Origin of the sequence: Lactiplantibacillus sp. 30.2.29 (genome assembly GCF_018991255.1) — a bacterium.
In the GTDB taxonomy this organism is placed as follows: Bacteria; Bacillota; Bacilli; order Lactobacillales; family Lactobacillaceae; genus Lactiplantibacillus; species Lactiplantibacillus pentosus.
The window spans coordinates 1-115,343 of the sequence record NZ_JAGYGU010000004.1 but is presented as its reverse complement, the minus strand read 5'-3'; the positions used below and the strand labels follow the sequence as shown (position 1 = coordinate 115,343).

At 46.7% G+C, this 115,343-nt stretch carries 100 protein-coding genes (1 of these 100 running past the window's edge); 38 read left to right on the top strand and 62 right to left on the bottom strand.

Annotated elements, in window-relative coordinates:
- Positions 1–458: the 3' portion of a YbhB/YbcL family Raf kinase inhibitor-like protein gene (locus KGF65_RS03770; protein WP_003637580.1), read on the top strand. Its footprint begins 52 nt before the window's first position; the window shows 458 of its 510 coding nt (coding positions 53–510); its start codon lies beyond the left edge, outside the window; its stop codon occupies positions 456–458.
- A gap of 216 nt (positions 459–674) precedes the next feature.
- On the opposite strand, the gene KGF65_RS03765 is transcribed toward KGF65_RS03770, so the two are convergent.
- From KGF65_RS03765 to rpiA, 3 genes are all read right to left on the bottom strand, one after another.
- On the bottom strand, positions 675–1,043 hold the full coding sequence (locus KGF65_RS03765; protein ID WP_050337799.1) for a DUF1304 domain-containing protein: 369 nt from the start codon (positions 1,041–1,043) through the stop codon (positions 675–677).
- 293 nt (positions 1,044–1,336) lie between these two features.
- Positions 1,337–2,842 (bottom strand): multicopper oxidase family protein, encoded by a 1,506-nt coding sequence (locus KGF65_RS03760; RefSeq protein WP_021338165.1) that lies wholly within the window; start codon positions 2,840–2,842, stop codon positions 1,337–1,339.
- Between the two features lie 345 nt (positions 2,843–3,187).
- Positions 3,188–3,856 carry a ribose 5-phosphate isomerase A gene (gene rpiA, locus KGF65_RS03755; protein ID WP_216748103.1) on the bottom strand — a complete coding sequence of 223 codons (669 nt, stop codon included), beginning with the start codon at positions 3,854–3,856 and terminating at the stop codon, positions 3,188–3,190.
- Between the two features lie 193 nt (positions 3,857–4,049).
- On the opposite strand from rpiA, the gene KGF65_RS03750 reads away from it, so the two are divergent.
- A complete protein-coding gene (locus KGF65_RS03750; protein ID WP_101872747.1) occupies positions 4,050–4,613 on the top strand; it encodes a M57 family metalloprotease in 564 nt (187 codons plus the stop codon).
- A gap of 527 nt (positions 4,614–5,140) precedes the next feature.
- Here KGF65_RS03750 and KGF65_RS03745 read toward each other — a convergent pair.
- Together KGF65_RS03745 and KGF65_RS03740 are read right to left on the bottom strand one after the other, a co-directional pair.
- A complete protein-coding gene (locus KGF65_RS03745; RefSeq protein WP_021338168.1) occupies positions 5,141–5,410 on the bottom strand; it encodes a hypothetical protein in 270 nt (89 codons plus the stop codon).
- 102 nt (positions 5,411–5,512) lie between these two features.
- Entirely contained in the window at positions 5,513–6,472 is a 960-nt protein-coding gene (locus tag KGF65_RS03740; RefSeq protein WP_101872746.1) for an L-lactate dehydrogenase, read from the bottom strand.
- Between the two features lie 656 nt (positions 6,473–7,128).
- Between KGF65_RS03740 and KGF65_RS03735 the strand changes: the two genes are divergently transcribed.
- Positions 7,129–8,445 (top strand): ammonium transporter, encoded by a 1,317-nt coding sequence (locus KGF65_RS03735; protein WP_003637573.1) that lies wholly within the window; start codon positions 7,129–7,131, stop codon positions 8,443–8,445.
- A 235-nt stretch (positions 8,446–8,680) separates the two neighbouring features.
- On the opposite strand, the gene KGF65_RS03730 is transcribed toward KGF65_RS03735, so the two are convergent.
- From KGF65_RS03730 to KGF65_RS03715, 4 genes are all read right to left on the bottom strand, one after another.
- Complete coding sequence (locus tag KGF65_RS03730) at positions 8,681–8,953, bottom strand: hypothetical protein (protein WP_105923553.1); 273 nt, start codon at positions 8,951–8,953, stop codon at positions 8,681–8,683.
- 332 nt (positions 8,954–9,285) lie between these two features.
- On the bottom strand, positions 9,286–10,377 hold the full coding sequence (locus tag KGF65_RS03725; RefSeq protein ID WP_216748104.1) for an ABC transporter ATP-binding protein: 1,092 nt from the start codon (positions 10,375–10,377) through the stop codon (positions 9,286–9,288).
- A 12-nt stretch (positions 10,378–10,389) separates the two neighbouring features.
- Positions 10,390–11,205 carry an ABC transporter permease gene (locus KGF65_RS03720; RefSeq protein ID WP_050337803.1) on the bottom strand — a complete coding sequence of 272 codons (816 nt, stop codon included), beginning with the start codon at positions 11,203–11,205 and terminating at the stop codon, positions 10,390–10,392.
- A gap of 451 nt (positions 11,206–11,656) precedes the next feature.
- The gene (locus tag KGF65_RS03715) at positions 11,657–11,950 is read right to left on the bottom strand and encodes a type II toxin-antitoxin system RelB/DinJ family antitoxin (RefSeq protein WP_101872744.1); all 294 of its coding nucleotides are present in this window, start codon (positions 11,948–11,950) and stop codon (positions 11,657–11,659) included.
- 1,062 nt (positions 11,951–13,012) lie between these two features.
- Here KGF65_RS03715 and KGF65_RS03710 point away from each other — a divergent pair.
- Positions 13,013–14,179, top strand: coding sequence for a hypothetical protein (locus KGF65_RS03710; protein WP_216748105.1), 1,167 nt, complete (start codon positions 13,013–13,015; stop codon positions 14,177–14,179).
- A 293-nt stretch (positions 14,180–14,472) separates the two neighbouring features.
- Here the strand turns inward: KGF65_RS03710 and KGF65_RS03705 are convergent, their stop codons facing one another.
- The 15 genes from KGF65_RS03705 to KGF65_RS03635 form a co-directional block, all read right to left on the bottom strand.
- Complete coding sequence (locus KGF65_RS03705; protein ID WP_105922186.1) at positions 14,473–15,645, bottom strand: pyridoxal phosphate-dependent aminotransferase; 1,173 nt, start codon at positions 15,643–15,645, stop codon at positions 14,473–14,475.
- 2 nt (positions 15,646–15,647) lie between these two features.
- On the bottom strand, positions 15,648–16,631 hold the full coding sequence (locus KGF65_RS03700) for a ketopantoate reductase family protein (RefSeq protein WP_216748106.1): 984 nt from the start codon (positions 16,629–16,631) through the stop codon (positions 15,648–15,650).
- A 20-nt stretch (positions 16,632–16,651) separates the two neighbouring features.
- Positions 16,652–17,314: a methionine ABC transporter permease gene (locus KGF65_RS03695; RefSeq protein WP_216748107.1), complete on the bottom strand. Its 663-nt coding sequence runs from the start codon at positions 17,312–17,314 to the stop codon at positions 16,652–16,654.
- Positions 17,307–18,335, bottom strand: coding sequence for a methionine ABC transporter ATP-binding protein (locus KGF65_RS03690; RefSeq protein ID WP_105923376.1), 1,029 nt, complete (start codon positions 18,333–18,335; stop codon positions 17,307–17,309). Before KGF65_RS03690 ends, KGF65_RS03695 begins: the two co-directional genes overlap by 8 nt.
- Positions 18,336–18,347: 12 nt before the next feature.
- On the bottom strand, positions 18,348–19,187 hold the full coding sequence (locus KGF65_RS03685; protein ID WP_050337810.1) for a MetQ/NlpA family ABC transporter substrate-binding protein: 840 nt from the start codon (positions 19,185–19,187) through the stop codon (positions 18,348–18,350).
- Between the two features lie 502 nt (positions 19,188–19,689).
- Entirely contained in the window at positions 19,690–20,010 is a 321-nt protein-coding gene (locus tag KGF65_RS03680) for a hypothetical protein (protein WP_213472164.1), read from the bottom strand.
- Entirely contained in the window at positions 20,007–20,978 is a 972-nt protein-coding gene (locus KGF65_RS03675) for a biotin--[acetyl-CoA-carboxylase] ligase (RefSeq protein WP_216748108.1), read from the bottom strand. The genes KGF65_RS03680 and KGF65_RS03675 overlap by 4 nt, the downstream gene beginning before the upstream one ends.
- Positions 20,979–21,041: 63 nt before the next feature.
- Positions 21,042–21,605, bottom strand: a complete 564-nt coding sequence (locus KGF65_RS03670) for a biotin transporter BioY (RefSeq protein ID WP_105923373.1) — start codon at positions 21,603–21,605, stop codon at positions 21,042–21,044.
- Between the two features lie 1,066 nt (positions 21,606–22,671).
- The gene (locus tag KGF65_RS03665) at positions 22,672–24,321 is read right to left on the bottom strand and encodes an ABC transporter ATP-binding protein (protein ID WP_120769589.1); all 1,650 of its coding nucleotides are present in this window, start codon (positions 24,319–24,321) and stop codon (positions 22,672–22,674) included.
- 54 nt (positions 24,322–24,375) lie between these two features.
- Positions 24,376–25,584 carry an MFS transporter gene (locus tag KGF65_RS03660; RefSeq protein WP_088770158.1) on the bottom strand — a complete coding sequence of 403 codons (1,209 nt, stop codon included), beginning with the start codon at positions 25,582–25,584 and terminating at the stop codon, positions 24,376–24,378.
- 516 nt (positions 25,585–26,100) lie between these two features.
- On the bottom strand, positions 26,101–26,349 hold the full coding sequence (locus KGF65_RS03655) for a hypothetical protein (protein ID WP_003637561.1): 249 nt from the start codon (positions 26,347–26,349) through the stop codon (positions 26,101–26,103).
- Between the two features lie 61 nt (positions 26,350–26,410).
- Positions 26,411–27,823: a C69 family dipeptidase gene (locus KGF65_RS03650; RefSeq protein ID WP_101872739.1), complete on the bottom strand. Its 1,413-nt coding sequence runs from the start codon at positions 27,821–27,823 to the stop codon at positions 26,411–26,413.
- Positions 27,824–28,084: 261 nt separating this feature from the next.
- The gene (locus KGF65_RS03645) at positions 28,085–28,339 is read right to left on the bottom strand and encodes an AbrB/MazE/SpoVT family DNA-binding domain-containing protein (RefSeq protein WP_050337816.1); all 255 of its coding nucleotides are present in this window, start codon (positions 28,337–28,339) and stop codon (positions 28,085–28,087) included.
- Between the two features lie 61 nt (positions 28,340–28,400).
- Positions 28,401–28,652, bottom strand: a complete 252-nt coding sequence (locus KGF65_RS03640; protein WP_050337817.1) for an AbrB/MazE/SpoVT family DNA-binding domain-containing protein — start codon at positions 28,650–28,652, stop codon at positions 28,401–28,403.
- Positions 28,653–28,805: 153 nt separating this feature from the next.
- Positions 28,806–28,985 carry a hypothetical protein gene (locus KGF65_RS03635; RefSeq protein WP_216748109.1) on the bottom strand — a complete coding sequence of 60 codons (180 nt, stop codon included), beginning with the start codon at positions 28,983–28,985 and terminating at the stop codon, positions 28,806–28,808.
- Between the two features lie 985 nt (positions 28,986–29,970).
- Between KGF65_RS03635 and KGF65_RS03630 the strand changes: the two genes are divergently transcribed.
- The 3 genes from KGF65_RS03630 to KGF65_RS03620 all read left to right on the top strand — a co-directional run bounded on the left by KGF65_RS03630 (position 29,971) and on the right by KGF65_RS03620 (position 32,605).
- Positions 29,971–30,171 (top strand): hypothetical protein, encoded by a 201-nt coding sequence (locus KGF65_RS03630; RefSeq protein ID WP_101872737.1) that lies wholly within the window; start codon positions 29,971–29,973, stop codon positions 30,169–30,171.
- Between the two features lie 12 nt (positions 30,172–30,183).
- Positions 30,184–31,083: an SPFH domain-containing protein gene (locus tag KGF65_RS03625; RefSeq protein ID WP_003637558.1), complete on the top strand. Its 900-nt coding sequence runs from the start codon at positions 30,184–30,186 to the stop codon at positions 31,081–31,083.
- A gap of 205 nt (positions 31,084–31,288) precedes the next feature.
- Positions 31,289–32,605, top strand: a complete 1,317-nt coding sequence (locus KGF65_RS03620) for an MFS transporter (RefSeq protein ID WP_101872736.1) — start codon at positions 31,289–31,291, stop codon at positions 32,603–32,605.
- A 338-nt stretch (positions 32,606–32,943) separates the two neighbouring features.
- On the opposite strand, the gene fba is transcribed toward KGF65_RS03620, so the two are convergent.
- Positions 32,944–33,807: a class II fructose-1,6-bisphosphate aldolase gene (fba, locus tag KGF65_RS03615; RefSeq protein WP_003637556.1), complete on the bottom strand. Its 864-nt coding sequence runs from the start codon at positions 33,805–33,807 to the stop codon at positions 32,944–32,946.
- Between the two features lie 436 nt (positions 33,808–34,243).
- Between fba and KGF65_RS03610 the strand changes: the two genes are divergently transcribed.
- Positions 34,244–35,614 (top strand): aldehyde dehydrogenase family protein, encoded by a 1,371-nt coding sequence (locus KGF65_RS03610; RefSeq protein WP_101872735.1) that lies wholly within the window; start codon positions 34,244–34,246, stop codon positions 35,612–35,614.
- Positions 35,615–35,742: 128 nt separating this feature from the next.
- Here KGF65_RS03610 and KGF65_RS03605 read toward each other — a convergent pair whose 3' ends face one another.
- From KGF65_RS03605 to KGF65_RS03580, 6 genes are all read right to left on the bottom strand, one after another.
- Positions 35,743–36,756, bottom strand: a complete 1,014-nt coding sequence (locus KGF65_RS03605; protein WP_216748110.1) for an acetoin ABC transporter permease — start codon at positions 36,754–36,756, stop codon at positions 35,743–35,745.
- A gap of 11 nt (positions 36,757–36,767) precedes the next feature.
- Positions 36,768–37,661, bottom strand: a complete 894-nt coding sequence (locus KGF65_RS03600; RefSeq protein WP_216748111.1) for an ATP-binding cassette domain-containing protein — start codon at positions 37,659–37,661, stop codon at positions 36,768–36,770.
- Entirely contained in the window at positions 37,658–38,014 is a 357-nt protein-coding gene (locus KGF65_RS03595; protein WP_050337826.1) for a GntR family transcriptional regulator, read from the bottom strand. Before KGF65_RS03595 ends, KGF65_RS03600 begins: the two co-directional genes overlap by 4 nt.
- Before the next feature lie 1,211 nt (positions 38,015–39,225).
- A complete protein-coding gene (locus KGF65_RS03590) occupies positions 39,226–39,411 on the bottom strand; it encodes a hypothetical protein (RefSeq protein WP_003637551.1) in 186 nt (61 codons plus the stop codon).
- A gap of 94 nt (positions 39,412–39,505) precedes the next feature.
- Entirely contained in the window at positions 39,506–40,033 is a 528-nt protein-coding gene (locus KGF65_RS03585; protein WP_050337828.1) for a GNAT family N-acetyltransferase, read from the bottom strand.
- Between the two features lie 2 nt (positions 40,034–40,035).
- A complete protein-coding gene (locus KGF65_RS03580) occupies positions 40,036–40,521 on the bottom strand; it encodes a GNAT family N-acetyltransferase (protein ID WP_050337829.1) in 486 nt (161 codons plus the stop codon).
- A gap of 183 nt (positions 40,522–40,704) precedes the next feature.
- On the opposite strand from KGF65_RS03580, the gene KGF65_RS03575 reads away from it, so the two are divergent.
- Positions 40,705–41,172 carry an ASCH domain-containing protein gene (locus KGF65_RS03575; RefSeq protein ID WP_003637548.1) on the top strand — a complete coding sequence of 156 codons (468 nt, stop codon included), beginning with the start codon at positions 40,705–40,707 and terminating at the stop codon, positions 41,170–41,172.
- Between the two features lie 40 nt (positions 41,173–41,212).
- Here KGF65_RS03575 and KGF65_RS03570 read toward each other — a convergent pair whose 3' ends face one another.
- Entirely contained in the window at positions 41,213–41,410 is a 198-nt protein-coding gene (locus KGF65_RS03570) for a hypothetical protein (protein WP_101872732.1), read from the bottom strand.
- A gap of 398 nt (positions 41,411–41,808) precedes the next feature.
- Here KGF65_RS03570 and KGF65_RS03565 point away from each other — a divergent pair, with 398 nt between their 5' ends.
- From KGF65_RS03565 to KGF65_RS03545, 5 genes are all read left to right on the top strand, one after another.
- A complete protein-coding gene (locus tag KGF65_RS03565; protein WP_050337831.1) occupies positions 41,809–42,351 on the top strand; it encodes a helix-turn-helix domain-containing protein in 543 nt (180 codons plus the stop codon).
- 66 nt (positions 42,352–42,417) lie between these two features.
- Positions 42,418–43,515 carry an ABC transporter ATP-binding protein gene (locus tag KGF65_RS03560; protein WP_088770167.1) on the top strand — a complete coding sequence of 366 codons (1,098 nt, stop codon included), beginning with the start codon at positions 42,418–42,420 and terminating at the stop codon, positions 43,513–43,515.
- Between the two features lie 12 nt (positions 43,516–43,527).
- Entirely contained in the window at positions 43,528–44,361 is an 834-nt protein-coding gene (locus KGF65_RS03555; RefSeq protein ID WP_101872731.1) for an ABC transporter permease, read from the top strand.
- A complete protein-coding gene (locus KGF65_RS03550) occupies positions 44,361–45,176 on the top strand; it encodes an ABC transporter permease (protein ID WP_216748112.1) in 816 nt (271 codons plus the stop codon). Before KGF65_RS03555 ends, KGF65_RS03550 begins: the two co-directional genes overlap by 1 nt.
- Positions 45,173–46,243, top strand: a complete 1,071-nt coding sequence (locus KGF65_RS03545; RefSeq protein ID WP_101872730.1) for an ABC transporter substrate-binding protein — start codon at positions 45,173–45,175, stop codon at positions 46,241–46,243. Before KGF65_RS03550 ends, KGF65_RS03545 begins: the two co-directional genes overlap by 4 nt.
- Positions 46,244–46,392: 149 nt before the next feature.
- Here KGF65_RS03545 and KGF65_RS03540 read toward each other — a convergent pair whose 3' ends face one another.
- Positions 46,393–46,662 carry a hypothetical protein gene (locus KGF65_RS03540; RefSeq protein ID WP_101872729.1) on the bottom strand — a complete coding sequence of 90 codons (270 nt, stop codon included), beginning with the start codon at positions 46,660–46,662 and terminating at the stop codon, positions 46,393–46,395.
- A 139-nt stretch (positions 46,663–46,801) separates the two neighbouring features.
- Positions 46,802–47,353 (bottom strand): hypothetical protein, encoded by a 552-nt coding sequence (locus tag KGF65_RS03535; protein ID WP_213472170.1) that lies wholly within the window; start codon positions 47,351–47,353, stop codon positions 46,802–46,804.
- Positions 47,354–48,769: 1,416 nt separating this feature from the next.
- Here KGF65_RS03535 and KGF65_RS03530 point away from each other — a divergent pair.
- Positions 48,770–49,285 (top strand): hypothetical protein, encoded by a 516-nt coding sequence (locus KGF65_RS03530; RefSeq protein WP_225083103.1) that lies wholly within the window; start codon positions 48,770–48,772, stop codon positions 49,283–49,285.
- A gap of 210 nt (positions 49,286–49,495) precedes the next feature.
- Here KGF65_RS03530 and KGF65_RS03525 read toward each other — a convergent pair whose 3' ends face one another.
- Positions 49,496–50,698, bottom strand: a complete 1,203-nt coding sequence (locus tag KGF65_RS03525; RefSeq protein ID WP_003637538.1) for an NAD(P)/FAD-dependent oxidoreductase — start codon at positions 50,696–50,698, stop codon at positions 49,496–49,498.
- 199 nt (positions 50,699–50,897) lie between these two features.
- Entirely contained in the window at positions 50,898–51,320 is a 423-nt protein-coding gene (locus tag KGF65_RS03520) for a MarR family winged helix-turn-helix transcriptional regulator (protein WP_050337836.1), read from the bottom strand.
- A 74-nt stretch (positions 51,321–51,394) separates the two neighbouring features.
- Here KGF65_RS03520 and KGF65_RS03515 point away from each other — a divergent pair, with 74 nt between their 5' ends.
- Positions 51,395–51,883, top strand: coding sequence for a GNAT family N-acetyltransferase (locus tag KGF65_RS03515; RefSeq protein ID WP_101872725.1), 489 nt, complete (start codon positions 51,395–51,397; stop codon positions 51,881–51,883).
- 114 nt (positions 51,884–51,997) lie between these two features.
- Here KGF65_RS03515 and KGF65_RS03510 read toward each other — a convergent pair whose 3' ends face one another.
- Positions 51,998–53,194: an acetate/propionate family kinase gene (locus tag KGF65_RS03510; RefSeq protein ID WP_216748113.1), complete on the bottom strand. Its 1,197-nt coding sequence runs from the start codon at positions 53,192–53,194 to the stop codon at positions 51,998–52,000.
- A gap of 189 nt (positions 53,195–53,383) precedes the next feature.
- On the opposite strand from KGF65_RS03510, the gene KGF65_RS03505 reads away from it, so the two are divergent.
- From KGF65_RS03505 to KGF65_RS03470, 9 genes are all read left to right on the top strand, one after another.
- On the top strand, positions 53,384–53,698 hold the full coding sequence (locus tag KGF65_RS03505) for a hypothetical protein (RefSeq protein WP_253954375.1): 315 nt from the start codon (positions 53,384–53,386) through the stop codon (positions 53,696–53,698).
- 1,114 nt (positions 53,699–54,812) lie between these two features.
- Positions 54,813–57,209, top strand: coding sequence for an ATP-dependent DNA helicase (locus KGF65_RS03500; protein ID WP_216748114.1), 2,397 nt, complete (start codon positions 54,813–54,815; stop codon positions 57,207–57,209).
- On the top strand, positions 57,181–57,897 hold the full coding sequence (locus KGF65_RS03495) for a hypothetical protein (protein ID WP_105920276.1): 717 nt from the start codon (positions 57,181–57,183) through the stop codon (positions 57,895–57,897). The genes KGF65_RS03500 and KGF65_RS03495 overlap by 29 nt, the downstream gene beginning before the upstream one ends.
- On the top strand, positions 57,894–58,820 hold the full coding sequence (locus KGF65_RS03490; protein WP_101872721.1) for a sce7725 family protein: 927 nt from the start codon (positions 57,894–57,896) through the stop codon (positions 58,818–58,820). The genes KGF65_RS03495 and KGF65_RS03490 overlap by 4 nt, the downstream gene beginning before the upstream one ends.
- 1 nt (position 58,821) lies before the next feature.
- Positions 58,822–58,950, top strand: a complete 129-nt coding sequence (locus KGF65_RS17250) for a hypothetical protein (protein ID WP_301554301.1) — start codon at positions 58,822–58,824, stop codon at positions 58,948–58,950.
- Positions 58,951–59,006: 56 nt separating this feature from the next.
- Positions 59,007–59,201 (top strand): hypothetical protein, encoded by a 195-nt coding sequence (locus KGF65_RS16965; protein WP_253954376.1) that lies wholly within the window; start codon positions 59,007–59,009, stop codon positions 59,199–59,201.
- Positions 59,202–59,608: 407 nt separating this feature from the next.
- Positions 59,609–60,268 (top strand): LysM domain-containing protein, encoded by a 660-nt coding sequence (locus KGF65_RS03480; RefSeq protein WP_003637529.1) that lies wholly within the window; start codon positions 59,609–59,611, stop codon positions 60,266–60,268.
- A gap of 1,636 nt (positions 60,269–61,904) precedes the next feature.
- Entirely contained in the window at positions 61,905–62,723 is an 819-nt protein-coding gene (locus KGF65_RS03475; protein WP_216748115.1) for a LysM peptidoglycan-binding domain-containing protein, read from the top strand.
- A 113-nt stretch (positions 62,724–62,836) separates the two neighbouring features.
- Positions 62,837–63,568 (top strand): CPBP family intramembrane glutamic endopeptidase, encoded by a 732-nt coding sequence (locus KGF65_RS03470; RefSeq protein ID WP_101872718.1) that lies wholly within the window; start codon positions 62,837–62,839, stop codon positions 63,566–63,568.
- Positions 63,569–63,641: 73 nt separating this feature from the next.
- On the opposite strand, the gene KGF65_RS03465 is transcribed toward KGF65_RS03470, so the two are convergent.
- From KGF65_RS03465 to KGF65_RS03445, 5 genes are all read right to left on the bottom strand, one after another.
- Complete coding sequence (locus tag KGF65_RS03465; RefSeq protein ID WP_003637526.1) at positions 63,642–64,301, bottom strand: ABC transporter ATP-binding protein; 660 nt, start codon at positions 64,299–64,301, stop codon at positions 63,642–63,644.
- A gap of 11 nt (positions 64,302–64,312) precedes the next feature.
- Positions 64,313–65,797 (bottom strand): ABC transporter permease, encoded by a 1,485-nt coding sequence (locus tag KGF65_RS03460; RefSeq protein WP_216748116.1) that lies wholly within the window; start codon positions 65,795–65,797, stop codon positions 64,313–64,315.
- 552 nt (positions 65,798–66,349) lie between these two features.
- Complete coding sequence (locus KGF65_RS03455; RefSeq protein WP_191982625.1) at positions 66,350–68,413, bottom strand: hypothetical protein; 2,064 nt, start codon at positions 68,411–68,413, stop codon at positions 66,350–66,352.
- A 217-nt stretch (positions 68,414–68,630) separates the two neighbouring features.
- A complete protein-coding gene (locus tag KGF65_RS03450; RefSeq protein ID WP_216748117.1) occupies positions 68,631–69,194 on the bottom strand; it encodes a DNA-3-methyladenine glycosylase I in 564 nt (187 codons plus the stop codon).
- A gap of 122 nt (positions 69,195–69,316) precedes the next feature.
- A complete protein-coding gene (locus KGF65_RS03445; RefSeq protein WP_105923465.1) occupies positions 69,317–73,270 on the bottom strand; it encodes an MMPL family transporter in 3,954 nt (1,317 codons plus the stop codon).
- Between the two features lie 215 nt (positions 73,271–73,485).
- On the opposite strand from KGF65_RS03445, the gene KGF65_RS03440 reads away from it, so the two are divergent.
- Positions 73,486–74,025, top strand: coding sequence for a TetR/AcrR family transcriptional regulator (locus KGF65_RS03440; protein WP_152704808.1), 540 nt, complete (start codon positions 73,486–73,488; stop codon positions 74,023–74,025).
- A 259-nt stretch (positions 74,026–74,284) separates the two neighbouring features.
- Here the strand turns inward: KGF65_RS03440 and KGF65_RS03435 are convergent, their stop codons facing one another.
- From KGF65_RS03435 to KGF65_RS03425, 3 genes are all read right to left on the bottom strand, one after another.
- Positions 74,285–74,977 carry a GTP pyrophosphokinase family protein gene (locus KGF65_RS03435; RefSeq protein ID WP_050337852.1) on the bottom strand — a complete coding sequence of 231 codons (693 nt, stop codon included), beginning with the start codon at positions 74,975–74,977 and terminating at the stop codon, positions 74,285–74,287.
- Between the two features lie 44 nt (positions 74,978–75,021).
- Positions 75,022–75,306 carry a hypothetical protein gene (locus KGF65_RS03430; protein WP_253954377.1) on the bottom strand — a complete coding sequence of 95 codons (285 nt, stop codon included), beginning with the start codon at positions 75,304–75,306 and terminating at the stop codon, positions 75,022–75,024.
- 167 nt (positions 75,307–75,473) lie between these two features.
- Positions 75,474–76,868, bottom strand: a complete 1,395-nt coding sequence (locus tag KGF65_RS03425; protein ID WP_101872714.1) for an FAD-binding oxidoreductase — start codon at positions 76,866–76,868, stop codon at positions 75,474–75,476.
- A gap of 278 nt (positions 76,869–77,146) precedes the next feature.
- Between KGF65_RS03425 and KGF65_RS03420 the strand changes: the two genes are divergently transcribed.
- Positions 77,147–78,178 (top strand): LCP family protein, encoded by a 1,032-nt coding sequence (locus KGF65_RS03420; protein ID WP_216748119.1) that lies wholly within the window; start codon positions 77,147–77,149, stop codon positions 78,176–78,178.
- Between the two features lie 1,232 nt (positions 78,179–79,410).
- On the opposite strand, the gene KGF65_RS03415 is transcribed toward KGF65_RS03420, so the two are convergent.
- Complete coding sequence (locus KGF65_RS03415) at positions 79,411–79,668, bottom strand: hypothetical protein (protein ID WP_021338208.1); 258 nt, start codon at positions 79,666–79,668, stop codon at positions 79,411–79,413.
- A gap of 225 nt (positions 79,669–79,893) precedes the next feature.
- Between KGF65_RS03415 and KGF65_RS03410 the strand changes: the two genes are divergently transcribed.
- On the top strand, positions 79,894–80,205 hold the full coding sequence (locus tag KGF65_RS03410; RefSeq protein ID WP_050337856.1) for a hypothetical protein: 312 nt from the start codon (positions 79,894–79,896) through the stop codon (positions 80,203–80,205).
- Positions 80,206–80,365: 160 nt separating this feature from the next.
- Positions 80,366–80,653: a type II toxin-antitoxin system RelB/DinJ family antitoxin gene (locus tag KGF65_RS03405; RefSeq protein WP_101872712.1), complete on the top strand. Its 288-nt coding sequence runs from the start codon at positions 80,366–80,368 to the stop codon at positions 80,651–80,653.
- A 157-nt stretch (positions 80,654–80,810) separates the two neighbouring features.
- Here the strand turns inward: KGF65_RS03405 and celB are convergent, their stop codons facing one another.
- The 3 genes from celB to KGF65_RS03390 form a co-directional block, all read right to left on the bottom strand.
- Entirely contained in the window at positions 80,811–82,133 is a 1,323-nt protein-coding gene (celB, locus tag KGF65_RS03400; RefSeq protein ID WP_088770184.1) for a PTS cellobiose transporter subunit IIC, read from the bottom strand.
- Between the two features lie 298 nt (positions 82,134–82,431).
- Complete coding sequence (locus KGF65_RS03395) at positions 82,432–83,163, bottom strand: MurR/RpiR family transcriptional regulator (RefSeq protein WP_216748120.1); 732 nt, start codon at positions 83,161–83,163, stop codon at positions 82,432–82,434.
- 77 nt (positions 83,164–83,240) lie between these two features.
- Positions 83,241–83,528, bottom strand: a complete 288-nt coding sequence (locus KGF65_RS03390) for a hypothetical protein (RefSeq protein ID WP_181185327.1) — start codon at positions 83,526–83,528, stop codon at positions 83,241–83,243.
- Positions 83,529–83,745: 217 nt separating this feature from the next.
- On the opposite strand from KGF65_RS03390, the gene KGF65_RS03385 reads away from it, so the two are divergent.
- The 5 genes from KGF65_RS03385 to KGF65_RS03365 all read left to right on the top strand — a co-directional run bounded on the left by KGF65_RS03385 (position 83,746) and on the right by KGF65_RS03365 (position 87,420).
- Positions 83,746–84,450: a response regulator transcription factor gene (locus tag KGF65_RS03385; protein ID WP_050337861.1), complete on the top strand. Its 705-nt coding sequence runs from the start codon at positions 83,746–83,748 to the stop codon at positions 84,448–84,450.
- A complete protein-coding gene (locus KGF65_RS03380) occupies positions 84,437–85,819 on the top strand; it encodes a cell wall metabolism sensor histidine kinase WalK (RefSeq protein ID WP_101872709.1) in 1,383 nt (460 codons plus the stop codon). Before KGF65_RS03385 ends, KGF65_RS03380 begins: the two co-directional genes overlap by 14 nt.
- A 257-nt stretch (positions 85,820–86,076) precedes the next feature.
- Positions 86,077–86,328, top strand: a complete 252-nt coding sequence (locus KGF65_RS03375) for a hypothetical protein (protein ID WP_050337863.1) — start codon at positions 86,077–86,079, stop codon at positions 86,326–86,328.
- Positions 86,329–86,377: 49 nt separating this feature from the next.
- A complete protein-coding gene (locus KGF65_RS03370; RefSeq protein ID WP_216748121.1) occupies positions 86,378–86,689 on the top strand; it encodes a hypothetical protein in 312 nt (103 codons plus the stop codon).
- An 89-nt stretch (positions 86,690–86,778) separates the two neighbouring features.
- The gene (locus KGF65_RS03365) at positions 86,779–87,420 is read left to right on the top strand and encodes a hypothetical protein (protein ID WP_101872707.1); all 642 of its coding nucleotides are present in this window, start codon (positions 86,779–86,781) and stop codon (positions 87,418–87,420) included.
- Between the two features lie 69 nt (positions 87,421–87,489).
- Here KGF65_RS03365 and KGF65_RS03360 read toward each other — a convergent pair whose 3' ends face one another.
- Positions 87,490–88,884 carry an Nramp family divalent metal transporter gene (locus KGF65_RS03360; protein ID WP_216748122.1) on the bottom strand — a complete coding sequence of 465 codons (1,395 nt, stop codon included), beginning with the start codon at positions 88,882–88,884 and terminating at the stop codon, positions 87,490–87,492.
- A 169-nt stretch (positions 88,885–89,053) separates the two neighbouring features.
- A complete protein-coding gene (locus tag KGF65_RS03355) occupies positions 89,054–89,743 on the bottom strand; it encodes a TetR/AcrR family transcriptional regulator (RefSeq protein WP_003637501.1) in 690 nt (229 codons plus the stop codon).
- Between the two features lie 184 nt (positions 89,744–89,927).
- Between KGF65_RS03355 and KGF65_RS03350 the strand changes: the two genes are divergently transcribed.
- Complete coding sequence (locus KGF65_RS03350; RefSeq protein WP_101872706.1) at positions 89,928–90,368, top strand: Rrf2 family transcriptional regulator; 441 nt, start codon at positions 89,928–89,930, stop codon at positions 90,366–90,368.
- Between the two features lie 137 nt (positions 90,369–90,505).
- Here the strand turns inward: KGF65_RS03350 and KGF65_RS16960 are convergent, their stop codons facing one another.
- The 3 genes from KGF65_RS16960 to KGF65_RS03335 form a co-directional block, all read right to left on the bottom strand.
- Positions 90,506–91,951, bottom strand: coding sequence for a DUF5776 domain-containing protein (locus tag KGF65_RS16960; RefSeq protein WP_225368153.1), 1,446 nt, complete (start codon positions 91,949–91,951; stop codon positions 90,506–90,508).
- A gap of 182 nt (positions 91,952–92,133) precedes the next feature.
- Positions 92,134–92,544 carry an amino acid decarboxylase gene (locus KGF65_RS03340; protein WP_101872705.1) on the bottom strand — a complete coding sequence of 137 codons (411 nt, stop codon included), beginning with the start codon at positions 92,542–92,544 and terminating at the stop codon, positions 92,134–92,136.
- A gap of 2 nt (positions 92,545–92,546) precedes the next feature.
- Positions 92,547–93,110, bottom strand: coding sequence for a UbiX family flavin prenyltransferase (locus KGF65_RS03335; protein ID WP_050337869.1), 564 nt, complete (start codon positions 93,108–93,110; stop codon positions 92,547–92,549).
- Between the two features lie 278 nt (positions 93,111–93,388).
- On the opposite strand from KGF65_RS03335, the gene KGF65_RS03330 reads away from it, so the two are divergent.
- The gene (locus KGF65_RS03330; RefSeq protein ID WP_105922246.1) at positions 93,389–94,327 is read left to right on the top strand and encodes a L,D-transpeptidase family protein; all 939 of its coding nucleotides are present in this window, start codon (positions 93,389–93,391) and stop codon (positions 94,325–94,327) included.
- A gap of 134 nt (positions 94,328–94,461) precedes the next feature.
- Here KGF65_RS03330 and KGF65_RS03325 read toward each other — a convergent pair whose 3' ends face one another.
- From KGF65_RS03325 to tagD, 4 genes are all read right to left on the bottom strand, one after another.
- Positions 94,462–97,731, bottom strand: a complete 3,270-nt coding sequence (locus KGF65_RS03325; protein ID WP_225083118.1) for a CDP-glycerol glycerophosphotransferase family protein — start codon at positions 97,729–97,731, stop codon at positions 94,462–94,464.
- A 343-nt stretch (positions 97,732–98,074) separates the two neighbouring features.
- The gene (locus tag KGF65_RS03320) at positions 98,075–103,102 is read right to left on the bottom strand and encodes a bifunctional glycosyltransferase family 2 protein/CDP-glycerol:glycerophosphate glycerophosphotransferase (protein ID WP_216748123.1); all 5,028 of its coding nucleotides are present in this window, start codon (positions 103,100–103,102) and stop codon (positions 98,075–98,077) included.
- Between the two features lie 124 nt (positions 103,103–103,226).
- Positions 103,227–104,444: a CDP-glycerol glycerophosphotransferase family protein gene (locus KGF65_RS03315; protein ID WP_101872702.1), complete on the bottom strand. Its 1,218-nt coding sequence runs from the start codon at positions 104,442–104,444 to the stop codon at positions 103,227–103,229.
- A gap of 15 nt (positions 104,445–104,459) precedes the next feature.
- Positions 104,460–104,870: a glycerol-3-phosphate cytidylyltransferase gene (gene tagD / locus KGF65_RS03310; RefSeq protein ID WP_003637493.1), complete on the bottom strand. Its 411-nt coding sequence runs from the start codon at positions 104,868–104,870 to the stop codon at positions 104,460–104,462.
- 295 nt (positions 104,871–105,165) lie between these two features.
- Between tagD and KGF65_RS03305 the strand changes: the two genes are divergently transcribed.
- Complete coding sequence (locus KGF65_RS03305) at positions 105,166–105,948, top strand: hypothetical protein (protein ID WP_003637492.1); 783 nt, start codon at positions 105,166–105,168, stop codon at positions 105,946–105,948.
- A gap of 56 nt (positions 105,949–106,004) precedes the next feature.
- Here KGF65_RS03305 and KGF65_RS03300 read toward each other — a convergent pair whose 3' ends face one another.
- The 4 genes from KGF65_RS03300 to treR form a co-directional block, all read right to left on the bottom strand.
- Complete coding sequence (locus KGF65_RS03300) at positions 106,005–108,083, bottom strand: PTS glucose transporter subunit IIABC (RefSeq protein WP_216748124.1); 2,079 nt, start codon at positions 108,081–108,083, stop codon at positions 106,005–106,007.
- A 409-nt stretch (positions 108,084–108,492) separates the two neighbouring features.
- Positions 108,493–110,490 (bottom strand): PTS glucose transporter subunit IIABC, encoded by a 1,998-nt coding sequence (locus tag KGF65_RS03295; protein WP_216748125.1) that lies wholly within the window; start codon positions 110,488–110,490, stop codon positions 108,493–108,495.
- A gap of 16 nt (positions 110,491–110,506) precedes the next feature.
- A complete protein-coding gene (gene treC, locus KGF65_RS03290) occupies positions 110,507–112,150 on the bottom strand; it encodes an alpha,alpha-phosphotrehalase (protein ID WP_101872698.1) in 1,644 nt (547 codons plus the stop codon).
- A gap of 22 nt (positions 112,151–112,172) precedes the next feature.
- Positions 112,173–112,892 carry a trehalose operon repressor gene (treR, locus tag KGF65_RS03285; RefSeq protein WP_003637488.1) on the bottom strand — a complete coding sequence of 240 codons (720 nt, stop codon included), beginning with the start codon at positions 112,890–112,892 and terminating at the stop codon, positions 112,173–112,175.
- A 407-nt stretch (positions 112,893–113,299) separates the two neighbouring features.
- Between treR and KGF65_RS03280 the strand changes: the two genes are divergently transcribed.
- Positions 113,300–115,090: a hypothetical protein gene (locus KGF65_RS03280; RefSeq protein ID WP_216748126.1), complete on the top strand. Its 1,791-nt coding sequence runs from the start codon at positions 113,300–113,302 to the stop codon at positions 115,088–115,090.
- Positions 115,091–115,343: the final 253 nt, after the last annotated feature.

Below are 115,343 nucleotides of genomic sequence, written 5' to 3'. Positions count from 1 at the left end.
AGCAAGCGGCACCCGCGCAAATTTATAAGGGCCACCCCATCATCTCATTTCCGGTCGATATCAGTGACGTGCCTGCTGGGACGCACTCACTAGCCTTCACCTTTGTCGACCACGATGCGATTCCCGTGGGTGGTTTCACGTGGATTCACTGGATTGCGGCCAACCTACCCGCAACGACGACCCATATTCCGGAAAACGCCAGCCAAACTGGTGCGATTCCAATGGTCCAGGGTAATAACTCAACTGCCGGTGGCTATGTTCACGAAACTGACCCGAAAGTCAGCCAGCACTATGTCGGCCCTTACCCGCCAGACAAGGATCATCGCTATTCATTCAAGCTATTTGCACTGGATACTGAATTAGATTTACAACCCGGTTACTGGCTGAACGAATTCCATGACGCCATCGCCGGTCACGTGCTCGCAACTGCGAAGACTACTGTGATTGGTCGGGTTTAATACACCGTGCCCAATAAGGACATCCAAAAAAGTCGTTTCAAGCAACTTTTGCATGCTTGAAACGACTTTTTTTGCACTCGCATTTTGCACTCGCATTTTGCACTCGCCAAAGTGTCACGAATCGCGCCGTCACACTAATCCACTCTAGTCTGGGGCCTAATTATCAGGCCATCGCGACTCACAATGATTAAGGTGACTGACACGCCTCCATCTCACTTAAGCAAAGTACATTAAGATAAAGGCGATCAGTGCTGGTAATCCTTGGATAACGACGATGGCCCGGCTGACCGTGATACTGCCGTAAACCGCTGCCACCATCACGCAGGCTAGGAAGAACAACGTCGCTCCCGCACTCGCTACTGCCGGAATGACGAATAAGCTGTACAGAATTCCGACGGCCAAAAAGCCATTATAGAGCCCCTGATTTTTGAATAATAATTGCACGGCTGGTGATTGTAGCGTTTGTCGTGGAATGCCGAATGACTTCGACGCCAGTTCGCTATCCGCATTGAACATTTCCAGCCACAGAATGAAGAGATGCTCAACGGCGACGACTAGCGCCATGATTGTTGCTGCAATATGCATGTTTGACGCCCCCTTTTTTAACATTAATTAACACAACCCATTAGGTCACGGATCACCGGCCAGCTGGTTGTCGCCGAATTCGCAACGCAACGGACCGATATGGTTATTTTCATCATACCATACGGACTTTCAAGCTGAAAACAGACACGCCCAGGGATTTGTGGGACGCGCCTCTAACTGAAATGCGAGGCGCTTTGGTTGACGCCATTCCAAACGTAGGCAACGCATTTGGCCACCAAAAAACCGGTCGCCAATGTTTCGCAACCGGTTTTAAAATTGATTGAATGAAGTGGTTACATCCCTGGCATCCAGACGTCTTCAGGTTTGACGCCTTGTTCTTCAGCGAAGGCATTCCGTAACGTGTCCATATCCATTAAATGATAGGTTTGTGGATGTTCTGGGTCGTAAGATTCGATTTGGGCCATCATCCCACCATCTTCATGTTCGATGATGTGGCAGTGATACATGTAGACCCCGGTCAATTCAAACTTGACCTTGATGCGAACCGTCTCACCAGGGTTGACGCCCACCGTATCTTTCAAACCATGTTCGTTTGGATAGACCGGACCGCCGTTTCTGGATAACACGGTGAACTGTGTCCCGTGGACGTGGAATGGGTGAACCATACCATTTTCGGTACTATTCGTATTCCGGATTTCCCAAATGGCAACGTCGCCAACTTTTTGACGGGCGTCGATCCGTTCCATGTCGAACTTCTTGCCGTTGAGCGCAACTTCATCGTCCATCCCGTCCATCGTGATCTTCCGAACAGGCAAGTCAGCAGTTGGTGCTTCGTCTGGAATATCGACTAAGTGGTCTGGCAACGTGGTATCGTCTGGTTCGAAGGCTTTGATTCTGAAGCGGCATAGTGGCGTATCGTCAGTCATCAAGGTCACTTCATCGCCTGGTTGATATTTGCCAAAGTCGACCACGATTTCATCACGTTCGGCACAAGTCATCATCACTTTGGTCATATAGACGGGTGCTGGTAAAATCCCGCCATCAGAACCAACTTGTGCAAATTCCAAGTCATCGTTAAAATGCAACCGCCATTCACGCCGGTTGGAACCGTCTAAGATCCGTAACCGAACGCGTTGAGTGGTGACATCAAAGTATGGGTTGACCGTCCCGTTAACTAAGGCAGTGTGGCCTTGAACGCCATCAGGATCGTAGTCAGCACGGTAATCAAATTGATTATCTTCATGGAATTCACGATCTTGTAGGACCATTGGAATATCATCGACCCCGTAGTTGCGTGGTAATGGCAATTGGTCTTCGACGTCATCCTTGATAATGACCATCGTTGCTAACCCTTTCCAGACTTGGGTCGCGGTCGATGGACATGGATGAGCATGTAGCCAAGTGGTTGCGGCGGGTTGGTGTACCTTAAAATCAATGTGGTTCGTCTGACCTGGATAAACGGGTGCATGACAGCCACCATCCGTAATTGGCCCGGGAACGTTCAATCCGTGCCAGTGGAAGGTGGTTAATTCTGGGAGTTTGTTCTGTAAGTCAATATGGGTCTGCTTACCATTCCGAAAAACGATTGTTTGACCTAAAAAGCCTGCATTGTAGCCCCAAGTCTTGGTCTTCTTCCCCGGCAAAAACTGGGTTTCGCTCTCTTGGGCCGTGACCGTATAATAGTCATCCGTATCGGTCTGACGGTCCGGTTGCAGTAAAGGCGGAATCGCTAACGGCTGTGGGTCGACTTTCGGAGTCACTAACGGAATATAGCCACCGTCATGTGTGTTGTAAGCAGGTTCATCAAAAAAATAATCAGTATAGACTTTTTTTGCCATCTTGACATCCCCTTATATCGTTAAAGTTACTAAATTAAAAATGGTGGCGCTTTTACACGTCACCTTCAGTTTAGAATTATTTTAAAAGAGTGTCAAACTCGATTGCGCACTAGTCAAAGATAATCCGGCGCGCATTTTGTTAGTTAGTTGTCAAAAATGATGATTAACGCGTGCTAGTTTTTCAGTTCAAAGACTGCCAGCTGAGACCCGCTGGAAATAAAGTGAATTAGCGTGAACTTGCAGTACGGTTGCGCCCTGTTCCAGCGTTGTCGGCCAGCCTCGTAGATCGGACCAGGACGCGTCCCCCGCTGACGAACAGCAATTTAAATAACAAACTGTTCGTCCTTAAAATAATGCCCGCACAGTGTTAGTGGCTGCATCGCCTAGCCAGGCATTCGTCACTAGCCGGTCAAAATAGCTGGTCTCAACTACGCCAGCCAGCGTTGCTAACGCGGTATTGAGTGTTGGTAAGTTAGCATAGGTCGGGAAATGGCAATCGATTAGGAGGTTACCACTGTCGGTCAGCGTAAAGCCGTCGCGATTCTCAGCGGTCCGAATAGTGGCTTGGCCACCAAGGTCGCTGACACTGCGCATCACTAATGATAGCGCGCCCGGTAAGACTTCCAGCACGAGTGGCGTTTTGATATCAAATTGATCGACTAAGCGGTCCTGCATCGTCAGTAGCCAGTATTCATCCGCCAGACTGGCAATAATTTTTTCGTTCGCATGAATGCCACCACCACTTTTGAGGGCGTTACCGTGATGGTCCAACTGATCACAGCCGTCAAAAGCAATATCAACGCGGTCGCAATAAGCCGTATCGACGACCGTATATCCTAATACCGTTGCCAATTGACGTGTCGTGGGCGACGGGGTCACGACCGTAATGTCATTGACCAGGTTGGCCGCTTCCTTGACGAGTTCCCCCACGGTCGTGTCCCCACCGAAACCTACTACCATCTGCGGTTTGATTAGCGTGAGCGCCTGCTGAACGATTGCTTGTTTGATCGTCATCTGAAATCCTTCCATTCATCATAAGATGTTTTAATCATAGCACGCGATAACCTATTTAACTAACTGCTTGCGACTAAAAAATGAGTAAATTCCGCATTAATCCGAACGATTGAGTAGGTCTTCTCCGGGTTATCGGTTTAAAATACAATCATTGATGGCGACCTTCGTTTTTGGGGGAAAGAGGGTTACAACAATGAAACGTAAATATCGTGCAAAGTTAGGTTTAACAACGTTAACGATTATCGTCGGAATTGGGCTGACTCCGATTGCCAACGCCAAGTCAATTGCGACGCCAATCTCACGTAGTCGATGGCCACACGCGCAGGTCACCTATGTCATTCAGGCGTCTGCTTCCGAGCGGCGCGTTTATCAAGCAGCGATTCGCGCTTGGAATGCCACCGGTCAATTCAAATTCGTTCAGGGGACCACTGCTCACCATCAAGTGACACTGGAAACGAGTAACGCCACGACCGGACAATACTATCGCCTGGCCGGTATCACGTTTTCGACTGGCTATCCTAATGGTTACTATACGAAAGCCCAAGTCTATCTATTAACTCGCAACTTCACACGCTACCATTATTCCTATTCAGATCAGGTGCACGTGGCGGAACACGAACTCGGCCATACGATTGGCCTCGAACACAGCCGTGATCGCCACAGTGTCATGCTTGCCGATAATCGTTATAACGGCATCAGCAGTGCGGACAGTACCGCTGTCCGGTTGCGCTACCGATTACCGGTTGGCAGGCTGTAAGGCAAAGTTGTCAATCTAACAACTAGGTTTGCCATTGATGCCTTGGGTATGGTGACCCCACTTTGGTTATTCTTAATCAACACAATACCCGAGAAGGCCCCGATGATGAGTTGGGACCTTTTTTAGTGCCGGCTGGGATGCTTAGACTCAGCTAACTCTAATTGATTGCGATGCGCCATGCAAATTCAAGACGAACTGCCGTTTAGCCATGAATTGCTACAACCAAGTTTACGTGACTTAGCTACGGATTGTTGCAAACAGGTGTACGTGACTTAGCTACGGATTGTTGCAAACAAGTGCACGTTGGCTTTGCTATGGATTGATGTAAACAGGTGCACGTGACTTAGCTACGAATTGTTGCAAACAGGCGCACATTGGTTTAGCACTGTCGCAACGGGCAGCATGGCAACTCGACAGGCACACTTGCCAGCGTAGTACTGACATCATGCCACGATCCCGTCAACTGACCAGTGCGCAAAAAAACACCTTGCAACAAGTTCAATGCTCGTTTCAAGGTGTTCTACAGATTAGCTGCGTAGTAAATAGCCGTAACTTCCTAAAATAATAATGACATATCCAGTCGCCATAGCTAATGCTAGTAGCATGCCACTCCCAGGTTGCCAGCCGCGGTGATGACAAAAAGTCAAACAGCCACTGGTCAACAACATGAGTGCCAGTGCCGCCGCAACGACCCCGAGTAACTGTCCCCATTGACCTAGCAAGGCACAGCCCACTCCCAAGATCGTCGCAACGATAATCACTAACCATCGCTGACGGTTTGTTAATTGTCGGCGCATATTCATCCCACCATATAGTTAATGCAGTCAACGTTCTGCTTAGTAAAATTTTAACATTTTGGGAGATATTTGCCAAACAAGACAATTAACAACCGACACTTTTTAGGCTTGTTGACGTTTTTGGACAGATTGTTCACTTAAAACGTCATCAAACGCGTGGAATTTCTCAATGATCGTATCCGCTGAATTCCGGAACTTCGCTTGTTCGTCTTCTGTCAGGGCCAAAGTCGTTACACTTTCAACGCCATCCCTGCCAATAATCGCTGGCTGACCGACGTAGGTGCCGAACGTCTCACTATATGCAGAGACTGGACAAGCTAACCGCGCATTGGCGAAGACGGCTTCGCTTAACTTGACCGCACAAGTTGCGATGGCAAAGCTCGTATAGCCTTTGCCGGAATGAACGGCCCAGCCACCATGCCGTGCGGCGGCTTCCAGCGCATCCAAGTCTAAGTGATACTTGTCGACTAACGACGTGATTGGAATGCCGTTCACTTGAACCGTTGACCAAGCGCTGAATTGAGATTCGCCATGTTCGCCATAGACGTAACCGCTGATATTCTTCGGATCACAGTCAAACGCTTCTGCGACGACTTTTTGCATCCGTGCCGTATCGAGGAACGTCCCCGTCCCGAAGACTTGTTGTCGGGATAATCCGGTCGCACGTTGGAAATAATGCGTGATGGCATCACACGGATTCATCGTATCAATCACCACACCATCGAATTTCGTGGCTTTAACCTTAGGCGCAATGTCTTGCACGATCTGCTTGGTATATTCAAACTCCGCCCAGCGGTTGCCAGACGCATGGTCAAGGGCATGAATATTGCCACTAGTCACGAATAAAATATCGGTATCGTCTAATTCATGGTAATCGTTGATTTTAATGATCGTCCGACTATCTAATCGGGCTTGGGCATCTTGTAAATCTAATTGTTCCGCGCGAGCCTTACCGACATTCGTATCAATTAAGATTAATTCATCCGCAATCCCTTTACAAACCAATGTATAAGCAATCGTCGCACCAACGTGACCGACCCCAATAATCGCATATTTCCGCATAAGCTGAACCTCCGTGTTTTAATTATTAAGAATATTATGTAACGTCTCATCATTCTTTAATTTATGTGGTGATAACTTTACTGCTGGATCCCCATAACGTCAATCCATGAAAACGGTTCAACTTTAAAATCATCATTATCTTAATGAATTTTCCAGCTTTTATGCAGTAACACACAAGATTAACTTAATATAATTAACTTCCGTGGTCGATTCGGGCGATTGGTCGGTTTCCAAACTTAACTGTGGTTCGGCTTGTCCGGGCGGGGCTCCCGGGCTAGAAGAAGACTCGTATTTGAACTTACGCAGTGAACTTCTGCGTGAGTTCAAATCAAGGTCTGCCCTGTTCCAGCGTTGTCAGCCAGCCTCGGAGGTCGGAATCGGGCGCGCCTCCGCTGACGAGCAGCAATCCAACTCGGGCTATTTCCCAGCGGGCCTAAGCTGGCTGTTTTTGAAAATTGGCACTTTCATTCATATCTCACGACCAATTAACCAGCACGATACATAAATGTAACATAATCTAACATCGCTAGTTATCGTTGCCCTCTCCCGCCCTTTTGTATGTTTGGAATTTAACCTAAATATAAAAAAGTAGTGCGTCCATTAATAATCAATGTTATAATTCCTAACATCAAATGGTATGGATAGGGGTTGGGAGTATGAACGCTGCAAATTCAACGTTTTTAGTTTTATCTAGTATATTGGTATTATTCATGACACCCGGATTGGCCTTCTTCTATGGTGGGCTGGTCTCCAAACGTAACGTTGTTAACACGATGCTATCAGTCTTCATGATTTGTGGCCTAGCAATTCTATTATGGCTAGCTTTTGGCTACTCACTGTCGTTCTCTGGTGATATTGGTGGCGTGGTCGGTAACTTCAAGGCATTGTGGTTGCATGGTGTCGACCTAACCGCACTAACGGCCACTAAAATTCCAAACGGCTTATACCTGATTTTCCAAATGATGTTCGCCATTATTACACCGGCCCTATTCGTGGGAGCCGTCGTTGGGCGAATTCGTTTCAAATTCCTACTGACCTTCATCATCTTCTGGTCACTACTGATCTACTACCCAATGGTTCACATGGTGTGGGATAACGGGTTGCTTGCGAAACTCGGCGTAATCGACTTCGCCGGCGGAACGGTCGTCCATATCAATGCCGGGATTACTGCGTTAGTCCTCTCTGCCTTTTTAGGTGCTCGGCACAAATATGGCAAGGACGCGACGCAGCACTACAATATTTTATGGGTCTTACTCGGAACGGCGATTTTGTGGATCGGCTGGTACGGATTCAACGCCGGCTCCGCATTAGCAATGAATGACATCGCGATTCAGGCCTTCTTGACCACGACGGTTGCGACTGCCACTTCCATGATGACTTGGATGGTCGTTGATATGCTGACCAAGGGCAAACCAACCCTCGTTGGCGTCTGTACCGGGACCCTGTGTGGGTTAGTCGGCATTACGCCAGCTTGTGGGTACGTCACCGTCTCTGGGGCTTTCTGGATTGGCTTGGTTGCGACCCTCACAAGTTACGGCTTCATCACGTTTATCAAACCGCGTTTAGGAATTGACGACGCCCTCGATGCGTTTGGTTGCCACGGGGTTTCTGGGATGGTCGGCAGCATCATGACTGGCCTCTTCGCCAGCAAAGCCGTCAACAGTTCCATCTCACTCAACGGTCTGTTCTACGGCGGTGGCTTCAAACTATTCGGCCTACAACTACTCGCAACCGCGTTTACCATCATCTTTACCACCATCGCTTGCATCGTCATTATCGTGCTATTGAAACGGGTCATTAGAATGCGCGTTGACGAACAAGAAGAAGAACTGGGGTTAGACCAAGGCGAACACGGCGAAGTTGCCGATTATACAGTTCAAATGAGTCATGAATTAACTAATATCCAACACCACAGCGATGAATTCCGCGGACAACTCGCGCAATTGCTGAATAAGCAGGAACGGTTCCGTTAGCGGCGCCTTCAAACTTGCTGAAAACGAGCCCTCGTCAGCTTTTGTTTCAAGCTCACTGAAAACGGCCACTCGTTAGATTCGGTTGCAAGCTCACCGAAAACGGCCGCTCATTAGATTAGGTTGCAAATTCGTTGCACATGGGCGCTACTCGGTTCTGTGCCACACTAAATACCAATTAAAAAGTCATGTTTCAAAAGGCGGCGATCCGCTTTTCTGAAACATGACTTTTTTTGGTTTACTGGCGTTGTGACTTGTTGTCTTTAATGAAGAAGTACCCAAATACCAACATGACGCCGATAATCGGAACATCTAGCGCGTTGATGGGATGCTCAAATTGTGGCCCGGCCGCGAGCACCAATATAACGACAAAGCACATCCCAATTAGCCACCAACCGTATTTCTGGAAGAAACGGATAAAAGCACTGTCTGGAAACTTATATTTGATATATTGCAGCACTAATATTAGAAGCACATAGGCCGCAACACTGTATGGTAACGGGAGATCCATCGCATGACACCCCTTTCTAATGCCGAGCAACAAATAGTCTAATACTTATCGTTAATATAACCTGATTACAGTAACACTGCCACTAAACAAGCCTCAATCAGTTCGAAAACAGCTGAAAAATTGAGGTTTGTTGTTCAGCTGTTTTCCTATCAAACTGTTAACACAATCCAGACATTGCACTACCCTGAAGCCAACGATTGAAGTCGCTACAACCGCATGCAGCAATTGCATCGACGCACCCCGCGCCATTAGCGTAAAAAAATATGGGTGATTGCTTTTGCAATCACCCATATTTTGATTAAGCAGCTAATCCAGTCGCTTGTAGGCCAGCATCAGTTATTATTGAATAAGACCGACTGACTCTTGATATAGTGGTCAACTGGATGTAACAGTACCGTCGGATTCTCAATTGCGGACGTAAACGAATGCCCCGAAATGTTGACGAGTCCAGTAAAGATGAACAATAGGATTGCCACCCACATCACGATTTTGGTCGTGACCGTCATCTTTTCTGGCAAGATCTGCTTGTACAGCGTCCGGTGAACATCCCGACTAATCGCTTGCTTGCTCTTATCGCTATCTTTAGCGCGTTCTTCGACTAATTGACGCTCATAAGCTTCAATATCAAAGTCCGCTTGTTCTTTCTTCTTAGCAACTTGGTACTTCTTACGATAAGCGGCCGTTTGCGCTTTGAAGTTCTTAGAGAATTTCCGGTAATGGCCGACCGTTTCCTTGGTATCACCGACTTCTAGCAGGTCACCAAAGTGCATCCAAGCCACCCGGTCACATAGTAATTCAACTTGGCGCAAGTTATGGCTGACGAAGATAATCGTCTTGCCTTGCTTCTTGAATTCCATGATTTTATCCACACACTTTTGATAGAAAGTATCATCACCAACGGATAACGCTTCATCAATAATCATGATATCCGGATTGATGTGAACCGCGATGGCAAAGCCTAACCGTGACCGCATCCCAGTTGAGTAGTCTTTAACGGGTTGACCAATAAAATCACCGATATCCGCAAAATCAACGATATCATCGCGGACTTCTTGGATTTCCTTAATACTCAAGCCTTGCATGAGCCCTTTTAAACGAATGTTTTCATCACCCGTCAAGTTCCACTTAAGACCGGCACCAATCGAGATAATCGACGTGTCACCATGCACATCGACCGTCCCCGTCGTTTGAGGAATGATTCCCGAAATGATGTTGGAGATGGTCGATTTACCAGAACCATTGATCCCAATAATCCCGAGTGCTTCCCCGGGTTTGACATTCAGACTGACCCCTTTAAGTGACCAGAACCGCGGGACTTCAACGTTACCAATGTTAAAAAAGTGTTTTAACTTATCATTGTTACTACGATATAAATCATATTCTTTAGTGACATTATGCAATTCAACTTTATATTGGTTTTCCATCAGTTCCGCCTCCTAAATCAAATCCACAAAGTTCGAACGGAACTTGTTATAGAGATACGTTCCAAGCAGAATTGCGACGAGATTGAACAACCAGAAGACAATCGTCAACGTAATGTTCGGCTGTTGCCAGATCCAACCACGATTCAATAGCGATTCCCGCATCCCGTTGAGGACGTAATAAAATGGGTTCAATTCCAGCAACCGGACAAAGACGGCTGGGAAGTTAGAGGTCGTAAAGTTGAACAATACCCCACTCATGTAGAACAGCATCCGCAATACGGATTGCAAGGTAATATGCCAGTCACGAATCAGAACACTGACCGTGGCATTGAGAATCCCTAGCGAATACATGAGAACGATCATGCACCCGAAGTAATAAATAAACTGGAACCAGGCAAGTGATGGCCAGATGCCATTTAGAAACATCAGGAAAATCCCGAAAGCAATCATCGTCCAGAAACTATAGAGATTTCCGTAAATCTTAATGGACGGTAACACGTTGACTGGGAACTTCATCTTGGAAACTAACCCAACTTGCCGATAAATACTAGAAGACGCGTCCAGCGTCGTTTTGTTCATATATAACCACGGTGCGATCCCGACAACCATCCAAGGTAGGTACGGGATTCCAGGCATCGGATCGCCACGTTTTAACGCGACCCCGAATACTAAGTAGTAAATTCCGATTTGGATCAGTGGATTCAGAAATTCCCATGCTAACCCAAGGTAATGGCTTTGGTATGTGGCTCGGTCATCATACTTGGCCATTCGCCGAATAATCTTGAAATTGGCGAACTGATCACCAATCGTCTTAAACATCGTAAACATAATGCGCTCCTTAATTGAATGTCACAACACGATCAAGCGCCTCTTGAAAGGTCATGGCAGATTTACGGTCAAGGTGAACCGCAGCTTACATTATAACGATAAACCCGACGAATAGCATAGAAAATAACATTTTTTATCAAATATTTACTTCTTCTCGCGCTGTATTTAGCACTGAAAATTTGTGTGCCGTCAACGAAGTAAGCCCTTACCTATTTGTTGGTAAAAAACGCCGCAATCAGCGCGATTTTGGACTGAATTTAGCGGAATTTCATTATTGTTGCGTAATTATTAATGAAAACAAAAAAAGGACTCAGCGTTTGAGTCCTGCAAACTGGAATATGACATAGTCAATCGGCGGCATTTGACGCAATCAGCGGCTGATTAAATCTGCATTTTACATCAGCTTACGTTCAGCCACCATCACTTTATCCATGACAACACCCGATCAGGCTTACTGTTCATCGTTGAGATAGCGAATCGCACGCTTGGGATCATCGAAGGCGGGCGCGTTATCAGGAATGAGCCCTAATTCTTTGGCGCGCGCCAGGACTAGGGCCTTTTCCGTCTCTTCATTTGGCACCCATGACGGCTCGTCACTTTCAAACGGGATCGCTTGCTGCAAGACTAATTGCCTTAACGCCATGTTCAGATAGGTATTCATTGATAGCCCCATACTTGCAAGTTGCTTGCTAGCTGCTTGCTTCAAATCAGCGTCTATACGAATAGAAGTTGATACTCGAGTCATGCCAACCATCCCTCTCTCTGTTAATACCTTGATTATATAATAACCACGTTGCGGCCGTTATTATTTACCATTGGGGATAATTGTTTTTGAGTTCAAAAGCAGCCAGCTTAGAACCGCTAGAAATAAGACGAGTTAGCGTAAACCTGATGGGTAGACGCGGCCTATGCCGACTTCCAGGCATTTCTGACAACGCTGGAACGCGATGGACACAGATTTAAGCCGAGAACCCACGTCTTAAATACTGGTCTTTCACTAACCAAGCACACAACGCTTGCTAAGTGAAATTTCATCGCTGAGCATTGTCAGAAATACCTTCCAGCCTGGATGGTATTCGAAAGGCAGACACTTGCGGACCCAACTTTCGGGAAACTGGTCGTTGACTCCTAGCAAAGGGTATTTCGGGATTAAAGCGTATGACTGGTTTCTGATAATTTTTCAGCTATCTCACCCATGTTTTAGTGCTATGAATCATTAATTTCAATGAACATACCGGAGTTTTCCTTAGTTAATTGAGACTTCAAAATCTTGAATTGGACTCAAATAGCAATACTGTTGTCTACCTGTGAACGACAATCCAGATTAAGTTAGCCAACAATTTTCTTAGTATTTAACTGACATATATCATTAGCGGTTCTGATTCAAAGTTTACACAAAGAACCAGTCTTCTATCATTTAATGGCCAATTGTACCTAATTAGGTGGTCGTTCATCTGCCATTCGAGCGGGTTCCCGACCGGCGGGGCTGGCTGACAATGCTCAAGGGCGAAATTCTTCTTGTCCGGGCGGTTTTCCCGGGCTAGAAGAAGACTCGTATTTGAAATTGCGCAGTGGGCTTCTGCGTGAGTTCAAATCGATGTCCGCCCTGTTCCAGCAATTGTCAGCCAGCCCCAGAGGTCGGAGTATGAAGCGCCCCGGCTGACGAACAACAATCCACCCCTACACCGTTCGTTCATCCGCGTAGTCATAACACACTTACCAAACGAGCTGAATAATGACTTATAATGGCGTCTTTGGCCCAAAAAGTGCTATGATGAGGGAACATTAACTAAGGGGGTTAGACACGATGAGTTCAATTATTGAAAATTTACAATTAGCCACACAACAGGTTCACCTCATCAACCTATATCAAGCCAATAGCGAAGTGGTTTATACCGGCTACATCGACCGTCTGGCACCCGATGGCGTTGTCGTGAACACTTACGACGATGCAGGGCTCCAGGACGGCGCCGTCTTCATGCGTTACGACGTCATCGATGAAGTTGAAATGATGAGCGAAGACCTCGATAACATGGCCTTTCGACTCAAGAATGCAACGACTGAAGGATTAAATAGTGTGCCACAACCAGCGCTGGCAATCGATGACCAACAGCCAGCACTCGCTCAGTTAGTCGACCACGCCCATTCTGACCACCAAGTCGTCCTGCTCGTGTTAGCGGACAATGACAATTACCTTGAAGGTCAAGTTCAAGCAATCACCGATCAGACGATCACGTTCACAACTTTTGATAAATTTGATTTTAAAAATAAGACTCAGCAAGTCATTCCGCTAGATTCGATTCAAATTCTCGAATTCTGCGGCAATGAATTATTGCTGGAAAGTGCCTTTGTTAAAACTGCTCACGCTCACCAGGAAACCGTCAAAGCCAGCGAACCCGATGACGTTGATGCGACGCTTAATAACGCTTTGGCCCAACATCAGCTGATTGCAATCCGCTCGGCAGATGGTTCCGACATGTTCTTCGTCGGCTTCATTAACACGTTAAACGCCGATAGCGTCTTGCTCAACCTGATTGACATGACCGGCCAATTTGGTGGCTACACGCTGTGCCGACGCTCGCTGATTGAATCGGTCACGACTCAATCGGACTACTTGCAGACGATGCGCGGTTTTATTGAATTGAACCGTCAGTATGAGTTAAATGTCCAGCCGGTCTTAAACGACGAACGCCTCTTTGACGGCACGACTGATTTATTTGAGTCGATTTTACGGCAAGCCGCGACTTTCAATAATCTCGTCCATATCACGACTGAAAATCCAATGTTGCCGGCGATGACCGGTTATCCGGGTGCGTTGACTAATGGCCACTTCATCTTCTATAACGTCGATGATGATAACCAGATCAATCACGTTGGCACGATGATTGAACTCGACCAGGTCGTCGAATTATCATTCGGTTACATGGACGCTTACCTGCTAGAAAAGCGCTTGAAGAGTACTGGAAATCTATAATCAGCAACAAACCTGAACTAGCAGCCATTTCATTCGCGGAATGGCTGCTAGTTTTTTTAGTTTGGCCCAACTAGACTGGCGTGTTGACCAATTCCATAAAAAAAGCGGCGCGACTAGCAGGATTTCTGCTAGTCACGCCATTTTAACAATATTTTCAATGATTCTGCTTGTACTGATTCTGGTTTCTACTGGTCGATAATGCCTGCTCGTAGCGATTTTGTGCTGCTTCACCGGCCGATAATCAGCCTCGGCCATCAACCAACCGGGCTAGTCACCAACACGTCCGCCAGTCGCTAATCGAACAAATGCAACTTAGCAATTCGTTGGCAGGCTTCCGTGAATCGGGGTTCGTCAATCAGTAAGCCCACGCGCACGTAGCCTTCACCACCGGCACCGAAGCCATTTCCTGGCGCCACGGCGACGGCTGCTTGGTCGAGCAACAGGTCTGCGAAACTTTCACTCGTATAGCCAGCTGGAACTGGCATCCACGCGTAAAACGAGCCGCCTGAGGGGTACGGTTCCCAGCCAATTTTGCGTGCGGCCGCAAAGAATTGGTTGCGCCGACGTTCATATAACCCGACTAGGTCACGAACGGTCTGTTGGTCACTATTTAGGGCTGCGATGGCGGCATCCTGAATCGCCGGGAAGACGCTGACGAATAAATGGTCTTGAATGAGGTTCAAGGCTTCGATCATATCTGGATTACCCGCCGCAAAACCGACTCGCCAGCCGGCCATGTTAAAGGATTTCGACAAGGTATACATTTCGATGCCAACATCCTTTGCGCCTGGTGTTTGTAAGAAACTGACGGGACGTTGCCCATCAAACCCAATCGCCCCGTAAGCAAAGTCGTGAACAATCCCAATCTGATGCTCATTAGCAAAGTCGACCGTATCGCGGAAAAAGTCCGGCGTGGCTACCGCACCAGTCGGGTTATTTGGATAATTCAAGTACAACAATTTCGCCGCATCAGCCACCTGTGGATCGACCTGAGAATAGTCTGGCAAGAAGTGGTGTTGTTCAGTCAACCGCAATAATTCGAGTTTGACTTGGGCTAAGGTGATTCCAGACAAGTAATCGGGATAACCCGGGTCCGGTAAGATCATCGTGTCGCCAGGGTTCAGGAGTGCAAAAGGTAATTCGACTAGTCCGATTTTACTGCCACCTAAAACGGCAATCTCAGTCTCTGGATCCAGTTGCACCCCGTATTCGCGCTGATAAAAATCTGCCGCGGCCTGTTTAAAACGCGGTAGCCCGCGAAATAACGAATACTTATGGTCAGCTGGGTCGGCAGTCGCAGCCTGCATCGCTTTCACGACGAAGTCTGGCGTGGGCTGGTCCGGATTTCCCTGGCCTAAATTAATCACATCCGCACCCGACGCGGCTTTCGCATTGACCTTGCGAACCAAATTCGCAAAGAACTGTTTTGGTAACTGCTGTAAAATCTTGGATTCTTCAAATTTCAAACCTAGTGCTCCCCTTCTGTTAACGGCTTCAGACTAGCAACGTCAAAGGTCCCGGCAAATTCTGCCAAGTGGACCAAGTTGCGTAAGAAATCATGGGTCTTCGCTTCATAGTGATACTGCACGCCTAAATCATAAAGATAACCATTGATATAATCAACTTCCGTGGGCCGATGTTTTGAAATATCTTGATACATGGAAGGAAAATGTAGCGGATTGGTCTTGCGACTCACATAATCGATAGTCGCCCATTCTTCTTCGCGGGTATTCAACAGCGTAATGCCGGCGCGTTCACAGACATCAAAGGCTTCATCAATCAGCTGCCGTCCCAATTTCTGAGCGACCGGTGACTGAATAAATTCGCCCATTTGGATCTGAAACATCGTGCATAGCGTATTGATGACCGAGTTGAAAATCACCTTAGCGAGCAACGTTCCGAGGAAATTGGTCGTTAACGTCGGATTCAAATTGGCCGCCTGCAAGTCAGCCACGATTTGATGCGTCACTTCATCCGGTTGTTCCGTCTGATTGGCAATATTCATTGAACCGGCACCCGCTGCGCCAATAAAGTCCACATCGCCGGCCTGCTTCAAAACGGTCCCAATCAGCGTGGTCCCGCCGAGCACCTTTTCCGGCTTGAAATACTGGTTGATTTTTTCGATATGGCCCATGCCGTTCATGGCAGTGACCACGTACTGGTCTGCGTTGAAGAAATGCGCTGAACGCGTCAACATTTCCGCTAAGCCCATTTGCTTAGTGAAGATAATCAACACGTCCGGCGTCCCGTGGTAATCTTCTGGCGTGCTAATTCGAATCGGGACTAGGTGACGGTTCTGTCCATCACGCGCCACGTAAACGCCGCCTTGTTCCTGAATCGTTTGGACTTGTTGGTCCCACGTATCGACAAAATCCACGTGTTGGCCAGCCTCCTGTAACAATACCCCGTACCGTAATCCCATAGCACCTGCGCCTAATACTGCATACTTCATTGAAAAAGCTTCCTTCCTAATTACGACCGTGTGTAGTGGTCTGCCAAACGGTCGCCACACCACTGAACGATCTGCACGATAACGATCAAAATAACGATAACACTAATCAAAACGCCGGTATTATAGCGGTTGTAGCCATATTGAATCGCTAAATCACCGATACCGCCCGCCCCAATCGTCCCGACCATGGCGGAATAGCCAAGCAAACTGATCAGGGTCAAAACGACGCCTCGAATCAAAGCTGGTAAGGCTTCTGGGAATAAGACCTCTTGAAACGTCAACCAGAAGTTAGCCCCGGTCGACCGGGCAGCTTCCACGACCCCAGCATCAATATCCGCAAAGGCCCCTTCCGCCAGCCGGGCAAAAAACGGAATTGCCGCGACTGAAAGTGAGACGGCGCCTCCTAATGGCGTATATGGATCGCCCGCCACGAATTTGGCAAATGGAATCAAGACGACCATCAAAATCAAAAATGGTAATGACCGAATCGCATTGATGACAAAGCCCGCAACGCTATTGACTAGCGGATGGGGCGCAAATAACGGGTTGGCATAGTAGTAGAGTAATAAGCCAATAATCGTGCCGAAGACCACGCCGATAAAACCCGAGATGAAGACCATTTTAGCGGTATCCCATAAGGCGGTTTCTAAATTCTGTTGTAAAATCGTCCATGTCTCATTCATGTGCGTTGACCTCCTCGACGTAATCGACCCGTTGCCGAAACGCGGCAATCGCTCGTTTCACCGCTTCGGTTTGCCCCGTTAAGTACACGGCCAGCACCCCGATGGCGCGTTCCTGAATAAATTCGATGCGTCCTTGAATAATGTTGATATCCACATCCGTCGCCTTGGCGATTTCCGTGATAATCGGCGTCAGCGAGTCACTGCCACGGTAGCGTAACGCTAGTAACTGGCCTTCCTGTTGGGCGAGCTGCGCGGCGACTTTTGGCGGCAACTGGGTATCTAAGAAACGATTGACCAACCGCTGCCCCATATCCGACTGCGGTGCGGCAAATAAATCATACGTCGCTGACTGTTCGACTAATCGGCCTGCTTCCATGACTGCCACGCGGTCAAATAAGCTCCGAGCGACTTCCAACTGGTGGGTGATAAAGACGATGGTAATGTGCAAACGTTGGTTGATGTCTTTTAGAATCTGAATGATTTCCTCGGCCGTTTCAACGTCTAAGGCACTAGTCGCCTCGTCACAGAGTAAAATATCAGGATCATTCGCCAATGCGCGGGCAATCCCGACCCGTTGCTTCTGACCACCAGAGAGTTGGCTTGGGTAGTTGTCCTGACGCTCCGCTAAGCCCACCAATGATAACAATTCGTGGATCCGAGCCGGCTGTTGCTTCTCTGGATAGCCGCCCGCGGTTAATGCAAACGCGAGGTTTTGGGCAATGGTCCGATTACCAACCAAGTTAAAGTTCTGAAAGATAAAGCCAATTTTCTTGCGAATCGCTGCAATCTCTCGCCGGTTGGCCTTGGTCAGTTCCTGACCATCGACCACAACTTGTCCGCGACTCGGGGCCTGCAAGTAGTTGATCGTCCGCACTAGGGTCGACTTCCCGGCACCGGATAAGCCGACGATGCCAAATATTTCGCCTTTTTCAACCGTCAGTGACACGTCCTTAACCGCTTGGACCGTCCGCTTCTTCTGCTGAAAGGTCACATCAATATGTTTTAATTCAATCTGACTCATCCCATTGACCTCCTACTGCCACGATGCGGGCTTATCGAAATCCTTAAATTCAGATTTGGCGATGGCCTTCTTGAAAGCCGCGCTATTCAAGACTGACTTAACGGCTTTTGCAAACTTGGAATTGCGTTGACTCGTCTTAACGACGAAGACTTCCTTGTAATCTTCCTTCAATTTTTCAAGCGCCAACGCTTTGGATGGCTTCAACTTAGCATTCCAAGAATAGTTTCCGGGAATCAAGGCAATCGTCACGTTGCTCATTGATTGTGGTAATTGCGCCGCATCCAGCGTTTTAATCTTCAATTGATGCGGGTTCGAAGCGATATCAGCGGTGCTAGCTGTGGCCACGTTGATATTCTTCTTCAACGTGATCAACTTTTGAGCTGCCAGCAATTGTAAGGCCCGCGCCAAGTTAGACGGATCATTCGGTAGGGAGACGGTGTCGCCGCGTTGCAAATCGCTGAGTGCGGAAATCTTTTTAGAATAGATCCCCATGCCTAGCGTGGGCGTTTCACCGATCGCTGATAGTTTCAAATGGTTCGCTTTGGCAAATGTCTTGAGATACAGCGTGTGTTGGAACAGGTTAGCGTCAATCTCGCCAGAATTCAAAGCCTTGTTGGGCTGCACGTAATCGTTGAATTCCTTGGTCACGACCTTATAACCCTTCTTCTCTAGTAACGGGCCAATCACTTTAGTCGCCATGTCCCCATATGGCCCAGGCGCGACCCCAATCTTCACCGTTGTCAATTTGTTGGAACTCGCCTGAGAACCGCCACCGCGACTCAAGCCAATAATGGCGACCAATACGACTAGAATGCCGCCTAACGCTAACAACCACTTTGTATTTCTTCTCATGATCCATACCCCATCTCTTTTTTTATGCGACAACTAAAAAAGTCGCCCCGGTTATGCTTTTACATAACAAGGACGACTGTCGCCGCGGTACCACCTCAATAGTATCCAATTGGACACCAACTCATGCAGAACTAACTGCTGCGCTAACGGGCATTAACCGCGACCACTTAACATGACTGCTCACCGATCGTTCATTAAGAAAGACCATCTTCACAACGTTTACCGGATCATCTTTCAGCAGTTGATGACTCTCTGTTACCGGCGCGCAATCGCTACTCATCTTTCGTGATAAGTCACATTATGAGTTTTAGATTAGAATACGTCAAGGAATTTATTAGTTAAAAATGAGATTAATAGTAGTGTTGAACTTGACGATACGCTGAAATGACAGCACTCACAGCATTTCACGAAAATCTCCAATCGCGGCTTCAAGTCCTTACAAACTGTCCTCACTAACGGCTCTAAAATACGGCAATTGAACGCAAACAGGACTCAATGGGACTCACTCGTCAGGCTTAAAGTACAACGTATCATGGCGCTTACAACGGGGATTGAACGCTGCTTGACAATTGGGACAAGCCCCAGTGTGATACTGTGCAACGGTCATTCGACAACGACAATTGCCACACATCACGGCTAGCGCCTGTCGACTGGCCGGGACAAAACGATGCGCACATAATGCATTATGGCAGCGATAGCACGCATAATATCGTTGACATTGCGAGCACCACAAGGCGGCAATGTCGGTTGCTTGATGATAGTGTTGACAGCGCCCCGCCCGGTCGATATTTAACCCGTCAATCTGAAGCCACAACTGACTCATGCTTCAACGCCGACTTTGACCACCTCACCACTCGTAAAGGTTTGGTGATCCCCAGACGGTAATCGTAAGACCAAGCCACCATGAGCATCGATATCTTCGGCCAGCCCCGTCACGACCTGCCATCCCACTTGCAACGTGACTTGTTTGCCGAGAACGGCAGATTTAGCCCGGTACGATGGCAAGAAGTCAGCACTAGTATAGCGTTTCGATAGCGCTACAACTTCAGCTAATAGCGCCGCGGCCAGCTGATTACGATTGACCGCCACCGTTGTATCGACGGCTTGCGCACGTGTTCGCAGTTCCTGTGGAAAATCAGTCGTCGTCAAATTCAGACCGATGCCGACAATGAAAGCCATGGTTGAACTCGATTCTAGTTCAAGACTTGCCTCGGTAATGATGCCACCGACCTTATGATGGTCCAGATAAATATCATTGACCCATTTCAGCTGAAAGTCCTTAGTTGGGTAAAATTGTTGTAAGACCGTCAGCACACTCACCGAGATACCGGTGGTCAGTAGCCCGACATTAGCCAAAGCTTGCGTCGGATTGGGAATAACCACACTCAGATAGAGCCCCGTATTGGCTGGCGAGTAAAAATGACGCCCCTGTCGCCCATAGCCGGCCGTTTGCTGATCCGCCAAGAAAGCCGCGATTTGGGCGGGGTGCTGGCTCAAAAATTCTTTGGCCAGTAGCTGCGTCGATGCCGTTTCAGACACCACCTCAATCGGCCCTGGAAACTGATGTTGACCATGGATTTGAATCGCCGTCGCGTCCAACTGCTGACTACCCTGGTAACAATACCCGCGATTTTTACGACTCTCAATCTGATGGCCCTGCTTTTTGAGCGCGTTGATTGCTTTCCAGACACTTTCACGACTGCGGCCAATCTGCTGAGCCAATTGATCCCCCGATAGCCATGTCCCGGGGTATGCCACTAATGTCATTAAGACTTGTTCTTTCGTTGTCATTTTGCCACTCCTCATCTTGTTCGACGCTTTGTTCGGCGCTTTATTCGTCGCTCGACCATCGGCTTATGCTGCAACGTCAAAATCGATGACGGCCCGGACGCGCCGCGCAATCAAAACAGCTAGCGTCGCCTTAATGATATCTCCCGGAATAAAGGCCAAGTTCGATAATAAAGCAGCCGAAAGCGTCATATTGGACTGAATTGCCAGCCAGACCGCCCCGACGATGTCGACAAACGCAATACCGGCTAACCACACGATGCCAACTTCCAACCACCAGTAGCCACTCGTCGTTGCTGGCGTCAACTTCATTAACGTCCCAATCAAGACCGGCGCCAACAACCATGCCACGAGGTAGCCACCGGTTGGGCCTAAGAACACGGCCGCCCCACCGCGACCACCTGACAACAGTGGCAATCCTAATGCCACTAAGCCCAGGAACAATGCCACGGCAATCGTGCCATATTTGCGACCCAATAATTCAGCCGCCAAGAAAATCCCCATATTTTGCAGCACGATTGGCACCGGAATAATCCCCACCGGAATCCCCGGAAAGAACCCCAGAACAATGATTAGCGCCGTTACCATCGCCGTCTGCGTCAAATGTTTGACTGTCTGTTGATTTGTCATACCTGCACCCCTAGTTAATCAATTTAACCGCTATTATGCACCAATAGTAACCTTAAATCAATAGTATGGGTTACTATTTTGATACGTGCTATTCAAATTGACATGCAACATGACTAGAACGTGGCAGTTCTTCAGGTCAAAAGCAGCCAGCTATGGACCGCTGGAAACAAAGCGAGTTAGCGTAAACCTGATTTGATAGCTGCGTCCTACACCGGCCTCCAGGAATTTCTGACAACGCTGGAACGCGATGGACACAGATTTAAGCCGAGAACCCGCGTCTTAAATACTGGTCTTCCACTAAACAAGCACAAAACGCTTGCTAAGTGGAATTTCATCGCTGAGCATTGTCAGAAACACCTTCCGGCCGGGGATTTCATTCGAAAGGCGGACATGTGCAAACTCAACTTTTTAGTGAACTGGTCGTTGACTCTTAGAAACCAGTTATTTGGTATTTAAATGTAAGACTTGTTTCTGATAATCGCCAAGTCAGCATACTCATGTTTTGCTTTCGGAGTCAGTAACATTACAGAACATGAGTCGCATCATCTTTAGCCGCCTGAAATGAAAAAAAGTCCGGAATGCTCAAAGAATGGAAATTAGGGAATAGTACTTAGACAAGCGCCTCAGTATATAAATGCTATAACTCACCATCGATAACGATTCAGAAAGGTATTCCTGAAAGACCAGTTACCTAATATTCAGTGGTCAATTGTACCCAGATAGGTGGCCGTTCATCTGCCATTCGAGCGGGTTCCCGACTGCAGGGGCTGGCTGACAATGCTCAAGGGCGAAATTCTTCTTGTCCGGGTGGGGTTCCCGGGCTAGAAGAAGACTCGTATTTGAAATTGCGCAGTGGGTTTCTGCGTGAGTTCAAATCGATGTCCGCCCTGTTCCAGCGTTGTCAGCCAGCCCTGGAGGTCGGACTAAGGAGATCATCGCTGACGAACAGTAATCCAAACAACTGTTCATAAAAATCAGTCGGCCAAAGCTCGTTGTCTGGCCGACTGATTAACTAATTGTTCGTCTCAAATGATTTGCTCACCGCAATCGCAATGACTTGCCACGACTAGGATTGGCGTACATCTGCGGTTAAATCGATGATTTCGTCAAATAAAGGTTTGGTCTGCTGATGCAGATTATGGGTCACCATGATTACCGTCTTATTCGACTGTTGTAGAATATTCGTTTCCACGCGTAATGCGGTTTCCAGATCCAACGCAGAGGTGATTTCATCTAATAACAAGATTGGTCGATCACTTAATAACATTCTCGCCATCGCCACCCGTTGCATCTGACCACCGGACAAATTGGCCCCACCATGTCGTAATTGCGTCGCGAATCCATCTGGTAGCTCGTCGACAAATTCATCGATACCGCAGATCCGGCAAACAGCGGCGAATGTTTGGTCATCGACCGTCCGTCCCATTAAGATGTTCTCCCGTAAATTCCCGGTAAAGATATAGGGATGCTGGTCTACATATAACATTTGCGCTTGAATCTGGCTTTCTGGTAACTGACGATAATCTTGACCATCAATCGTCAAAGTCCCTTGATAATCCGTATACATCCCAAAAATCAAATTCAAAATTGTCGTTTTTCCAAACCCAGATGGCGCAACCAAGGCATACTTATGATTCTTTTCAAGCCGTAAATTAAGCTTCCGCAGTGTTGGGGTGCTTTGATTATCATATGTAAAAGTCACGTCATCAAAATCAATGGCTCGTTGGAAATTCGTCAAGTTAGCCGTTGATTGGGTTGTTGCTTGAGATGTCGCTTGGGTTGCTGAATTGCTTGAAGCCAACTGAAACTTTTTAATAATGGGTTTAACCGTCCGCAATCCTACAATCGCAAAACTCAAAGCCGTTAAGTTACCAAAAATCACCCCGGCCAATGACGAGCACGTGATGACATTCCCCACTTTCATAATACCATTGAGGGCCAGCGAACCAGCCAAGACACCAATCGCCGCTTGACTCAGAACGCTGATCCAATTAATCAGCCCATTATTTTCCGCCTTAGCTGTCACAAAAGCGACCTTGTATTTACCAAACCGCTTAGATGCATGCCGAACGCGCTGGTTGATCAAGTGTTTTTGCCCCAGAATATAGAGCGCATTATACCCGTCAAAGGTATCCGTCATGGTTTCCGTCAGTTGTTCATTAGCTTGACTGTATGATTTCGATTCGCGTTCAAGCTTGGCTTGTAAGATTTTAGGACCTAGAATCATCAACGCCGCCAAGATCAGTGTCAAAATCAGCAGGCTATAGTGATATTTGACGATCATGATGGCATTAATCAACACGGCCGTCAGCGACTGCAGCGCATCAAAGACATTTTCAAATCCTTGTTCATCAATAATGGTTAGATCGTTAGTCATCCACGAGACGTACTTACCCGTATCGTTTTCTTTGACCTGCGCATACTTCAATCCATTAATCGAATCCGCAATATCGTTCCGTAATTCTGCTTCCATCGTTTGTTTTAAGCGTTCGCGAAAATGATCGTTGATGGGAATACAAATTGCAAAGAGCGTGATGGCACTGAACGCGATGATCATGTCACGAATAAACGTTTGAAAATCACGATTAGCAATTGCCGTAATCGCATTCCCAAAGTAGATGCTATCGATCATCTGAAATCCCATCCAAAACACACCTAATATCAATAACCCCAAAACCGCTAACTTGTGCCGAAATAAATACGAATAAATAGGCATAAACTCCTCCTCAAAAAACAGCTATCGTCCAACCTCGTGCCACATAGTAATTAGTTATTCATTCAGTTCCACAGAAATCTGATTGAACAGAACCAGCATGATTGCGGCAATCAAGTAAAACGCGCCGCCGACCAGCAAGACACTAGTCACCCCGAACACGCCAATCAACACGGGAATCCCTAGTAGCCCAATTGGCTGTGACAAGTTCATCAACGCAAAGTAGCTGTTAAAAATAACCCCTAATTTCGCTTGTGGCACCTTATTTTGAATAATTGTCTTCGATGAAATATTGAAGAACGGAATGACGATTCCCAATCCAGCTAGCCCCAGTAGCGCCACTGGTAACGAATGGGCACTCCCGAAGATGGCCAAGGTGACTGGCACTAACAGCAACGACGTTTGAATCAAGCGACTCATCGGGAATTTGGTGCACAGGAACTTATACGTTAATGACCCAATTAAGAATCCCAGTGAATAAAATGATTCCAGTAGCCCAGTCGTTTTGGCATTGTCAAAAATCTGATAGGCCACTTGGGTTAAATAAACATTCATCGGCGCCAGTAAAATATTAAATAGGATTGCTGAAAAATAGACGGGAACGATATAAGGAAACATCGACAAAAAATCTTTAACGATCTTAAAACTATTCCACATTGAGGTAGATTGGGCTGCAGTTGCTGCAACGCCATCCGTAGCCGTGTTGGTGGGTGGGATATGTAAAAACATCAACAGCACCATCACTACTATGTACGAGACAAAATCAAACAAAAACAATGCTGTAAATGGTAAAAAGCTGATGAAATAGGTGACGATGATTCCCGAGAAAAGATTAGCGGCAGTCATGGCACCACTGATTGACGCATTGATATCATTAAAGTCTGACTTATCAAATAAATACACGGTCACCTTAGTAATACATGGCGCATAGATGTCAGAGATCACTGAATACACCACCGCCAACGCGACCAATAAGACGAATGAATGCACTTGGAAATAGTCCATGGCGGCCACACACAGAATTGCCAGGGCCGCTAAGAAGCTAGAGACCAGCAATAAACGTTTTTCATCACGCCTCGAGTCAATCAGATAACCAATCGGCGTTGCAAGGACCACTTGCGGAATAAACAAGAAGAACGAGTAAATTCCGACGTAGATCGCATTCTTGTACCAAGTCGTGACTAAGATAATTAAGGCAATTCGGGAAAATGCCGTGCCAAAATTATTGATAAACTGACTAACTAGGATAATTCTTTTGTTGCTCATTTAGTCGTCCTCCTTTCTAAGATGACCTACTAAATCCGATAACGAAAATCCTCAGAAAAGCACGTTACCAACGCGTGACTTTCATAATTACTGAGGCCCCCACACCAAGAATCAGGTCAATCCGCTGATGCTATTCTGAAAGTTCAGACTCTCAAATAAAGAGCCTGCTTGTACACCACTCCTTTTAGCGTTAGATGTGATTATAATAGCACTAAACACATCATAATCAAATAATATTTTAATCTAATTGCAATTTTTCTTATCGTTTGCCCGCACATCTACTTATCATAGCGGTCAGGTTAGTAGGTATTAGCCGCAAAGTAAGTGCACACCCGGTAACCAAGTGACAGCAGTTTGCCGGTCATTTCAACACACATTATTGTCCCAATTCTTTTAGCCAACACGTCAAAATTCAAGTTAATTAGCGCAAAAAAAAACAACCAGGACCTGCCATCGTATGATGACCCATCCTGGTTGTGATTAACATTTCACAGTTAACTTACTGTGATGCCCTGCTTATTCTTCTTTAGGAATCCGTTTTTCAACATGATATTGCCGTGCCTCTGGTCGTGGCGTATCCGCTGAAAGGAGATCGTCCGCATAAAACACTGAATAACCATGGTCCTGTTCTAGTGGTCGCGCAATCATTAGGCCGCGTTTACGACCATGGCGGGCATTATAAATGTCCGCGCTACGCAGCGCTTCATTGTAATCGTGGGATTCTGAAATTGCGTCGCCGGGATTAAATAAGACATTTTCATCCATATACCGTCAGCCCCTTTCTGAGTATCTTAATTATACACGCTGGCACCATGCCAAAGAAAGTTTAAAGATTGATGTCGACGTTATAAGTTAATTTGGATAGCGTCAACCCTTTTGTGACCAGTTGTCCAATCAAAGCTTGGGCCTTGTCACGCATCTTAGCGACCATCACTTTGTCTTGTTCCGTTAAGAAGGCCGTCAATTCGTCCCCAGACAACTTAGCAGCCTGCTTGTCCGTTTCAGCGACAAATTGACCTAGTTCGATACGGCATTCCTTCAAATAGTCGATGTCATCTTGAACAAAGTCAGCGTAGTGTGATTCAACGATCATCGACAACGTCCGATACAACCAGTAGGCACTCTTCATATCGTGCTTCAACGGCGTATTAGCGAAGCTTGGGTCAGTTTCAGTCACGTTGGCATGGAATGGAAGATACGGTGCAAACGCGGGTACCCCAAAGGTCATCCACATGATGGCACTTTGTTCTTCAGGGACATCGTTACGAATCTGCATCACGTGCGAATTTTGGGTCCGATTCATTGAAATTGGCCGGAACTTCTTTGCTTCTGGCGTATTTAAGAACGGATCATACTTCGTCTCGTTGTAGTGAGACCCTAGCACGAATTCGACATCCGCCACTGAGATTTTCTTAGCAGCATGACAAATAAATGGGAGTTCACTCGATTGTGGATCCTGTTCGATTTCAGGATTGAAGTACCGTTGGCCATACCAGACCCGTGGCGTATTGTAGTGACGGTCCTTTTCATTGTCGGTCCCAAAAATATGCCGGAAATTGAAACCTTCCTTATCAGGATTCAAATGGTGTTCTTCGACAAATTCTTGAATACCGTCTGACCACATGAAGTTATCAGGATCATCGAAATCCACCCACTGAATCGCTACTTGATTGGCAGCAACAGCGTAAGCATCGTCCGGAATCCGTTGTGCGACCCAATGATGACCAGTCACGATTTCCATATACCACACGTCGTCTTTATCATTGAACAAGACGCCGTTACCTTCTGGTGAGCCATACTTGGCAATTAATTGGCCCAAATATTCGACCCCGCCTCGCGCTGAATCAATGAATGGCGTGACCATCGTTGGGAGGGAATCTTCCGCTAAGCCATTGGGAACAAAGGGGTCGAAGGTCAGCGTATGTTCATTTCCGTAGACACTTTCAGTTGCCGATACCCCTACGTTTTTCTCATTAAACCCGTTTTCTTCAAATACCCCTTTTTCTGCAACTTCAATATTAGGTACCGCTTGATAACGGTAGCCATCCGCTGGAAGTGGCGCCGTAAAACCGTTCTTACCGGACGTTAACGTCTCGTGGCGACCGTGAACGGCGGGGTGAACAATGAACTTTTGCGGGGTAATCGGCATAAACGTATCATCGTTACGGGCAATCATCGTTGATCCGTCAACTGAGGCCTTTTTCCCGACTAAAATGGTGGTACAAGCTTGTTCGTACATCAGCATATCTCTCCTGTCTTTTATTATCGATTATCAATACCAATGATACACGCTCTGCGCGAAAAAACCACCATTGCGGAAACGCTGACAACTAAATTTGACTGGATTTTAAGGTCTGACGGTGGTTGCTGGGGCCAGGCCGCTTAGTGTACCGAAATATTTAGGCGCCATACTTGTTTGTTGAAGTAAAAAAATAACGAGGCAGGCTGAGTTTCCTACCTCGTTATCAATGACTTGCTTCAACTTGCAACGCCATACCCATCACTGTCGATCACTTTCTGCCAACATTTGAAGCGTTTTGGCATACTTCTTTTTAGCATATGCCACCGCTGCCCAGAACTCGGAATCAGACATTTTCTTTATCGGCTCTTCAGCCCGCGTGAGCGCTAATTTATTATCCGCTGTCAGTTCCAATTCAACTTGACTACCAGCAGTTAACTGCAACCGTTCCGCCACTTCAGCTGGAATGGTCACGGCTAATCCATCATCTGTTTTGATTACTTTGCTGTCTTTCATGTTGCTACACCTTTCGTTAGATGATAATCGTTTGATACTCAGAAAAAACGGCTACCACAACTTATTGGTCACTCGCTGCCAACATTTGCAGCGCCTTGCCGTATTTCTGCATGGCATGTTCAGCCGCCGCCACGTACTTGGGATCAGTCGGCGTCAACGGCGATTTTTGCGCCCGCGTGAGCGTCAATTTATGATCCGCTGTCAGTTCCAGTTCAACTTGACTGCCAGCAGTTAACTGCAACCGTTTCGCCATTTCAGCTGGAATGGTCACGGCTAATCCATCATCTACTTTAATTACTTTGCTGTCTTTCATGCGACCTCACCTTCCATTGAACGATGACCGGTTAATACTCAGAAAATCTGAATGCTTTAGTTTTACCATATTTTGACCGTTTTTATAACTAATTTGTCTCACTATTTTATAAAAAGTCATCGACATTCAAAGTAGTCATCCGTTTAACGGCCATCATTCTAGGTGTTCACGACCGACTGGGCTGAGCGGCTGTAATTCCGGGTCGGTGGCCATATCGTGCTGGTAATCATAATTCTGCCAATCTGGGTCACTAAAAATATTTGGCCGGCCACTGGGCTCAACCGTATTGGCTGGTTCCCGATGCCCTTTAAAACGTCCTGTTAATCGCTGCACGAAGGCAATGATCGTCGTCAGAATCTATCTGCTGAGCGCTTTCGCCCACATCAACAATTTACTCATTCGTTATCACCTTTCTATCACTGCTGCATGACACTGTGCTTCAATCTGAGTGAGCCAAACGTCCAAGCCTGTCAAGACGCCAAGCATTGCAGCTCATCCCACTTCAAATGATCACCACTATTACACCTGATTTTGTCCTAAATTGCGAGAAAAATCTCCCGTCCACGACTTTTTCAACGATTACGTTAGTCACAAGTCGCCATACTGATAATTATTTGCCAGTCCAATTTAATTTCGTAAATTTGTTTGTACAAATTAATGTGACTAACGCTAAGTGGCCGACACAACTCGCAAAAATCAGCGCCACAAAGGCATTTACCCCCATCGATTGCCATAATAATCCACGTCAAAAAGAACCATATTAGTTATCAAATTCCATAAATCTTTTCGTAATCTAATCAATAATTCTTAAATTTGAAAAATCGTCATCACATTTTCTTCACAATTCGTTGTTATGATGTACTCATAGCAATTAAGGATCCCCCTCCAAGATTGCTACTATAATAATTAACATTCTTTTCATTTACTCCTCCAAAGTAATGAAATCCGTCAAAGCGTAACAACTTTGACAGCTTGGTGAGCGGCATGTGAACGTCCCCCCGCTTATATGAATAAACGCTCATCAAGTTATCAGCATATGATTCCCCGTCGTATGCTGACCTACTCCTTTTGACCTTCGTATTCCCGTACGAAGGTTTTTTTGTGCCCAATCACGGTGCGGCCATAATAGGTGGCCTTGATTGGCAGCTTGCCGCGAGACACCTTTTTCATTAGTATGTCGCGTATTATTTCTCGCATCATCCGAAGTAGCAGGGCCTAGCGTCGCACTGTTCGCTGGGGGATTACAAGTCGCACCCCTATCAATCTCACTGAAAACAGCTTATAATTTAATTATCATCACATTAAAGGTGGGTCATCTATGCAAGAGGGATACTTAGATCAGCGCTTAATCGGCCAGCGCTTCATTCTCAAACCGACCGATTTAACCGATGGCGTCGCATTCTATGGCATCTTTTACCATTTGCACGCCGCAACGCCGCTTCACGCTGGCGATACCGTCGAAATTACGGCGGTCAGCGCGCACGGCTTAACGGTAACGATCATCGCGCCACAACAATAGGGGGATTTTATTATGGTAGGCATCATCGTTGCAATCATCATCATTTGCTTAGTCATCCTGATTCTCGCCGCATCCATCCGCATCATTACGCAACCTAATCAAGGGGTCGTTTTGACTTTCGGTAAATTCGAGCGGGTACTCAGTTCTGGCTTCCACTTCATCAAGCCATTCATTTCACGCATCATCACCGTCAACACCGCGCAAACGCCGGTCGACCTGAATCAACAAGTCGTGATTACGAAGGATAACGCCGAAATCTCGGTTAAAATCTCACTCAAATACCACGTCACTAATATTGAAGATTTCGTCTTCAAAAACGAAGACTCGGTCCGCAGTATGATTCAAGATACACGGGCGGCATTGCGGGGGATCATTGGGAACAAAGAATTAAACGAGGTTTTGAATGGGACGCAGGAAATCAACGCCGCCCTGTTCAAGGAAATCTCATCCGTGACTGCCGGTTATGGGCTGAACGTTGACCGGGTCAACATCGATTCCGTCAACCCCTCCGCTGACATTCAAGCTTCAATGAACAAGCTGTTGCAAGCCACCCGGGAACGGGACGCGACCATCGCCACCGCTGAAGGGAAGAGTAAGTCGATCACGCTGGAAAACGAAGCCAATAACCGCGCGTTATTAGCGACGAACAAGGCGCAAAACGAAGCACTGGTGAACAGCGCTAAAGCGAAGGCTACCGCGGTCCAGACTGAGGCCGACGCCGATGCTTATCGGACCCGCATTTTGAACGAAGCCCTGGCCCAGTCGTCAGAAAACTACTTCATCTTCCAAAACACCGAGGCCGTCAAAGCCTTAGCGGACGGTTCCGCTAACACGGTCGTCTTGCCAAACCAGACTTTAGATAGCTTAGGCTTGATTCCCGCACTCACCAAAGTCGGTAAATCCACGAAGTAATTGAAATTTTTATCACCTGTTTAACTTAGAAGTCCTCAAATGGCGCGTTGCCACTCGAGGACTTTTTTGACTTATCAAACGATTAGCAGCACCACCATACTTCGTCAAACTGTTTATTATCAATTTTGTAAACCTTTCCGTTAGGTTTCGTCGGTCAATTAGGTTAGAATTAGGTTGTGCAAAACCATACTTAGAGGTGTTAATATTGAATCAACCTTGGCAAACTGCTTGGCCAGAGCGGATTAGTTACGGGCTTAGCGATGCCGCGGATAACTTAGTCTTTCAGATGATGACCACTTACTTACTATTCTTCTACACGGATGTCTACGGACTTTCGACTAGTGCCGCCGCGATTTTATTTGTCGTTGCGCGCTTGGCCGATGTCGTCGAAAGTTTGATTATCGGTGTCATGATTGACCATACCCATTCGCGCTTCGGTAAAAGTCGCCCATTTTTCTTATGGTACGCATTACCCTACGTCCTGTTTGCAGTCCTGACCTTCGTCACCCCTGACTTTGGTGCGACTGGTAAACTCGTGTGGGCGTATGTCACCTACCTCGGATTAGGCTTCTTTTATACTGCCGTTAACTTACCGATCACATCCATCTTACCGGCACTCTCGAAAAACGAGCGTGAATTGACACTGCTTGGCGTGATTCGTCAATTTTTCGGCAGTAGTGTCCAGATTATCGTCGCCGTCTTTACCTTACCGCTAGTGGCATTATTCGGTCAGGGCAACCAGCAACGGGGCTTTTTACTCACCATCGTCTTATTCGGCATCATTTCATTAGTGCTGATACTGAACACGTTCTTCCAAGTTAAAGAACGCTTTAGTCAGCCAGAGCGCCCACATCAATCACTCAGTGCGGTCTGGGGTATGCTCAAACAAAACCAACCCTGGTTTATTTTATCGAGCGTTATTTTGCTCTATTGGCTAACGACTGCGATCAAGAACCAGACGACCATTTACTACTTCAAATACCTGATTCAACGCGAAGACTTGGTTCCAGTCGTTAACGGCTTCACGTTTGCGTCACTGATTGGCGTGATTCTGATCGTTCGACTCGCGAACCACCACGGCAAGAAGAATACCATGTTGGCCGGTATCGCGATTGCGGCTGCGGGCCAACTCATTCTCGGCCTCGGAACAGCCATCAATCAGTTAACACTCGTCTTCGGTGGCACCCTCGTCAATGCCGTGGGTAACGGGCTCATTATTGGGCTAGTCTCCATCATGATTGCCGACACGATTCGTTACGGTACCGCCCTAGGCATTCAAGCGGAAGGCATCTTAGCCTCTACCGATGACTTCGGCGTGAACGTCGGTCTCGGTCTGGGTGGCTTGGTTACTGCCGGCCTCTTTCATCTGAGTGGCTACACCGCCAACCACGCGCAAAACATCGCCACGCAACACATGATTACATTGAACTACGCTTGGCTCCCGCTGTTACTCTACGTCATCATGTTCCTCGTTTTGATTTTCTATAATGAACGCCAATTACAAGACGCAATTGACGCTTAACTAAAAACATGAGGTCCGTCGCCACTTAGTTGGGTTGCGGACCTCATGCTTTTGGTTGAGTGGCTTTCAAACGCTGTGCTAGTTCTTAAGTTCAAAATCAACCAGCTTAGAAACGCTGGAAACAGAGCGAATTAACGTAACACTGCAGTCATGGATTCGTCCTGCTCCGGCTTCCAGGCATTCTGGGCAATGGCCGGAAACCCACGTCTTAAACACCAACATTATCTAACTGCTTTATCAGAATACAAATTTTGTTGTTCTGCACCATACCAACCCCCAAAAAACGCATGAAAAAAGCCGGCTCCGAAGAGTCGACTTTTTCTGAATCAAAAATCCAATTATTTAACAGCTGGAGTCTTGAACCAGCCAATACGTGATGTAACAACATCAACGATGGCTTTCTTACCAGGTGCCAATAACTTACGAGGATCGTAGCCTTTACCGATTTGGTCTGCGCCAGATTCGATGTAAGCACGAGTTGCATTGGCAAAAGCAACTTGGTTTTCGGTGTTAACGTTAACCTTGCTAATACCCAATTCAACAGCCTTAACGATTTGGTCCTTAGGAATACCAGAACCACCGTGAAGTACCAATGGCATCTTAACGGCTTCTGAGATTTCTTGAAGACGATCGAAGTGTAAGCCAGTCCAGTTTTCTGGGTACTTGCCGTGGATGTTACCAATCCCAGCGGCTAAGATGTCGATACCAGTGTCAGCTAAAGTCTTAGCTTCTTCAACATCAGCTAATTCACCTTCACCGATGATACCGTCTTCTTCACCACCAATTGAACCAACTTCGGCTTCAACAGAGATGCCCTTAGCATGAGCTAATTTGACGATTTCCTTAGTCTTTTCTAAGTTTTCGGCAAATGGTAAGTCATGGCCATCAAACATAACTGATGAGTAACCAACTTCGATACATTCCTTGGCAGCTTCGTAGTTACCGTGGTCTAAGTGCATAACAACAGGAACAGTGATGTTCATGCTTTCCATTTCATCAGCAACTAAGTCCATAACGAGCTTGTAGCCGCCCATGTACTTAGCAGCACCCATTGAAACTTGGATAATAACTGGGGTGTTAGTGTCTTGAGCACCCTTCAAGATGCAACGAGTCCATTCAAGGTTGTTTGTGTTGAACGCACCAATAGCATAATGGTTCTTGTATGCGTCTTGTGTCATATCAACAGCATTTACAAATGACATAAAATAACCCTCCTAGGTTAATTAAGAGATACGATTTTTGAATCACATTCATTTTAGCACATTTTAGATAGGAGTGATAACCGATTTGGCATATTTCTTAACCAACGATTGCCGGTAAATTGCCGTCTTTTTGATACCTATCGAATTGTAAACCCTTCCATCGATTTTTAAATCATTTCCCAATGTCGGAATTCTTGTCAAAATTAGCTGTAAAATCAAGGTTCAAGATTTTGTGACAGAAATAACAACCATTAATGATCATAAAATGTAAGAAGCCGATTTGTTTACATTATCAAACGCCTTGAATACAGCAATATTAACAATTAAAGACTAAATTATGAAATCTCAAATCAGCTATTTACATTTGTGAAAAAGGTTTTATAATAATGGTTGTGAAGGAAATAACAAATTGGTTTTTGCATAGGGGGAACCGTTAATGTTGAAAGAAATTGATGAACACACCACCGTGTCACAATCGATTGATCGGTTAGTCTTGAACGCCTCGTTAGCCGCCACTCGGCTAGAAGTGATGAACCAAGAACAAGTTGACCAAGCCGTGGCCGCCATGGCTCGCGCAGCCCACGCAGCTCGTGGCATGTTAGCTGCCATGGCAGTTGAGGAGACCGGACGGGGAAATTATCGCGATAAGGTCGCCAAGAATGATTTCGCGGCCAAACACATTTACGATTACATCAAGGATGATAAGACCGTTGGCATCATTAACGACGATCCGGTCAGTGGCGTCATGAAAGTGGCTGAGCCAGTTGGTATTATCGCCGGCGTTACCCCAGTCACTAACCCCACGTCGACCGTCATCTTCAACGCGATGCTGGCCTTAAAGACTCGTAATCCGATTATTTTCGGCTTCCACCCGTTTGCGCAAAAATCATGTGTCGAAACTGGTAAAATCATCCGTGACGCTGCGGTTGCCGCGGGTGCACCCAAAGATTGGATTCAATGGATCAAAACGCCTAGTCTAGAAGCAACTAACACCTTAATGAACCACCCTGGTGTGGCAACGATTATTGCAACCGGGGGTGCCGGCATGGTCAAAACGGCGTACTCCACCGGCAAGCCTGCGCTCGGCGTTGGTCCCGGCAACGTGCCCTGCTTTATCGAACAGACCGCTGACGTGCATCAAGCCGTTAGTGATGTCGTCACGTCCAAGTCGTTTGATAACGGCATGATTTGTGCGTCCGAATCGAACCTTATCGTGGCCGACCAGATCTATGACCAGGTCAAGACCGAACTCAGTCAACAGGGCGTCTATTTCGTTGGTCCTGACAATTTTAAGGCCTTAGAAGCAACCGTCATGAACCTCGATAAGCAGGCCGTTGATCCAAAGGTTGCTGGACAAACGCCATGGCAGATTGCACAATGGGCCGGTTTCGACGTTCCTACCGACACCAAGGTCTTAGCCGTTGAACTACCAAGCATCGGTGGCGACCAAGTCTTATCACGTGAGAAGTTATCGCCAGTACTCGCGGTCGTACATGCCAAAGATACTAAGACGGGCTTCAACTTGATGAAACGCAGTCTGTCACTGGGTGGCTTGGGTCACACGGCCGCCTTGCACACGACTGACGAAGCCGTCATGAACAAGTTTGCCTTGGAAATGACCGCTTGCCGGGCGTTAATCAACGTCCCATCCTCACAAGGGGCGATCGGTTACAAGTACGACAACGTGGCGCCTTCCCTAACACTCGGTTGCGGGACATGGGGTCATAACTCGATTTCACATAACTTGGAAGACTGGGACTTGCTCAATATCAAGACCGTCGCCAAGCGTTTGGATAAAATTCGCTAACTTCATAAGATAACTCATTCAGGTCACTGATAATAGACCCAAGAGAATTCAAACTGCCGCTAATAAACGTGCCCACCGAAGTCATTTCACTTCAGTGGGCACGTTTTAGGTTCAAACTGATTCAATTGTTACGCCAGCTTCTTGAACGTCCAAGCATCCCGGAACCGGTCCGGTCGATATAAGAACCAACGCCCCAGACTCCAAGTGAGGTAAGCGACCGCAATCGTCAATAGAATAAAAGTAACTAGCGGTAATTGCGGTTTATAATGATCGGTCAGTAAGCCAACAATCCCAGCACCAAATTGCGAACAGCTGATGGCAATAATCAAATAGCCGATTGAAAAACTCAGAACAGCGCCGCGCAATTGTGGGAAACGGAAAAAGTCCTGCCCATTTTCTAACGATAAGTGGTCAAACGCCCATTGGTTGAGCCAGTAGAGGCCCCCACTAATGACACCACAAATCACCAGGACAATTAACAGACCGCTGGGGTGCTGACTCGACAACGTCCCTAAAATATCCGCTTGGCGATAAGTCTGACCAGTCACTCCAGCCACAATGTTGATCAAGCCATCGTAGGCAAACGGCAGACTGCAAGTGAAGACGAACGTCGCCAGGGCACTTGCAAAGACGCGGCCGACCCACAAGCCAAACGTGGCCGCGACTAGGCTTAGCGTGATAATCAGTGCTAAGATTTCAACTTCCTCATAGATTGAGCCAACCCAGTTCACCCCAACATGCCGATTGACCAGCACCCGCCAAGTAATCAAGCCATAAATCGCTTCTGCCAAGACATACGCACTCACCACCGTCCCAATCAGGAGACCGATTTTGCGGCGATAGATCTGACGTCGCGGAACTGGCAAGCTAAATAAATACTGATCAAAGTTTGTAAAATTATCATTCAAAAATAGCACGACGCCTATGACTAGGCTGACTAAAATACTGACGACCAGCCCCATTCGAATACCGTTCGCACTGGTCAATGTAAAACTGGTCTCATTCACCGCAATGTATAAGGACGGACGCTGCACGATACTATAACCTTCCTTAATACCAGCCAGCAATAAAGCCATTATTCCTGTCAATACAATGACGCGATAGTGCCGCCACAACAACTGCCATAATGTTCGTTTGGTCATGTCCCCGCCCCCTAAGATAATAATTCAAAATCCGCTTCGTCCGTCAAATTCGCCATGAACAAGTCAGCCAATGAGAGTGGTAACTCTTCTTGAAAGACTGGCTTGGTCGCGGCCAATTGCGTCTGGAGCGCTTCGTCGAAATTCTCGAAAACAACGACGATCACCCGCCCCGACACGTGGACGATGTGTCCCAGCTGCTTGATCACCGCTGGAATCTGCTTATCACGGTAGACCAGTTGAACTTTGCGCGCATTATGCCGCATCGATTCCAGCTGATAATCGTTGACGATTTGTCCTTGCTTCAACATCAATGCCCGGTCGATCACGCCTTCTAGTTCGACCAAGTTATGCGACGCAATCACGATCGACCGCTCACCGGTTGCGACTTCATCAATCAAGATGCCCAGAATATTCTTGCGAATCAGGACGTCCAAACCATCTAGCGGTTCATCCAGAAAGAGGTATGGTGCTTGCGTCGCCACGCTGAGAATGATGGTAAATAAGCCAAAGGTCCCCTTTGAGAAATGCCGTAATTTTTGCTTAGAAGTTAATTGATAACGGTCGAGTAATTGCTCAAATTTGGCATTATCAAAGGCCGGATAAGCGGCTTGGTAGTACCACTGAATTTGTCTGATCGTCGCGCCCTTGAAGAAATTCGTCAGTGGGTCAATGAAGCACAACTGCGTACGAGACGCTGGTTGCGTTGCCACATTTTGACCATCGACTGTGACGGTCCCCTGGTCGCTGAGATACTGACCGTTGATAGTCCGAAACAGCGTCGTCTTACCGACACCATTACGACCGACCACGCCCACGATTTGTCCTAAGCCAATTTCAAAACTAATCTCATCCAACGTCTGGTGATGGTCGATTTGTTTGCTTAACTGATTAATCATTAAACTCATAACATTTCCCCCGTTTTATCCAGCCAGTCGTGGAGTTCAGCGATACTGACCCCACTCTGATACGCTAGCTTGACGATTTGTGTGAACCGTTCGCGTAATTCCGCTTGCAACAAGCTTGAATCCGCGGCCTGCACGTAAGTCCCCTTACCCGGAACCGTCTGAATGATCTGTTGTGCCTCCAACTGCTTGTAAGCCTTGCTGACCGTATTCGGATTGAGCAAATGTTGGCGCGCCATCTCCCGCACCGACGGCAACTGTTCACCAGGCTGCAACACCCCGTGCGCGATATCTTGTTCAATTCCGGTTACCAACTGCGCATAATACGGCTGCCTGCTCCCATGGTCAATTTGCATGGCCCACCTCCATTTGAAATCCGACGACTGCTTTGTTTAAACAACATAGTACAGCATAGTACAGTTGCTGACAAGGTAAGAAAGTCTTAACATTCTGTAGACCTTTGAAGTACAGCCAGCTTAGAACCGCTGGAAAATAGGGCAAATCGGCGTAAACTTTCTGTGATAGATGCATCCTACACCGGCTTCCAGGCATTTCTGACAACGCTGGAACGCGATGGACACAGATTTAAGCCGACAAATCGCGTCTTAAATACTGGTCTTCCACGTTAGCTGCAGTATGGATAAAACGTGTTCGGGTCAGACTGGGACTTCCGGTTAGCTACGCCAGAACGCCAAGCGGAAATTCACCGCTTAACGCTCTAGCTAGGCTAATCATCAGTCCCAACCCGTCTGAACCTCACACTCTGAAAAACGCTGAGCATTGTCAGAAACACCTTCCAACCGGGGATGGTATTCGAAAGGCGGACATGTGCGGACCCAACTTTTTTAAAGACTGATCACTGATTCATATCAAACCGTACAGCTGTTATCTGACTGTCAGATTTGTTTTGTCTAAAACTTTTTCTTAATCATTAGGCTATCGTCTAGTGCCGTCAGTACAGGAGTGTCTAGATTATTATCCCTTACTTGATACGTTTTCGAATCAGACTGAATATGAACTAGTCGTTAATGCTTTGAAATCAGTAATCCTGTCATCTACCAACAAGGCAGTTTCGATTAGATTCACTCAACAAAATCTTGACCTGCAAATTCCAGGTGAGTTTTATTGCCAATTCAAAGTTTGCTCGAAGGACCTGTCTCCTAATTATTCAATGGCCAATTGTACCCAGATGGGCGGCTGTTCATCCGCCATTCGAGCGGCTTCCCGACTGGAGGGGCCGGCGGACAATGCTCAAGGGCGAAGTTCTTCTTGTTCGGGTGGGGTTCCCGGGCTAGAAGAAGACTCGTATTTGAAATTACGCAGTGGTCTTCTGCGTGAGTTCAAATCGATGTCCGCCCTGTTCCAGCGTTGTCAGCCGGCCCCGGAAGTCGGACTAAGGAGATCACCGGCTGACGAACAGCAATCCAAATAACTGTCACATTCCACCACAACTCCCGACAAACAGCCAATCACAATGCATTAACAACTTTTTTACGAGTAAAAGCGCCCGCACTTGCCAATGACAAGTACGGGCGCCTATTTAGGTTGCGATTTAGCTGCGAGTCACTTATTTGCGCCGTAGTTCCGTTGCGGCGTATTCCATAATCGCCATCAACACAATCAAACTAATCGGAAAAGCAATCACACTGACTGTCAAACTAGCGGTAATTTCGAAAAACGTGAAAATCACCATTAATAGTAAGACGGATGCAATTAACATCCCAGTGTCCGCTTTTCCCCAATGCTTAATCATCTGTGTTAACCTCATTTCTATTTATTAGTCACCACGAGTTTAACACGTCTGATATCGCTTACTAGGCCTTATCGCTAAGAGTTCCATGAGAATTCTATTGGAGCAGTCGCGACATGGTCGTCACGGGCAGCCGACCCCCGGCACGTAACGGTAAGAAGAGTTGATTGCCATCTTCAAAGCCCAGTCCTTCCCAGAACCGCGCAACGCCTTCATCCGCAGTCACCCGTGTCAGCTGGATCACTTTGATATTGCTTGCAAGAGCTGCCTGCATCAGGCCAGTGACGATGACGCGACCGACTGATTTACGCTGATAAGCCCGGTTGACCATCAGCAAGCCGATAAATAGAAATTGCTCTTGTGGGTACTGATTCAACAAGTCCACAACTGCGACCAGCCGATGCGCAAGATAAAAACCAAAAACTTGTTTCTGTGCGGCAGCCAGCTCATCTGGATGGGCGGTCAAGTCATGTTGGACTTCCGTCATGGTCAGCGGTTCTGGTGAAAAATACTGATGATACTGCGGGTTACTCTGCTCTAAGCGCAGTAAGTCTTCCTGGTCTGCTAAAGTGAGCAGGCGAATTTCAAAATCCGGTAATTGTGCTTGTAACGTTGCTAATTTCATTTTTAATCCCAAACTTTCTCTAAGTTATACCAAGTCTCACCAGCATGCGTTGACTCAGCGACCCCCTGATTGACAAAGCCATTCTGTTCATAAAATGGCACCAAGCGTTCCAAGCAGGTCAAACTCATACTCGTTCGACCATGAGCCTGTGCATTCTCAGCTAAGGCAGTCAGTAGCTGGCTGCCAATCTGTTGATGACGGGCTAGTGGTGAGACCGCCAACGTGAACACGAGTTGGTGACCGCCACGTGGCAGGTTCGTCGGTGTCGTGACAAACATCTCGTCTTGAATGTACCGCGCACCAACGGCTGGCCCCACGATAAAGCCTAATACGACCGCATCATCGCGCGCCACTAAAAAAGTCTCGCCCAACTTCTCGATTCGTTCCCGATAGGCAGCTTCACTGCCGGCTTCGGCTTCCGAAAAACCCGCTTTTTCAATCGCCATAATTTGTGGCAAATCCGTCATCTTAACAGGTGTAATTTCCATCAATCTTCGCCTCCGATTCGTACGCCCATTATAACAAATCTTGCTTAATTGTTGACTCACTTAATTTTCCGATTGAATCCAGTGTCGAACGTGTCGTTTTATGAAGCGACATGCTATACTTGAATTGTGAATTCGGTTACATGATGACGAATTCAATATTCTAAGCGAAATTAGGTGACGGGTATGCCAGCACAATCAGCAGAACAATTATGGAAAGCTTACAATGAAACGACCGACACACAAGGGGCCTCTTATCAGACACGTTGGTTTGGTCAACAAAATAACCCTCAAGAAGTTCAGGCTTTGACTGATGCCATTCTGGCTGGAACGAAGACAGCCACAACGACACCGTTGGACACTTTTACAGCGGAACAAGTTGCCATTCCCCAAGTCGGCGATTATAACGTGTTATTAAACGGTGATATGAAACCAGTCGCAATCATCAAAACGGTAGTCTCCGAGTTGATTCCATTCTATCGTATCTCCGCGGAACACGCTTATCATGAAGGCGAAGGTGATCGCAGCATCGGCGATTGGCGGAAACGCAAGACCGATGAGTTCACCCCAACGCTAGAAGAACACGGCAAAAACCTTTCATCAGATACACCGATGGTCAGCGAGGTTTTTGAAGTCGTTTACCGCGCGGATTAATAACAACGATGACGGCCTGAGACGGATGTCTTGGGCTTTTTTAATGCCGCTTGGACGGTTGGCGGTCTGTGCCGGGCGATACTGCCGCCAGATTTAATGGTCCGTGCCAAATGATAACATCCGTTTCAAGCTGTTCAATGACGAGCTTTGACCGGTCGATTTGGACTAATCTAATGATGGCGCGCCAATCATTAACTTGAATCCACCTAGTCGTTTGGTTCTGGCCAGTCGCTAACATCCCGCATAAACTGTCCACCGACGAGACGCAGCTGACTGGTTTGGCGCCGTCTAGCGATAGCACGCTGATGATGTCACTTGAACCAACCTGGATGCTGGCTAGCCGCTAACATACCCCCGTTCGCTCGGTTTGTTCAATCGAACTAATTGTTCATGTTTGAAACGCAACTCGTACGCAACCGTGGCATAAAACCAAATTGATTAATTAACCGAACAACGCTCACCATCCGCCAAACACCAACCCGCATTAGCCTTTTCAGCCACGGGCATTTGGCGGTAAAAGTTAGCAAGCTAAAATTCGCAAAAAAGGCTTGCCACCACTCCATTTTTCATTATAATTAAAGCTCGTACTAAACTTATTGTTTAGTTAAACAAAACTACCGATTCGAGGTGAATGTCATGGATATTGGTCAACGCATCCGCAATCTGCGGATTCAAAAACAACTGACGCAAGAAGAGCTGGGCGAACGAACTGATCTCAGTAAAGGTTACATATCGCAATTGGAGCACGATCAGTCATCGCCTTCGATGGAGACCTTCTTCGCGATTCTTGAAGTCCTGGGTTGTGCGCCCGCTGATTTCTTTGCGACGGAACAACCGACCCATAAAGTCGTCTACCATCCAGATGAACAGACGACTTATGACGATGAAGCCCTCGGATACCGTGTCAAATGGCTTGTACCGGCGTCTAACGACAACCAGTTAGAGCCCGTCACCGTTACACTGGTTCCGAATGGTCGCTTCAAATCCTTTGAGCCTTCGCCGGCGGAAACCTTCATCATGGTTCAAACCGGCACGCTCAGTTTACAATTAGGCACACAGCGGTATACCGCTACGGCGGGTGACACCTTGTCATTTCATGCCACTAAGACGCACCAAATCAGCAACCCAGGCTCGACGTCCTGCACGTTCACCTTGGTTACGACCGCGTCCTACTTATAATCACAGTACTACTGACTGGCGCGCCACGTTGCGCGATCCAGCACACGTTTTAGGGAGGTCTTTACTTTGGCGGTTAACGCACAACCAATTATTCGGTTAACGAATATCACAAAAAGTTACGGGGAACATCAAGTTTTAAAAAATATCAATCTCGACTTAGAAGCCGGTAAGTTCTACACCTTACTAGGCCCTTCTGGTTGCGGTAAAACGACGATTCTACGGACCATTGCGGGCTTTACCGACGCGACTTCGGGACAAGTCTACTTCGATGGGCAGCTCATCAACGGACTACCAGCCAACCAACGGCAAGTCAATACGGTCTTCCAAGACTACGCACTCTTCCCACACATGAATGTCGCAGAAAACGTGGCTTTTGGCCTTAAGCTCCATAAAGTACCTAAGGACGAAATCGAGACTCGGGTTCAAGACGCGCTCGCAATGGTGCAACTGGCGGACCTCGGCGACCGCGAAATCAGTGAAATTTCAGGCGGACAACAACAACGGGTCGCAATTGCCCGGGCACTGGTCATGCAGCCCAAAGTCTTATTGCTGGACGAACCGCTATCGGCGCTTGATGCCAAACTTCGTAAAGACATGCAGTATGAATTACGCGACTTGCAACAACGGCTTGGCATCACCTTCCTATTTGTGACCCATGACCAGGAAGAAGCCCTCGCCATGAGTGATGAGATTTTTGTCATGAACGCTGGCGAAATCCTGCAAGGTGGCTCACCAGTCGACATTTACGACGAACCCATCAATCACTTTGTTGCAAACTTCATTGGCGAAAGTAATATTATTCCCGGCAAGATGCTGCAGGACTTCGAAGTCGAATTCGTCGGCAAATCCTTCGAATGCGCTGACGCCGGCATGCAACCAGACGAACCCGTCGAAGTCGTGCTCCGACCAGAAGACTTGGACATCGTCGCGGCGGACCAGGGCAAGCTTGTGGTCACCGTGGATTCACAACTCTTCCGCGGCAACTACTTTGAAATCGTGGCTTACGATACCGACCACAACGAATGGCTCGTCCACTCGACCAACCCGGCCGCAGAAGGTGAACCAATCGGCTTGACCTTTGACCCGCAAGACATTCACGTCATGCGCCTCAACGAAAGCGAAGCGGCTTTCGACGCCCGGCTTGAACAATATGAAGATGATTAGGAGGTGGCCAGCATGCAACAAAAACAACGGTTGAGTCGTAACACGGCTTACTTTATTCCGTACATGTTATGGATCATCCTCTTCGTCATCGCGCCCGTGCTGCTGCTCATTTATCAATCATTCTTTAATATCGATGGGCAATTCACGCTTGGCAATTACCAGACCTACTTCTCGTCCAACACTTACTTAATGATGACGCTCAACTCCGTCTGGTATGCTTTTTTGATTACCTTGGCGACCATTCTGATCAGCTACCCCACGGCGTACTTGCTCAACGAGACCAAGCATCCGCAACTATGGCTACTGCTGATCATCATGCCAACGTGGATCAATCTCTTGTTAAAGGCCTACGCCTTCATTGGAATTTTCAGCCAAGCTGGAATCGCCAATCAATTTTTGAGTTTTATCGGTATTGGCCCCAAGCAGCTGCTGTTCACGAACTTTAGCTTTATCTTTGTTGCGGCCTACATTCAGATTCCGTTCATGGTCCTGCCGATTTACAACTCGATCAGCGAACTGAACGCCTCGTATATCAATGCCAGTCGTGACTTAGGGGCGACCAATTGGCAAACATTCAGTCGGGTCATTTTCCCCCTGACCTTACCGGGCGTCAAAGCTGGAATTCAGGCCGTCTTCATTCCATCGCTATCACTCTTCATGTTGACGCGCTTGATTGGCGGGAACAAAGTGATCACGCTGGGGACTGCCATTGAAGAGCACTTCTTAACGACCATGAATTGGGGCATGGGCTCGACGATCGGCGTTGTGCTGATTATTGCGATGGTCATTATCATGTGGCTGACTAGTGGTGGCAAACGGCGCACACGAAAGGGGTTGACGAAATAATGACGTTACGTAACTTCAAGTGGCGCAATCTATACCTCTGGTTCATCTTTATCGTGTTATACGCGCCAATTATCTTTCTTGTTGTCTACTCCTTCAGTCAGGGGACGACCATGAACAACTTCCACGGATTTACGTGGCAGCACTACCAAGATTTGTTCGCCGACACGCGGTTGATTGCGATTTTTCTGGACACCTTATTGATTGCCCTCTTATCTTCACTATTAGCAACCGTTATCGGTACGCTCGGGGCATTAGGCATCAATAGTACGACCAAGTCAATCACACGCAACACGCTGTTATCCTTGAACAATATCCTGATGGTCTCACCCGATGTCATCATTGGGGCTAGTTTTCTGATTTTCTTCACGGCGCTGAAAATTCCACTCGGGTTTGGTTCAGTGCTACTGAGCCACATCGCCTTCTCGATTCCCATCGTGGTCTTGATGGTGCTCCCCAAGATTCAGGAAATGAGTTCGAGTTTGCTCGATGCCGCGGCGGATTTAGGCGCTAATAATTGGCAACTACTCAGCCAAATCATTATTCCGTCCATCATGCCGGGGATTTTTTCGGGCTTCTTCATGGCGCTGACCTATTCGCTCGATGACTTTGCCGTGACCTTCTTCGTGACCGGGAACGGCTTCAGTACGTTGTCAGTTGAAATCTATTCACGGGCGCGGCAAGGCATCAACTTGGAGATCAACGCGCTATCCGGACTCATGTTCTTAATGGCACTCGTGTTAGTGATTGGTTACTACTTCATCAACCAATACAGCAGTCGGCACCGGCGGCCAGCAGTTAGGGGGCGGCGGAAATGAAAAAGTTATTCGGTATCATCGTCAGTCTGCTCGTCGTCTGTGGTCTGCTCGCTTTTGGCGCACAACGCTTACAGACGAGCTCCGGCAGCACCGGCAAAAAGGTGTTGAACTTGTATACTTGGGGTGACTACATCGACCCGAGCTTACTCACGAAGTTCCAGAAGCAGACCGGGTATCACGTCAACGTCGAGACCTTCGACAGCAACGAAGCCATGTATACCAAGATCAAGCAAGGCGGTACCAGCTATGACCTGACCGTCCCTAGCGATTACATGATTGAGAAAATGAAAAAGGCCCACTTGCTCTTACCACTCGATAAAAGCAAGCTGACCGGAATGCAGAATTACGACCCGCGTTTCATGAACCTCGCCTTCGACAAGCACAATCGTTATTCCGTGCCGTACTTCTGGGGAACACTGGGGATTATTTATAATGACAAGTACGTGCAACCGGGCAGCATTCAGCATTGGAACGATTTGTGGCAACAAAAGTACAAAAATAAAATCATGCTGATCGATAGCGCACGTGACGTGATGGGCTTTGCCCTCGCCTCGATGAACCAATCCATGAATACCACTGACCCGGCGACCCTACTGGCAGCGCGTAATAAGCTGAATCGGTTATCGCCAAACGTCAAAGCGGTCGTTGCCGATGAAATCAAGATGTACATGATTCAAAATGAAGCGGCGATTGCGGTTGACTGGTCTGGTGAAGCGAGTGAGATGTTGGACGGCAACTCACATCTCCACTACGTCGTGCCGTCTGAAGGCAGTAACTTGTGGTTTGACAACTTAGTCATTCCGAAGACCGCCAAGCATTTTAAAGCCATCTACGCCTTCTTGAATTTCATGAGCGAGCCCAAAAATGCCGCACAAAACGCCGAGTACATTGGTTATGCGACACCGAACCGCAAGGCCAAAGCGCTATTACCTAAAGCAATTCGCAATGACCGGCAGTTCTACCCGGATAACCAAACCATCAAGCACCTTCAAATCTATCAAGATTTATCACCCGCCAAAGTCGGTCTATATAATGATCGTTACTTGGAATTCAAGATGCACCATTAATCTGAGACGCCAAAAAGTGATGTTAGCTTAGCTAGCACCACTTTTTTATTATGCTCATGCGTGTTCAATTGTCAGGACAACCGTTAGCTGCACGGCGACTCGCTCCCTCTGACTCGCAATCGAGCGACGCCGCAATTCAGTCACTAGTGTTAGTGAAAGACCATCGCACTAACGATGATAAACTTAAGATTAGCAATTAAGACTAGCGCGAAGACTAATCCGAGGCTCAGCCGATTCAGCCAGTGCCGGTCCGCTGTATTCGGAAAGACTAAGAACTGTAAATTGAGTATGATCAATGATCCAAATGCACTGCTCGCTAACCACCAGATTGCCTGCGACCAGAGCGTCACTATTACCACGACAACCACGAAACTAACGAACCACTTTTTAATTGGTGCTACCACTAATGGCGTTGTCATTGTCATCGCCCCCCTTGATTACCTTGATTGTAAGCGTAATCGGTCACAGGCGGATAGTAACGACAGCTGGTAACTTAATTGTCCAAATCAGCGGTTGATTGCGCAACTGTGGCAACGGGTAAACTGGGCGTATATTTGACTAGTAGGCCAATTGAGGGAGATGTAAGCTTAGACATATCAACGCAACGGGGAGTTTCAAGGCGGCGTCTATTATCAATAACCATTCTAGTTTCCTAATCACTGTAATTCCCAAGCGTTTCGTCTCAGCTCCCAGTTTATGGGCCTTTTGAAGTAAAGAACCTTTCTCAATTAGCATCCTTACCGGAATCCAGCACTCTACCAGAACCGTCAAATATAGTAGTGATATGCAAACTTTGAGCGATACAATAACAAAAATAACGTAGTAATAATCGTACTTTAGCGCCAATACGCTCACAAACAAACTCACAGCCACTGTCACTGTCACTATTTTGGTTCGTTGTAGAATCCTGTCCAGCTTGGTCTTTTTTACCTCTTGATCAGTTTTGAGTAACCCTGCTTTTTCCAACAGATCCATTTGTCTACGGACGATTGGACGCATAATGATCCCAGCTAGCCAGTACAAAGCACCGTAGCCAACCACGGTCAGCGCCTGATTCAATAAAGTGCTCTGAAACACAGGGATAAGGAGTTGCTCTGGATATAAAGTCATTAATTTGGCCCGACCTTTCTAAAACGGGTGACGTTATTTTCGGAATGTATTTTGAACCAAAGCGTTGTGTCTCGGTTTCTTTTAGAAATGAAGGCACAACGCTTTTGATAACTTATGGCAAATCAGCAGCCCTAATGAACGATTTTAAATTCATGAACTTCTGAAAAGGTGCAATTACGTTATCAAATGTGACAGTAAATATACGACCAAATGGGCCGTCATCACATCCATTTACAAGCAAGCCATATTGGCGCGTACGCACAAAGTCTCCCTGAATCTCCAACAGGTCATATCGGCGTTCTTTGTGACGTACCTGAGTCATAGACACCCAGCAGGATCTTTGTCCATTTTTCGGCAGCTTGTAATGCATCTGACCGTATTGGTATCACATTAAAAAATACCACCACATGGCAGAATGCCGACTCACTTCATTATTATAAAATGCATGGTACTTAGCTGTATTCCTAAAATTATCGTTATTAGCAGGAGCCCGATTGAGATGCAACAATAAAATAGTGACCACATCAGCCATCGAAGTCTAGCACGAGTGCTTCTATTTGGAAGAATGATTGCATCATCTATTCTTGGGTGTTTGTTGTAGAAAGCATAGCTAAACATCTGAAGAACGAGCGGCCGTATACTGAGAATGAGGTAAGAAATTCCACAAACTGGCACCCAAATCGGCTTGGAATTCTGGAACAAAAAAATGCACCATACAAGACCGGCGAGGCCTAAAATGTACAGTTCCTTCAAAAAGATTAGCAACGCGTATAACAGCTTAGAATGCTTTATTGTATCGCGGAGAATGGGTGTAAAAGTTTTCGTGAATTTGCCAATATGAGCTCGCTCTATAAATATACCAGCGACGTATTTATACCTTTTGGGCACAAACACATTGCGCTTATGCATTAGAATTACCGTATAGAAAAAAACGATAGTAACAATACAATTAACAGGCCTAAAATTTTATGCAATCGGGACACCCCTTTGAGTTTTGAATATGTATTATACTACAAACTGTGGGGTTCAATCAATCTCATAAAACAAGATTAAAAAGCTGATTTAACGGGGTAAAAATGCCTGTTTACCAAAAATAACAGTATTAATCATTTTAATAGCGATTTGACTTTATCAAAGAATATTGAATGGTAGGATTAAGTCTATTACGGTTAGAATAATTAAATTTAATCAGCATATAGATTACATAAAAGTTATAGAATTAGCGTAATTATATCTATAAGTTAGTGGAAAACGCTAATTAGCAGAACGTGCAAATATAATATCAACATTTACACCCGCAGAGCCAACGAAATATTAATATATTGGCTAAGTTGCGATTTAGATCTCAACATCATATACTTCTCGGGTAAAAGCATCGATGTTTTTACCCAAACCAGACGAAAGTAGCTAAATATTATGAAAAAGCGCATTTTGATTGTGTTATATGCATTACCGTTATTGATTCTAGGGCTGATTGCATCAATTTCTTTCTATGCCGTAAATATCAACTCAAGTCCCACTATCAAGCAAAGCGTCGCAGCTGAACCAGTCGTGATTTATGACAAGAATGGTAATCAGGTGCCATCATTTGATGCAACATCTCAAGAACTAATTAGCGAAAACGCTAGCCTAAAGCAACCAACAACCGTCAAACGGCGGAATAACGGCCAATCGAACAATTTTTGGGGTTCCGGAATGTATTACGGCGGAAATCTGTTCGCTACCACCGAAAAACCCAACAACATTAGATTTTCAGTAAACAAGGGCGCTTTTGCCGTTTACATAACCAATCGACCCGCTCCAAGTTCTCTGGTCCAATATTTGGCAGCCGTTCCAAGTCGTAGCTTCTATCACACAGCCTGGCATAACTGGCTCTACTTCGGCGCTTACAATCCAATATCTGGCCAAAATTATTTTATCCAAGCTCACTAACCAGTGATAGATTGTCCGTAACGACATCTATTCTGCCAATCCCGCCACCCACACGATCACTGGCCAAACTTCATCTTACCTTGCAATCAGACATCATCGCCGCAATTCGCAACACAAAAAGCGGCGTACTGATCCGAGACCCATCCTCGAATCAGTGCGCCGCTAGCCCGCGTTATTCCAGCAACGCGGACAACTTATTCATTTTAAAGATTAATGATACAAATCGAAACGACCCTTGCTGAAGACGGTGCCGAGGTGGGCACTTTCAAGCAATGAGCGGTCCGTAATAATCTTCTTCAAGGCAGAAGCCGCATAACCGTGCACAGGCTTATTGCTGCTGAAGATTTGGCCGATACCATCGCGGTCACTCAATGATGCGACCGTCCCACTGGATTCGTAGTTAAACGTCGTGGTAGCTTGGTTATGGCGTAACGCCCCAATGTTCTTGGCGGCTTGTTCACCAGCTGCTAAGGCAATCTGTGCCGTGGTTGGATAAGGCCGGTTGCTTTCTGGATCCATCACAGCGGCCACGTCACCAACGATGAAGACTTCTGGATGGCCTTCTAACGAAAGGTCAGGCTTAACTACGACCCGGTTACGACGTTGTTCAAAGCCGGAATCCGCAATCACGTGTGAGCCACTGACCCCGACCGTCCAGATAATGGTGTTGGCCGTGAATTCATGCTCATTCTTATCAGCATCGCTGTAGACAACGGCACCTGGCTTGATGGCTTCAATCACTGAACCTAACCGCATTTCAACGTTATTTTTCTCCATAAACTTCAAGGCATAATCGCGAAGTTCTTGGGTGAACATTGGCAAGATCGATGGCATCCGTTCAAGACACACGACCTTGGCAGCTGGTGTCTGATACTTGGCCTGTAATTTTGGCAATGATTGGGTCAATTCACCCAGTAATTCGATTCCCGTAAAACCAGCGCCACAAACGGCGATCTTCAAGTCGTTCTTATCCTTGGACGTCCGATAAGCCTTGAACCGTTCCTCGATATGTTCATAAACGGCTTGTGACGTTGCCAAGTCATCCATTGGCAACGCATTTTCATCAGCGCCTTCAACCCCGAATGTTTCAGATTGAAAACCAAGCGCTAAGACTAAGTAATCATACGTCATGTCGGCATGGTCATCGAAGCTGACTTGTTTGGTTTCAATATCCACATTGTTGACCGTTGCTTGAACAAATTGGACCCGTTTGCCAATAATTTCTGGGATTTGATAAGTAATCCGGTCCGGCGCGATGGTTCCCGCTGCGACTTCGTGTAAATTGGTCTTCTCAGTATGCGTCGGCGTCTGGTCGACCAATACGATTTCGTCCTCGGTTGGAAGACTCTTTTGTAAAAATTTGACGGCGCGCATCCCTGCGTAACCCCCACCTAGCACTAAAGTTTTTGCCATGATTTATTAACCCCTTTCATTATAAGCGTAGACTAATGTGTCTGTTGAGACGGACGCTAGCCATGCGTTCAATTCATTAATCCAGTCATAACTTGATAACTACATGTTACTCTCTTCTGACATAAAATTCAGCTAAAACGGCATGTTAATTTGGTTGTTTACAATTAATTTTATGTCCAGCGACTTTACACGGGGGATTTCAGTCCAGCTGGTCAGCGACATTGGCCGTCACGAGGGATAAACTCTCGAACAAAACTTGCCGCTGTCCGGCCGTCAACCGCGCTCCGACCAAGTCCGCACACCACTGTTCATAGGCGTGCAACTCTGGGTATAGCTTCTTGCCCGCGGCCGTTGGGTAGAGGCAGCGGACCTTTTTGTTTTCTGGATGTAACGCTTTGCGAACATACCCTTTTTTAATCAAATTCTGGACTGCCCGATAGTTAGTTGTCCGATCCATCTTCATCTGGTCGGCAAGTTGACTAAAAAATAACCCTGGCTGTTCGCAGATTCGAATCAGGTAAATGAATTGATTATTGTTCAACCCATACTTGGCAAAGCGCTGGTTTCCCTCATTCGTCACCATCCGCGACAATGTCCCCATCAATCTCAGTGTTGGTATCATAAGCGCTCCTTTTTATTATTGCATATACAATCATCTGGTGATAAACTTAACGTCAACGCCAAGGAGGTCTCACCATGTGGTCAATCAAAACATTCTCAGAACTAACAACAACTGAATTATACGCCATCTACGAACTACGCGTCAAAACGTTCGTCGTCGAGCAACAACGAATCTACCAAGAAGTCGACGCGATTGATTTACAAGCACACCACGTCTTCAAAATCGTCGACCAACAAATTGTTGCATACGCACGAATTTTTAAAGAAGCAAACCACGTCTCCTTTGGACGCGTCGTCGTGGTCGAAAACCAGCGTGGTCGCCACCTTGGTGCGGACTTAATGCACCACATTCTGCAAGTAATCGAAGCACACTATGGTGAACGACCAATTCAAATCGAAGCCCAGGTCCCCGTGCAAGGGTTCTATCAGCGGTTTGGCTTTACGACCAGTGGCACCCCGTTTCTATTCAATCACACGCCACATATAAAAATGATCAAGCCCGCCTTGACCACTGAGGCCCAGTCAAAAACCACAGATCAGCCGTCTGACCAATCGGCGAGCTAAGGTCATTTGATTAGCTAAGCAACTGAACTAAGGTAATCTTGACGAACAAACAAAATCGCAAAAAGGCGCGTGCCCCAGAATTAAAATTCCGAGGCCCGCGCCTTTCAAATTGATTTATTTAGCTGAAGATAAGCGTTCAACATCACGAACAATCATCAATTCTTCGTTGGTTGGCACAACCATTACTTTAACTGGTTCGCCTTCCTTACTGATGACTTCTTCCTTGCCGTGCATGTGATTCTTGTCAACGTCGACCGTGATACCGAAGTAACCCAGTAACTTGGCGATACGTTCGCGAATCATCCATGAGTTTTCACCCATGCCGGCGGTGAAGACGAGTGCATCAATACCGTTCATTTCGGCAATGTAACTCCCAACGTACTTCACAACCCGGTTCACGAAGATTTCAATCGCAAGCTTCGACTGTTCACGTGTATCCTGCGTCTTATCCAGGTCACGCATGTCTGGTGACAAGCCTGAAATACCCAAGAGACCGGACTTGTGGTTCAAAATGTCGATGAAGTCCTCAACGTCTGAAATACCGAGGTGCCGCATTAAGAACGGAATAATCGACGCGTCGATATCACCAGAACGCGTACTCATCGTAATCCCGGCTAATGGCGTGAAGCCCATTGACGTATCAATGGCTTGACCATGATCAAAGGCCGTGATCGAAGCGCCAGAGCCCAAGTGCAGGGTGACTAACTTCAATTCATCGAGGGGCTTGCCCAGTAATTGAGCGGTCCGGTTGGCCACGTAACGGTGACTAGTCCCGTGAGCACCATACTTCCGTGCACCGAATTTTTCATAGTAGTCGTATGGAATGCTGTATAAATAATTAACTTTTGGCATATCCGCATACAACGACGTATCAAAGACCGCGACTTGAACCGCTTTAGGTAACAGATCACGGAACACTTCGATATAGTAAGCCTGCGTTGGGTTATGTAACGGCGCATACTCAGATAAATCCTTAATTTTCTTCAATGTTTGCGGCGTAATCACAACAGAGTCCTTGAAGTCTTCGCCACCAGCGACGACCCGGTGTCCAACCCCTTTGATATCGGTGAGTTGGTCGACGATGTTATCATTCTTCAACCGCGTTAAAACCATTGCGGCAGCTTCTTTGGCGTCAATCGTATCCTTGGTTTCGGTCTCTTTACTCCCATCTGCTTTTTTAATCGTAAAAACAGAATTCGGTAAGCCCAACCGGTCAACCATTCCTGATGCGATAACCGTTTCTTCTGGAACACTAAAAAGTTTCCATTTTAAAGTCGAACTGCCGGCGTTAATTGCTAAAATTTTTGCCATGACTATTTTTCCTCCATCCATCATCAAGTGTGCCTACTGTCAGTTTAGCTAAATATGCATACGCTTTCAAGGATTTATTCACAAACTCATGATTTTCATAACATTGTAAACCGATTCGTCAGCATATTATTTCTTTCATAACCACTAATTAGCTTATAATATAGGTAGCAGAAAGTGAGGCGAATCATTATGAAAAGAATTACTTGGACTTTGAGCAACGGCTTTGCAACGCTCCTACTCGTCGTCGGAACGCTACTGGCATTGCTCACCCTCATCACTAGTTTTGGAACGGCCATCAGCGTTGATGCGATGGTCACAGCAGCCGTCTTATGGCTGGCAGGCGTCGTCTTCTTACACCCCGCACCCGCCAAAATTTTACTGCCAATCGTTGGACTCGCGAGTCTGAGCATTGGCTATGCCACTTACTTTAGTACAGCTGGTTCCTGGCTATACGCAACGCTTGCAACCATCATCACTGCCGTTATTCATCAGCTATGGGTTTAGCCTCCGCAAGACGATTCGCCAACATCACAGCCACTGGTACGACTAACATTGACGCATCGCACTAGTTGATTTGAATCACAATTCAGACATACCCGGTGAGTTGGATTACTGTTCGTCAGCCGGTGATCTCCTATTCCGACCTCCAGGGCTGGCTGACAACGCTGGAACAGGGCGGACATCGATTTGAACTCACGCAGCAACCCACTGCGCAATTTCAAATACGAGTCTTCTTCTAGCCCGGGAAGACCGCCCGGACAAGAAGAACTTCGCCCTTGAGCATTGTCAGCCAGCCCCTCCAGTCGGGAAGCCACTCGAATGGCAGATGAACGACCACCTATCTGGGTATAATTGACCACTGAATGTTGAGTAACAGAACCTTTAAGTAAACTTTGAATTATGCTGGATCTGGGAAGTTCAAATCCTGATAAGGTAATCTGAAGATTATTAACTAATGTCACGAAAACGAGCCTTAAAGTTAGACGATACGATTGCTAGCTTTTTAGAAATCAAGGCTTTGACATTCCGAAAGTTTCGACAATATCCAATGATACAGATAGCTAATAGGGCCAACATCCGAGTTTATTAGCGTGGAGGCCATCCGATAACTAGTCTTACAGTAGTGTAAAGATGACCGCTTACTAAGAATCAACAACCATTCGATTAAAAGTTGGGTCCGCACATGTCCGCCTTTCGAATAGGATCCCCGGCTGGAAGGTATTCTGGGCAAGGCCCAGTGGTGAAATTTCACTTAGCAAGCGTCTTTTGCTTGGTTAGTGAAAGACCAGTATTTAAGACGTGGGCTGTCGGCTTAAATCTGTGTCCACCACGTCACGGCCATTGCCCAGAATGCCTGGAAGCCGGCCTAGGACGAACCTACAACAGCAGGTTTACGCAGATTTGCACTTTTTCCAGCGGTTCACAGCTGGCTTTCCTTGAACTTGATAACTAAGTGGCTTTAATCTAACCAACATCTAGTACAACAATTTTATACCACGCTAGCACGCCCCAATTCGGGAAGGTGCTGGCGTGTTTTAGTGTGCTTGCAATCAACAGCAGACAAAAGCGAACAGATGTTTTATAATAGAAAACGACTAAATTCAGAAAGGACGCTCCGATGGCAACTAAGATTGGGATTCGACAACTGGTAGAATTCGTTTTACGACAAGGCGATTTAAATGAAGTCAAAAACAGTCAGAATACTGCGCTGAATGGTGCGAAGATTCACCGGCAACTGCAGAGTAGCCGTGGTGAGGACTATGATAGTGAAGTTTATTTGAAGCAACTCGTCACGATGAATCACACCGATTACATTATTGCCGGACGAGCGGATGGCATTCAATTAAACGATGACGGCGCTCTGATTGAAGAAATCAAGACTTCCGACCAACCGTTTGATGAGCTGACAGATAATGCGAAGACACTTTATTGGGGGCAGCTCAAGGTCTATGGTTATTTATTATTGCAAGAACATCCTGAGCTTGACCAGGTAACCGGCCAACTGACCTATTTTCAAGTCATTAACGAAAAAATCACCAAAACTCAGCGAATCCTGCACCGTGCGGAATTAGACGCCTTCTTCAAGGACCTGATTACCGAATACGAATACTGGCTGACGCTGCGGGCTGATCTTCGCGAGAAACGCAACCAATCGATTCAAACGTTGCCGTTCCCCTTTCCAGCATTTCGGCCGGGGCAACACGAACTCGCCGCTGCAGTCTACAAGACGATCCGTAACCAAACACGACTCTTCGTGGAAGCACCCACTGGGACTGGCAAGACGATTTCCACCCTGTTTCCAGCGATTAAGGCGATGGGCGAAGACGTGATCGAACGCCTATTTTACTTGACGGCCAAACAGAGTACCCGCCGTGTCGCGGAAGAAGCGGTTACTTTGATGAGTCATGACGGGCTCAAGCTGAAAAGCATCACACTGACAGCCAAAGATCAGATTCGTTTTCCCGAGGAACAGGACGTACTCCCCGAAGATAACCCATTCATGCTGGGTTATTATGACCGGTTAAAGCCAGCGCTCAAAGACTTATTGACCCATGAAGACCAGATTACGCGGACCGTCATCGAGACCTATGCGCGCAAGCATACCTTAGACCCGTTCGAATTCTCACTCGACACCTCATTATTTTGCGATGTCATTATTTGTGACTACAATTATCTCTTCGACCCGCTCGTCTACTTACAACGCTTCTTCAGTGAAAGTGACGACGAGAATTTCTTCCTTGTCGACGAAGTGCACAACCTCGTCAGCCGGTCGCGTGATATGTATTCCGCAGCCGTTAGTGACCAACCAATCAGTACGCTACTGAAGCTTGCCAAGCCCGATAAGAGTCAGCCAAGTGACGACCTACAACGCGAACTCAAAAAAGTTCGGCGGAGCTTCACGCGTCTCAGCAAGGCCTTAATCGACGACCATCTGACCGAGCAAGTCCTGCCAGACCCACCGGACAAATTGTTGCGCACGCTCCGAACTTTCAACGAGTTTGTCACCGACTGGCTGGCTCAGCAGAAACCCGGACCCTTACTAGACGCCGTTCGCGATTACTTCTTCGCCTGCCTGACCTTTGTCAAGATCGGTGACTTATATGATGGCAGTTATCAGACCCGCTACGTCCTTGAAGGGCATCATTTGACGATCAAGGAGCTCTGCTTAGACCCGAGTGACTTCTTGAACCGCTCGTTGGAATTAGGCGGTGGTGCCGTGCTCTTTTCGGCAACACTGACACCAATGGCCTATTACCAACGCGTCTTGGGCGGCGAGGCCAATAGTTTAGCATACCAGTTGCCATCGCCATTTCCGCCCAAGCACCAGGCGATTCTCGTCACCCAGTACGTCCAAACGACCTACCACGAACGCGAGCACAACGTTCCCCGCATCATTGCGAGTTTGCACGCGATGCTGGCTGCCAAGCCTGGTAACTACCTCGTCTTCTTCCCATCCTATGGCTACCTCCTGCAAATCAAGGCAGCCTTTGAAGCAGCCTATCCAGATGTGGCGACGACAGCCCAGGCAGCGGCCATGGATGCCAGTGCGCGCCAGGCCTTTTTGGACCAATTTCAAGCCGACCCCACCCAGACACTGCTGGGGTTTTGCGTACTGGGTGGCATCTTCTCTGAAGGCATCGACTTGCGTGGCAACCGCTTGATTGGCGTCGCAATCGTCAGCGTCGGTCTGCCTGGCATCAATCCAGAGACCAACTTGATTCGCGACTACTATGACCATCAAAACGGGCTGGGATTCGCCTATGCTTACCAGTTACCCGGCATGAACAACGTCTTACAGGCGGCTGGTCGCCTGATTCGCAGCGCGCACGACACTGGCATCGTCCTCTTACTAGATCAGCGTTTTGCCAGTCGCCGCTACACAGAACTCTTTCCAGCGCACTGGCAATATTACCAGACGATTGGCTCCGTCCCACAACTTGAAGCAACCATCGCCAATTTTTGGCACCAAATGGAGGTCCCACACCATGAAGACAAAACTAACTCGCCAACTTGAAACGACGCTCTACCATTATTGCTTCGAACAGGGCGCTTACGTCGTCGAAGAAGTTGCCATGCCGGATGAGCAAGGCATCGTCGATACGTTAAGCTACCAGCAGCTGCCAGATGGGCAGATCGAATGGCGTTGCTACGAGCTAAAAGTAACGAAAGCTGATTTTCATTCCAAGGCCAAGCTCTCTTTTATCGGCCACTATAATTACTTCGTCTTGCCGCAAGCCCTGTATGAAGACGTCAAGGACGAAATTCCTGACCGCATCGGCGTCTTGATTTATCGTGAGTTTGACGCACGGGCACTGGCCTTAGCACCACAGCCCCTACGAACGCCCGGTTTTTTGACGGTGGCCAAAAAGGCGCAGCACCAAGACTTGCAAGTCGACGAGACTGCCCTGACCGCCCACTTTGTCGCTTCCTTGTTCCGAGAAGTCGATAAAGCCAAACGCGTCAAGAAGGGCCTGCAGCTATATTCGGACGACCAATTATTTAAAGAACTCCGAAAACGCGCACGTAAAGGTTATGACGTCTACGACCCGGAGCAAAACTTATACGACCGGTTCATCGATGAGACGCAAAGCGACGCCATCGCGGCATTGCAAACTGAACTGGATGCCCGTAATGCGGAATATCAGGCACTCAAACTAAAATACCAGGCGTTAACGGCGCCAGATCTGCGTGACCAACTATGACCACTTATTATCCTTACTTTCGGGGGCGGATGTACGACCTATTAGCGTTACGCGCCCTGTGTGAACAAGGTCAACTAGGCCCACACATCGTCCCCATCATTGAGCCGGTCCGTGATTCCAAAGAACTCCAGCAGACGGTGACGACACTGATTGCAAGCGCGCAACCTTTCAGCCTGATTGCAAATCCCCAAGTCAGCGTGTACGGCCTCAATACGGTCAAATTACACCCGCTACCCGACTTGCGCGCTTATCCGTTTTACCATCCCGGAGCCATTCTCGCGGCTGATTTTAGTGCGGACTATCTCACCACGACGCCGTGCCAAACGAGTCTGCTGATTGCGCCTAACTATCCGTTGCTTCAAGCTTATCAGCACACTCAAGTCTTACAACAAGTTGGTGGCATTCTGATTCCAGACGAAGCCCGTTTGCATCAATTAGCGGCAGACCGGGCCATTTTACTAACAGACGCGCTGCCTTCTCCCGCACACGTCGCGGACTATCAAGATTTAACAGACACTTATTTTGCCCCCGCCTACTGGTCGCAATCACCGGTGGGCTATCAAGGTTTCGGCGACTATTCATTGATGGGCCACGTCTATTTCGAACACGGGATGCCGTCACGCGCGATTGCGTTACACGTGATTTATGTTACGGTTAAGGGTGACTTGCGCATTCATCACTTTGTTTCGGACAGTAATGACAGTATGCGTGGTCAAAAGAAGAAGTTCTTCGAGGCACTGACTAAGCTCACAGCTTGGGCACCGACGCATCTAACTGGCCTCAATCGAACGCCAGCGCTGACGGCATTATTAGCCTATGCGGACCAGCACAAATTCCCCGGTCTGGGGGGCGTCAAAAAGCTGACCATCATGCACCACCTTCAGTTGATGCAGCGGTTACTCGAACAACAATTAGGAGATTAATATGGCAAAACAAGAATCTGCTTGGAAACAAATGATCCACTTCTATCGTCATGATTACGAAGAACAGCATGCCCCCATGCTTTATGGCGATGTCTGGTTGAAGACCAAGTCCCATCAGCGACTGATCTGATCTTAGGGCTCAGTGACCAAGGACGTCAGCCATATACCACTGTTAGTCAGGTTACTTTGCCAACTATTGGCAGCCATCTGAATAGCGGCGATGTGCTCGTCACATTACTCACAGACCAAGGGCCGCAACCATTGTCAACGCCCTTTAGTGGCACGGTTCAGAAGGTCAACGATACCCTTCAAGCAACTCCACAACAACTCCTGACTTTGAAGCAAAATGACAACTGGCTCGTTCAATTAAAAGCCGATTAATTTCACAGTTACTAAAAGTAAGCTAATTTAGAGAAGAGCAAGCGTTTACATTGCCACTAAACCAACTTGTAAATTGACCAAACTAATTTGCAGATTGGATACTTATCATACAATTCCTAATCAGACGGGCGTTTGATGATTGACAGCCGATTTTGTTATGTCAACCAACAGACGCCCGCTTTATTTGTCGATAGTCTTAATTAAACCTTCATAAAACCATTGCGCGCCGCGTTATATTACAAAAGATTACAAAACCCGCCTTTTATTACAATAATCGGCCCAATTCGTAAAGCTCCTGCTATTTTCCTGTTACAATCGCCAGCTATACTAGGAACCATTGAAGCGCTTGGAAAGAATCTCGGGGCCAAGCCAAATTCGGACTAAAAAATAGGAGTGTACATTACAATATGAAGATTAAGAATGCTTTATTATCAACTGCTGCCGCTACTGCTAGTCTCTTTGCCATTGGTGCTACCGCCCAAGCTGCTACGGTTACCGTAAAAGCCGGTGACACCGTTTCTCAAATCGCCCTTGACCACAACACCACGGTTGACGCCATCCAACAAGCTAACCACTTGAAGGACGTTAACTTGATCTTGGTCGGCCAACAACTTGAAGTCAACGGTGATGACAGTACAACGACAACCACCACCACGACGACAACGCAAACGTCACAACCAGCTGCAACGACGCAATCATCCAGCCAGACGACTAACCAAGCTAGCCAATCTCAAACTAGCCAGAGTAGTCAAACACAATCGAGCCAAACCCAAACGAGCACACCAGCTGCTAAGACGACGACGCAACAAAGCACTAGCTCAACGTCCAACTACAGCAACAACAGTTCTGAAAGTGCTGCTAAAGCTTGGATCGCCAACAAAGAATCTGGTGGCTCATACTCAGCTCGTAACGGCCAATACATCGGTAAGTATCAATTAAGTGCCTCATACTTAAACGGTGACTATTCCGCTGCCAACCAAGAACGAGTTGCTAACAATTACGTTGCTTCTCGTTACGGCTCATGGGCTAACGCCAAGAGTCACTGGTTAGCTAACAACTGGTACTAAACTGCCCTTGAATTAACTTATCAACTAACGTCAACCGTCCTCATCTTTTGTAGATGAGGACGGTTTTTTTGTATGCCGCAAGGATGACTTGATTGGTGTATTCTTGGGCCTAAAATCAAAACCGCCAGCTAGGACCGCTGGAAACAGTGCGAATTACCGTAAACTTGCTGTGGTGGTTGCTTCCTATGCCGGCTTCCAGGTATTTCTGACAACGCTGGAACGTGGTGGACACAGATTTAAGCCGAAGCCCACGTCTTAAATACTGGTCTCCCACTAACCAAGCCAAAAACGCTTGCTAAGTGGAATTTCACCACTGAGCATTGTCAGAAATACCTTCCAGCCTGGATAGTATTCGAAAGGCAGACATGTGTGAACCCAATTTTTGGTTGAATTAATCGTTGATTCTTAGCACACTGTCATTTTGAGGTTCAACTGTAAGACTTGTTTCTAATAGCAGCTAAACTTCCATATTCGTGTTTGAACTCTTCAAATCGCGGATTTACGGAATTTGTCAGTATTTTCTCTAGTCGATTGAGAGATAACCAAGTCTCGAATTCTAAACGACGGCAATTTCATCAACTCATTTCAAGACTAATTGCCATTGAATCTGTGGTATTGAGAAGAGTAAATAGTAGTCAGGAATCTTCTCAGTGATTAAATGCGATAAGTCATTATCGATACCAACTAAAAGTTTGCCCGAAGGACCAGTCACCTAATATTCAGTGGCCAATTTTACCCAGATAGGTGGCCGTTCATCCGCCATTCGAGCGGCTTCCCGTCTGGAGGGGCCGGTTGACAATGCTCGGTAGCCAAATTATTCTAAGTCGGAAGTGGGCTTCTTCCGACTTAGAATTAGACTCGTATTTGAAATTACGCAGTGGGTTGCTGCGTGAGTTCAAATCGGCGTCGGCTTACGTTCCAGCAATTGTCAGCCGGCCCTGGAAGTCGGACCATGGCACGCACCGGCTGACGAACAGCAATCCGAACCGGCGTGATTTAATCATGGCTCATGACAAGTACAATGCATATAATATAGAAGTATTAACTCAAAAATCACCATCAATTATTGCCTCTATCCCACTAATACCAAGTTACCAGCCAACTCAAAAAAAACGACACAATCAGCTTCAATGATTTATTTTCGCCGGATTTCCCCATCGTTGCGTTAAATCATCTAGTCAATTCAACCCTATTTTCCGTCAGATTTACCCATCATTTTTTAAAATCCAGGTGTCTACTGAACTAAAATTCAGCCCAAAATAGCCCAAATTTTCGACGCGAACTGCCAAATTTTCATAAATCAAGGGGAATTTTTCTGTTTTTTGCGATTAATTTGACTGATTTTCAAGATTGATTCACACGTTTAATCATTGGTATTCTTGATATTACAAGTCGTCAACTCAAGTTGGTAGCGCTATTTTGCATGAAATCCGGCTCAAATATTACAATTCATTACAAAAACGGCCTTATATTACAAGACACCCCTAAAAACGTAATCTTCTGATTATTGCACTGCAACACTCACTCGTTATACTAGTCTCTGTTGATTGGTTGAGACATCAACTGCTCGACCAATAAAAAATGAATCTGTAAATAATCGCACACACGCAAAATTATAGGAGAGTGTATTAATCTTATGAAGATCAAAAACCTTGTATTATCATCAACAGCTGCTTTAGCCTTATTCGCTATTTCAACGACGGTTGCCAACGCTGATACTTATACTGTTAAGGCCGGCGATACTGTTTCAGAAATCGCTTTGGCACACAACACTTCAGTATCAGCCATCGAAAAGGCTAACAAGTTAGCAAACGTTAACTTAATCTTCGTTGGTGATAAGCTGGAAGTCAACGGTTCAACGACCACAACGACTACTGCTGCTACAAGTGCTGCACCACAATCTGCAACTAGCCAAGCTACTAGTTCTGCAGCCTCAACTGCAACTAGTGCTAGCGCAACCAGTGCTTCTTCACAATCAGTTGCTAGCCAAGCTTCAAGCTCAGCTGCTACTTCTGCTGCCAGCTCATCAGCTACTAGCTCTGCTGCTACTAGTTCAACTGCTAGTTCAGCCGCTACTTCAAGCGTTGCTACTAGTGCTGCTTCATCAGCAAGCTCAACTAGTTCTGCTGCAAGCCAAGCTTCAAGTGCCGCTTCAACGACTAGCCAAGCTGCCTCATCAAGCGCCAGCTCAACTTCAACGACTTCAAGCTACACTGGTAGCAACTTGAAGAGCTACGTCTTGAGCCAAATGCAATCACGGACTGGTGTTTCTGCATCAACTTGGAACACGATCATTACGCGTGAATCAGGCTGGAACACCACTGTTAAGAACAGTACTTCTGGTGCCTATGGTTTATTCCAAAACATGCACATCAGCAGTGGTTCTGTTGAAGACCAAGTCAATGCCGCCGTTTCTTTATACAACGCACAAGGCATGGCTGCTTGGGCTTTATAAGATAACTAAATCAAGCCATCAAAACGTGTCACGAACTATCGTGGCACGTTTTTTCTATGCCTAAATTTCGTAAAAAGGCGTATGCTTAATACCATAAAGGTGGTGTTGAAGACATGCGACAACTCAAAAGCGTCCTAATATTATGGGGTGGCATTCTAGCAAGTATGGGCATCGTCAGCTTGTTCCTGCGAATTTCGCCTTTCAACCAGTTGTCAGCGCTCCTCACCACTGGTCTACAAGAAAGCCTGTTATTAGGCATTGTCCTCCTGTTCAATGCCGCTTGGTTTCAGCAGCCACTGCACTATCGCAACGTCCCCATCAGCTGGACACAATTCAAACCCGTGCTACCAACGTTACTGGTGACCGCACTCATTGCTAGCCTAGCCTTGTTGTCCACGCGCCAGTGGTCGACCACCTTTGCCGCACTCAGCGTAGCCGTTCTGATCAGTTTATTCGAAGAAACTAGCTTTCGCGGCTTACTCTTTCAACTATGCCGATCAACCTGGGGTGTGCTTCCAGGCGCACTGCTCAGTAGCGTATTCTTTAGTCTGACCCACCTGCTTAATCTCAGTCATCAGACCTTAACTATAACGCTACTACAACTCGCCTTTACTTTCGTCCTTGGCTTATTACTGTGCCTCGTCACGGTCCAAACCAAGTCGTTATTCTGGGCAATTATCATCCATACGGCCAATGATTTTTTCAGTACGATGGCACCCAACGTTCAGCTACCGGGCATCACCACTACCGCCCAATTTCAAATTTTTGAAATCATCATTATTATCATCTTGATTGCTCCGTTATCTATCACGATTCGTGGCCAGGTTGATCATCCTCATCACTAATTCGGCCAACAAAAAGCCGACGTACCAAGTGATTTTTCAATCACCTGATACGTCGGCTTCTAATTATCTCAACCTAAGTCTCTGAGACAAATTGATGTTTTTCTAAGCGGTACGAGTGGTCGCACGCATCCGCCACGTCCGGTTCATGCGTCACAATAATCACGCATTTCTTCTGTTCGTGAGCTATTTTTTGGAATTGGTCGATCACATATTTCGTGTTCTCTTCATCCAAATTACCAGTCGGTTCATCCGCCACCACTAACTTTGCATCACACACCATCGTCCGTGCAATGGCGACCCGTTGCTGCTGTCCACCGGATAACCGTTGAACATTCTTCTTCATCTGGTCGTCACTAATGCCTAAGCGCCGCAACATCTTCATCGCGTAATCCTTGTCGCCACGGTGTTCCGAATTGGTAATCGCCATTGCCGTCATCAAGTTGTTCAACGGCGACATGTACGTCAACAGGTTGTAGGACTGAAAGACGATGGCCACCTTAGAACGCCGATAGTTGGTCAGGCCGATTTTATTGATGGGCTCGCCGTTCAGTTCAATCTGACCAGCGCGTGGTTTATCCAAACCAGCAAGCAGGGAGAGAAAGGTCGTCTTCCCTGAACCACTTTGGCCAACGATGGCATACGACGTGCCGGATTTAAATTCAAGATTTACGTGTTCAAATAGACTATTTTCTTGGCGGTCATACCAGTAACCAAGATCATTTACTTTTAACATTGCCGCCCCTCCTAATCAATTAAAACTTTCTTCGGCTGTAGTCGTAAAATGCCGCCTGAAGCTAACATAATCGACAGGAACATGATGGCGAGACCAAACCCACCAAGTTCAACCAGATCCATGATCGTGACGTTGATATCGAGGCCCGTGTCAGCCGCTGAACTAGCCGTGCTATTAGCACCACCGCCCATACGACCGCCACCGCTAGGCATGTTACCACTTGGTTTGCCACCACCCGTGTTGCCACTAGGTGCACCGCCGCCACCGCCAGGCTGACCTTGACTCGTCGAACTAGTTGACGTCGTAGCCGTAGTCGTTTGTTGTGAGACTAACTGATCGCCGAGTTTGTTACCGACGAACTTGCCACCGAAGCCAGCTAAGACGACGGAAACAATCAAGACCATCACCATTTCGATGAAGAATTGGCCGACAATCTTCCAGCGACTCTCACCTAATGACAGCAAGACACCGATTTCGTAGCGCCGTTCGCGAATCATCAGAATAACGATCAAAGCTAAGATAATCGTACCGGCAATCGCAACCAGCCAAACGATTTTATCCGCAAATGACTTCACGTTATTCATCGAACTCTTGACCGTCTGATAACTACTATCATCCGTTGCTAATGAATACTTCGACGTGTTGATAATCTTCTTACCAGCCGTCTTGACGCTGCTGACCTTCGCCGGGTTAGAGATTGAGAAGGTTACAGAATCTGCAGTATTCTTGTACTTCGAGCCTTTGACCGTGTTGGCAAAGGTGTATGACGTGTAGACCGTGTTGCTGACATCGGTGCTACCAGGCCCTTGTTGGGTGCTTGCACTTGAACAAGCCTTGTAGATCCCGACGATCTTCATCGTATACGTCTTCTTGTCACCAGTCGTCGCCTTGAGCTTGATCGTATCACCGACGCTCAGGCTGTCTTCCTTAGCCAATTCGCTTTCGATGACCACGTTATTGGTGCCTTCATCACTGGCCGTAATGCCACGACCCTTGGTGATTTTACTTGAGCTACTTTCAAACGTTGAGACACTGCTGGTATTCGTTACCCCAGTAATCGCGATATCGCCACTACTACTGCTACTCATACCACCCATGCCTTTCATGCCGCCACTACTGCTGGACGTTGAAATCGTATCAAAGCCCTTCGCATTGGCAGAAGTTGAAACCGTTGCATTATAACTGGCAACGTTGTTGAGTTTTGCGATCTTCTTGGCATCACTCAACTTAACGGGCGAGGTCGTCAGCTTCGGTCTGCTCGACTTACTAGTAGACGTGGAACTTCGCATCTTCTTGAATGCGGCCTCCCGGTTAGCAGACAATGTGACGGTCGCACCGACACTCTTCTTGGCATTGCTTGTCGCTGTATCAGCGGCATTCCTAATCAGTAGTCCCGCTAACACAAACAACATTATTGCAGTGGTCACGAGTACTAATAGAATTGAACGGCCCTTTTTCGCCGTTAAGTTAAGCCATGCGCGTTTAAAAAAATTCACGCTTAACCCTCCTTCAGATAAAGTATTAGTATGACAATTGCGTTCACAACTTTTAAAGTACACGTGAAATCCGACTAATTTGTGAACACGATGAGGTTATTTATAGGCTTGTAACCGAAATTTTTATATTCACCTGTACGGGGACTCTAAAGGAGTGGGTGTTCGTGATTGACGCGCTTAAAAACTGGTTCATCGGAGACTCTTTTTCAAGTGCGCATTTTAAATAAATCACGATTCAGAAATGAAAATTCTTGGCGGAGTAGCATACTAATTTATAACTTTTCAATCAAAAAAGTTTTGAAACGAATGGCGTTATTTGAGAATGGCAGTCTCAGGACTTGGGCCTAATCTTCCATCTTCAGACTTGCTCAAAAAAACGCCCCAAGAATGGCTGACCATTCTCAAAGCGTCGTACTTGATATGAGTTATCATCTATTTAAATTTGGAAGCCAGCAACCGAGTTAATGCGGACATTCAGCAAGATTATTGCGTCACACCAGTCGCTCACACCATAAGCCCAATGTCTATTCGGTCTGTGCTAACGACGATTGCTTACTTCCCAGGAACCGCACTCAACGTCCATGTCAACGTGCTCTCGTACTGACCGGGCACCGCGGCGGGATTGGTCTTGATGATCAAGCCGTGCTGGTCTGACCAGTCCTTGGTGACATTGTAATCTTCCCCAGCTTTCGTCTGCGTTTTGACCACCGTTTGGGTCGCATCCGTGACCGATTTGAGTTCTTTACCATCATTATAGTAGAGGTCACCTGCTAGTACTCGGCCCTGCGCCGTCACGAATTTGCTAGCGTGCACGTCAAGGCGCCAGCCAGTATTGCCGCCAGTCTCATCCGCGACAATGACTTCTAGATCCTTAGGCCGACTCGTTTGCGCCGCCCCAGTTAACCGCACGGCTTCAAACGTACTCGTCTTGCTGGAAGATTTAATTTTGAGCTCACCATTCAGGACTAGAATCGTCACCGCCACCGCATCTGAGGTCGCATTATCCTGGCTTTTGGCGCGCAGAATCAACTCATTTTCACCCTCGTTCAAGTCTTCGGGATCTAACTCTAACTCCACGTAACCAGGTGCGTCATCAGGGTCTAACAGATAGTCTTCCAGCCGTTCGCCGTTCAACTTCAGTTCAACTCGCATGCCGTCATTATCGAAGTCCAAGCCATCATCCAGCTTAACTTGGCCTTTGACGGTTGCGGGCGCCCCCTTTTTGACTGGCTGAACCGGGACTACCGACAAACTGACTGCTTTACCGGTCGTAATGGTGAAGTGTGGCGTGGCGGTCGCAATCTCCATCGCCGGGCCGACAAAGTAGCTGACATCATCCTGGACCTTCGTATCCTGATTGACGCGCTCGGCTTCCCCGCGCAGTGTGATGTACGCATGCCGATTCTCCTTGGACAAACTCTGACTCAGCATATGTTGCAGTCGGTCCTCAGATCGATCGTCATCCGGCAGCTCAATCGTTTCCTCATGCCCATCCTCATAACGGACCGTGGCCGACGAGAATTTCACGTATTCTGGCAGTGGAATATTGGCTTCCACCTTCTCCCAGCCATTGTCGCCACTCAAATAACTCAGCACATACTCGTATTCCAAGTCGTCGCCACCATGCACCCAACTGCCCTCATGAACGGGCAACTCTTGGCTCACGTTCGTCACGTTCAATTCAGACTCGATTTCGATCGGTTGTGGCAGTTGCTCAAAAGCCACCAGCGTTCGTGCGTTACTACTAGTCGAAGTGCTGGTCACACCCCAAGTCAGATTACGGACTTCCTTACCGAACACACTCGTATCGATTTTGACTAACCGCGGCGTATTATTGCCAAAGGTGTATGTCATGACCTTACTCTTCGCTGACCACGATAGCTGGAGGCGATACCACTGCCCATTATTCAACTTCAACTTTTCCTGTGCCGCTAAGTGATTTTGTTCAAACCGGTATGAACTGGTCAAACCACCACGCTGCGTATAGGTTTCCGGTGATGCGGGGTAATTAACTGCAACGTGGTTACCATGCATCTTTTCATCAAAGGAGTTCCCGCGTTGATATAAGCCTAAAAAGCCACCATCGTTATTTTTGGTGTCGATTTCAATTGCCCAGCTCTTTTGAATCGCCGTCTTGGCAATCGTTGATGAAGCCGTTTTACGACTATACGTATCCGTCCCGTAGACACCGAGGTTCTCGCCAATCACCCGTTTGGTCCCAAAGCGACTGATGGCAGCCGTCTTGCGTGGGTCATTTTGTAACACGAGGGCCAGCCCTTCCCCAGCACCCCGGTCACCAAAATTAACGAGCATCGTGATCTTATTATCAACGTTTAAATTAAACCGGTTAACGGGTGTCGACCAAATCGCACCCACTTGGTTATTATCATTATTCAATTCAAAGACGTTCGCCGTATGACCATCGCCCTGGTCAACAGCCAGCTTCGAAGCGGCGTTCTGCTCAAACTTGCCCACTTCAAATAACCCGTCTAAGTTCAATGCCGATTTAGGTAAAGAATCCAACTCATCCGCAGTGGCCGCAACCGTCGACCACCATAATCCCAATATCACGACTAACAGCCCGACCAACAATCCCCAACTCGTTAATTTTCTCACCTTGATACCGCTCCCTAAATTTTGCTGAAACTTGCCGTCTATTTATACGTCGTATCTTAGCAAAGTTTGTTAGTAATTGTCAATTTATTTTTATAGTTATAATAAGTATTTATTTATAAATAGACGCTGATAATCAGTAGTTATTCGGAGCAATTCAAAAAATAATAAAAACCACCCTCGCTCGCGCAATTGCGAATAAGGATGGTTAGTCTCACACTTAGACAGCTTCATTTTCTGGTGCACACGGGCAGTCACGGACATGGTCGTTGATGATACCGACTGCCTGCAAATAAGAATAAATTGTCGTCGGGCCAACGAATTTAAAGCCGCGTTGTTTCATTTGCTTAGAGATTTGGCGAGCCAAGTCATTCGTGGCGGGAACCTCATTAATTGAGGCCCACGCTTGCCGAATCGGTTGACCATCAACGAACGACCATAGCCAGGTTGCAAAGTCTGAGCCCGCGGGCCAATTGGCGATGACGCGTGCGTTGTTCAGTGTCGCCATCAGTTTTTGCCGGTGACGAATGATCCGTGCATCCTGCAGCAGTCGCTCCACATCCGCAGTCGTCATCTTAGCAACGGTCGCAATATCATAGTTAGCGAAGTCTTCATTGAAGGCCGCGCGTTTGTTCAAGACCGTTTGCCAGCTTAGGCCCGCCTGATACGTCTCTAGGCACAACAATTCAAACATCCGCCGCGGATCATGCTGGGGACGGCCCCACTCATTGTCATGATACGCTTGCATGACTGACGACGAATTCGCCCACGCACATCGTTCCATCTACCCATCTCCTCATTACAAAACAAAACAAAAATACAAAATACAAAATACAAAACGCCGCCCAACACAACGGTTGGACGGCGCCAGTTGGTTATACTTTATTATCGCATAACTTATCGATTTTAGTGACGGTTCCGCTTCGTTTGCTTTTCAGCATCGGATTCGTCTTCCATGCGATCGGTCAACGGGTAAGTTAACCGAATCAAACTTGGAATAATCGTTGGGATGGCGAATACCAGGATAATCAACCCAATGATAACGACCATCGCCACTTGAATCAATGTCAAGACACCGGATGGCATCAAGGCGGCAAATGTCCCACTCAGAATCAGGGCGGCGGATAAGACCACGGCACCGATTACGGCAGAAGCTCTGACGATTCGAGTGCTTGGTGTAGCAGCCGAATTATCAAATTCACGATATTTCATCATCAGGAAGATACTGTAGTCGACCCCAAGGGCAATCAACATGATGAACCCGAAGAATGGTGTGTTCCAAGTCAACATGTCTTGACCCATGAACCAACTACTCAACATCCGCGTGATACTTAAGGACATAATGTAAGCCAATAACAAGGTCCCTAAGATGTAGAACGGTTGTAATACGGAACGTGTGATGACCATCAAGGCAATCAGGATTCCGACTAACATGATCGCTGCCGTCCGAATAAAGTCACTAGAAGCAATTGATTGGGTATCGTTGGTTTCAGATGTTTGACCACCAATGGCAATCGTTGCACCGTCTAACGCAGTCCCCTTCAAGCTATTTTCAGCTTGTTTTTGAATTGCCGTTACCTTATTCATCGCTGACTTCGAACTTGGATTTTCATTCAAGACGATCGTCATCTTCGTGGCATGGTTATTACCAGACATGTAAGCCTTTAAAGCAGACTTGTAAGTCTTACCCTTCAAGGTACTCTTTGGCACGTAGTACGTCTTCGCAGCCGCAGAATCCTTCAACCCAGTCAAGTAACTATTAGCTGAGCCAACACCCTTGTTGATCGTCTTAGTCCCATCACTGGCAGTCTTCAAACCGTCTTGGAGGGTCTTCATCTGACCAACTAAGCTTTGAATGCTGGTGTACATCTGTTCGTTACCTGAGGCAACTTGGGAGGCACCGCTGTTAAGCTTGCTTACCCCACTGACTAAAGTAGGCACTTGCGAGTTCAAGCTTGATGTCCCACTAGCTAATTGAGAAGCACCACTGTTCAATGTTGAAGAATTTGAAACTAATTGATTAGTCCCAGAATCTAAGGCACTGATAGCACTGGTCAATGTAGGAATTTGTCCCTGTAAACTAGTCAAACCACTTGAAACTTGAGAAGCACCACTATTAACTTTGTTGGCGCCAGTAGCAGCGGTCGATACGCCATTGGTATACGTATTCAATTGAGAGGCTAGAGAGCTTGCCCCACTTTGGAGTTGAGTCAAACCACTTGAAATTTGTTGGGAACCATCTACTAATCCATTCGTTCCATTCAACCCAGATTGAATTTGTTGCATTCCGCTAATTGCAGACTGCAATTTAGCAATCACTTCCAGAGAACCATTATTGGCTTCAATGGATTTAGTAGCTAATTGGTTTAAGTCAGATAACTTGTCCAATTCGCTGCTTAATGACGAAAGTTCTTTCAAATCGTCAGATAAATCAGAGCTCGTTTCATTCATGGTCGTTAAGTCTTTTTGCAATTGCGTTGCACTCGTTTCAGTCGAACTAATGCTTGACGACATTGAAGAACTTGCACTTTTAACTTTTTGATTAATCTGTTCACCGGTGGCTTTCAAAGCAGCAGTCAATGCGGCAGTTTGTTGCGTCGTTAATGCTGTTCCACCATTTTTATTGACGGCAGCAACAATTGTCTGAATGTCGCTCTCGCTCAAACTAACAGAGCCAACTCCAGATGCCGAATTTTGCAAATTAGATAATGCATTTTGCAAATTAGTTGCGTCTGTCTTAACAGCCTCACCATTTTTAGAAAGCGTCGATGCAGTTGTCGTAATTCCACTAATATCTGGCACAGAAGTTGAACTAGCCGATGATAAGGATTCCATCGCTTCATTTAATGAAGTTAACCCTTTTTTCAATTCAGCCAACTTTTGTGTATTAGCAGTGCTAGTTGCACTTGAAACACTTGAGTTAACGCTGGTTTGCATCTTTTGAAGCCCTGCAGTTAATTGAGATGCACCTGATTGAAGTGACGAAACACCACTTGTCAGCGTTCCCGTTCCACTAGAAATCTTGGACTTATAACCATTCAGCGTATCCAGGCCAGAACTCAGAGAAGTCGTTCCTCCAAATACTGAACTAGCACCCGAAGCCAGCTGATTAACACCACTAGCCAACGTCCCAGTCTTACTATTCAACTGGTTCAAGCCGCTGTTAACCGTGTAAACACCATTGGTATAGGTAACCAACCCACTAGCAAGTGAACTTGACCCGCTTGCCAATTGACTAGCACCACTAGCTAAAGTCCCGGTCTTACCGTTTAAAGTGTTGAGACCTGATGAGACTTCATCCGCCCCATCCGCCAACTTCTTAGCTGACTTAGCGCTATCAGACATATTCGCGCTCTTCAGCTTACTGTTGGCGCTGTCCAAACCACTGCCAATCTTGGTTAGGCCTTTGCCGGCACTCTTCATACCGCTAGTGACCGTGCCTAATTGATCGTTGACGTACAATTGACTCACTTCTGAGCCACCTGGTTGGGTGACTGAAGCGACCGTTTTGACCCCTTTGACCTTTTGGAGCTGCTTAGTCAAACTGTCGATGAGCTTCAAATCTTTTTCATTATTTAAAGCATGGTCAGTCTTGATATACAGCGTTGATGGTTCGGCCGTCCCCTTGGAGAAGTGGTCCTGGACGACTTTGAAACCTTTCTTCGCTGGGATCGAATCGTTCAATTCGGCTAACGTATCATAGTTCAATTGATTGTTGTAAGTCAGGATGAATGGTAATGAGACTCCTAACACAACGACCAACGCGATGATTGGGTAGCGCACGGATGAAGCAGCGATACCGTGCCACATCTTACTCGTACTCCCACCCGCAAACTTCTTGGTCGGCCAGAACAACCGTGGTCCTAACAAAGCCATGAAAAATGGGTTCAAGGTCAACAAGACCAGCAGTAAGATTGCAACGGCAATCGCAACACCGACCGCTGACTTGTAGATTGAGAAGTTGGCAAGCCCTAGGGCACTAAACCCAATCAGTAGTGACGACCCACTGTAAAGGATCGTTCGTCCGGCAATCTTTAACGCGCGCCCAGTCGCGGCGACCGGACTATCGCCATGACTGAGTTCTTCTTTGAATTGATCGAACATTAAAATGTTGTAGTCGGTCCCAATCCCGAACAGCACCACGACCATGAAGACTTGGGTGAAGTTCGACAATGGAAAGTTAAATTTATCAACTAAGTTCATCACAACGCTCAGCGAAATGATGAATGAGACCCCGACTGACAACAGCGAAACTAATGGTGTAATCGGTGACCGGAAGACCAAGGTCAACACAATGAAGATGAAGATAACGGTAATAATTTCCGTTTTCTGGATCCCGGCTTCCGTCTCTTGAGTGAAGTCATCATTTAAGATGTCACTCCCTGTCACGTACGTCTTGACACCAGCGGTCTTGGCGCCGTCAGTAATATTCTTCGTCATATTCGCGACAGTTTGCTTTTTACCAACCATTAATTGTAACAATTCGGTTGATTTATCCTTCGAAATCAATTGCTTCTTAGCAGCGGCATTATCGCTGGCTGCCGTCATTGATTTCACGTGATACTTCGATTTCTGATCTTTGAAGTGTTTAATCGTCCCATCGATTGCCTGCTTCTGATCAGCGGTTAATGGTGAATCACCATTATTGAAGACCACGACCACTTGGCGCGTATTATTCTGATTGCGCCCCCAGTGATTTTGGATAACCTGTGCAACTTGACTCTTCGCACTACTTGGTAGCTTGGTCTGACCCTTGTCGCGGACCAGACTGCTGATATTTGGCAAGAAGATGATGGCCGCTACCATCACGACTAGCCAGATAATCGCTTGAATTGTAAAGCGTCTACGGCTCCCTTTCACTCTGTATCCCTTCCCTTAACTCAGATTCTTAAAACGACATCGTGACATTTAATCAACAATGTGTTTAAATAATAACAACATGTTAAATGAAAACCGTTGTAATTTCAACCAACAATTTTCATAAAATCGTCATTAAATAAACAAATAAACAGCGTACTGTTCAAATAATGGGGTGAACTTCAGTGGTAGGCACTAAAAACAACCGACGTTCGCAAATGACCGAACGTTTAATTCAAGATAGCTTAATCAATCTGCTCCAGCAGCAATCACTCGATGAGATTACGGTGACTGCGGTCTGTAAAGCAGCCGACATCAACCGGGGGACCTTCTATGCGCATTATGAAGATGTCAAAGATTGCATGAAGAAGATGGAACAAGACGCCACCGAGGAATTACTGGCGGTGATCGATGAACATCTCAATCCCGACTCACTACAAGCCATTCTGACGGGAATCTTCGAAGTCGTTAAAAAACGGCATGCCGTGACTTCCTTCATCTTAACGACTGACCAAGACTTCCTGATGAGCTTCATGGCAACTACCAAACGCGAAATCTTGGCGCACAACCAAGCCGAGATCGCCGGCATCGGTAACCGTGAAAAGGAATACATGTTTGAGTATTACATCAACGGCATCATCGGCGTTGTCCGTTACTGGCTAAAGACTGGTCTACATGAGACGCCGAAAGAACTCGCCCGGTTCATCAATGACTGGTGGTACCGGGGCAAGCCCATCAATAACCTCACGGAACACTAACTTCGACGGGGTCCACTGGCTCGCTAGTTAAGCAAACTAACTGATGTGTCACTATATTAAATTAATTATTGTTTCAATACCTTGATATTTATCTGACATATTTAAAGTAACATGGACCCCACCAATCTAAAAGCAATCTAACTTACAAATTTTAAAGCCATGATTAGCATACTAATCACCGCACCTGACCACCTTGACCGCCGTCAAGTGCACAAAAAAAAATCCCTAGCCATTTTTCAACAAAATGACTAGGGATTTTTCAGACTTCCTTTGGAGGGGTCTTCGGTTGATACATCCGACGTTTGATCTCATCCATTTCTTGATCCAGCTCAGTAATTAGCTGCGCCTTCTTCGTCAATGAGGCTCGTAAATCGGCCTGATGTGGGACGTTCTTTTTATAATTTAATTCATGTTCCAACGACGCCCAGAAGTTCATCGCAATCGTCCGGACTTGCAATTCGACCTCGACAATACTTGGGCCATCGACCGTATAGACGGGAACGCCCAGAATCAAATGCAAACTTTGATAGCCGTTTGCTTTCGGATGGTGGATATAATCCTTCACCCGTAAGACTTTAATATCTGCCTGGGTTGCCAACAAATCTTCGACCGTTTTCACATCGCTCAAGAAGCGCACAATCAGCCGAATACCGGCAATGTCATGTAAATTGTTAAAGACCGCGTTCAATGTCAGCGGCAAGTGTTTGCGTTGCATCTTGCCGACAATGCTTTCCGGCGACTTGATTCGGGACTGCTTGCTGTCAATCAAGGCATAGCCGTAACGCAGCTCATATTCACGACTAATATAATCTAACTTATCTAAAACGAGCTTCATCGCCACTTCATACCGTAACGAATAAGCTTTCAACTGATCAACAGCTTGCAAAAGTTCCGGGGGTGCTGGCAGAAGCTGGTCATTATCCGCACTTGCTTGGGATTTTGTTGTGCTCAATCAATATCGCTCCAATATAAGACTCTATTCTCTCTCGATCCTGCTTAGCGGATGGTCACAGTCCACTCACGCGCAATCTGGTCATAGGCAATCTGATAATCGTCTTCACCAACTTGGTAAGCCAATTGCCCATCTACGTCCTTAAAGTCACTCGGAATGAGGCCGTGCCCTTCCAATACGTTCAAGTGGCCAACGACCATTCGATCCGCTAAGAAATTTTCAAACCGCTGCCAAAAATTTTGGAAACTCGCAAAATCATGCACGTCAAAAATCTCATTACGTAACACTTCAGCATTAAATTCTGGCCGAATCCGTACACTTTTCAGCATCAATTGGGGCCTCCTTTATTCCGGTTAACCCACAAGGCACCGCCATTTCAGTGATGCTGTAACCAACCTTTTACGTGGGACTACTTCAATAATAAGACAATCGTAGCACCCAACGCAATGCTTGATTGATGCCATCCGCAATTCTTAAACACAACTTTAGGTCCGACTTAATTGATTTTACGTTTTGGATTCAAGAGGTTCATCGGGTCAAACAGCGCTTTGATCTGGTGCTGCAGCATATCCACGTCCTCGCCTAATTCGGCATTGTTCCACTGATTCTTCAACATGCCAACCGCATGTTCACCCGAAATCGTGCCACCAAGTGCTAAGGTCTTCTTGAACATTTCCTGTAACGCGATGACGACTTTTTCTGGGACCTGCTTCTCCGATGTTGGCCAAACGAGGGTCGGATGAACGTTACCATCACCCGCGTGGCCGGCCGTATAAATCTCAACGTCTAGGCGCTGGGCTAAGTTTTGAATATAGTCCATCAGCGGTGCCAATTGTGATAACGGCACTGCCATATCTTCCATAATATGGTTCTGACCCGCAAAAACGGCCGGCAGCATGTCGCGCCGTAACTGTTCGAGCTCGGCCTGCTGCTTAGGTTCAGTCGTAATCGTAACGTTGCTAGCGTGTTGTTCAGCCAATAATTTCTGGACGACAGCCATGCTAGCTTGGCCACCATTATCGAGTTTGAAAATCAACATCGCAGCACTATCCTTAGCATAATGCGTCTTCTCATAGCGGTCCAGTGCGGCCACCGTATTGCCGTCGAGCGCTTCTAGCATCGTCGGGTAAACCCCTGAGATGCGAATCGCCGTCACCGCTTTGGCCAGCGCCGTCATGTTGTCAAAGAAGGCCACGCCCATCACGGGAGTCCCTAATGGAATCGGTAGTAACTTGACCGTCACTTCCGTAATGATTCCCAGCGTCCCCTCTGAACCAATCATCAACTGGGTCAGATCATAGCCAAATGCTTGTTTGAGCGTCCGACCACCGAGCTTGATTTCACGACCGTCAGCCAGTACGACCTTTACACCTAACACATTATCCTTGGTAGCGCCGTACTTGACGGTACTCATACCACCCGCATTAGTCGCCACGTTACCGCCAATCCCAGAGATTGGTTTGGAACCTGGATCAGGTGCGTAAAACATGCCCTGTTTGCGCGCTTCTTGGTCTAAATCACCATTAATAACGCCAGGTTGTACGACCGCCACTGAATCGGCCTTACTGATTTCGATGATACGATTCATCTTGGCCGTTGACAGAATCACACTCCCAGTCAGACCATCGGCACCAATCACCGTACTAGTCGTCTGGTCTTGCGGAATCACGGGCAAATGATATTTGCGGGCGACGCGGAGCACACCTTGGATATCCTGCGTGGAATGGGCTTCCACATAGGCCAGTGCCAGCCCACTGTCGTCATCCGTTAACCGGGGACTAAAGGAATACTTCGTCAGTGTTGCCTGATCGGTGAACACTTGACCATCCGTCACTTGGGCGGTCAAATCCGCTAATACTTCTTCATCTGAAAACGCGCGAAAGACTGTCAAAATACAAGACCTCACTTTATTTATTTAAGCTCAATGTCAGTATAAGCCAAGAATCCGTTTTCGACATTAATACTGTCCGCAAGACGCTCGCCCGTCTATTCGCACAGTTTCCAATCCAATACTTTTACGTGGTATCTATTTTTTGAATTGCGTACACTCAAAATAAGTATTTTCCGGCGGCGTTTGAACCGGGTATGCTAGTGATTGTGAATCATTGCAAACGGGTCGTTAATACGGGGAATTAGCCTTAACGACCTTCATTAAGGGAGGATTTGAACATGCGGCATTCAGCATCTTCAAAATTACGGCCGGTGCTCATCACGGTCGGCATTATCATTGTCATCATCGCCATTGCACTGGGCGTTATTATTCGCCAGGCGCAGGCCCGCTACCAGTCGACCATCTACACGGGTAATAGTAATACCAAAGTCAATCCGACAAAGCCCCTCAGCATCCTGTTGCTCGGGGTCGATACCGGGGCGGACGGTCGCATCGACAAGGGCAATTCGGATACGATCATGGTCGTCACGATCAATCCAAAGACGAAAAAGACCGTCATTACGAGTATCCCTCGCGATACGCTCGCTGAGATGGTTGGTGACCAAGACACCAACGTGCAAAAACTCAACGCCGCTTATAATATTGGCGGCTCCAAAATGGCGAAAGCCAGTGTCAGCCAACTGCTCAACGTTCCCATCAACTACTACGCTACCATTAATATGGGTGGCCTCAAGCAAATCGTGAATGCGGTCGGTGGTGTGACGATTACCAGCCCCCTCAACGTCTCATTCGACCACGTGACCGTCACGAAGGGCAAGCACCATTTGAACGGGACCCAGGCCCTGGCCTATACGCGGATGCGTTACCAAGACCCGCGGGGTGACTATGGCCGACAGCTCCGCCAACAACAGGTCATGCGCGCCGTCCTAGCCAAGTTCGCGCAGACCAAGACTTATAGCCGTTATGATCAATTGCTTACGTCGCTCAAAGGCAACTTGCAAACAGACTTGAGCTTTGACGACTTGGTCGGCTTGGCCACCCACGACCGTGCGAACATGAAGCACATCCAATCCACACAAGTCGTCGGGTTGCCCGCCTGGATCAATACCAGTTCCTATCAGATTTTGACGACTAAGACGTTACAACAAACGTCAAATCGCTTACGGACCCAATTAGGACTGAACACGCAGACTCTCAGCAATATGGAGACCAAGTTAAATGCCGCTAACACAGTGTATGACGGGAAGACCAATCTCAACTACGATACGCAAGGGCTAGATAAGATTACCTATACTGACAATACAAAGTAACTCTGATTCCAAAGACGGATGGCAGCTCGAAGTCGTGTGCTTCGAACTGCCATCCGTTTTCTAGTGCAATCAGCTGTTAAAATTCTTCATTGAAATAAGACGTTAGAACTGGTTGTTAGAATCAGTTGGATTCCTGTTCGTCAGCCGATGCGCGCCCTATTCCGACCTCCGGGGCTGGCTGACAACGCTGGAACAGGGCGGACATCGATTTGAACTCACGCAGAAACCCACTGCGCAATTTCAAATACGAGTCTTCTTCTAGCCCGGGAAAACCGCCCGGACAAGAAGAATTTCGCCCTTGAGCATTGTCAGCCAGCCCCTACAGTCGGGAAGCCGTTCGAATGGCGGATGAACGGCCACCTATCTGGGTACAATTGACCAATGAATATTTAGTTGCAGTAACTTCAAGTAAACTTTAAATCAGCATTACACTGATTTGTCGCATTTAAATGTTGGTAAAATGCCATAAAATTAGTCGATAGTCCTGGATTCACTTAGCATATTGTTACCTCAGGCGAGTAGACAAAATCTATACAACCTTCAGTAATACTGAAGATTCGCAGAATTGAAATACAACAGGATAATCTAGAAACTTGCCAGTCTTACAGCCGAATGTCAACATGGCGTGTGCCAAATATCAACGACTAGTTCATTTAAAGTTGGGTCCGCACATGTCCGCCTTTCGAATCCCATCCCAGGCTGGAAGGTATTCGGGGCAAGGCCCAGTGATTCTCAGAGTGTGAGGTTCAGACGGGTTGGGACTGAGGATTAGCCTAGCTAGAGCGTTAAGCGGCGCATCTCCGCTTGGCGTTCTGGCGTAGCTAACCGGAAGTCCCAGTCTGACCCGAACACGTTTCATCCATATTGCAGGAGACATGGAAGACCAGTATTTAAGACGTGGGCTTCGGCTTAAATCTGTGTCCACCACGTCACGGCCATTGCCCAGAATGCCTGGAAGCCGGCCTAGGACGTCTCCACAACAGCAAGTTTGCGCTAAGTCGCACTTTTTCCAGCGGGTCTCAGCTGGCAGCACTTGAACTTAGAAATTGTCATGATTTAACCATGAATCATGACAATTTAACTAGCACAATGCGTAACATATATATTTGTTTAGTAACATTGACAACTTTCACGATTTACTTTACATGTCACAAAATTATGATAGCGCGGTTATTGAACACAACGACCGTGCTGGTCATGCCAATAACGCCCCAGTCACAATCCCGACTCGTTTAGCTGACCCAATCTGCCAATTGTGTGACCAAGCCACCGGTATCATCATTGAATTCGTATTGCACGTCGCCACGAGCAGCGACCGCCCGATGCTGACTGACCCGCAAATCACTCAGCCGAAAGGTCAATTCCAGTGGTTTGAAATTTTGAACCGAGCGAATCCAGATATAGCCTGCTAACCGTTGTGCTTGCACGAAAAAATAACGCTCAGTGGTCGTCGTTAAATCAACTTGTTTTAAAATCCCCGTCTCCATCATCGCTGCACTCCCTTCATCTATTTTTCACCATTAAATATAAGCGCTGAAACGCGTTTCAGGTCAAGGGGGCACACTTATTTATTTTTAATTGAAACTTCAAATATTACATTTTAATAACACTAAGTAAAAAAGCTAGTCAAATTAGTCAAACGGTTGTACTATAATTGGTGACATTTACTGATTAATATTAAACAATTGAAACCATCATAAAGGAGCATCCTGACCATGAGCCAGCTCGACACACTGCATCCCCAAGCCTACTGCTACTACATTGAATTAACGGGTAACGAACGCCCGGAATTACTCACCTCATTAACTGCTAGTGAACAGGCCCTCGGAGAATGGGAGCGTGTCCATGCCGCTAAGCTCCCGACCTGGCGATTATGGACGAACGCTAACGCGGACACGATTCGCTACACCGTCGCCCACGTCATCGCCCGTAGCGCTTTACCACAAAACGCCTACTGGTTACTGCAATATAAAGGCGCTGATCATGGTCATCCGCGGATGCTGCACCCGCAGTTTCATACGCGGTGAGCTTTGTTAATTCGCTATGGTGCTACTATCTGAGATGATAGTTGGTTTGCTGTTCGTCAGCCAAAAGCTTGCTAGTCCAACTGGATCTTCAGGCAAACTTTGAATCTGTAAAATTCGTCAGTATGGTATTTCTAACATTTTTAGAAACGGAAGGTGCACGATGACGACGAGAACTGATACCAATAAAACCCAGTTGCGTGTCTCTGTAGCGACAGCTGACTATGATACGGCTAGCCAGTTATTTCACGAGCTCGGTATGGATATGACCACAGCAATCAATCTCTTCCTGAAACAAAGTATTGCGGTAAACGGATTACCCTTTCGACCACACCTAATCACCGACACTGACAAGGCCATTCGTGAAGCCTATAGCGACCAAGTTCAGCACTTTAATAATGAGGCTGACTGGCAAAGTAGTGTCCATCATGAACTTAACAAGTCTGACTAATTCAAGACCAGCCTGTGCCATGACTTGAAGCATGTCATAATATCTGCAATCTTATAGACACGTTACACAAAATCACCACCACACAAAAACACCACGCCAAACCTACGACAACCGTCGCACTGGTCTAAGCGTGGTGTTATTTATTTTCAGCAGTTAATTAAGCTTCAACCGTTTCGCCGGCAGCTTCCTTAGCAGCGAAGGTCTTTTCTTCCTTAACCTTGTCACGATCCAAGGCCTTGAAGAAGAAGTAGTAGATGGCACCGTCGAGCACGATATTGACAACTTGTAATACCGCACCAGAGATGTGCATCGTGGCTAGGTAACCAGAGATAATTGGCGGCGTGGTCCAAGGAACCATGACCCCAACCGTCTTAGCGACTAAGCCGGTCGACATCGCAATGTAGGTCGTCGTAACGTTAACTAATGGTGCCAAGATGAATGGAACGGCAATCCGATAGTTCATAACGATTGGCAACCCGAAGACGATTGGTTCGTTGATATTGAACAATGCTGGTCCAATCACCAACTTACCCAAGGTCTTAAATTCGGCACTCTTCGACACAAAGGCAATCATGAAGGCTAATCCCAAGGTCGCACCTGAACCACCCATGTGAACGAAGTTATCGAAGAATTGTTGCGTTACAACGTTTGGCAAGGCTTTACCCGCCTTAAGTGCTTCCGCGTTTTGTGACATCGCAGCCAACCAGATTGGTTGCATAACCCCAGAAACCACGTTGGCACCGTGAATCCCGAAGATCCATAAGATACATACAACGAATTCGGCAACTAAGGCCCCTGGTAACGTATTACTCAATAAGCCCAGTGGTTTAGCCAAGACGAAGGAAATCACGTTAGGAATGCTGTGCATTGGTGATGCTTCGACGGCTAACCGGAGTAACCACATCAAGAATAAGATAATGAAGCCAGGAACTAAGGCTGCAAATGAGTTGCTGACAGCCGGTGGCACACTATCTGGCATCTTAATCGTCCAGTTGCGGTGAACCATGAAGACGTAAAAATCAGTGATGAATAACCCAATCAACAGTGCAGTAAACAGACCAGCAGAGTCCAGTTGAGTTAAGGGTACCCACAGCGCCCCTGCCTTATCCGTGTTTAACGGAATCGTTAAGAACCAAGCGCCTAACGAAACGATTGACGCGGAGATTGGGTCGACCTTATAACTCTTTGCCAAGTTATAAGAAATCCCGATGACCGCAATCAGTCCCATAATATGGAACGACGCGTTGGTTGGATATTGAACGATCGTTGCCCAATTCGAACCAAAGGTGTTCGCCATAAAGGTTTGATAGCCTTTGATTGGGAATTGCGCGATAATCATGAAGACCGACCCGATGATAATCATTGGCACCGCGAGTGTCATCCCATCACGTAACGCAATCAGGTGACGAGAACCCGCGATTTTACCAAAGAATGGGACAAGTCGGTCATTAACAAAGCTCGACTTATTGTTTTCGCTCATGTCGTGACCCCCTAGAATAATTTAATAACCTAACGTATTCAACGGACAACTGATTTTAAAAGACAGAATAATTGATATACCAAACGGTCAATGGCCAGTTAACCGTTTACAAAATTAAAATCAGCTCTCACTAAGTCGTCCTGTCATCTGACATTTGTACCCATGAATACGTTTCCTACAATTTTCATTATACCTGTCATCACGCGAATGTATACCCTTACACTTTAAATTGGAAGTTCGTTCCAGATATCGGAACTTGTTCTATTTTTGGAACATGTTTCACAAATTGGTCACGAACTTAATTCAACGGTTGCACGATCATGGCTAATTGCTCTAAATAATAGACGACTGGCAACGGTGACAAGGTGCTCCCACCGCTGACGGCTTGCACTTCTGGCGTGTCATAATTCAACACCACGTCCGCGATTCCCGCCAACGTCGAATGACTGCTAGCGGTGATTGCGACCACCTTGGCACCATTTTGTTGGTAATAGACGCCCTGTTCATTAATGTCCTCGGACTCCCCAGAGACGGAGAGTACCAAAAAGACGGTGTCCGATAAGTCTTGCGGTTGCACCGGATGTGGTTGCCCAGTGTCCGTCAGCATCAGACTATACAGGCCAAAGTTGGCAAACAAGTGACTGCCATAGGTCGCTAAGCCCGCACTGGTCCCGGCCCCGGTCAAAATCACCATCCGCGCCTGCTGCAATAGTTCCGCCACCTGATGGAGTTTGGCCGTCACATCAGGTAAACTCATGTGGTCAAAAAAGGTCCGCATTGGTATCACGGTCCGCGCCAACGGTTGGGTGGCATCTTGCCGCAATTGTTCCTTGAGCGTGAACTTGAATTCCGCGTATCCGTCGTATCCCATGTGCTTTAAAAAGCGCAGAATCGTGGTCGCCGAAACGTGGCTGTGGTCTGCGAGTTGACGAATCGTCATGGTGCTCACTTCAACGGGATGGCCCACAATATATTTATAAATTTCTATCTCCAACCGATTGAGCTGTTGGACTTGGTCGTACGAAAACATGGTTTCACCCCATTAAAATTGATTGGTCTATCTGATAAATTGATGTCATCACTTGGATTAGTAGGAACAAATTCCACTTATTTATCGCCCCACCGGCCGTCAATCTGTGGTTTGATCTCGATATCGCTCATTTCTAAGGCACAAGTGGCCACCGCCGCCGTTAGTTTGGACGTGAATTCAGCGGTCTTGTAGGGGGAATCAACGGACCAGGTTTTAAAGTTCGGCGTGCGATTGATTCGGCCGAGTGCGGCGATTGCTGGCACTTCCTTCGGGTCGACTGCCGGAGCCGACTTCCTCACGTTGACGTTATAGCCATAGTGCCCGCTATGATAGAGTGCTTGCATGGCATCACCAAAAAGTCCCATCTTACTCACTTACTTTCCGTTTTATTAGTCCAATTTTAGCATAAGTTCTAAGGCGCTTTCATTGCGCATGCTAATTATCCACAAAAATAAGTCAAAATATCGGAAAACCATCATAAATATCCGCTATAATTGAGGATAAATTATGATGGGCTAGTTGGGATATTCCGGTCATCGCCAACCTGCTAGCTGTGATTGAATCCTCTGGAGGCGTATATCATTGAAAAATACGATTTTAATTGTTGAAGATGAGGACAGCCTATCAGGTTACCTCACTAAGGAACTTCAATTCGAAGATTTTAACGTCCTGGTCGCCGCTGACGGTTTGGCCGCTATGGACACCTATCAGGCTCACCAAAACGAGCTCTTACTCATCTTATTAGACTGGATGCTGCCCAAGTTGGACGGTATGGAAGTCCTAAGACGCATTCGCAAACACGACCAAGTCCCCGTCATCATCATGACTGCCCGTGATTATGTTGGCGATAAGGTCGCCGGTTTAGATAACGGTGCCGACGACTACATTACGAAGCCGTTTGAAATTGAAGAATTACTGGCACGGATACGGGTCATTCAGCGACGGGCTGAGAATCAAGTCGAGCCTAACCAGGTCTATCAGCTTGACGATATCCAACTAGATACCAAGGCCCACCGCGTCACGAATGCTGGGGAAGAAGTCACTCTGACGCATCGTGAATATGATTTACTACAATTCTTCCTCGCGCACCCGGACGAAGTCTTTACCCGTGATGACCTACTCGACCAGGTCTGGGGCGCAGATTTTCTCGGCCAACAGAATGTCGTGGACGTTTACGTCGGTTATTTGCGCAATAAAATTACCACACCCGATGCGGCACCATTGATTCAAACGGTGCGTGGCGTCGGCTATAAGCTAAGGGAGTCGATCACCAATGCCCAAAACTAAGGACACGCCAACGTACGAACAACTGATCAATCAAGCGATTCGCCGATTGATGCTGACCATCACACTACTCGTCAGTCTGATTACCTTGATCATGGTCGGCGCCCAACAAACGCTCAATACGACCCGTGAAGCCCGTGATTTGATGACCAGCCTCAATCAAGCCAACATCAAGGACGTGCCGAGCTTTGTTCAGTGGAACAATACGACGACGCGCAATACCAAGCAGCCCGCATTCATCCGGGTAACGACGAAAAAAGCCACCTGGACGACGGCAACCAAGACTAAGCGGACGATTATCACGACCCCGTCTTCCAAAGCGTTCTTCGCCAAGCACCAGACGAAATTGGTCGGGCCACTGGTCTATGTTCAGGACTTCGGTTTCTTCCTATCTTATCAACAAAAGGACAGCCATAACACGTACCAGCTGTGGGTCAGTTTGCGGCGACTCTTCAACAGTCTCTTCATCTTGATTCTACTCATGATTGCCGTGACGATTGCCGCACTCGCGCTTGGAACCTGGTGGGCACATCGGCTCGCTGGTCGTCTGAGTGAACCGACCATCAAGCTCCTGCACGAGACGCGCTACACGTCTAATAATCCTGACAGTGACCAGCCGACCTTAGATGTACCGGCCAGTCCTCGAGAAATCAACGATTTAGGGCGTGCGTTCAATGAACTGCTCGTGACGCAAAACCAGCGGCTGCAACACGAGCGCCAATTTATCTCCGACGCTTCTCATGAACTGCGGACACCAATTGCGGCGATTCGTGGCAATCTCAGTCTGATTCGTCGGCGTGGTGACGCCCATCCGGAAGTCATTCCCGAGTCATTGCAATTTATCGATGAGGAGTCGTTGCGGATGCAGCATTTGATTGAGAATTTACTCCACTTATCACGTGCAGATCGCGCCAAGCTCACCTTGACCGACCAAGACTTATCGACACTACTACTGAGTCTGGCCGAACACTACCAGCCGTCCATTGACCAACCACTCGACCTTGAAATCGATGCTGGGATTCACGTTCAGGGTAATGCCGAAATGCTACAACAAATCGTGGTGGCGCTCTTGGATAACGCCCACAAGTATTCTCCGCATGACCAGCCAATCACGCTGCGGTTGCACCAAACGGACACCGCAATTGAACTGGCAGTCGCCGACCACGGTGAAGGCATTCCGGATGACCAAAAACAGGCCGTTTTCCAGCGCTTCTATCGCGTCGACCAATCCCATTCGCAGGCCGTCGAAGGTAGTGGCCTAGGCCTAGCCATCGTCCAACAATTAGTTGCGCTGAACCAAGCAACGATCAAAATCAGCGATAATCACCCAACTGGCAGTATTTTTACCATCAGTTGGCCCGTCGCTAAATAAGTCTTCTCAACTAGTTTTAGGGTTATTTTAGCCTTAAAACTAGTTTTTTTATGTCGTCAAAAGGCCGTCACAATGCGGGATTGGTCGAATCTAAGTGCTAATCTAAGAATTTCTTAGATAAAGTTTATGGTAAGTCGATAGTTACAGCCGCACTTTGCCGGTAAACTATAGTCATTCAATAAATAAAACAACCGATGCTTAAACATCAATTCATTAATTAAAAACGATTAAGCCAACCGATTAAGGAGAAATCAAATATGTTATTAGATACCGACCCTAAAATTAAAAATATCACCGCCGTACAACTGGTCAAGGTGACTTATCCGTTGGTCATTGCTAAGACTGAAGACGGTGAATTCGTCAAAGTTAAACTGAGCGACGACCAATTACAAGATCCCTTATTCTGGGATACGTTAAAGAACATTCGCAAGTCCCAGCTCTGGGTACCACTTGGCCGTCACTTTCATCAGTTACTTTCCAACGACTGGTTAATGCCAGCTGCTCAGTAAACCGTCCGTCTCACAACCACGATTATCACTTAAAAGGAGTTCGATCATCATGAAAAACACATTCAAAAAATTAACGTTAACCTTAATGGCCGCCGGAACACTTTTTGCCACTTCAGTTTCCGCTTCCGCTGATACCACCGCTACTAGTCATTCTGAAACGACTTCCACGACCCTCGTCAACAAAGTCACCCGCGATACGGACCTCGCCACTGGTGGGTCAACGACGCAACCTAAGCACGTTTTAACGCCCAAGCCAACGCGGCTAGTGGTCAAAGCATCCACCCAGAACCAGGTGTTAGCCACGATTGATGCTAGCAGCCCAAGCATTACCAAGATGAAATACCTGACCAACGCCCACTAACCGGCCCCGTTTCAAAGCGTCCACCCCGTCCCTAGCAACCCGCTCAAGAAAAGTGTGCATCACAATAACTCATGTAAGGAGGCCTCGCGATGAGTCAATTGACTAAGGCAATCACCCGCCAACTACAACGTCAATACGCCGAGCCCGTCTTCAAAGCTAGTAATGGTACCTGGTATACCGGGGCCGACATCTTGGAAGACTTGGCGTTGTGTGAAACCAGCCTACAACAACAAAATGTCCACGCGGGCCAAGCCATCCTGCTGAGTCCGATGCAAGCAATGACGATTCCGAGCTTACTCCTGGCGAGTTGGCAATTGGGACTGACGGTCACCCTGACACCGCCGAGTCCCCGCCTCCCCGAACTCGCCCCGCAAGTCTACGCGGCAATGGTCTATTCACCGACCCAGACGAACCAACTGGCGACCCAGCTTGACCCTAGCGAAATCAGCGTGCTGACCTTGATTTTAAATACCGCCCCCAACTTCGCCTACTTGGTCCACGACCACGCCCAGCCACTCGCTCGCCACAGTCAGCCGGACTTGATTCTCCCAGCCAGTCAGCTGCAATTCACCCAGTCCCAATTGCTCAAGCTAGCTGAACACGGCCACCCCCGCGAGCAAGTCGCTGATTTGTACGATTTTGAAACCGGGCTACTCCCTTGCCTGACCGACCTCATCACCGCGACTCCCATCACGATGCAGGCAACTAAAAACGCGTTTCTACCAAATTAAAGGCAGAAACGCGTTTTTAGTCGGTATCATTGACCCACGCAGGTGCTGACTTAATCAACTGGCCTGGTGTTACTTAACGATTCCCAAAGTTTGTAAAATCAGATAAATGTTCAAAATAATTAAGATGACGGTCACGACCCACGCGGTCCACTTGACCCATGCACGGTTGGTGAAATTCCCCATCAATTGGCGATTACTGGTAAACATCACCAGCGGAATCATCGCGAATGGTAAGGCGATACTCAGGAACACTTGTGACATCGTCAGCAAATCTTCAATCTTCGCTTCATTACCATGGTAGTAAATCGCGAAGGCCAACACTGGTGTCACGGAGATCAACCGGGTCAATAACCGTTGGGCCCAGAGTGGCATCTTCAAACGGATGAACCCTTCCATGATGATTTGCCCAGATAACGTCCCGGTAATCGTAGAACTTTGCCCAGATGACAGTAACGCGATGGCAAACAACATGCTGAGTAACGGACTGGCAATCGAACCAACGACCTTACTATCGCCCAGTGCGTTGTATAAATCAACGAACCGGCCAAGGTCACCATTCGTACCGAAGAACAGTGCCGCACCCAAAATCAGGAGCAAACTGTTCACAACGAACGCGACTGATAATTGGATATTCGAATCAATCGTCGTAAACTTAACGGCTTTCGCCACTTCTTTTTCATCACTACGGTCAACTTGCCGCGTTTGTGAAATCGATGAGCCCAAGTATAAGTTATGCGGCATCACCGTTGCCCCAACGATCCCCAATGCTAAGAAGAGCATCGACCGGTCGCTGACGATCCGACTGGTTGGGACGTAGCCCTTGAACATTTCTGGAATGTTGGGCTGTGAGATAATTACTTCGTACAAGAAGACGAACAGAATCACGGCAACCAAGGTCGCCACGATGGCTTCAATCTTCCGGAACCCTAACTTCATTAATAGCAGTAAAATCAAGACGTCGGCGGTCGTAATCAGAATACCGACAATCAGTGGAAATCCGAATAATAGCTTCAAAGCAATCCCAGAACCAATGATTTCAGCAACATCGGTCGCCATAATCGCGAGTTCTGTGACGATCCACAGAAAGATTCCCATTCCTTTTGACGTTCGTTCCCGTGTCAGTTGCGCTAAATCTTTACCGGTCACGATCCCCAACCGGGCCGCCATGGATTGTAACAACATGGCAATCAGACTTGATAACAGAATGACTGAAAGTAACGCGTATTTATATTGTGACCCACCGGCAATTGACGTGATCCAGTTCCCTGGGTCCATGTAACCAACTGCAACTAGCGCGCCCGGTCCAGTGTAGGCAATTAAGGTTCGCCAGAAATTGGCATCCTTAGGGACCCGGACACTCCCATTGACTTCGTCCAAGCTCTTACTATCGGCACCCGTTGAATGAATCGCCTTTTCTTCGGCGGTCTTCATCTTGGCGTGATCCTTCGTTTTTGCTGATTTCATTATGAAACCCTCTCTTCTATTGGTTTAGAATTCAGGTTGTGGACTACTATGTGATCCTCAACAGTGCGGCCCTTAATTGAGCACTCACTTTAATTCCACTTGGTAGTATAGCACCATTAACCTATTAGTCAACTATTATTAATTATTAATTTGGCATCCCTAAAGCTTGTTACGACGCGGTGTTATCACTTTGTAAGGGGATACGCCGTGGGCTCAAACCGTTAACTAAGAAATCGCTGAGATAATGCACCACCTGTTGGTCACTCAAAGTGGCGGCTTGCGGATACAGGACTTGCTCGACCAAGTACCCGCCAATGGTTGAAAAGACCAATTGTAAAATCATGTGATTGGGCCATTCGACGAGCTCACCAGTTGCTTTCAGCCGCTCCATGGCTTCAGTGGCCTGTGTTAAGATTGCCGGTGAAACCATTCCTAACACGGCAGCACGGTCCTCCGCGTTATTGAAGAACTGCGACAGAATCACAGCCAAGGACGCCCGGTTACGCGTCACAAACTTGACTCGGTCGCGAACCAGCGCCACAATAAAGGCTTCCAGCGTCTGATTGGGACTGTCCAACACCGCTTGGTCTAACGTATTCAACATCGTGGGCAAAATATTCTTCACGATTGGCTGCATGATTGCATCTAAAATACCATTTTTATTAACAAAATTATGAAAAATCGTCCCTTCCGCAACGCCCGCCCGTTCGGCAATCTCGCGGGTTCCGACTTCTTCATAGCCTTTTTCTGCAAATAAATCGAGGGCCGCGGCTAGAATCTGCCGCTGGGTCCGGGTAATCCGACCATCCTTGCCCAAAGAGGCCGCATAGTAGGCTTGAATGGTTTCAATTTCACTCATGGTCATAAGCTCCTTTTTTGCAGTGACTGCTCATTTTTGGCACTTATATCATAACTGATTTGGCTACCCGAAACAACCTTCACGTTAAAAGTTACATGATACCTTCCCATAATCTTGTTAATTGCTTTTATTAACAAATCTATTTATAATCTTAGTAATCAATTAAGTTACAGGAAGTGATTTCATGCGTGTTTCAACCCGTTTTAGCGACTCGATCCACCTATTAGCCTACATCAAAATTTACGCGGACACCCGCTTAACGAGTGACGCCATCGCCGCGAGTATCGAAACAAGTCCGGTCGTCGTGCGCCGTCTGATGAGCAAGCTCCGCCAAGCTGGCCTGCTTACAACGACTCCCGGCACCGCCCAACCCGCGCTAGCTAAGCCACTGAGCCAAGTCTCACTACTCAGTGTCTTCTACGCCATCGAAGGCGACAAGCCACTGCTCGCTGTCGACCCCAAGACCAATCCCGACTGCATCGTCGGTGGCAATATTCAAACCGTCCTGAAGCAATATTATCAGGAAGCACAAACTGCCGCCGAAGCACGCCTAGCCAAGACGAGCTTGCAAGACGTCGTAGATAATATCCTGGTCGAACAGGCCAAGAAGGATGCGCGCCAGTAAGTTGGCGTGACTTGGCATGGTAGCGTATTGTTGATTGTAGTCAGTAAAAAGGCCCATCCGTGTTGTGGATGGGCCTTTTTGAAGTGCCTGTTTGAGTCGATTAACATCACGTGAGCTTTAATTAGTAGTATGGAAAATTAATCTAAGATTCTTCGCGCGAAGCTAGGCATGTAATACTGAATTTGCGTCTCCTTAACCCCATCTTCGGGTGTTGAAGCATGAATCATTACCCCATTACCTTCATATAAGCCAACATGATAGGTACTTCCCCGGGTACCATAAAACAGTAAATCGCCTGGTTTTAATGCATTTAACGAAACTTCATGTCCAGACTTCTCTTCGGTTGTCGTAACTGTTCCGTTCAAAGTAACGCCTGCAGCAGTCTTATACAAGTAATAAACAAAGCCTGAACAATCAAATGAGTTCGGTCCAAGTCGTCCCGCTTGAGATTGCGTGTAGGGATCTCCAAGCTTAGTTTTGGCTAGTTTAATAACTTGCTGAATTTTCACGCTGTTGGCAGTCTCTTTATATTGAGCAACATTAGCCTTGTTTGCTGTAAGATAACCGCCACTCACCTTTAACCGAGGGTACCCATTAGGCGCAAACTCAATTCCTTGCACATTGACTACTGTCCCCTTCGTTACAGCATTACCTTGATTTTGGAGGTTTACATCTCCATAAATATGCGCATTAACTAACATGATAATCTTACCAGGATTTGTAACATAGTAATTGGATAATGTTGAAACTGGTTTTGTTACACGAGAATTATTTGCAGTTAAGTATCCCCCACTAACCTTCAGCCTTGGATAACCGTCCGAAGTGTATTCAATTCCTTGCACACTTATCAGTGTACCTTTTGAAACAGCTCGAACCTTGGTCGTAAAATCTAAATCAGAATAAACATAATCATTAACTAGAAGTGCAACTTGGCCTGGGTTAGTAGTGTAGTAATTAGCTATCTTATCAGTTGGCTTAGTCACAAGTGATTTATTTGCTGTCAAATACCCGCCATCAACTTTCAAACGTGGATAGCCAGTTGAAGTATACTCAATTCCTTGTACCGTTACCAGTGAACCCTTTGAAATCGAACGAACTCTACTCGTGAAATCTACATCCGAGTATACATAATCATTGATTAACAGCGCAACTTGTCCAGGATTGACTGTGTAATAGTTCTCTATTTTATCAGTTACCTTAATAACATTATTCTTATTTGCCGTTAAATATCCTCCGTCCACCTTCAATCGCGGATAACCACTTGGAGCAATTTCAACACCATACACATTGATAACTGACCCCTTTGTCACCTTTTTAAGAGGATTTTTCAATTCATTATCAGTATATGTGTGTGCATCTACCAACATAACTATTTTACCAGGGTTAGTGGTATAGTAGTTGTTTAAGTTAATTGAGGCTGCTTGCACATTCGATAACTGTGTATCATTTGCAGATACGGATGTTACATTTGTAGCTATGCTGTCTTGTCTAGTATACGTCTCTGGTTCATCAGCTGACACTTGAGAAAACGTACACATAGCGCCAAGCAGAGACATACCTATAATAACTAACGGTTTAACCATTTGAATCCCCCCAGATTTATTAGCTGAACTAACTTATTGTGAAAATCATAACATGTATAAGTGTGCTAATCTACATTTTTATATAACTATCATCATAAGCTTAATAATTAAAATAAAAAGTGCCCAATTATCAGACCGTTTCGTCCAACAATTAGCGCACTTAAAATTCTTAAATATTAACCCTACTTCGGCTGTTCATCATCCCCGTAATATTCCGGCCGAGCAGCCTGAATGGGGTGTGCTCGTAGCCAGGTAATAATTTGCTGGCTTAAATCATCCGTCATTGGTGCAGCGGCCGCAATCTGTGCCTTAGTAATCTGGTTGACATGAATTCCAGCAGTAATCGTGCAACTTCCCGGCAACGACGACTGCAGGCGCTTCGCCATTCGATCCGAAATGAAGTTATCCTTGTGAAAACGGCCATCGTGACTAGGAAATTTGACGGTTTGGGCCGGCATCGTTGCTGTAATGGTGGTCACATCACCAATATGCGGATTGGTGCCGCCCGTAACGACAATCAATAAGTCATATCCGATAACCTGAACGGTGGCTTGCATCTGGTAACCTGCTTGTTCAGTCGTAAAAGTGGGCATGGCTAATCTCCTTCCCAACGGCGATCCGTTTCATTATGAATATGGAAGGCATCTAAGATTTTCATCGTCTGATGGTTAACCAAGTCTTGAATCGTGGTCGGATGGTTATAAAAGGCCGGAATCGGTGGAATGATTTGTGCACCCAACTTGGCTAATTTCGTCAGGTTTTCCAAATGAATCACACTTAAGGGTGTTTCACGTGGAACAATGACGAGTTTACGTTGCTCCTTGATCGTCACATCGGCTGCACGTGAAATCAGATTATCGCCAAAGCCGTAAGCAATTCCGGCAACGGTCTTCATGCTGGCTGGAACGATCACCATACCGTCATTTAAAAATGAACCGCTCGCGATTGCCGCCCCCTGGTCGTTAGCACGGTAAGTCGCATCCGCCAATGCCGTCAATTGTGCAAGTGAGTAATCCGTCTCGAGCTCCAAGTTCTTCTTCGCCCAAGCACTCATAACTAGATGCACTTCAACATCAGGGAGTTGGTGTAACTTCTCTAATAAATCAACGGCATAAATCGTTCCTGACGCCCCTGTAATTCCGACAACAATTCGCTTCATCCTGACACCCTCGTTTCAATTATTTTATTAATCCTACTTATTAATCCTCACCCTTATCATAACTTGTCCTAGAACCGTGAACAAATCGTGTTTCGACTGGTTAATATTCTATTTTCGAATATTAACGTTTACTGGGCCACATCCACCAAACAGTTAGTGCGCGGTTCCCGGCATTATATTATAATAAACATGTTAACTATTTGGATATAAATTATTCTTTGAGGCTGAATTTACAGCTTCGACGGGGGGACCTCATATTGAAGCATTTTAAATTACTCATGTTGGGATTCGGACTAGTTTTGACGCTAGTTTTAGTCGTACAACCAGCACAGGCCAGCCGCACTTATCATCGGACACCAACGACGGCCATCAGGCACCAGACCTACTATACAACTAATAGTACGTCGCATACTTTTAAAGCTAATGGCAACTATAATCGATGGACATTCAAAGCGAACCATAACTTGAAGAATTACCGTAATACGGCTTGGACTGCAACGCAGAAGACCTACATTACGAAGAACGGCAAACGGTGCCTCTATTATTGGGTGCACAATGGTGCCAATGGCGCTTCCGGCTGGATTTGGCACGGCTTTCTCAAGCCAATTAAAAATTCACAAGCTGCGATGGTCTCGCAATTAAACGTCGCACGTAACGCCCGCCAAATCGTCACGGTCGTCCAATCAGGCAAATCAACGGCCACGCTCCGCTTATGGGAAAAGAATCGTGGCTTATCTTGGCGTAATACACTGACTGCCAGCAGTCGGATTGGTGGCAGTGGTATTGGCTATTCACGCGAAGGCAGTAGTCGTACGCCTATCGGGACTTATCATCTGAGCTTTGCTTTCGGTAAAGCAGCCCATGTTCGGACGAACGGCATCGGTTACCGGCAAATCCAGAAAAACAGTTATTGGATTGAAGACTTAAAAGACCGCCAGTATAATACTTGGCAAAATCGCAAGTGGGCGAACAATAAGAATGAACATCTAATTGACTACACCAAAGCGGCACCTCGTAATCAGTATCAGTTGGCAGTCGTCATGGATAATCATGGACAGAATAACGGCTCCGGCTTCTTCATTCACGTTCGTAATCAGTGGGCAACTCAAGGCTGCGTCTCCATCAGTTTAGGAAGCATGCAAAAGTTAGTCAGCAAGCTAAGCACACGGGCTTACGTCACTAACGTCCAATATGCAACGCAGCTGTTAAACTACTAAGTTACTGATTCTTAAATTAATCACGCTTTACAATCATTTTTATTTTCACGGATAATCTCTGACTGTGCTTACGCTAATTAAAAAGCAACGATTTTCAAGATAGCTTCCTGAAAATCGTTGTTTTTTAGTGTGTATTAGTGTTTGTTAACCATCGAGAAGAACGTCTGATAAACGATGCTAGCCGTATGCTTACCATCATGCGGGGCAAACTTCTGCTTGAATGCTTGGTACTTCTCACCATAAGTCTGCCAATATTGATCACCTTGGCTGATTTCATCAAACAAGGCCGATGCATTCTCGACTAGTGGCCCCGGCACTTCCTTAGTAAAGTCGAAGTAAACGCCTCGCAAGGTCAAATACTTCTCCAAGTCGTAGCAGAAGAAATAAATTGGCTTGTTAGTATCCAAATAATCAAACATAATCGATGAATAATCGGTAATCAGCATATCGCTCGCAATCATCAGTTCCTGAACACTCGGATAATTAGAAACATTAATAATATTATGCCTCATCGCTTCTGGAATTTGTAATTTTGAAGCGACCACCACGTGCTCACGCATCAATAAGACATAGTCGTCACCCAATTGACGTTCGAATGCATCAAAGTCTAATTGATTATCTAGAACAAAACGGCCATGTGACTTTTCATAATCTCGAAAAGTTGGCGCGTACAAAATCACCTTCTTATCCGCTGCAATGTCTAATTGTTTACGAATTTTTTGCCGCGTTTCTTCCACGTCATCCGCAAAAAATAAATCATTCCGCGGATAGCCTTTTTCAATAACGGGGCCCTCATATTGAAATGCCGAACGGAAAGCCTTAGTCGCGTATGGTGACGGCGATACTAAAGCGGTCCACTGGTTCTTAGCATGCGTCACCCGCTTCAGATACCCCGGCTTGCGACCGGAAATAACTTCCTGGTCATGCTGCATTTTCTTCAGTGGGGTCCCATGCCAAGTCTGCAGGTAGGCAGTCCCCTTACGCTTCGTCAGATAGGTCGGAAAGTTCTGATTATTAATCCAATACCGACTAGTGGCAAGGTAGCGATAGTAATCGAAGGATAGTCGCCGGACAATCTTCGTATTGGGGTTCGCTTGCAGGGGCTGATTGTCTCTCGACACCCAAATATATTCTAAATCCGGATACAAGTTGACCATTGCTTCATAAATGACCCGCGGCGAATCCTCGTAGCGTTTCCCAACACTACTTTCAAACATGATTCGATTGGGCTTCACGGCACTGAAATGTGACCAGAACCAGTACAAGAACTTCATCGTTGGAAAATATAACTTACGCGTACGCCGGAAACGTTGCTGAAGCTTCAGATAGAACACATCACTGCGTATTTTTTCTTTGACGGTCTTATCTTGCAACTGGGTCACGGCACTAAAAATCCGGTCACAGGATTGTGTATCCCGATGTGCAATGAAGCGGTCAGCCTTCTGAATATCCTGTGGTCGCATCGCAAAGTCCTGGGCACCATATTGAAATAACTGATCAAAAATCTGATCAAGTGAATCCGTAATCGGCCCTGGTAATTCCTTATCCAAATCGATATGAGAAGTGTATTGACCAATAAAGCGTTTTCGGTCAAATTGATAATAAAGTACTGGTCGATGCAAAAAGCTGAAATCAAATGCAACACTAGAATAGTCCGTCAGCATCATCGCACTTTCTTTGATCAACACCTGCACATCTACCTCACCCTGATGAACAATCGTCACTGGGGCATCTTTAAAGTAATCGACGTAGGCTTGCATGTTGGGATGTAAACAAAACACAATTTCCATCTGGTAGCGTTCCGAAAATTCTTTCAAACGAGCATCAAATAATAACTCACGATAGCGCGCTAAATACTCACTCTTCTCAAAAATTTCGTCGTTAGTGATCCAATCGCGCCACGTTGGAATAATCAGTAACTGGCGTTTGACGGGCAAATCGTTTTTAAACAAGCTATCAAAACGCGCTAAACCCGTCACTGCGACTTCCTTATCATCATAGCCTAAGTCAGATACCGCAATTTGCTTTTCTTTTTGTGAGCTCGTGATAAACAAATCTGTATAGAACCCGTTCACGACGGATTTGCCATAGAACGGGGCAATATTCTTCGTTCCAAAGACCCCGTGCTGTAAAAAGATTCGTTTGGCATGAATATGCTGTTCATAAGACTTGCTTCGAATGGGATATAGAAAGTCCGGATGATGCGTCCCGCAAATGTACTTAGCTTGAATAACCTTCTCGAAATGTTCAGCTGAACCGAAGTCGATCACATTTCCAAGTGGTTCGACATTCTTGCGCTCAATCGAATCTTTGCGGATGACATAGTACGCTTCAACTTCCGGATGCTGTTCACGCAAATATTTAAAGAATCGAAAACCGTTGTCCTGAGCCTTATAAGAGCGCTCACCAATAATCCAGATATCGCGATCTGCAGCCTGCTTAGCAACGGCCCGCCAGTGATGCTGGTGCGCTCTAAAGTACGCATAGGCATCTTGCTGATAAGCGTTGAACGTGAACGACAAATTCAATCCTTTGATTGTAAAATATGGGACCAATGACAGCCACTGTTTCTTGGCTGAATCCTGTAGTGCGAGTTCACCCTTCATCGTATAGTTGGTAATAAAGCGTGGGTTACCAATTCGGAATTTTAACGGCGCATCGGTACCCGCTAAGTGACCGATGAAAAATAAGTCCAAGCTCAATTCGTTGGATTGATCCAACTGTTTGAGGTAGTCACTCAATTCCGCCATGGTCAGTTCAATTTTGTACGCATACCGATAAATGCGTGAATATTTGGTCTCGACCGAATGATATTCGAAGGACCGTTGATACGTCTTTTCACCGCTCCGCTCAACAATTGCCATCCGACAATCAGCCAGTGGGAAAAACAAGGTATCAAAGAAGCCTTCAAATGCGACCCGGTCTTCTTGAACTTTAATCTTCCGAATGACTTTATAGTTCACATAATGTTTCAGACTAAGTTCACGGTCAAGTAGGAATGCTAAGGCGTTCTTTTTCGTCACATATGGTTGTAGATAGTGGCTGTGCTCAGCGTCCCAAAACCGTTCAACGTTCGCTAGCTGCCATTCTCGCCGAACCGGAATTCGGAGTGAACGGTCATATTCACGGACTTCACCAGTCGTTTCATCTGTATATGTATACTGATGCATCATCGTAAATTTAGTTGCCACATCATCAAGCTGTTGGTCATCCACCATTGCACTCAATGTTTGCGCTAAGTCCAACGTAAACCGGTAGTTAACTGCATCATCTTCAACACTGAGCACTTCTTTATTTAAATAATATGATTGAACATGATTAGTGAGAAGCAATTGTAAGTTCTCAAATTTACTGTTCTGAGAGGTCTCAATCACTAACTTACCAGAACTAATCGCTACCGCCATCTTTTTCAAACAGATTCCCTCCAAAATTCCAGCGCCACTTACCGCTGTGGTGTTGAGCCATATGTCCAAATGGCTAATTTAAAGCTCTTTTATTACCTTCAAAGCTTGCTTCATGATTCATCCAAATCACTTTATGATGATTAAAACTGGCATTAACTATCATTATAGCATGTAAGCGCTATCCATCCGAACATTATCCATCTTCCTGCTGAGCAACAGCTAACACAACTAGTAAAGGCAACCTATTCTCGAACACTCAAGAATAGATTGCCTTTAACTATATTATATGGTCGTTTACCCCTAACCCGGTGTAACAGCCGTTTATCGTACAAGACACATGCGATTACAAATTCATAGCAGTTTCCGATTTTTTAGAAACATTTGCCATCATCAGCCAAACATCTTGTCCTTGTACCTGTGCATTTATCCAATAACCACCGGTATACAATTCATCAGTGCCAAAGTTGGTTGGCACGATACAACCAATTTTGTTGATCGTAATCAAACCATTGGTGTTAGTCTCATCAAAATTCCCAGCAAACTGGTCACCCGGCAATCCTGGAATGTTTTTCCAGAGCAGACTAGCCGGGGCAATTTTTACTTGGTCGTTTACCGTGTATCCTTCAGCCGTGTCAACTTCACGCCGCTGATAAGCCGGTTGTTCGTCAAATACGATACTTAATAACCGTTTGGTCGCCTGACCGTCTTCCCAGCTAGCGAACTTTTTCAAAAATCGGTGATACTTCTCATTATCGATAAAACGTGCTGGTTCAGTTATGGCCTCATTAATCAGTGGCATCAATTCATCATTGTTCCCGACGATTGGTCCCGGTACAGTTGATTCATAATCTACATAGAAACCTCGGATATCATCCGCATAGGCCGCCAAATCATAGGCGTAGAAAATCATCGGTCGTTTCAGAATGGCGTAATCGAAGAACACACTGGAATAATCCGTAATTAAAAGATCACTAATCAAGTAAAGATCTGAAATATCTTCATAATCACTGACATTGATCACTCGTTTGCCATAACCTGACAAATCCAAATTATTGGCAATCATGTAATGGGTCCGAATTAAAATAATCGTATTATCTGGTGTTTCCCGAATAAATTGATTTACATCCAAATGTAATTCCGCACGAAAATGATCAGCTCGAACGAAGTCATTATCCCGCCAAGTCGGTGCGTACAAAACTACATGGGCATCATCGTCAATGTTAAGATGTCGCTTAATTTTCAAAATATCAGCTGTTGACGCTGTACTTAATCGGTCATTACGCGGATAGCCTGTCGGTAATAACTGCGCATAATTTTTTCTAAAGGCATGGTGCATGATTTCGTACGAGTAAGGATTGGGTGTCAACAAGTAATCCCACCGAGAAGAATCCCGGACGACCTGCTTATGATACTTCATCCGCGTCAACCCTGGCATGGTTACCTGTTGAACATCGGTTCCAATCGTCTTTAAAGGTGTCCCGTGCCACGTCTGAACAACGACCGTTCCTTTAGGCTTAATCCACCGAAAAGGCCGTCGAACATTGGTAAACCAATACTTGGCCCGTGCTTGCTTCCAAATACCTTTAAAACTGAATCGAGTCACGTATGGAATCTGATGGTCAATAAAGTACTGCTCATAATCCTTATTGACGTTCCAATAAGCCTTGATTTGCGGATAATTGGCCTTCATATAATCATAAATAGCCTTGGGATTATCCGAGTATTGGCGGCCAAAAAAGCTTTCAAAGATTGCAATATTCTTCTTCGGCAGTTTCTGTCCCAACGCATTGAGCAACTGCGACTGTAAATTGGTCAGTTTGAATAACCGGGTCAACTTATTGCCAATCAAATGACTCACAACGGAATCTTGTGATATTGGCTTTAAGTTCAACATCGCTTCAGTTAGTCGTTTGGTTGCATCACCAGCACGCCCATACTGACAGAATCGATCATAAAAATCAGTCATTTTATTTTGGTAGGTTACTTTTACTGTATCAATATGTTGTAACGCTTCAATCACATCATCAGTCGTCTTAGCCACTGGACCAGGAACCGTTGCGTCATAATCCATATAGATACCACGATTTGCCGGGTCGAGATACCAGTCCTTGTCATAGGCAAAGAAGACCATCGGCTTGCGTAAATATCCAAAATCAAACATCACACTGGAATAATCCGTAATCAAGACATCACTGATCAGATATAAATCATTAATATTATTATAATCGCTGACATCATATACAAAGCCACTCTGATTAACGAAGTTTTGTGAATGTGAAACAAAATAATGCAATCGCATTAACAAAACATAGTCATTTCCTAGTGCCGCCTGCATCCGCTCTAAATCCAATGCTAAATCAAACGGCTCATCAGTGGTTCGGTACGTGGGTGCGTATAGCACGACTTGTTTGTCAGCGGGAATACCCAAATAATGTTTGATTTTTTGAATATATGTCGCATGATTATTCTGAATTAACTCATCGGTTCTCGGAAACCCAGTCGTCACAATTTTCTGTTCAGGATAATCAAATGCCCGCGCGCCGTGTTCAAGCATGAAATCAGACGGTACTGACATTAAATCCCAGCGACCAATCCGATACGCGAATTTCTTTTGAATATTATTCGAAGCTTGCTTAAAATGTGGCTCGTCAAATCCCATGACCTTCATAAAAGTGCCGTGTAAAGTTTCAACCTCGATTTGACCGCGCCGTTTTGCATACTGATTAGGCAAATTCGTATTCTGAACTAAATACTTCGCACGCGCCATGTAATACCAATATTTAAATGACATGCGCCGAACACGAACGCCTGGTCCACTGATTGGTGTTTGTTCATCCTTAAAGACCCACACAAACTTCATGGACGGGTGTTGCGCGACTAAATACTCATACATCGCCCGCGGGCTATCATTAAACAACTGTCCCCATAAGCTCTCAAAAACAACCGTATTAGTTTTGAGTGGCAATAAGCGCATCAGGGGGTACAAGACTGAGAAAGATAACCCCCGCCGAATTTTGGTTCGATCAATCCAGGGACGTTTCCGTATAACGCTCAGCTTCAAGTAGCCGAATTTATCAGTATAGGCAGATACGGTCGTTGCTTTCGCAATTTTCGTTTTGTCGATGAGATACTCACTCGTTAGATTATAACTATAGACTCTGAACCGCCGATTATTGCCATCCGTCATCTTTAAATCTAGGTATAATTGATATTTGCCTGCCAGAACTACTAATTGTTGCTCCTGATTGAGTAATACGTCACCCACTAACCGATTAGACTCTTGCCGAGTCACGATACCACCATTCAAGTAACGATTGACCAAGTTGGTCGACAATAGCTCAATCTTGCCACCAGTAGTCGCTAAATTCGCTACGGTATCATTATCGAATTGCAAAATCAGATGATTGCCATCTGATTTCATTTGAATATCAGCCTTGCTCAACATAAGTGCGGCAACATCTGGTTGAATCCACAAGCCTTTACCCAACTTAGGATTCAGCGCAACACTTAAGTCAGTACCAAATAAAACTGCCGGTGTTGGCATCTCAAATTTAAAATCTGGGACGACCGTCACGCCAGTTTCTGGGTTTGTAAAGGTCAACGCAACTGCATGATTTAAAAATCGCTTGAGCAATTTACTATCGATGCGGTAAGTAAATTTTCCATCAGTAATCTGTTTTTTCCCAATGACAATCCCATTAACATCTAGCGCCAATACTGCCTCGGAAGTACGACCTTCAACAATCAACGCATCATCAGAATCAAGTCGAACTTTGGTTAACAAAGTGGGATTGGGTTTACTGCCGACAGCTAAATTTTCTGTTGGCAGTAGACCAATTGTGATCTGCCAATTCGTATTGTAGCCATAGACAACTGAAAGCTGCTGGCCATCAATCTCAAACGGTGCAATTCTTCCAGCACCTTTCCGTGGCTGCCCTAAGTACGTTGTCACAACCTTATCCGTCTTCGTCGCTTGATAATCAATTCTGATTTTATAGGTTCCTTCGCTGAGCAACTGATTAGCTTGTACCATGTCTAATACCAGCGTAAATTTACTTGAGGGGACTGGCATCCTTCTAAGATGTAGATTAAACATCGTAAATTGACGTTTAAAAGTCGTCACAGGCAAACGATCACCCGTAACGAGATTCTCCAAATAAACTTTGACAACTTCTGGATTATGCGGGAAATGTCGTGGCACTTGCTTCCCTAATTGTAGGCTTCCGCTTATCACAATCGAATCACCCACGCGCCGCACCCGAGTCAATCGAGTTGTCAGGGATTTGGGCGCATGAAAATTAGGAATACCCAGGTCCTTTTTTTCAGTCTGTGCAGCCCGACCACTAAACGCATTCGCTGAAATGCGTTTTAACACTTCAAACTCACCATGTATTAACGCATAGTATTGAGATTGTTTTTTCACAGACAACTGCTTCAATATTGGTGTCTTTAACAAGCCCCAACTTCTAAAAAAGTTGATCGTCGTCTCCTGAAACTGATAAACAAACGATTCATCAGCATCCGCAATATCATCCATAAAAAGTGTAATATCCAGATCTAATAATTTGAACACTACTTGTTGTTTAATCTGCCCATGCCATAAGTCATGTGCTTGTAATAATGCCTTGACCTGATTGACGCTCGTGATTCGGTCGAGATACTTAGGCAATTCATTTTTGACTTGCGTAAACGATGCTTTAGCCCCGTTCTCACGCCAGCGCCAGTTATAAACCACATCGGTGAGAATATCGATCCCAGTACTCTTCAGAAAAGCATTCAACGTGAATGAAACATCTTCGTAAATCTGTCCCGTGGGAAACGTAATGTCGTTTTCACGTAACAGCGGCAAGGAATAAATCTTATTCCAGCTAGTCGTGTCGTACAATAACTCCGGATGGTCAGCAAATGTCGCATGACGATAATCATCAATAATAGCTTTTTTGTGCAAAAACGACTGTTTATTGCGCTTGCTATCAAAGCGCCGAACAAACCCAGTAACGACCTGTGACTTTGACTTGATCAATGATCCCATCATTAATTCATAGGCTCGTACGGGCAAAATATCATCGCCATCTACAAATGCGAGCCAGTCGCCTGTAGCAAGGGTTATCCCCAGATTTCTTGACGCACTTGGTCCTAAATTATCTGCGTTATGAACCGCTTTAAAATTCACATGCTGCTGTGCGTAGTCATCAACAATTTCTGCCGTCCCATCATCCGAACAATCGTCAATCAGAATAACTTCTAAATTATTAAATGACTGTGCGAGTATTGAATCCAGACATTCTGGTAGATACTCTGCCACATTATAACAAGCAACAACGACACTCAATCGATTGGACACTTGCTTAACTAATCCTATATCTTTCACAATCTTCACCTATGTCTAAAATTTCAAATATTCTCTGTCTAGTTACACCCTAAATCCACACGGACTGCCGGTTTAGACACCGTCCAACGTAAAAGCAAATCAGCGTTTAAACCGAGCCCACTTTCTAAGAGGGCTCGGTTACCTTAACTGCTTTCTTATTCGCCTCTGCCTCCATCAACGCCACGACCCGTTCACTAGCGGTTCCCTTTTCCCACGTCGTAAATTGCTGACGGAAGGCGGTCATTTTAGCCGCGTATGCCGGATAATTACCCTGACTTAAGAATTGTTCCAAGGCACTGACGAAATCCAGTTCGTTCGTGACGACTGGACCGGGGACCTTGTCATAGTCAAAGTAAAAGCCACGAATATCCCCTTGATAATGCGCCAAATCATACGGGTAAAATAACATCGGCCGATTTAAAATCGCATAATCAAACATGACAGAAGAATAATCCGTAATCAATAAATCACTAATTAAATATAAATCATCAATATCTTCATCAACACAGACTTTAACCTGCGCTTCAAAGCCATGGATATTGATTGATTCTGCCACTAAATAGTGCGGCCGGATGATGAGCACATCATCTTTACCCAAAGCGTTAACAACCTTGCTCAAGCTAAAAGGCAAGTTCATTTTATACATACCCTTGCGAATGAAATAATCATCTCGCCAAGTTGGCGCGTATAAAATCACTTTACCTGTCTTGTGACCAATGATTTTTTGCTTAATTGCTGCCAAGGCTTGTGGATCCTTAGCCTGATTCACTAACCGGTCATTGCGCGGATAGCCGTAATCCAAAAATTGATTATGAAAATCAAACGCCCGGCGAAAAATATCCTTAGAGAATTGATTAGGCGCAATTAAGTAATCCCACCGCCGACTTTCAGTGGTGAAATTCTGACGATACTGTTCCGTATCCGTTCCCGGCATGGAGACGTTCGGAATATCAATCCCGAGTCGCTTTAGCGGTGTCCCGTGCCAAGTCTGAATATAGGTCGTCTTCGAATTCTTGCGCAGCCAATATGGCAAGCGCGCATTTAAGACCCAGAACTCAGCGACCGGCGCCACCCATAGCCATTGCAGGGAAAAACGGGGAATAATCGTCATTTGCGGGTATTGGCGCCTAGCTTCAGCCAACAATTGCCGCTTGACTCCCCAGACTAAGTGCCAATCAGGATGTGCCGCTTGAAGGGCTTGGTAGACGTACAATGGATTATCTGTTGGCATTTTGCCATTAAACGCTTCGAATAATACAACGTGCTTTCGAACCGGGCACATGATCGCAATCAAGTTGAATAGCTTGCGATAAACCTGACTAATAATGCTTTTTAATGCCATGTATCCATTCCCCGCCTAATGTTCGTCTTGGTTGAAATTCAAATCTTTTTTAATCTTAGTCGTTGAGATTTCTGGTGTTCGTGGTAAGTAAATCACTTCAGCATCCGTCTGTTCGCCGACAAAATCGAACTTACCGACCCAGTCGTCACCCATGACAAAGCGGTCAATCTGGTATAATTTCACATCGCTGACTTTTTGGTCCCATGACTTTTCTGGAATCACTAAGTCGACATAGCGGATTGCTTCTAACAATGCTTTACGTTTCTCATACGAGAAGTACGCCTTCTTCTGCTTGCTGTTCCAATTAAATTCATCCGTTGACAGCGCAACAATCAAATAGTCCCCCAATGATTTTGCCCGTTTTAGTAGTTCAATATGCCCGTAATGTAATAAATCAAACGTCCCATATGTGATAACTCGTTTCATAACAAACTCCTCCTAAATCTATTTTAATAATTCACATTAACTGACATTATAGCATGTAAACATCAACCAACGGAATGTTATACAACTCTCGTAATGATAAATTATAAAATTGTAACTGCAAATATATCAAAAGGTCCTAACAGTTAGCAAAAACATATTATTATTGCCATAAGAATTTATGCTTCAGTATCATCGTCGCCGAATCACAAATTATCCCCGCAACTTAAGGATTCATTGCGCCACTCCCCCTATTTTGACCTATAATTAAGGCAGTGTATCAATGGGAGGAATGTCCATGGCTAAACGTCGTATCACACATGATCCACATCAGTTTGTTAACACCGCCGCTGACCGTCGTCGACTACAGTTAGCCGTTCAACTCGCATTACCCACAAACGCACACGTCTTAGCACGTAATTTTGCGCGGTCTAGTGCCAGCTCATATTGGCTACTCATGTTGACGCAACCGAATCACGCGACGCCGCGTTTTTTGACATTACGTATCGCTGACCACTTGCTCTGGCTAACGAATCATGACCAGCTTGCAATTAGTTGGGAAGCCGGTAATTTTACCGCGGTCCAGCAGACCTTGCATCGCCAATTAACACCGGAAACGTTGCAGCGCTACAGTTATCAGTTCACGACCACTGATATCATCACGCTCCGACTGATTCTACACCTCGAGCAATATCAATTGATCTGGCTGATCCAGCTGGCACCGGAAATTGCCAAGGCCTATAAGAACCAGCACCTCGACTTACGCGATGATTTTGGTCAAGCCAAATTGCTGCTAGGCAATATGAATAATAGCAGTCTTCAGCTGGTGCCTGTTAAGCAACCAGCATTTCAGAACCGGCTCAGCCAATACTTCGGTCGCAACCTGTTATTTTCACAGTTCACCAGTCACCATTTGTTACGGCTATTGCCGACCAATCAATGGATTCGGCCACTACTCAAAGTCTTGCCACCGACGCCCAATCTCGAGCAACAGCTGTCAACGCTGTACGGCACCGACTTTGTCCGCATCTACGTTGAAGCCATTCGTCAACAGGCCCGGCTACAAGCAATCAGTTCCTAAAAATAAGACCCCCGCTACTTTGAGCAGGAGTCTTTTTTTGATTCAACCGTCAAACGCTATTTTGCGGTCGCCGAGGGTGCCGGTAACATTTTGTCAGAAAAGCCGAATAAATAAACTAGGGTCGTCGCAATCAGGAGGGTGCCATAGTGTGAGATCAAGTAGCCATAGAAGTTAGGGCCAATGCCCACGCCCGGTGTAATGAAGGCCGGAAAGCCAATCAAGGAACCCGATAACGCGTAATTATTGACGTGCAACAATCCCGTCAACAGGCCGCCTAAGCCGCTGGCGATGCTGGCGACCACGAACACTCGTTTATACTTCAAATTAACGCCGTAGAGTGCCGGCTCCGTCACCCCGCAAAACGCGGAGATGGCTGCCGCTAACGAGATTTCCTTGAGCGGCCTATTCTTCGACTTCAAGAACACGGCCAGCACCGCACCCCCCTGGGCGACCATCGTTATCGATAGAATCGCATTCAGGTAGCTGTGCCCATTCGTCGCAATATCGTTGATGACGATGGGAATGATGCCCCAATGCAGACCAAAGATAACCATCGTCTGATATAAGCCACCAATCACGAGTCCCGACAAGGCCGGACCAAAGTTGTAAATCGCTAAAATACCACTCGCGAGCCCCTTACTAATCATCGTAATCAGGGGACCAATCACTACTAGAACGATGACTGACAAGATCAACGCTTCAAGAATGGGCACAAAGACACTGCGCAGGTACAGGGGAATCACGCGCTTAAGCCCACGTTCCACAGATACACCGAGCCACGCGGCGACAATCATTGGAAAGACCGACGCCGCATACGACATCAGGTGGGTCGGAACCCCGAAGAACGTGATTTGGGCCGTCGTGGCGTGGCCTGCCGCGGTCATTAAGCTTGGGTAAATCAGAATCGCACCAACGATTGCTAATACGATCGGGTCAGAACCCAACTTTTTAGCGGCGGTAAAGCCCAATACGACTGGAAGAAAATAGAAGGTCGCATCCGCGACGGCGTTCAGAACCATATAAGTCCCGCTCGTCACGGTCAACACGTGAAACCCAGTCAGGGCCGCCAAAATCCCCTTTAAAATCCCGGACCCAGCCAGAATACCAATCACTGGAATCATGGCTGCGGTCATCACACCAATCACCTGACTCATCCCATGCCGCAGTCGCGGTAGCCAGCCGGTTGGCGCATCGGTTTCCGTCGGTGCACCAGCTGCCTGGGTCGTTGCCGCGGTTGGTGTGCCAGCCGTCATATCCGCAAATGCAGGTCCTAACTGAACCATCACGGCATCGAAGACCTCATTAACCGCGGGTCCAATCACCACTTGGTATTGACCACCCGCCTTGGCAACGTCAATCACCCCATCGAGATTGGCAATCACGGCATCCTGCGCACGGTGCTCGTCCTTTAAGTAAAAACGCAAGCGCGTGATGCAGTGAATCACGCTGTTAATGTTGCCCGGGCCGCCGACGTTCGTCACAATTGCTGTGGCGAGTGCCGCATATTTTGACGTTGAGTTTGGTTTAGATTTCGGTTTAGATTTAGATTTGGCTTTGGATTTGGATCCAGATTCAGATTCAGATTCGAATTCAGATTCTAGTTCCACGTCTGATGCTGCCGTTGTCGATGTCACCGCTTGCGCTCCTGGTACCGGCGTGACGGCCAATACCGCGGTTGCCACGGCAGTTTTAGCAGTCACCATTTGGTCCGTCGCAGCGACGATTAGGTCATCCAACACGGTTTGGCCGTTCGTCACCACGACGATGACCGTCGCTAACTTCTGCGCCCGTTGTAGCGCCGCCAGATCCATCTCGGCTAGCACTTCACCCGCTTGGACCGTATCGCCGACCTGCACATGACAAACAAACGGCGCGCCATTCAACTCGACCGTATCGATACCCATATGCACCAGCACTTCTAAGCCGCTCGCCGTCACGAGTCCAACTGCGTGCTTAGTCGTGGCCACGACCGTCACCCGACCGCTGACTGGTGCAACGACGCGCCCGTCAGTTGGTTGAATCGAAAATCCCGGTCCCATCGTCGCAGTCGCAAAGACCGGGTCTTGCACGTCAGCCAAAGCTAAGACGCGCCCCGCAACCGGCGCCAAGAGTCGTCTTGTTGCTGCCTTCTTCATGATGATTATCCCCCCTCTTAAGATTGTGTCACGACCTCACTGCCCATTATTTGGGTTGACCACTCGCATTATTCACTAAAAGTCTATCATCACGTTTCGCCCCTTCACAACCACTTGGCACTATTGTCACCGATTCGTACGGTCGACTAATCATCAACGGGGTCTCGGCGGGCTGATTCTCTCTAAAAAAACAAGCATTTCTCGAGTGAGAAATGCTTGTTAAAACGTGTCCGTTAGTTGTTTTACCGTGTGCCAGCGAATGTGCGCCCCAATCCAACCTCCAGAAATAAAATTAGAACTTGTCTATCGCTGCATATTTACACAGACTCGTATTTTTCCAGCGGTCCTCCGCTGGCCGCTTTTGACCTAAAAATCCATACGTTCAAATCCTGCTTCATGACAAGTTAGCTTAAGCAGTTGCACCCAAGTGACGTTTCTTAGGCGCCACTTTGACGGCATTGACGTCTTCGTCCTTGAACCCGAACATCCAAGTTAAGGCAAAGGAGACGATGATGGTGGCTGCGGATGCAATCAAGAAGCCGTAGAAGCTGAAGTCGAGGCCCTTAGGGTTAACGAAGGATGTGAACCCAATTAGTGAGCCAGTAAAGCCCCACATATTAACGTTCAGGAGCCCAGTTAAGAAACCACCGACCGCCGCACCGATGCTGGCAGTGATAAAGGCCCGACCGTATTTCAGGTTAATCCCGTACATGGCGGGTTCCGTAACACCGCAAAAGGCTGAGATGGTTGCGGGCCAGGCGAGTTCTTGAATATTGGCTAGTTTAGATTTCAATGCAATCGCTAGAACTGCGCCACCTTGGGCAACCATCGTCGCAGAAACGATCGCATTCAAGTAGCTGTGACCAGTCGTCGCAATATCGTTCGCCACGATTGGAATAACGGCCCAGTGCAACCCAAAGATAACCAACACTTGGTAAAAACCACCGATAATCAGCCCAGAGATAGCGGGACTCAAGTTGTAGATCCAGACGATCAAGTTGGCTAAACCAGTCGATAATACCGTAATGATCGGGCCGAGGAATAATAGAATGGCCCCAGAAACAATCACAACTTCAAATAATGGCACAAAAATCATCCGTAAAACCGTTGGAATCACCCGTTTTAACCACGGTTCGAGCTTGCTTGCTAACCAAGCGCCCGCAATCATTGGGAAGATCGAATACGTGTACGACGCAATGTGAACGGGTAACCCGAAGAAGTCGGCATTGATGCCCATTCCTAGCAGCGTCCCGGTCGCCTTGCCGCTCGCCATGGTCACAATCGCAGGATACGTGAGCACCCCACCGATGATTCCCATGATAACAGGGTCGGCACCCAACTTTTTACCAGCCGTGAAGCCGACAAAAATTGGCAGGAAGTAGAAGACGGAATCGCCCATCGCGTTAATAATCACGTAAGTTGGCGCGGTCGTGCTGACAACTTTGAAGGTCGTCAGTAGCGCCAAGATTCCCTTTAAAATACCAGAAGCAGCCAACAGTCCAATCACCGGAATCATCGAACCAGTGATGACGCCAATCAGACTGCTAAAACCCCATTTGACCTTACCCCAAGCCGTCGTTGGTTGATTAGCAGCGGCTGCCGTTTCAGCCACCGCCTGAGCAGTTGCCGAATCGTTGGAGAAGTGCGGCCCAATTTGCTTGATAACGGCATCGTACACATCCGTGACCGCCGGACCAATGACGACTTGATACTGACCGCCCGCCTTGGCGACATCGATGACGCCTTTTAAGTTCCGAATCGCGTCATCGTTGGCTTTGCTCTCATCTTTCAGATAAAAACGGAGCCGCGTAATGCAGTGAATCAAACTATTGATATTGTCGACGCCTCCAACATTGGCGACGATGTCCGTCGCGAGTTGGTCATATTTGCCCGCCTTAGGTAGCCGATTCTGACGTTTGGCATTAAACGTATTCGCGTTCAAACGCCCGGTCGCCGTCACGTCACCGGCTGTTTTTTGTCCAGTCGTCACGTCCAATAATTCGAGTTTGTCGCTGGAATTTGTAACGGCCAGAATGACCGTCGTCTGACGGTTAGCGGCGACGATTGCATCCAGATCCATCGTCGCGATCACATCGCCCGCTTGAACGTCATCGCCCACGGCCACTTGAACGTCAAACGGCGCACCCTTTAAATCGACCGTATCAATGCCCAAGTGCACCAATACTTCCAGATGATCGTCCGGGGTCGTAAAGCCAATCGCATGCTTCGTCTCAGCGACCATCGTAACCTTACCACTGACTGGCGCCACCACTTGACCACTCGTTGGTTGCACGCCAAATCCTAAGCCCATCATTCCTGCTGAAAAGACCGGATCTTTGACGGTATCGAGCGTCATGACATCCCCACTGACTGGCGCTAATATTTTAACTGTTTGTTCCTTTGCCATACCCATTCCTCCATTCTTAACCTAACAACAATGCAACGGCTTGATACGGTTGCATCGTCAACTGCGACGTCACTTTGACATCGTCGTAATTTGACAATAAGACGTGTGCGCTCACCATTTCATCCGGCAACGTGACCGTGGTCGGTTGCTCGTAAAAATTCGTCAAAACGAGCAATTTCTGTTGGTGATACGTCCGCCAATAACCAAAGACTTGTGGATCATCTAACCGCCAAGATTGATAGCCGCCGTCTGCAATAATCGGCATCGTCTTGCGTAATTTAATGAGCTGTTGATAATAGTTGAAGATTTCACCGTGCGCCAATTCGTTGTTGACATTAATCGTCGACTGATTGGTCGGGGCCAACCACGGCCGGCCAGTCGTAAAACCAGCCTGGGCGCTGTCATCCCACTGCATCGGTGTCCGTGAATTGTCGCGCGCCTTCGTCTTAACGATCGTAAAGGCATCGTGGTGACTATATCCGCTTCGAATCAGGGCCCGATACGCATTGAGCGCTTCAACGTCCACGTAATCCGCCATGTTATCGTAGTCCGGGTCGGTCATCCCCAATTCTTCACCCATGTAGATGAAGGGCGTCCCCCGCAGTAAATGAATGACGGTCGCCAACATTTCAGCTGATTTTTCACGATACTGGCCGACATTTCCAAACCGGTTCAGGGCCCGCGGTTGGTCATGATTGTTCCAGAAGAGCGCTTGCCAACCGCCACCAGCGGCCATGCCACTCGCCCAGCTATCTAATAATTGCTTCAACCGTGGAAAATCAAAGGCCATCCGTGACCATTTGCGGCCATCTACATAATCCGTCTTGAGATGGTGAAAGTTAAAGACCATCGATAATTCATGATTGGCCGGATTGGTATAGCCAACGCTATTTTCAACGGTCGTCGACGACATTTCACCAACCGTCACACTATCTGGGTCTTGACCGAAGCTCGCCGCGTTCAGTTCCTTGAGATAGTCATGAACGATTGGCGTATCGGTATACAACGTCTTACTTGGGACGCCTTTTGGAGCGTCAACTAATTGTTCGGCCTTACCCGTGACGTTGATGACATCGAAGCGGAAGCCCTGAACCCCTTTGTGCCGCCAAAAGTTGACGACATCGGCACATGCTTGGCGGACATCCGGATTATGCCAATCTAGGTCTGCTTGGGTCGGATCATATAAGTGCAAGTAATATTTTCCGGTATCCCCAAAGGGCGCCCAGGCCGGCCCACCAAACTTCGATTCCCAATTAGTTGGGAGTTGGCCATCTGGCTTCGGCGGCCGTAAATAATAAAATTTTTGATAGTGTTCATCACCTGCTAACGCCTTTTGGAACCACTCATGCGCGGTGGAGGTGTGATTGAGCACCATGTCGAGCATGACACCGATACCATTAGCTTTCAGCTTCGCGACGAGTTCTTCGAAATCAGCCATCGTCCCAAACATCGGGTCAATGTGATAGTAATCAGCGATGTCGTAACCGTTATCATTTTGGGGTGAGACAAAAAATGGATTGAACCAAATCATGTCGACATTCAGTTGCTTAAGATAGTCAATCTTCTGAATAACCCCCTGTAAATCCCCAATCCCGTCACCGTTGCTATCATAAAATGATTTCGGGTAAATCTGGTAAATCACTTGTTCTGATAATTTCATTTTGCAATCCTCTCATGCTAGGTTATTTCTTGGTCCGGCGAGCAAAATCCCGAAAGCTGAACCGGTCGGCCCGGTGACGGGATTCCGTGTACTGGAACGCCCGCGCATCCGTTAAGCTCGTCACACTGCGGACGATTGCCACATAAGCGCCCTTATTCAACGCTAAGTGCTCACGGTCCTCCTCAGTAGCCGGGGCCATCGTAATTTCCTTCGTCGCATACCCAATCGTCAATCCCAATTGGTCTTCAAAGTAGGCGTATAACGACTCCTCAGCCGCCCGTTTGGGAACGTCCGGAACGACTGACTTCAAAATATAATCCTTATCAATAATGGCTGGTTCCCCATTGATGACCCGCACGCGCTTGATAGCCGTGACGGGTGCTTCAGTCAATTCCGTGCCTAACGACGTAAAATCAGCTACCGGCAATAGGGCGTCCGGTTGATAATCGTAAACCACATTCTCCGTTTTAATGTGTAACTTCGCGGCTAATTCCTTATAACTGACGATTCCCGAAACCGGAAATTCATATTGGCGGTGCTCGATCACAATGGACCCTTTCCCCCGAATCTTCTGGATATAACCATCGTCGGCCAAGGTCGCTAACGCTTTTCGGCCAGTCTCACGGGAGATGCCATATAATTCGCACAACTGATGTTCGCTAGGCAAATAACTGCCAATCGGATAAACTTCCGCGTCAATTTTCTGTAACAGATCTTGATACACTAGCGCCGCTTTGTTCACGGCCAACACCTCACTTTGTTATCGCTTTCATTTAAGAATATAAACTTGTTTAGACAAGTTGTCAATCACTAGCAATAATTTCTTTTTTTCGCTGACAAATAAGCTTAAATCAACAGAATAGCTCCTAAATCGTCTTGACTGTACATGTCATTAGTAAAAATTCTCCCACCGGGTAATTCGTTACTATCATCCCGTTTAGCACCATGAATAGTTATGACAGTCACATAAGAATCTCATGATGAAACAATAAACCAGTGGTTCTCGTTGTACAACTCTGCTATAGTTAACCGTATTGGTCATTTCAACATGACCTAGTAAGTGCTTTAGAGTCCACAATCAGCGCAATTAGACGCGCCGATTGCACAGAACCATAAATCTGATTTCATTGAAGGGATGTTTCTTCACCTATGCGCAAGAATAGAGTCGCCATCGCCGTCATTGGGCTAGCAACCCTACTTATGATCAGTCCGCTCCTCCTCAATCACCAGGCACTATATGGTGTCGACGGGCCATTTCAATACAGCCGAATCTATGAAGCGGCGATGCAACTTAAAAATCATAATTTTAGTTTTATGAACCTTTACACTTTTCAACAGGCTGGCCGTATCGTCAACAGTCTTTACAGCCCACTAGTGGCCGTGCTCTGTGGTATCCTGCTGCTACTAGTCGGTAATTGGTTCCGCTTCCAAATCATTTCCTTATTTATCGTTTATTTTCTATGCGGCTACTTTATGTACAAAGCGGCGCTAAAATTACGGTTGTCACGAAAATTGGCAATTGCTTTAGGTGTCATTTTTCTTAGCTCCAACGCTGTTTACGGCTTCTTGTTTGGGATAATGTGGCGCTCATTGGCCGTCGCGTTATTGCCAATATTTATCGGTCCCATTTTGGACTTGTATCATGGTGACTGGACACTTGCCAAAATGATGAAGCTGGGCTTATTCGTCGGTATTATGGGCCAATTTCAGATTCTAACTATCGGAGTGTTTTTGCCATTCCTTGTTCCCTTTTTCATTCACGGGCTGTGGCAGTCACGAGAGAAGCTACTCAGCAGTCTCAACTTTCTAGCGGGCGTACTATTGGCGCTAGTGCTTAGTTTGAATGCCTTAATTCCCATGTTAGAGGTCTACCATGGCAACTTGCTGATTGCACCGGTAGGAATGGATCTCATGGACCACGCGAGCCGGATACTCCAACCGCTTTATACGAGCGTCTACTCTAGCAGTGACATTATCTCAACAATCATTGCATATGCCCTGATAACGGGATTATTACTATTCTGGTCACATCTTTTGCCCTTTACCAAAATGTTGGCTGGCGTTACTGTCACATATCTTATTCTGAGTACCAGTCTGTTTCCTTGGGACCTCGTGCAGCAATCGATGCCTTTCTTGCAGTCATTCCTGCAAATGCCTGGTCGGATTACGTTAATCGCCACGCCGTTCATGCTGTTATCAGCCGCTTTAATCTATGATGAAGCAGCGCAACATACGAATAATCTCAGTCTCCAGCAAGGATTGCGCTCAGCCGGCGTCTTACTGAGTGTCTTATCACTTAGCCTCTGTACGCAAAATGTCGCTCGGAGCGTTCACACGAACATGAAACCTGATACATCATTCGCTCAAGGCATCCAAACGTACCCTCAAAATGTCCACACTAAGCTGCAGACCATCGCTAAGTTACAACCGGCATTCCATACCCGGAACCTTGGGCAGCTAATTAAGGCAGCCGATCGTACAGTTCCAGATTATGTGCCCGTTTCCAAAAAAATCTCGACTGACCCTGAAACTTACAAAGTCGTCTATCGCGAATATCGCCAGAACTTCTCTGAACAGCAGCACAACTTCCGCTACCGCGCCGTTCGAGGGGGTATTCAATTAACTTGGCACGCTAAGACGGCTAGGTCACGAGCTGTTCCCGTCGTTGCTTATCAGCGGTCGATCCTAACACTGAATGGTCAACCCTTATCGACAACGCGACTCACACGCCACTGGGTCGGCAATATCAACGTCCACCAGCATCGAGGACGAAATGTGCTCACAATTCGATACAGTTCAAGCATTCTGACCAAGATAAGTAAAATCATTGGTTATACTGCTTGGCTGATTGTGTTTCTCCTGATTCTGCTCTTCAAAACGCCACTAGGTCGCTGGGTAAACAGCTTGATTCAGGCCCGTCAACTAGCTGCAAGCAAATAGTGCCTACTTACAATAAATCACTCAATTTGAAAATGAATGTCTCCCAGCAACGACTAGTCATAATCTGACACTTGCCGCCACTGGGAGGCGTTTTTGTCTGTGCAAATTTGGAGGACTTTTAAATTGATTAAAGCGTTTATTTTACAGCAACGGAACGTAACCAGCTTTCGACCGCTAGTCGTTTGAATTCAAACTGTGCGCTATTCGAGGTGTGAAATAAAATGCGATTCACGGTAATATCCGATTTTGTGCG

What these genes read in the sequence shown, in the direction of transcription:
- KGF65_RS03710 (WP_216748105.1), top strand. Translation starts at nt 13,013, where the DNA reads ATGAGTTCAATTATTGAAAATTTACAATTAGCCACACAACAGGTTCAC.
- KGF65_RS03645 (WP_050337816.1), bottom strand. Translation starts at nt 28,339, where the DNA reads ATGAAAGACAGCAAAGTAATCAAAACAGATGATGGATTAGCCGTGACC.
- KGF65_RS03575 (WP_003637548.1), top strand. Translation starts at nt 40,705, where the DNA reads ATGCCAGCACAATCAGCAGAACAATTATGGAAAGCTTACAATGAAACG.
- KGF65_RS03300 (WP_216748124.1), bottom strand. Translation starts at nt 108,083, where the DNA reads ATGAAGAAGGCAGCAACAAGACGACTCTTGGCGCCGGTTGCGGGGCGC.
- treC (WP_101872698.1), bottom strand. Translation starts at nt 112,150, where the DNA reads ATGAAATTATCAGAACAAGTGATTTACCAGATTTACCCGAAATCATTT.
- fba (WP_003637556.1), bottom strand. Translation starts at nt 33,807, where the DNA reads ATGTCATTTGTAAATGCTGTTGATATGACACAAGACGCATACAAGAAC.
- KGF65_RS03470 (WP_101872718.1), top strand. Translation starts at nt 62,837, where the DNA reads ATGCGACAACTCAAAAGCGTCCTAATATTATGGGGTGGCATTCTAGCA.
- KGF65_RS03750 (WP_101872747.1), top strand. Translation starts at nt 4,050, where the DNA reads ATGAAACGTAAATATCGTGCAAAGTTAGGTTTAACAACGTTAACGATT.
- KGF65_RS03665 (WP_120769589.1), bottom strand. Translation starts at nt 24,321, where the DNA reads ATGCCTATTTATTCGTATTTATTTCGGCACAAGTTAGCGGTTTTGGGG.
- KGF65_RS03355 (WP_003637501.1), bottom strand. Translation starts at nt 89,743, where the DNA reads ATGAGTGAAATTGAAACCATTCAAGCCTACTATGCGGCCTCTTTGGGC.
- KGF65_RS03515 (WP_101872725.1), top strand. Translation starts at nt 51,395, where the DNA reads ATGTGGTCAATCAAAACATTCTCAGAACTAACAACAACTGAATTATAC.
- KGF65_RS03450 (WP_216748117.1), bottom strand. Translation starts at nt 69,194, where the DNA reads ATGGAACGATGTGCGTGGGCGAATTCGTCGTCAGTCATGCAAGCGTAT.
- tagD (WP_003637493.1), bottom strand. Translation starts at nt 104,870, where the DNA reads ATGAAACGAGTTATCACATATGGGACGTTTGATTTATTACATTACGGG.
- KGF65_RS03530 (WP_225083103.1), top strand. Translation starts at nt 48,770, where the DNA reads ATGAAAAAGCGCATTTTGATTGTGTTATATGCATTACCGTTATTGATT.
- KGF65_RS03655 (WP_003637561.1), bottom strand. Translation starts at nt 26,349, where the DNA reads ATGGATGAAAATGTCTTATTTAATCCCGGCGACGCAATTTCAGAATCC.
- KGF65_RS03540 (WP_101872729.1), bottom strand. Translation starts at nt 46,662, where the DNA reads ATGACAACGCCATTAGTGGTAGCACCAATTAAAAAGTGGTTCGTTAGT.
- KGF65_RS03375 (WP_050337863.1), top strand. Translation starts at nt 86,077, where the DNA reads ATGTTATTAGATACCGACCCTAAAATTAAAAATATCACCGCCGTACAA.
- KGF65_RS03570 (WP_101872732.1), bottom strand. Translation starts at nt 41,410, where the DNA reads ATGTTAGCGACTGGCCAGAACCAAACGACTAGGTGGATTCAAGTTAAT.
- KGF65_RS03295 (WP_216748125.1), bottom strand. Translation starts at nt 110,490, where the DNA reads ATGGCAAAGGAACAAACAGTTAAAATATTAGCGCCAGTCAGTGGGGAT.
- KGF65_RS03390 (WP_181185327.1), bottom strand. Translation starts at nt 83,528, where the DNA reads ATGGGACTTTTTGGTGATGCCATGCAAGCACTCTATCATAGCGGGCAC.
- KGF65_RS03745 (WP_021338168.1), bottom strand. Translation starts at nt 5,410, where the DNA reads ATGCGCCGACAATTAACAAACCGTCAGCGATGGTTAGTGATTATCGTT.
- KGF65_RS03440 (WP_152704808.1), top strand. Translation starts at nt 73,486, where the DNA reads ATGACCGAACGTTTAATTCAAGATAGCTTAATCAATCTGCTCCAGCAG.
- KGF65_RS03660 (WP_088770158.1), bottom strand. Translation starts at nt 25,584, where the DNA reads ATGAGCAACAAAAGAATTATCCTAGTTAGTCAGTTTATCAATAATTTT.
- KGF65_RS17250 (WP_301554301.1), top strand. Translation starts at nt 58,822, where the DNA reads ATGGCAAAACAAGAATCTGCTTGGAAACAAATGATCCACTTCTATCGT.
- rpiA (WP_216748103.1), bottom strand. Translation starts at nt 3,856, where the DNA reads ATGACGATCAAACAAGCAATCGTTCAGCAGGCGCTCACGCTAATCAAA.
- KGF65_RS03475 (WP_216748115.1), top strand. Translation starts at nt 61,905, where the DNA reads ATGAAGATCAAAAACCTTGTATTATCATCAACAGCTGCTTTAGCCTTA.
- KGF65_RS03420 (WP_216748119.1), top strand. Translation starts at nt 77,147, where the DNA reads ATGCGGCATTCAGCATCTTCAAAATTACGGCCGGTGCTCATCACGGTC.
- KGF65_RS03740 (WP_101872746.1), bottom strand. Translation starts at nt 6,472, where the DNA reads ATGCGGAAATATGCGATTATTGGGGTCGGTCACGTTGGTGCGACGATT.
- KGF65_RS03315 (WP_101872702.1), bottom strand. Translation starts at nt 104,444, where the DNA reads ATGGCATTAAAAAGCATTATTAGTCAGGTTTATCGCAAGCTATTCAAC.
- KGF65_RS03580 (WP_050337829.1), bottom strand. Translation starts at nt 40,521, where the DNA reads ATGGAAATTACACCTGTTAAGATGACGGATTTGCCACAAATTATGGCG.
- KGF65_RS03565 (WP_050337831.1), top strand. Translation starts at nt 41,809, where the DNA reads ATGGATATTGGTCAACGCATCCGCAATCTGCGGATTCAAAAACAACTG.
- KGF65_RS16960 (WP_225368153.1), bottom strand. Translation starts at nt 91,951, where the DNA reads ATGGTTAAACCGTTAGTTATTATAGGTATGTCTCTGCTTGGCGCTATG.
- KGF65_RS03415 (WP_021338208.1), bottom strand. Translation starts at nt 79,668, where the DNA reads ATGATGGAGACGGGGATTTTAAAACAAGTTGATTTAACGACGACCACT.
- KGF65_RS03535 (WP_213472170.1), bottom strand. Translation starts at nt 47,353, where the DNA reads ATGACTTTATATCCAGAGCAACTCCTTATCCCTGTGTTTCAGAGCACT.
- KGF65_RS03760 (WP_021338165.1), bottom strand. Translation starts at nt 2,842, where the DNA reads ATGGCAAAAAAAGTCTATACTGATTATTTTTTTGATGAACCTGCTTAC.
- KGF65_RS03650 (WP_101872739.1), bottom strand. Translation starts at nt 27,823, where the DNA reads ATGTACGAACAAGCTTGTACCACCATTTTAGTCGGGAAAAAGGCCTCA.
- KGF65_RS03370 (WP_216748121.1), top strand. Translation starts at nt 86,378, where the DNA reads ATGAAAAACACATTCAAAAAATTAACGTTAACCTTAATGGCCGCCGGA.
- KGF65_RS03380 (WP_101872709.1), top strand. Translation starts at nt 84,437, where the DNA reads ATGCCCAAAACTAAGGACACGCCAACGTACGAACAACTGATCAATCAA.
- KGF65_RS03465 (WP_003637526.1), bottom strand. Translation starts at nt 64,301, where the DNA reads ATGTTAAAAGTAAATGATCTTGGTTACTGGTATGACCGCCAAGAAAAT.
- KGF65_RS03720 (WP_050337803.1), bottom strand. Translation starts at nt 11,205, where the DNA reads ATGTTTACGATGTTTAAGACGATTGGTGATCAGTTCGCCAATTTCAAG.
- KGF65_RS03330 (WP_105922246.1), top strand. Translation starts at nt 93,389, where the DNA reads ATGTTGGGATTCGGACTAGTTTTGACGCTAGTTTTAGTCGTACAACCA.
- KGF65_RS03550 (WP_216748112.1), top strand. Translation starts at nt 44,361, where the DNA reads ATGACGTTACGTAACTTCAAGTGGCGCAATCTATACCTCTGGTTCATC.
- KGF65_RS03555 (WP_101872731.1), top strand. Translation starts at nt 43,528, where the DNA reads ATGCAACAAAAACAACGGTTGAGTCGTAACACGGCTTACTTTATTCCG.
- KGF65_RS03505 (WP_253954375.1), top strand. Translation starts at nt 53,384, where the DNA reads ATGAAAAGAATTACTTGGACTTTGAGCAACGGCTTTGCAACGCTCCTA.
- KGF65_RS03685 (WP_050337810.1), bottom strand. Translation starts at nt 19,187, where the DNA reads ATGAGAAGAAATACAAAGTGGTTGTTAGCGTTAGGCGGCATTCTAGTC.
- celB (WP_088770184.1), bottom strand. Translation starts at nt 82,133, where the DNA reads ATGAGCGAAAACAATAAGTCGAGCTTTGTTAATGACCGACTTGTCCCA.
- KGF65_RS03625 (WP_003637558.1), top strand. Translation starts at nt 30,184, where the DNA reads ATGGTAGGCATCATCGTTGCAATCATCATCATTTGCTTAGTCATCCTG.
- KGF65_RS03545 (WP_101872730.1), top strand. Translation starts at nt 45,173, where the DNA reads ATGAAAAAGTTATTCGGTATCATCGTCAGTCTGCTCGTCGTCTGTGGT.
- KGF65_RS03495 (WP_105920276.1), top strand. Translation starts at nt 57,181, where the DNA reads ATGAAGACAAAACTAACTCGCCAACTTGAAACGACGCTCTACCATTAT.
- KGF65_RS03610 (WP_101872735.1), top strand. Translation starts at nt 34,244, where the DNA reads ATGTTGAAAGAAATTGATGAACACACCACCGTGTCACAATCGATTGAT.
- KGF65_RS03730 (WP_105923553.1), bottom strand. Translation starts at nt 8,953, where the DNA reads ATGGATCTCCCGTTACCATACAGTGTTGCGGCCTATGTGCTTCTAATA.
- KGF65_RS03640 (WP_050337817.1), bottom strand. Translation starts at nt 28,652, where the DNA reads ATGAAAGACAGCAAAGTAATTAAAGTAGATGATGGATTAGCCGTGACC.
- KGF65_RS03490 (WP_101872721.1), top strand. Translation starts at nt 57,894, where the DNA reads ATGACCACTTATTATCCTTACTTTCGGGGGCGGATGTACGACCTATTA.
- KGF65_RS03500 (WP_216748114.1), top strand. Translation starts at nt 54,813, where the DNA reads ATGGCAACTAAGATTGGGATTCGACAACTGGTAGAATTCGTTTTACGA.
- KGF65_RS03510 (WP_216748113.1), bottom strand. Translation starts at nt 53,194, where the DNA reads ATGGCAAAAATTTTAGCAATTAACGCCGGCAGTTCGACTTTAAAATGG.
- KGF65_RS03675 (WP_216748108.1), bottom strand. Translation starts at nt 20,978, where the DNA reads ATGACAACGAAAGAACAAGTCTTAATGACATTAGTGGCATACCCCGGG.
- KGF65_RS03365 (WP_101872707.1), top strand. Translation starts at nt 86,779, where the DNA reads ATGAGTCAATTGACTAAGGCAATCACCCGCCAACTACAACGTCAATAC.
- KGF65_RS03480 (WP_003637529.1), top strand. Translation starts at nt 59,609, where the DNA reads ATGAAGATTAAGAATGCTTTATTATCAACTGCTGCCGCTACTGCTAGT.
- KGF65_RS03630 (WP_101872737.1), top strand. Translation starts at nt 29,971, where the DNA reads ATGCAAGAGGGATACTTAGATCAGCGCTTAATCGGCCAGCGCTTCATT.
- KGF65_RS03395 (WP_216748120.1), bottom strand. Translation starts at nt 83,163, where the DNA reads ATGTTTTCGTACGACCAAGTCCAACAGCTCAATCGGTTGGAGATAGAA.
- KGF65_RS03605 (WP_216748110.1), bottom strand. Translation starts at nt 36,756, where the DNA reads ATGACCAAACGAACATTATGGCAGTTGTTGTGGCGGCACTATCGCGTC.
- KGF65_RS03600 (WP_216748111.1), bottom strand. Translation starts at nt 37,661, where the DNA reads ATGAGTTTAATGATTAATCAGTTAAGCAAACAAATCGACCATCACCAG.
- KGF65_RS03595 (WP_050337826.1), bottom strand. Translation starts at nt 38,014, where the DNA reads ATGCAAATTGACCATGGGAGCAGGCAGCCGTATTATGCGCAGTTGGTA.
- KGF65_RS03715 (WP_101872744.1), bottom strand. Translation starts at nt 11,950, where the DNA reads ATGACTCGAGTATCAACTTCTATTCGTATAGACGCTGATTTGAAGCAA.
- KGF65_RS03525 (WP_003637538.1), bottom strand. Translation starts at nt 50,698, where the DNA reads ATGGCAAAAACTTTAGTGCTAGGTGGGGGTTACGCAGGGATGCGCGCC.
- KGF65_RS03305 (WP_003637492.1), top strand. Translation starts at nt 105,166, where the DNA reads ATGGCTAAACGTCGTATCACACATGATCCACATCAGTTTGTTAACACC.
- KGF65_RS03680 (WP_213472164.1), bottom strand. Translation starts at nt 20,010, where the DNA reads ATGAGTCAGTTGTGGCTTCAGATTGACGGGTTAAATATCGACCGGGCG.
- KGF65_RS03335 (WP_050337869.1), bottom strand. Translation starts at nt 93,110, where the DNA reads ATGAAGCGAATTGTTGTCGGAATTACAGGGGCGTCAGGAACGATTTAT.
- KGF65_RS03695 (WP_216748107.1), bottom strand. Translation starts at nt 17,314, where the DNA reads ATGAATGAGACATGGACGATTTTACAACAGAATTTAGAAACCGCCTTA.
- KGF65_RS03700 (WP_216748106.1), bottom strand. Translation starts at nt 16,631, where the DNA reads ATGAAGTATGCAGTATTAGGCGCAGGTGCTATGGGATTACGGTACGGG.
- KGF65_RS03350 (WP_101872706.1), top strand. Translation starts at nt 89,928, where the DNA reads ATGCGTGTTTCAACCCGTTTTAGCGACTCGATCCACCTATTAGCCTAC.
- KGF65_RS03430 (WP_253954377.1), bottom strand. Translation starts at nt 75,306, where the DNA reads ATGCTGAAAAGTGTACGGATTCGGCCAGAATTTAATGCTGAAGTGTTA.
- KGF65_RS03690 (WP_105923376.1), bottom strand. Translation starts at nt 18,335, where the DNA reads ATGAGTCAGATTGAATTAAAACATATTGATGTGACCTTTCAGCAGAAG.
- KGF65_RS03360 (WP_216748122.1), bottom strand. Translation starts at nt 88,884, where the DNA reads ATGAAATCAGCAAAAACGAAGGATCACGCCAAGATGAAGACCGCCGAA.
- KGF65_RS03520 (WP_050337836.1), bottom strand. Translation starts at nt 51,320, where the DNA reads ATGATACCAACACTGAGATTGATGGGGACATTGTCGCGGATGGTGACG.
- KGF65_RS03280 (WP_216748126.1), top strand. Translation starts at nt 113,300, where the DNA reads ATGCGCAAGAATAGAGTCGCCATCGCCGTCATTGGGCTAGCAACCCTA.
- KGF65_RS03325 (WP_225083118.1), bottom strand. Translation starts at nt 97,731, where the DNA reads ATGGCGGTAGCGATTAGTTCTGGTAAGTTAGTGATTGAGACCTCTCAG.
- KGF65_RS03670 (WP_105923373.1), bottom strand. Translation starts at nt 21,605, where the DNA reads ATGACAAATCAACAGACAGTCAAACATTTGACGCAGACGGCGATGGTA.
- KGF65_RS03340 (WP_101872705.1), bottom strand. Translation starts at nt 92,544, where the DNA reads ATGCCCACTTTTACGACTGAACAAGCAGGTTACCAGATGCAAGCCACC.
- KGF65_RS03765 (WP_050337799.1), bottom strand. Translation starts at nt 1,043, where the DNA reads ATGCATATTGCAGCAACAATCATGGCGCTAGTCGTCGCCGTTGAGCAT.
- KGF65_RS03725 (WP_216748104.1), bottom strand. Translation starts at nt 10,377, where the DNA reads ATGGAAAACCAATATAAAGTTGAATTGCATAATGTCACTAAAGAATAT.
- KGF65_RS03590 (WP_003637551.1), bottom strand. Translation starts at nt 39,411, where the DNA reads ATGATTAAGCATTGGGGAAAAGCGGACACTGGGATGTTAATTGCATCC.
- KGF65_RS03585 (WP_050337828.1), bottom strand. Translation starts at nt 40,033, where the DNA reads ATGAAATTAGCAACGTTACAAGCACAATTACCGGATTTTGAAATTCGC.
- KGF65_RS03410 (WP_050337856.1), top strand. Translation starts at nt 79,894, where the DNA reads ATGAGCCAGCTCGACACACTGCATCCCCAAGCCTACTGCTACTACATT.
- KGF65_RS03405 (WP_101872712.1), top strand. Translation starts at nt 80,366, where the DNA reads ATGACGACGAGAACTGATACCAATAAAACCCAGTTGCGTGTCTCTGTA.
- KGF65_RS03735 (WP_003637573.1), top strand. Translation starts at nt 7,129, where the DNA reads ATGAACGCTGCAAATTCAACGTTTTTAGTTTTATCTAGTATATTGGTA.